The organism is Micromonospora sp. NPDC049051, from assembly GCF_043197575.1.
Classification (GTDB): Bacteria; Actinomycetota; Actinomycetes; order Mycobacteriales; family Micromonosporaceae; genus Micromonospora.
Map to the genome: position 1 here is coordinate 406,325 of NZ_JBICTL010000001.1, position 102,003 is coordinate 508,327.

General features: G+C 72.3%; 106 protein-coding genes, 4 tRNA genes and 3 pseudogenes (1 of these 113 running past the window's edge). 43 read left to right on the plus strand and 70 right to left on the minus strand.

Translation table 11 applies throughout. From position 1 onward, the window contains the following. From ACGFIR_RS01940 to ACGFIR_RS01955, 4 genes and pseudogenes are all read right to left on the minus strand, one after another. A pseudogene (locus tag ACGFIR_RS01940) lies at window positions 1-2 on the minus strand (MFS transporter); its annotated part reaches 1,372 nt to the left of the window's first position; the annotation flags it as partial. A 55-nt stretch (window positions 3-57) separates the two neighbouring features. Then, entirely contained in the window at window positions 58-1,623 is a 1,566-nt protein-coding gene (locus ACGFIR_RS01945; RefSeq protein WP_393142710.1) for an AMP-binding protein, read from the minus strand. A gap of 194 nt (window positions 1,624-1,817) precedes the next feature. Beyond that, the gene (locus ACGFIR_RS01950; RefSeq protein ID WP_393004883.1) at window positions 1,818-3,032 is read right to left on the minus strand and encodes an acyl-CoA dehydrogenase family protein; all 1,215 of its coding nucleotides are present in this window, start codon (window positions 3,030-3,032) and stop codon (window positions 1,818-1,820) included. Window position 3,033: 1 nt separating this feature from the next. Next, window positions 3,034-3,486 (minus strand): SCP2 sterol-binding domain-containing protein, encoded by a 453-nt coding sequence (locus tag ACGFIR_RS01955; RefSeq protein WP_091293767.1) that lies wholly within the window; start codon window positions 3,484-3,486, stop codon window positions 3,034-3,036. Window positions 3,487-3,553: 67 nt separating this feature from the next. Here ACGFIR_RS01955 and ACGFIR_RS01960 point away from each other — a divergent pair, with 67 nt between their 5' ends. Further along, window positions 3,554-4,198, plus strand: a complete 645-nt coding sequence (locus ACGFIR_RS01960; RefSeq protein ID WP_393004881.1) for a TetR/AcrR family transcriptional regulator — start codon at window positions 3,554-3,556, stop codon at window positions 4,196-4,198. A gap of 28 nt (window positions 4,199-4,226) precedes the next feature. Here the strand turns inward: ACGFIR_RS01960 and ACGFIR_RS01965 are convergent, their stop codons facing one another. The 7 genes from ACGFIR_RS01965 to ACGFIR_RS01995 form a co-directional block, all read right to left on the minus strand. Beyond that, a complete protein-coding gene (locus ACGFIR_RS01965; protein ID WP_393004879.1) occupies window positions 4,227-4,841 on the minus strand; it encodes a DedA family protein in 615 nt (204 codons plus the stop codon). A gap of 49 nt (window positions 4,842-4,890) precedes the next feature. Beyond that, window positions 4,891-6,156 (minus strand): adenylosuccinate synthetase, encoded by a 1,266-nt coding sequence (locus tag ACGFIR_RS01970; protein ID WP_393142712.1) that lies wholly within the window; start codon window positions 6,154-6,156, stop codon window positions 4,891-4,893. A gap of 67 nt (window positions 6,157-6,223) precedes the next feature. Next, entirely contained in the window at window positions 6,224-7,183 is a 960-nt protein-coding gene (locus ACGFIR_RS01975; RefSeq protein WP_393004875.1) for a hypothetical protein, read from the minus strand. Window positions 7,184-7,192: 9 nt separating this feature from the next. Continuing rightward, window positions 7,193-8,167, minus strand: a complete 975-nt coding sequence (locus ACGFIR_RS01980) for a serine/threonine protein kinase (protein ID WP_393142714.1) — start codon at window positions 8,165-8,167, stop codon at window positions 7,193-7,195. After that, the gene (locus tag ACGFIR_RS01985) at window positions 8,164-8,919 is read right to left on the minus strand and encodes an NUDIX domain-containing protein (RefSeq protein WP_393004871.1); all 756 of its coding nucleotides are present in this window, start codon (window positions 8,917-8,919) and stop codon (window positions 8,164-8,166) included. Before ACGFIR_RS01985 ends, ACGFIR_RS01980 begins: the two co-directional genes overlap by 4 nt. A gap of 93 nt (window positions 8,920-9,012) precedes the next feature. Next, window positions 9,013-9,837: a MaoC/PaaZ C-terminal domain-containing protein gene (locus tag ACGFIR_RS01990; protein WP_393143708.1), complete on the minus strand. Its 825-nt coding sequence runs from the start codon at window positions 9,835-9,837 to the stop codon at window positions 9,013-9,015. Window positions 9,838-10,076: 239 nt separating this feature from the next. Then, complete coding sequence (locus ACGFIR_RS01995; protein ID WP_393142716.1) at window positions 10,077-11,432, minus strand: 3-oxoacyl-ACP reductase; 1,356 nt, start codon at window positions 11,430-11,432, stop codon at window positions 10,077-10,079. 55 nt (window positions 11,433-11,487) lie between these two features. On the opposite strand from ACGFIR_RS01995, the gene ACGFIR_RS02000 reads away from it, so the two are divergent. The 3 genes from ACGFIR_RS02000 (at window position 11,488) to ACGFIR_RS02010 (ending at window position 14,156) form a co-directional block, all read left to right on the plus strand. Beyond that, on the plus strand, window positions 11,488-12,780 hold the full coding sequence (locus tag ACGFIR_RS02000) for an acetyl-CoA C-acetyltransferase (RefSeq protein WP_393004867.1): 1,293 nt from the start codon (window positions 11,488-11,490) through the stop codon (window positions 12,778-12,780). Between the two features lie 90 nt (window positions 12,781-12,870). After that, entirely contained in the window at window positions 12,871-13,386 is a 516-nt protein-coding gene (locus ACGFIR_RS02005) for a SigE family RNA polymerase sigma factor (RefSeq protein ID WP_393142718.1), read from the plus strand. After that, on the plus strand, window positions 13,383-14,156 hold the full coding sequence (locus ACGFIR_RS02010) for a hypothetical protein (RefSeq protein WP_393004863.1): 774 nt from the start codon (window positions 13,383-13,385) through the stop codon (window positions 14,154-14,156). The genes ACGFIR_RS02005 and ACGFIR_RS02010 overlap by 4 nt, the downstream gene beginning before the upstream one ends. Before the next feature lie 111 nt (window positions 14,157-14,267). Here the strand turns inward: ACGFIR_RS02010 and ACGFIR_RS02015 are convergent, their stop codons facing one another. Genes ACGFIR_RS02015 through ACGFIR_RS02025 form a run of 3 tightly spaced genes read right to left on the minus strand, consistent with a single transcriptional unit; the run spans window position 14,268 to window position 15,795 of the window. After that, window positions 14,268-14,693: a PIN domain nuclease gene (locus ACGFIR_RS02015; RefSeq protein ID WP_393004861.1), complete on the minus strand. Its 426-nt coding sequence runs from the start codon at window positions 14,691-14,693 to the stop codon at window positions 14,268-14,270. Continuing rightward, window positions 14,690-15,019: a type II toxin-antitoxin system VapB family antitoxin gene (locus ACGFIR_RS02020; protein ID WP_393004859.1), complete on the minus strand. Its 330-nt coding sequence runs from the start codon at window positions 15,017-15,019 to the stop codon at window positions 14,690-14,692. Before ACGFIR_RS02020 ends, ACGFIR_RS02015 begins: the two co-directional genes overlap by 4 nt. 35 nt (window positions 15,020-15,054) lie before the next feature. Next, window positions 15,055-15,795: an SDR family NAD(P)-dependent oxidoreductase gene (locus tag ACGFIR_RS02025; protein WP_393142720.1), complete on the minus strand. Its 741-nt coding sequence runs from the start codon at window positions 15,793-15,795 to the stop codon at window positions 15,055-15,057. A gap of 98 nt (window positions 15,796-15,893) precedes the next feature. On the opposite strand from ACGFIR_RS02025, the gene purB reads away from it, so the two are divergent. Further along, entirely contained in the window at window positions 15,894-17,318 is a 1,425-nt protein-coding gene (gene purB / locus ACGFIR_RS02030; protein WP_393142722.1) for an adenylosuccinate lyase, read from the plus strand. Between the two features lie 124 nt (window positions 17,319-17,442). Here the strand turns inward: purB and ACGFIR_RS02035 are convergent. Both ACGFIR_RS02035 and ACGFIR_RS02040 read right to left on the minus strand, forming a co-directional pair. Continuing rightward, window positions 17,443-18,010: pseudogene (locus ACGFIR_RS02035) on the minus strand (YbjQ family protein). Between the two features lie 24 nt (window positions 18,011-18,034). Continuing rightward, window positions 18,035-18,718 (minus strand): S1 family peptidase, encoded by a 684-nt coding sequence (locus tag ACGFIR_RS02040; protein ID WP_393142724.1) that lies wholly within the window; start codon window positions 18,716-18,718, stop codon window positions 18,035-18,037. 435 nt (window positions 18,719-19,153) lie between these two features. Here ACGFIR_RS02040 and purS point away from each other — a divergent pair, with 435 nt between their 5' ends. The 4 genes from purS (at window position 19,154) to ACGFIR_RS02060 (ending at window position 23,638) form a co-directional block, all read left to right on the plus strand. Further along, the gene (gene purS / locus ACGFIR_RS02045; protein WP_393004852.1) at window positions 19,154-19,417 is read left to right on the plus strand and encodes a phosphoribosylformylglycinamidine synthase subunit PurS; all 264 of its coding nucleotides are present in this window, start codon (window positions 19,154-19,156) and stop codon (window positions 19,415-19,417) included. Further along, complete coding sequence (gene purQ / locus ACGFIR_RS02050) at window positions 19,414-20,097, plus strand: phosphoribosylformylglycinamidine synthase subunit PurQ (protein WP_393004850.1); 684 nt, start codon at window positions 19,414-19,416, stop codon at window positions 20,095-20,097. The genes purS and purQ overlap by 4 nt, the downstream gene beginning before the upstream one ends. A gap of 67 nt (window positions 20,098-20,164) precedes the next feature. Continuing rightward, the gene (purL, locus tag ACGFIR_RS02055) at window positions 20,165-22,879 is read left to right on the plus strand and encodes a phosphoribosylformylglycinamidine synthase subunit PurL (protein ID WP_393142726.1); all 2,715 of its coding nucleotides are present in this window, start codon (window positions 20,165-20,167) and stop codon (window positions 22,877-22,879) included. Window positions 22,880-22,882: 3 nt separating this feature from the next. Continuing rightward, a complete protein-coding gene (locus ACGFIR_RS02060; RefSeq protein WP_393142728.1) occupies window positions 22,883-23,638 on the plus strand; it encodes a 2-phosphosulfolactate phosphatase in 756 nt (251 codons plus the stop codon). A gap of 255 nt (window positions 23,639-23,893) precedes the next feature. Here the strand turns inward: ACGFIR_RS02060 and ACGFIR_RS02065 are convergent, their stop codons facing one another. Further along, on the minus strand, window positions 23,894-25,870 hold the full coding sequence (locus ACGFIR_RS02065) for a hypothetical protein (RefSeq protein ID WP_393142730.1): 1,977 nt from the start codon (window positions 25,868-25,870) through the stop codon (window positions 23,894-23,896). A 159-nt stretch (window positions 25,871-26,029) separates the two neighbouring features. Between ACGFIR_RS02065 and ACGFIR_RS02070 the strand changes: the two genes are divergently transcribed. The 5 genes from ACGFIR_RS02070 (at window position 26,030) to amcA (ending at window position 30,782) form a co-directional block, all read left to right on the plus strand. Beyond that, complete coding sequence (locus ACGFIR_RS02070) at window positions 26,030-26,383, plus strand: sterol carrier family protein (RefSeq protein WP_393004844.1); 354 nt, start codon at window positions 26,030-26,032, stop codon at window positions 26,381-26,383. A gap of 171 nt (window positions 26,384-26,554) precedes the next feature. Beyond that, window positions 26,555-28,093 (plus strand): amidophosphoribosyltransferase, encoded by a 1,539-nt coding sequence (gene purF / locus ACGFIR_RS02075; protein ID WP_393142732.1) that lies wholly within the window; start codon window positions 26,555-26,557, stop codon window positions 28,091-28,093. 58 nt (window positions 28,094-28,151) lie between these two features. Beyond that, entirely contained in the window at window positions 28,152-29,306 is a 1,155-nt protein-coding gene (gene purM / locus ACGFIR_RS02080; protein ID WP_393004840.1) for a phosphoribosylformylglycinamidine cyclo-ligase, read from the plus strand. 170 nt (window positions 29,307-29,476) lie between these two features. Continuing rightward, the gene (gene amcB, locus ACGFIR_RS02085; protein WP_393143710.1) at window positions 29,477-30,580 is read left to right on the plus strand and encodes a cyclophane-forming radical SAM peptide maturase AmcB; all 1,104 of its coding nucleotides are present in this window, start codon (window positions 29,477-29,479) and stop codon (window positions 30,578-30,580) included. Beyond that, window positions 30,549-30,782 carry a multiple cyclophane-containing RiPP AmcA gene (amcA, locus tag ACGFIR_RS02090; RefSeq protein WP_393004838.1) on the plus strand — a complete coding sequence of 78 codons (234 nt, stop codon included), beginning with the start codon at window positions 30,549-30,551 and terminating at the stop codon, window positions 30,780-30,782. Before amcB ends, amcA begins: the two co-directional genes overlap by 32 nt. A 145-nt stretch (window positions 30,783-30,927) precedes the next feature. Here amcA and ACGFIR_RS02095 read toward each other — a convergent pair whose 3' ends face one another. Both ACGFIR_RS02095 and ACGFIR_RS02100 read right to left on the minus strand, forming a co-directional pair. Beyond that, entirely contained in the window at window positions 30,928-31,143 is a 216-nt protein-coding gene (locus tag ACGFIR_RS02095) for a DUF3073 domain-containing protein (RefSeq protein WP_089002617.1), read from the minus strand. A gap of 287 nt (window positions 31,144-31,430) precedes the next feature. Then, window positions 31,431-32,513 carry a Glu/Leu/Phe/Val dehydrogenase gene (locus ACGFIR_RS02100; protein WP_393142733.1) on the minus strand — a complete coding sequence of 361 codons (1,083 nt, stop codon included), beginning with the start codon at window positions 32,511-32,513 and terminating at the stop codon, window positions 31,431-31,433. Window positions 32,514-32,687: 174 nt separating this feature from the next. Between ACGFIR_RS02100 and ACGFIR_RS02105 the strand changes: the two genes are divergently transcribed. After that, on the plus strand, window positions 32,688-33,527 hold the full coding sequence (locus ACGFIR_RS02105; protein WP_393142734.1) for a hypothetical protein: 840 nt from the start codon (window positions 32,688-32,690) through the stop codon (window positions 33,525-33,527). A 251-nt stretch (window positions 33,528-33,778) separates the two neighbouring features. Continuing rightward, window positions 33,779-33,988: a BldC family transcriptional regulator gene (locus ACGFIR_RS02110; protein ID WP_007073996.1), complete on the plus strand. Its 210-nt coding sequence runs from the start codon at window positions 33,779-33,781 to the stop codon at window positions 33,986-33,988. A gap of 96 nt (window positions 33,989-34,084) precedes the next feature. On the opposite strand, the gene ACGFIR_RS02115 is transcribed toward ACGFIR_RS02110, so the two are convergent. Continuing rightward, the gene (locus tag ACGFIR_RS02115) at window positions 34,085-34,483 is read right to left on the minus strand and encodes a PPOX class F420-dependent oxidoreductase (protein WP_393142736.1); all 399 of its coding nucleotides are present in this window, start codon (window positions 34,481-34,483) and stop codon (window positions 34,085-34,087) included. A gap of 54 nt (window positions 34,484-34,537) precedes the next feature. Between ACGFIR_RS02115 and ACGFIR_RS02120 the strand changes: the two genes are divergently transcribed. Further along, on the plus strand, window positions 34,538-35,317 hold the full coding sequence (locus ACGFIR_RS02120; RefSeq protein WP_393142738.1) for a class I SAM-dependent methyltransferase: 780 nt from the start codon (window positions 34,538-34,540) through the stop codon (window positions 35,315-35,317). 96 nt (window positions 35,318-35,413) lie between these two features. On the opposite strand, the gene ACGFIR_RS02125 is transcribed toward ACGFIR_RS02120, so the two are convergent. Beyond that, window positions 35,414-35,704, minus strand: coding sequence for a hypothetical protein (locus ACGFIR_RS02125; protein ID WP_393004828.1), 291 nt, complete (start codon window positions 35,702-35,704; stop codon window positions 35,414-35,416). A 160-nt stretch (window positions 35,705-35,864) separates the two neighbouring features. Here ACGFIR_RS02125 and ACGFIR_RS02130 point away from each other — a divergent pair, with 160 nt between their 5' ends. Further along, window positions 35,865-36,722 (plus strand): 3-hydroxyacyl-CoA dehydrogenase family protein, encoded by an 858-nt coding sequence (locus tag ACGFIR_RS02130; RefSeq protein WP_393142740.1) that lies wholly within the window; start codon window positions 35,865-35,867, stop codon window positions 36,720-36,722. Beyond that, complete coding sequence (locus ACGFIR_RS02135; RefSeq protein ID WP_393142742.1) at window positions 36,719-37,462, plus strand: enoyl-CoA hydratase/isomerase family protein; 744 nt, start codon at window positions 36,719-36,721, stop codon at window positions 37,460-37,462. Before ACGFIR_RS02130 ends, ACGFIR_RS02135 begins: the two co-directional genes overlap by 4 nt. A gap of 63 nt (window positions 37,463-37,525) precedes the next feature. Here the strand turns inward: ACGFIR_RS02135 and ACGFIR_RS02140 are convergent, their stop codons facing one another. After that, window positions 37,526-38,875, minus strand: a complete 1,350-nt coding sequence (locus tag ACGFIR_RS02140) for an ABC transporter substrate-binding protein (RefSeq protein ID WP_393004822.1) — start codon at window positions 38,873-38,875, stop codon at window positions 37,526-37,528. A 155-nt stretch (window positions 38,876-39,030) separates the two neighbouring features. On the opposite strand from ACGFIR_RS02140, the gene ACGFIR_RS02145 reads away from it, so the two are divergent. Both ACGFIR_RS02145 and ACGFIR_RS02150 read left to right on the plus strand, forming a co-directional pair. Continuing rightward, entirely contained in the window at window positions 39,031-39,420 is a 390-nt protein-coding gene (locus ACGFIR_RS02145; RefSeq protein ID WP_393004820.1) for a hypothetical protein, read from the plus strand. A 91-nt stretch (window positions 39,421-39,511) separates the two neighbouring features. Next, window positions 39,512-40,219 (plus strand): DUF2786 domain-containing protein, encoded by a 708-nt coding sequence (locus ACGFIR_RS02150; protein WP_393004818.1) that lies wholly within the window; start codon window positions 39,512-39,514, stop codon window positions 40,217-40,219. Between the two features lie 12 nt (window positions 40,220-40,231). On the opposite strand, the gene ACGFIR_RS02155 is transcribed toward ACGFIR_RS02150, so the two are convergent. After that, complete coding sequence (locus ACGFIR_RS02155; protein ID WP_393004817.1) at window positions 40,232-40,747, minus strand: SRPBCC family protein; 516 nt, start codon at window positions 40,745-40,747, stop codon at window positions 40,232-40,234. Between the two features lie 406 nt (window positions 40,748-41,153). On the opposite strand from ACGFIR_RS02155, the gene ACGFIR_RS02160 reads away from it, so the two are divergent. Further along, entirely contained in the window at window positions 41,154-42,467 is a 1,314-nt protein-coding gene (locus tag ACGFIR_RS02160) for a hypothetical protein (RefSeq protein WP_393142744.1), read from the plus strand. Between the two features lie 26 nt (window positions 42,468-42,493). Here the strand turns inward: ACGFIR_RS02160 and ACGFIR_RS02165 are convergent, their stop codons facing one another. Continuing rightward, window positions 42,494-42,658 (minus strand): hypothetical protein, encoded by a 165-nt coding sequence (locus tag ACGFIR_RS02165; protein WP_393142746.1) that lies wholly within the window; start codon window positions 42,656-42,658, stop codon window positions 42,494-42,496. 37 nt (window positions 42,659-42,695) lie between these two features. After that, window positions 42,696-43,130: a VOC family protein gene (locus ACGFIR_RS02170; protein ID WP_393004811.1), complete on the minus strand. Its 435-nt coding sequence runs from the start codon at window positions 43,128-43,130 to the stop codon at window positions 42,696-42,698. Between the two features lie 144 nt (window positions 43,131-43,274). On the opposite strand from ACGFIR_RS02170, the gene ACGFIR_RS02175 reads away from it, so the two are divergent. After that, window positions 43,275-43,601, plus strand: coding sequence for a hypothetical protein (locus ACGFIR_RS02175; RefSeq protein ID WP_393004809.1), 327 nt, complete (start codon window positions 43,275-43,277; stop codon window positions 43,599-43,601). Between the two features lie 233 nt (window positions 43,602-43,834). On the opposite strand, the gene ACGFIR_RS02180 is transcribed toward ACGFIR_RS02175, so the two are convergent. The 12 genes from ACGFIR_RS02180 to ACGFIR_RS02235 form a co-directional block, all read right to left on the minus strand. Beyond that, complete coding sequence (locus tag ACGFIR_RS02180) at window positions 43,835-44,965, minus strand: tyrosine-type recombinase/integrase (RefSeq protein ID WP_393142748.1); 1,131 nt, start codon at window positions 44,963-44,965, stop codon at window positions 43,835-43,837. Continuing rightward, window positions 44,965-45,171, minus strand: a complete 207-nt coding sequence (locus tag ACGFIR_RS02185) for an excisionase family DNA-binding protein (protein WP_357659932.1) — start codon at window positions 45,169-45,171, stop codon at window positions 44,965-44,967. Before ACGFIR_RS02185 ends, ACGFIR_RS02180 begins: the two co-directional genes overlap by 1 nt. Continuing rightward, a complete protein-coding gene (locus ACGFIR_RS02190) occupies window positions 45,171-46,913 on the minus strand; it encodes a replication initiator (protein WP_393142750.1) in 1,743 nt (580 codons plus the stop codon). Before ACGFIR_RS02190 ends, ACGFIR_RS02185 begins: the two co-directional genes overlap by 1 nt. A 225-nt stretch (window positions 46,914-47,138) precedes the next feature. Further along, on the minus strand, window positions 47,139-47,576 hold the full coding sequence (locus tag ACGFIR_RS02195) for a hypothetical protein (protein ID WP_393142752.1): 438 nt from the start codon (window positions 47,574-47,576) through the stop codon (window positions 47,139-47,141). Continuing rightward, window positions 47,573-48,214 carry a hypothetical protein gene (locus ACGFIR_RS02200; RefSeq protein ID WP_393142754.1) on the minus strand — a complete coding sequence of 214 codons (642 nt, stop codon included), beginning with the start codon at window positions 48,212-48,214 and terminating at the stop codon, window positions 47,573-47,575. Before ACGFIR_RS02200 ends, ACGFIR_RS02195 begins: the two co-directional genes overlap by 4 nt. Then, window positions 48,214-48,759, minus strand: coding sequence for a hypothetical protein (locus ACGFIR_RS02205; protein ID WP_393142756.1), 546 nt, complete (start codon window positions 48,757-48,759; stop codon window positions 48,214-48,216). The genes ACGFIR_RS02200 and ACGFIR_RS02205 overlap by 1 nt, the downstream gene beginning before the upstream one ends. Continuing rightward, window positions 48,756-48,944 carry a hypothetical protein gene (locus tag ACGFIR_RS02210; protein ID WP_358166099.1) on the minus strand — a complete coding sequence of 63 codons (189 nt, stop codon included), beginning with the start codon at window positions 48,942-48,944 and terminating at the stop codon, window positions 48,756-48,758. Before ACGFIR_RS02210 ends, ACGFIR_RS02205 begins: the two co-directional genes overlap by 4 nt. A gap of 29 nt (window positions 48,945-48,973) precedes the next feature. Next, window positions 48,974-49,279, minus strand: a complete 306-nt coding sequence (locus ACGFIR_RS02215; RefSeq protein WP_011265189.1) for a hypothetical protein — start codon at window positions 49,277-49,279, stop codon at window positions 48,974-48,976. Beyond that, window positions 49,276-50,937 carry an FtsK/SpoIIIE domain-containing protein gene (locus ACGFIR_RS02220; RefSeq protein ID WP_393142758.1) on the minus strand — a complete coding sequence of 554 codons (1,662 nt, stop codon included), beginning with the start codon at window positions 50,935-50,937 and terminating at the stop codon, window positions 49,276-49,278. Before ACGFIR_RS02220 ends, ACGFIR_RS02215 begins: the two co-directional genes overlap by 4 nt. Then, window positions 50,937-51,104 carry a hypothetical protein gene (locus tag ACGFIR_RS02225; protein WP_393142760.1) on the minus strand — a complete coding sequence of 56 codons (168 nt, stop codon included), beginning with the start codon at window positions 51,102-51,104 and terminating at the stop codon, window positions 50,937-50,939. Before ACGFIR_RS02225 ends, ACGFIR_RS02220 begins: the two co-directional genes overlap by 1 nt. An 87-nt stretch (window positions 51,105-51,191) precedes the next feature. Further along, complete coding sequence (locus ACGFIR_RS02230) at window positions 51,192-51,407, minus strand: hypothetical protein (RefSeq protein ID WP_393142762.1); 216 nt, start codon at window positions 51,405-51,407, stop codon at window positions 51,192-51,194. After that, a complete protein-coding gene (locus ACGFIR_RS02235; protein WP_393142764.1) occupies window positions 51,407-51,805 on the minus strand; it encodes a transcriptional regulator in 399 nt (132 codons plus the stop codon). Before ACGFIR_RS02235 ends, ACGFIR_RS02230 begins: the two co-directional genes overlap by 1 nt. A 201-nt stretch (window positions 51,806-52,006) precedes the next feature. Between ACGFIR_RS02235 and ACGFIR_RS02240 the strand changes: the two genes are divergently transcribed. Both ACGFIR_RS02240 and ACGFIR_RS02245 read left to right on the plus strand, forming a co-directional pair. Beyond that, window positions 52,007-52,861: a GntR family transcriptional regulator gene (locus ACGFIR_RS02240; protein WP_393142766.1), complete on the plus strand. Its 855-nt coding sequence runs from the start codon at window positions 52,007-52,009 to the stop codon at window positions 52,859-52,861. Beyond that, window positions 52,861-53,385 carry a kinase gene (locus ACGFIR_RS02245; protein WP_393142768.1) on the plus strand — a complete coding sequence of 175 codons (525 nt, stop codon included), beginning with the start codon at window positions 52,861-52,863 and terminating at the stop codon, window positions 53,383-53,385. Before ACGFIR_RS02240 ends, ACGFIR_RS02245 begins: the two co-directional genes overlap by 1 nt. A 30-nt stretch (window positions 53,386-53,415) precedes the next feature. Here ACGFIR_RS02245 and ACGFIR_RS02250 read toward each other — a convergent pair whose 3' ends face one another. From ACGFIR_RS02250 to ACGFIR_RS02300, 11 genes are all read right to left on the minus strand, one after another. Next, a complete protein-coding gene (locus tag ACGFIR_RS02250) occupies window positions 53,416-54,507 on the minus strand; it encodes a helix-turn-helix domain-containing protein (protein WP_393142770.1) in 1,092 nt (363 codons plus the stop codon). Window positions 54,508-54,543: 36 nt separating this feature from the next. Further along, entirely contained in the window at window positions 54,544-55,236 is a 693-nt protein-coding gene (locus tag ACGFIR_RS02255; protein WP_393142772.1) for a hypothetical protein, read from the minus strand. Window positions 55,237-56,228: 992 nt separating this feature from the next. After that, window positions 56,229-56,681: a DUF1707 domain-containing protein gene (locus ACGFIR_RS02260; RefSeq protein WP_393142773.1), complete on the minus strand. Its 453-nt coding sequence runs from the start codon at window positions 56,679-56,681 to the stop codon at window positions 56,229-56,231. Between the two features lie 228 nt (window positions 56,682-56,909). Then, window positions 56,910-56,983, minus strand: a tRNA-Phe gene (locus ACGFIR_RS02265). 98 nt (window positions 56,984-57,081) lie between these two features. Continuing rightward, window positions 57,082-57,158 (minus strand) — tRNA-Asp (locus ACGFIR_RS02270). Window positions 57,159-57,190: 32 nt separating this feature from the next. Next, a tRNA-Glu gene (locus tag ACGFIR_RS02275) sits at window positions 57,191-57,263 on the minus strand. Window positions 57,264-57,417: 154 nt separating this feature from the next. Further along, a complete protein-coding gene (locus tag ACGFIR_RS02280; protein WP_393004807.1) occupies window positions 57,418-58,212 on the minus strand; it encodes a polysaccharide deacetylase family protein in 795 nt (264 codons plus the stop codon). Between the two features lie 75 nt (window positions 58,213-58,287). Beyond that, window positions 58,288-59,238, minus strand: coding sequence for a MerR family transcriptional regulator (locus ACGFIR_RS02285; RefSeq protein WP_393142775.1), 951 nt, complete (start codon window positions 59,236-59,238; stop codon window positions 58,288-58,290). Continuing rightward, complete coding sequence (idi, locus tag ACGFIR_RS02290) at window positions 59,228-59,836, minus strand: isopentenyl-diphosphate Delta-isomerase (RefSeq protein WP_393004803.1); 609 nt, start codon at window positions 59,834-59,836, stop codon at window positions 59,228-59,230. The genes ACGFIR_RS02285 and idi overlap by 11 nt, the downstream gene beginning before the upstream one ends. 34 nt (window positions 59,837-59,870) lie before the next feature. Beyond that, window positions 59,871-61,379: a phytoene desaturase family protein gene (crtI, locus tag ACGFIR_RS02295; RefSeq protein WP_393143712.1), complete on the minus strand. Its 1,509-nt coding sequence runs from the start codon at window positions 61,377-61,379 to the stop codon at window positions 59,871-59,873. Further along, entirely contained in the window at window positions 61,379-62,530 is a 1,152-nt protein-coding gene (locus ACGFIR_RS02300; protein WP_393004801.1) for a polyprenyl synthetase family protein, read from the minus strand. The genes crtI and ACGFIR_RS02300 overlap by 1 nt, the downstream gene beginning before the upstream one ends. Window positions 62,531-62,594: 64 nt before the next feature. Between ACGFIR_RS02300 and ACGFIR_RS02305 the strand changes: the two genes are divergently transcribed. From ACGFIR_RS02305 to ACGFIR_RS02330, 6 genes are all read left to right on the plus strand, one after another. After that, a complete protein-coding gene (locus ACGFIR_RS02305) occupies window positions 62,595-63,533 on the plus strand; it encodes a phytoene/squalene synthase family protein (RefSeq protein WP_393004799.1) in 939 nt (312 codons plus the stop codon). 164 nt (window positions 63,534-63,697) lie between these two features. Further along, complete coding sequence (locus ACGFIR_RS02310) at window positions 63,698-64,849, plus strand: CapA family protein (protein WP_393004797.1); 1,152 nt, start codon at window positions 63,698-63,700, stop codon at window positions 64,847-64,849. A gap of 149 nt (window positions 64,850-64,998) precedes the next feature. Beyond that, on the plus strand, window positions 64,999-67,206 hold the full coding sequence (locus ACGFIR_RS02315) for a HAMP domain-containing protein (RefSeq protein WP_393004795.1): 2,208 nt from the start codon (window positions 64,999-65,001) through the stop codon (window positions 67,204-67,206). A 1-nt stretch (window position 67,207) separates the two neighbouring features. Further along, window positions 67,208-68,485: a poly-gamma-glutamate synthase PgsB gene (pgsB, locus tag ACGFIR_RS02320; protein ID WP_393004793.1), complete on the plus strand. Its 1,278-nt coding sequence runs from the start codon at window positions 67,208-67,210 to the stop codon at window positions 68,483-68,485. Further along, entirely contained in the window at window positions 68,482-68,967 is a 486-nt protein-coding gene (locus ACGFIR_RS02325) for a poly-gamma-glutamate biosynthesis protein PgsC/CapC (protein WP_393004791.1), read from the plus strand. Before pgsB ends, ACGFIR_RS02325 begins: the two co-directional genes overlap by 4 nt. 26 nt (window positions 68,968-68,993) lie before the next feature. Then, window positions 68,994-70,034, plus strand: a complete 1,041-nt coding sequence (locus tag ACGFIR_RS02330) for a C40 family peptidase (protein ID WP_393004789.1) — start codon at window positions 68,994-68,996, stop codon at window positions 70,032-70,034. Window positions 70,035-70,046: 12 nt separating this feature from the next. On the opposite strand, the gene ACGFIR_RS02335 is transcribed toward ACGFIR_RS02330, so the two are convergent. The 3 genes from ACGFIR_RS02335 to ACGFIR_RS02345 form a co-directional block, all read right to left on the minus strand. Next, window positions 70,047-70,970 carry a hypothetical protein gene (locus tag ACGFIR_RS02335; RefSeq protein WP_393142777.1) on the minus strand — a complete coding sequence of 308 codons (924 nt, stop codon included), beginning with the start codon at window positions 70,968-70,970 and terminating at the stop codon, window positions 70,047-70,049. Window positions 70,971-71,065: 95 nt separating this feature from the next. Next, the gene (locus ACGFIR_RS02340; RefSeq protein WP_393142779.1) at window positions 71,066-71,830 is read right to left on the minus strand and encodes a crotonase/enoyl-CoA hydratase family protein; all 765 of its coding nucleotides are present in this window, start codon (window positions 71,828-71,830) and stop codon (window positions 71,066-71,068) included. Between the two features lie 75 nt (window positions 71,831-71,905). Next, a complete protein-coding gene (locus ACGFIR_RS02345) occupies window positions 71,906-72,814 on the minus strand; it encodes a DMT family transporter (protein ID WP_393004786.1) in 909 nt (302 codons plus the stop codon). Between the two features lie 195 nt (window positions 72,815-73,009). On the opposite strand from ACGFIR_RS02345, the gene ACGFIR_RS02350 reads away from it, so the two are divergent. Beyond that, entirely contained in the window at window positions 73,010-73,861 is an 852-nt protein-coding gene (locus tag ACGFIR_RS02350) for a Rieske 2Fe-2S domain-containing protein (RefSeq protein WP_393142781.1), read from the plus strand. Between the two features lie 333 nt (window positions 73,862-74,194). On the opposite strand, the pseudogene ACGFIR_RS02355 reads toward ACGFIR_RS02350, so the two are convergent. The 12 genes and pseudogenes from ACGFIR_RS02355 to ACGFIR_RS02410 all read right to left on the minus strand — a co-directional run. Beyond that, a pseudogene (locus tag ACGFIR_RS02355) lies at window positions 74,195-75,325 on the minus strand (LysM peptidoglycan-binding domain-containing protein); the annotation flags it as partial. Window positions 75,326-75,341: 16 nt separating this feature from the next. Then, on the minus strand, window positions 75,342-75,770 hold the full coding sequence (locus tag ACGFIR_RS02360) for a hypothetical protein (RefSeq protein ID WP_393004783.1): 429 nt from the start codon (window positions 75,768-75,770) through the stop codon (window positions 75,342-75,344). Then, the gene (locus ACGFIR_RS02365; protein ID WP_393004782.1) at window positions 75,767-76,234 is read right to left on the minus strand and encodes a TadE/TadG family type IV pilus assembly protein; all 468 of its coding nucleotides are present in this window, start codon (window positions 76,232-76,234) and stop codon (window positions 75,767-75,769) included. The genes ACGFIR_RS02360 and ACGFIR_RS02365 overlap by 4 nt, the downstream gene beginning before the upstream one ends. Further along, window positions 76,231-76,713: a TadE/TadG family type IV pilus assembly protein gene (locus ACGFIR_RS02370; RefSeq protein WP_393142783.1), complete on the minus strand. Its 483-nt coding sequence runs from the start codon at window positions 76,711-76,713 to the stop codon at window positions 76,231-76,233. The genes ACGFIR_RS02365 and ACGFIR_RS02370 overlap by 4 nt, the downstream gene beginning before the upstream one ends. Before the next feature lie 9 nt (window positions 76,714-76,722). Further along, window positions 76,723-76,926, minus strand: coding sequence for a hypothetical protein (locus ACGFIR_RS02375; RefSeq protein ID WP_393004778.1), 204 nt, complete (start codon window positions 76,924-76,926; stop codon window positions 76,723-76,725). A gap of 26 nt (window positions 76,927-76,952) precedes the next feature. Next, entirely contained in the window at window positions 76,953-77,831 is an 879-nt protein-coding gene (locus tag ACGFIR_RS02380) for a type II secretion system F family protein (RefSeq protein ID WP_393004776.1), read from the minus strand. Window positions 77,832-77,939: 108 nt separating this feature from the next. After that, complete coding sequence (locus ACGFIR_RS02385; RefSeq protein ID WP_393142785.1) at window positions 77,940-78,839, minus strand: type II secretion system F family protein; 900 nt, start codon at window positions 78,837-78,839, stop codon at window positions 77,940-77,942. A gap of 4 nt (window positions 78,840-78,843) precedes the next feature. Continuing rightward, complete coding sequence (locus tag ACGFIR_RS02390) at window positions 78,844-80,376, minus strand: CpaF family protein (RefSeq protein ID WP_393142786.1); 1,533 nt, start codon at window positions 80,374-80,376, stop codon at window positions 78,844-78,846. Beyond that, a complete protein-coding gene (locus ACGFIR_RS02395) occupies window positions 80,366-81,166 on the minus strand; it encodes a ParA family protein (RefSeq protein WP_393142788.1) in 801 nt (266 codons plus the stop codon). The genes ACGFIR_RS02390 and ACGFIR_RS02395 overlap by 11 nt, the downstream gene beginning before the upstream one ends. A gap of 2 nt (window positions 81,167-81,168) precedes the next feature. Continuing rightward, window positions 81,169-81,828: an SAF domain-containing protein gene (locus ACGFIR_RS02400; RefSeq protein WP_393142790.1), complete on the minus strand. Its 660-nt coding sequence runs from the start codon at window positions 81,826-81,828 to the stop codon at window positions 81,169-81,171. Then, entirely contained in the window at window positions 81,825-82,769 is a 945-nt protein-coding gene (locus ACGFIR_RS02405) for a hypothetical protein (protein ID WP_393142792.1), read from the minus strand. Before ACGFIR_RS02405 ends, ACGFIR_RS02400 begins: the two co-directional genes overlap by 4 nt. Beyond that, window positions 82,763-83,329 carry a hypothetical protein gene (locus ACGFIR_RS02410; protein ID WP_393142794.1) on the minus strand — a complete coding sequence of 189 codons (567 nt, stop codon included), beginning with the start codon at window positions 83,327-83,329 and terminating at the stop codon, window positions 82,763-82,765. The genes ACGFIR_RS02405 and ACGFIR_RS02410 overlap by 7 nt, the downstream gene beginning before the upstream one ends. Before the next feature lie 613 nt (window positions 83,330-83,942). Between ACGFIR_RS02410 and ACGFIR_RS02415 the strand changes: the two genes are divergently transcribed. Beyond that, on the plus strand, window positions 83,943-84,695 hold the full coding sequence (locus ACGFIR_RS02415; protein WP_393143714.1) for a prepilin peptidase: 753 nt from the start codon (window positions 83,943-83,945) through the stop codon (window positions 84,693-84,695). Between the two features lie 134 nt (window positions 84,696-84,829). Here ACGFIR_RS02415 and ACGFIR_RS02420 read toward each other — a convergent pair whose 3' ends face one another. Continuing rightward, on the minus strand, window positions 84,830-85,468 hold the full coding sequence (locus ACGFIR_RS02420; protein WP_393142796.1) for a phosphatase PAP2 family protein: 639 nt from the start codon (window positions 85,466-85,468) through the stop codon (window positions 84,830-84,832). A gap of 257 nt (window positions 85,469-85,725) precedes the next feature. Here ACGFIR_RS02420 and ACGFIR_RS02425 point away from each other — a divergent pair, with 257 nt between their 5' ends. Then, on the plus strand, window positions 85,726-88,026 hold the full coding sequence (locus ACGFIR_RS02425) for a glycoside hydrolase family 65 protein (protein WP_393143716.1): 2,301 nt from the start codon (window positions 85,726-85,728) through the stop codon (window positions 88,024-88,026). A 4-nt stretch (window positions 88,027-88,030) separates the two neighbouring features. Here ACGFIR_RS02425 and ACGFIR_RS02430 read toward each other — a convergent pair whose 3' ends face one another. After that, a complete protein-coding gene (locus tag ACGFIR_RS02430) occupies window positions 88,031-88,537 on the minus strand; it encodes a hypothetical protein (RefSeq protein WP_393142798.1) in 507 nt (168 codons plus the stop codon). 122 nt (window positions 88,538-88,659) lie between these two features. Continuing rightward, window positions 88,660-89,268 carry a TetR/AcrR family transcriptional regulator gene (locus ACGFIR_RS02435; RefSeq protein WP_393004760.1) on the minus strand — a complete coding sequence of 203 codons (609 nt, stop codon included), beginning with the start codon at window positions 89,266-89,268 and terminating at the stop codon, window positions 88,660-88,662. Between the two features lie 120 nt (window positions 89,269-89,388). Here ACGFIR_RS02435 and ACGFIR_RS02440 point away from each other — a divergent pair, with 120 nt between their 5' ends. From ACGFIR_RS02440 to ACGFIR_RS02450, 3 genes are all read left to right on the plus strand, one after another. Then, window positions 89,389-90,252: an SDR family oxidoreductase gene (locus ACGFIR_RS02440; protein WP_393004758.1), complete on the plus strand. Its 864-nt coding sequence runs from the start codon at window positions 89,389-89,391 to the stop codon at window positions 90,250-90,252. Window positions 90,253-90,541: 289 nt separating this feature from the next. After that, the gene (locus ACGFIR_RS02445) at window positions 90,542-92,041 is read left to right on the plus strand and encodes a SulP family inorganic anion transporter (protein ID WP_393004756.1); all 1,500 of its coding nucleotides are present in this window, start codon (window positions 90,542-90,544) and stop codon (window positions 92,039-92,041) included. 135 nt (window positions 92,042-92,176) lie between these two features. Next, on the plus strand, window positions 92,177-92,845 hold the full coding sequence (locus tag ACGFIR_RS02450; protein ID WP_393142800.1) for a hypothetical protein: 669 nt from the start codon (window positions 92,177-92,179) through the stop codon (window positions 92,843-92,845). Window positions 92,846-92,900: 55 nt separating this feature from the next. Here the strand turns inward: ACGFIR_RS02450 and ACGFIR_RS02455 are convergent, their stop codons facing one another. Next, on the minus strand, window positions 92,901-93,611 hold the full coding sequence (locus ACGFIR_RS02455; protein ID WP_393142802.1) for a TetR/AcrR family transcriptional regulator: 711 nt from the start codon (window positions 93,609-93,611) through the stop codon (window positions 92,901-92,903). A gap of 113 nt (window positions 93,612-93,724) precedes the next feature. Between ACGFIR_RS02455 and ACGFIR_RS02460 the strand changes: the two genes are divergently transcribed. Beyond that, window positions 93,725-94,708 (plus strand): NAD(P)-dependent alcohol dehydrogenase, encoded by a 984-nt coding sequence (locus ACGFIR_RS02460; RefSeq protein ID WP_393142804.1) that lies wholly within the window; start codon window positions 93,725-93,727, stop codon window positions 94,706-94,708. A 169-nt stretch (window positions 94,709-94,877) separates the two neighbouring features. Next, a complete protein-coding gene (locus ACGFIR_RS02465; protein ID WP_393004748.1) occupies window positions 94,878-95,342 on the plus strand; it encodes a DIP1984 family protein in 465 nt (154 codons plus the stop codon). Window positions 95,343-95,666: 324 nt separating this feature from the next. Here ACGFIR_RS02465 and ACGFIR_RS02470 read toward each other — a convergent pair whose 3' ends face one another. From ACGFIR_RS02470 to ACGFIR_RS02480, 3 genes are all read right to left on the minus strand, one after another. Next, window positions 95,667-96,488: a hypothetical protein gene (locus ACGFIR_RS02470; protein ID WP_393142806.1), complete on the minus strand. Its 822-nt coding sequence runs from the start codon at window positions 96,486-96,488 to the stop codon at window positions 95,667-95,669. Window positions 96,489-96,665: 177 nt separating this feature from the next. Then, window positions 96,666-96,935, minus strand: a complete 270-nt coding sequence (locus ACGFIR_RS02475; protein WP_393142808.1) for a type II toxin-antitoxin system Phd/YefM family antitoxin — start codon at window positions 96,933-96,935, stop codon at window positions 96,666-96,668. A gap of 163 nt (window positions 96,936-97,098) precedes the next feature. Beyond that, window positions 97,099-97,170, minus strand: a tRNA-Lys gene (locus ACGFIR_RS02480). Window positions 97,171-97,575: 405 nt separating this feature from the next. Between ACGFIR_RS02480 and ACGFIR_RS02485 the strand changes: the two genes are divergently transcribed. The 4 genes from ACGFIR_RS02485 to ACGFIR_RS02500 form a co-directional block, all read left to right on the plus strand. Continuing rightward, complete coding sequence (locus ACGFIR_RS02485) at window positions 97,576-97,872, plus strand: hypothetical protein (protein ID WP_393142810.1); 297 nt, start codon at window positions 97,576-97,578, stop codon at window positions 97,870-97,872. Between the two features lie 325 nt (window positions 97,873-98,197). After that, entirely contained in the window at window positions 98,198-99,757 is a 1,560-nt protein-coding gene (locus ACGFIR_RS02490) for an amino acid adenylation domain-containing protein (protein WP_393142812.1), read from the plus strand. A gap of 54 nt (window positions 99,758-99,811) precedes the next feature. Continuing rightward, on the plus strand, window positions 99,812-101,002 hold the full coding sequence (locus tag ACGFIR_RS02495) for a polyketide synthase (RefSeq protein WP_393142814.1): 1,191 nt from the start codon (window positions 99,812-99,814) through the stop codon (window positions 101,000-101,002). Between the two features lie 574 nt (window positions 101,003-101,576). Next, window positions 101,577-102,003, plus strand: a 427-nt coding sequence (locus ACGFIR_RS02500; protein WP_393001212.1) for an acyl carrier protein, incomplete at its 3' end; no start/stop codon positions are given.

Below are 102,003 nucleotides of genomic sequence, written 5' to 3' on the forward strand. Positions count from 1 at the left end.
ATGGTTTCGCCAGCCTAGGGGCGGTGGGGCATCCGACCAGTAACGGCCGGGGAACGGTCAGCCGTGGTAGTAGTCGCGCAGCTCGCGGGTCAGCACCTTGCCGGTGGCGTTGCGGGGCAGGTACTTCACGAAGATCACGTCCCGGGGTACGGAGAAGCGGGCCAGGTAGTGCCGGACGTACTCGCGGACCGCCTCCGGGTCGAGCGTCTCGCCGGGGTGCAGGGCGAGGAACGCGGCGAGCCGCTGGCCGTACTGCGGGTCCGGTACGCCGATCACGGCGGCCTCGCGTACCTGCGGCAGCCGGGCGAGCAGCTCCTCCACCTCGGACGGGAAGACGTTCTCCCCGCCCGAGACGATCATGTCGTCGGCCCGGCCGTCGACGAAGAGCAGCCCGCCGGTGTCGACGCGTCCCAGGTCGCCCGTGTCGAGCAGGCCGTTGCGGCTCTCCCGGGTGGCCCCCGAGGTGTAGCCCTCGAAGAGCATCTCGTTGCCGACGAAGATCCGGCCGACCTCACCGGTCGGCACCGGCCCGCCGGCCTCGTCGAGGATCGCCAGCCGGGTGCCGTGCGGCGGACGGCCGGCGGTGGTGGGCGCCGTGCGCAGCTCGGCGGGGCCGGCGATGGAGGCCCAGGAGACCTCCGTGGAGCCGTAGAGGTTGTAGAGCACGTCGCCGTAGACGTCCATGAACCTGGTGGCGAGCCCGCCCGGCAGCGCGGAACCGCTGACCGCGACCACCTTCAGCGGGGGACGCGGATCCGGCGGCGGCACCTCCAGCAGCCGTTGCAGCATCACCGGTACGGCGAAGAGCGCGTCGCAGCGCTGTGCCGTCAGCGCGGCCAGCGTGGCGGCCGGGTCGAAGCGGCGGTGCAGCACGACCGTGGCCCGCAGGGCGAAGCAGACCTGGAGGGCGGCGTACCCCCAGGTGTGGAAGATCGGCGCGGCGATCATGACGGTGTGCCGGGCGTGCAGCGGGATGCGGTCGATGATGGAGACCAGCGGGCCGAGGCCGCTCGGCGTGGGGCGCCGGGCGCCCTTGGGGGTGCCGGTGGTGCCGGAGGTGAGCACGATGATCCGGCCGTCGCGCTCCGGGGGGCGCAGGTCGTCGGCGAGCCCGCCGACGACGAGTTCCTCCCGGGTCCGCTCGTCGACGCGCTGCACCTCGGCGGGGAGGCTGGTGACCCGGTCGGCGAACTCGTCGTCGTGCACCAGCGTCCGCAGCCGCTGCTCCTCGGCCATGGTGGCGAGCTGGGCGGCGGAGAGCCCGGTGTTGACCAGCACCACGTCCGCGCCGAGCAGGATGGTGGCCACGATCGTCTCGACCATGCCGTGGTGGTTGCGGCAGAGCACGCCGATCCGGTCCCCGGCCTGTACCCCGAGGGCCCTGCGCATGCCCCGGGCCAGGCGTTCGGACCGGTCGAAGAACTCGGCGTACGTCAGCCGCGTGCCCTGTTCGTCGATGACGGCCACCCGGTCGGGATCGCGGGCGGCGGCCTGGCGCAGCTCGCCGGCGATGCTCCAGCCCCAGGTGCGCAGCGCCTTGAGCTGGGCGGCGACGCGGACCGGGCTGCCGAGGGTGATGAGCCCGCGTCGGGCCAGGGTGGCGACCAGGAACGGCAGATCCATGACATGGCCTCCTCGTGCGGTTCGCGTGGGTACGGGACGGAACCTCACGCGGGCGAACTGGAGATCAATCAGCGGAGCTGTGCGGGGGTGTGGCTGCGTACGGGCCGGTGCGAGCGGCGGCCCGTCGCTGGGCGGACCGGGGCGTCCGTTCCTCGGGGGCCGGCAGGGGGCGCACCCGAGGAACGGACCGTCGGTCAGCGGATCTGGACGCCGGAGATGGCGCGGGAGATGACCAGCCGCTGGATCTCGGAGGTGCCTTCGAAGATGGTGTAGATCTTGGCGTCCCGGTACCAGCGTTCGACCGGGTGGTCCCGGAGGAAACCGGCCCCGCCGAGCAGCTGCACGGCCTTGTCGGTGACGGAGACGGCCACCTCACCGGCCTTCAGCTTGGACATGGAGCCCTCGCCGGCAGTGAAGGGCCGGTTGTTGCGGCCCATCCAGGACGCCCGCCAGACGAGCAGCCGGGCGGCGTCGATCTCCATCTTCATGTCGGCCAGCGCGAACGCGACCGCCTGGTTCTCGATGATCGGGCGCCCGAACTGGACCCGCTCCTTCGCGTAGTCCAGGGCGTACTCGTAGGCGGCCCGGGCCACGCCCAGCGCCTGTGCGCCGACGGTCGGCCGGGAAAGCTCGAAGGTGCGCATCGCCGCCTGGCCCGAGGCGCGCTTGCCGGAGCGGGCCCGGTCGAGGCGTTCGAGCAGGGCGTCCCGGCCGCCGAGCAGGCAGCGCCCCGGCACGCGTACGTCGTCGAGGAAGACGTCGGCCGTGTGCGACGCGCGCAGGCCCAGCTTGCGCAGCTTGCGGGTCGCGCTCAGGCCGGCGGTGCCCGGCGGTACGACGAACGCCGCCTGCCCACGGGAGCCGAGTGACGGGTCGACCGAGGCGGTGACCACGTGCACCCCGGCGATCCCGCCGTTGGTGGCGTACGCCTTCTGCCCGCGCAGCACCCACTCGTCGGTCGCCTCGTCGTAGACGGCGCGGGTGCGCATCGCGCCGACGTCGGAGCCGGCCTCGGGCTCGGTGGTGCAGAACGCGGCGACGGCCGGTTCGTCGACGGTGCCGAAGCACTGCGGCACCCATTCGACCATCTGGTCGGGGGTTCCGGCGCCGTAGATGGCGGCCACCGCGAGGGAGGTGCCGAAGATGCCCAGCCCGATGCCGGCGTCACCCCAGAAGAGTTCCTCGCTGGCGATCGGGAGGGAGAGGCCGGTGGGGTCGGCCCAGCAGGTGGCGAGGAACTCGAAGCCGTACAGGCCGACCTTCGCCGCCTCCTGGATGATGGGCCAGGGAGTCTCCTCCCGGGCGTCCCACTCGGCTGCGGCCGGGCGCACGACCTCGGCGGCGAAGCCGTGCACCCAGTCGCGCAGATCCCGCTGTTCCTCGTTCAGGTCTAGCGAGAACTCGGCCATGTCAGGCCTTGGGGATGTCGAACAGGTTGGCGATGTTGGCGGCCAGGCCCAGGTCGCCCTTGGCCTTGAGCTTGCCGGTCATGAACATCATGACGGGGTTGGCGCCACCGGAGACGATCTTCAGGAACTCGACCGGGCCCATCGTGAGGCTGAGCTTCGGGTCGTGCTGCGGGGTCTCGTTGACGGTGCAGGCGCCGTCGGCGATGGCCACCTCGTAGGTGTCGGTGCCACCGTCGGGGCGGCCGGTGATGTTCCAGTGGATGACCGCGTTGGTCGAGCCGGCCCGGTCGGCGCGGAAGAGCTGCGGCATCCGGCCGAAGACCTCGCTGAGGATCTTGCCGCGCAGGTCGCCGGACATCACCTCGGCGATCTTGTCGTCCGGGGTGGACTTGACCAGCTGGGCGAACTCCTTGGGGCCGACGTTCGCGAAGTTGGCCGGGTCGAAGTCAGTCATGGGGCTGCACCTTCCGGGAATTGGCTACTCGTGCGTAACCTTACGGGCGAGTAGGTATGCTCGCAAGGTGTCCACCCCGCCCACCTTCAAGCGTCTCCCCCGCGCCGTACGCGAGCAGCAGATGCTCGACGCGGCGGTGAAAGTGTTCTCACGCAGGGGATTCCACGCGGCCAGCATGGACGAGATCGCCGAGGACGCCGGCATCTCCAAGCCCATGGTCTACGCGTATCTCGGCACGAAGGAAGAACTCTTCGTCGCCTGCCTGCACCGGGAGGGCACCCGGATGATGCAGGCCATCGCCGGGGCGGCAGCCCCCGAGTTGCCGGCCGACGAGCGGCTCTGGCGAGGGCTGCGCGCCTTCTTCGGCTTCGTCGGGGCGCACCGCGACGGGTGGGCGGTGCTCTACCGGCAGGCCCGGGGCGAGCAGCCCTTCGCCGGTGAACTGGCGGGCATGCGCGCCCGCCTCGTCGACGTCGTCGCCGGGATGCTCGACCACGCGCTGCGCGCCGAGGGGCGCGAGGTCGGCGAGACCGACCTGGAGGTCGTCGCGTACGCCCTGGTGGGCGCGACCGAGTCGCTGGCCGACTGGCTCGCCGACCACCCGGAGGCGGACCCGGGGAAGACCGCCACCCGGATGATGAACGTCGCCTGGCTGGGCGCCGGCCAGCTCCTCGGCGGCGTCACCTGGCACCCCCCGGCCGCCCCCGGCTGAGTGGCGCCGGTTCCACCCGTCGCCCGGTTCAGCGGTGCCGTGCGCGGCGCCGCCTGCGGTGACGCAGCCAGCGCAGCGCCTCCAGCAGCATCGTCACCGCCAGCGAGAGGCCCAGACCGGCGAGGATGCCCTTGACCGGGTCGCGCTGGAAGGCCAGCCCGCCGAAGTAGCCGAGCAGGGCGCTGTAGAGCGCCCAGCTCACCGCCGCGACGGCGTCGAAGAGCAGGAACGACCGGAGCGGGTAGCGGACCGCGCCCATGGTGAGGGTCACCGCCGTTCGGCCACCGGGCACGTACCGGGCGGTGGTGAGGATCAGCCCGCCGCGCCGGTGCACCGCCCGCCGGGCCCACTCCGAGCTGGCCCGGCGCCGGCTGCCGTCCGGGAAGCGGGCGAGGCGGTTCGCGCCCCCGCCGCGCCCGATGGCGTACGAGACGTGGTCGCCGACGAAGGCCCCCAGCGCGGCGGTGACGATCACCGCCACGAGGTTGGGGTTGCCCCCGGTGGCGAGCACGGCGGCGGTGATCACGGCCGCCTCACCGGGTACGGCGGGAAAGAACGCGTCGACCGCGGTGAGCCCGAAGATCAGCAGGTACACCCACGGTGAGGTGACCAGCTGCCGGAGCAGGTCGAGCGCGGACTCCATGCCTCCCATGCTCGCGGGGCACGACCCGTCCGGTGGCCGAGTCGCCAGATCACCCGCATCGGGCACCCAGCAGCGGGGCGAGCAGCGGGCCGCGCGACGTCTTGTCGTCGGCCGTGGGGCCGCGCGACGTCAGCACCACGGGCGCACCCAGCTCCGCGTGCACCGCCTCCGCCCAGTCGGGTGGCGCGTCGTCGTACACCGGGCGGGCCCGCAGCAGGCGGGCGGTGAGCGCGCCCTGCCGGTCCAGGTCACCGGGCGGACCCGGGACAAGCCGGTCGGTGGTGTCGTAGCGGCGGCAGATCCGCAGCCCCGGGCCGGCGAGGTCGAGGTGGGTCAGCGCCAGGCCGTCGACGCCACCGGCGGCGGCGAGGGCGTACCGGTGGGCGACCGCGTCGAAGTGGCCGAACCGGAAGCGGCCCTGCCAGGGGTTGGTCGGGTTGTGCGGGTCGGCCAGCGGCAGGGTCGGGTCCTCGGTCACCAGCGGGCCGGGCCCGTGCCGGGTGGTGACCACGCGCAGCACCCCGATCCGGGTGGCCGTGCCGGCCTGGCCCGCCTCCGCGAGCAGGCCGTCGACGTTGGCGAAGGTGGTGGTGCTCCACGTCGTGTACGGGTGGAAACCGTGCCACTCGTCGAGCAGCACCCCCTGCGCCCCCTCGAACACGCACGTCCCGGCCCGCAGTGCCCCGGTCAGCCAGCCCCGGCCGACGATCGCCACCCGCCCGGCGAACCCGGCGAACGCGGGCAGGCAGTCGTCGACGGGCGGCGCGTCCAGCGGGCCGAGCTCGGCGGTCAGCCGGTCCCGCAGGGCGGTCATTCGCCGGCGGAGGAGCGCCGGGTCGCCGCAGTCGGCCACCCGGGGCGCCTCGTCGGGGTGGGCGAGGCCGTAGGCCACGGCCTCACCCACCCCCAGCCCGCAGGAGCCGTGCCGGTCGGCTCCCCGGGCGATCTCCCGCGCCCGGTTGGCGGCCCGGTGGTACGGGGTGGCGAGCAGCGCCTCCCCGTCCACCGTCAGCCGGTCGAGCGCGTCGGGCACCCCGACCGAGGCGAGGTGGTCGGCCTCGGCGGCCAGCGCCAGCGGGTCCACCACCACGTGTCGCGACAGGTGCGTACGGACACCGGGGTGGAACGTGCCGGCACCGAACTGCGCGAACGTGTGGTGCCGCCCGTCGCGCAGCACGACGTTGTGCGCCGCCTGCGCGCCCCCGTTGAAGCGGATCACCGTGTGCACGGGCCGGGTGGCGCAGAGCCAGTCCACGACCGTGCCCTTGCCGGCGTCCCCGTAGCCGAGGTCGACCACCGCGACGTGCCGCTTCACAGGGCCGCCCCGCAGCCGCCGTGACCGCAGCCGCAGCCGGAGCGGCAGTCGATCACCGTCACGTGCCTCACAGTCGGGTCACCTCGCCGCCGGTGTCGCGGAACGCGGGCAGCGTCGACGCCTCGGCGCGCCGCCCACCGCGCAGGCGGGCCAGCGCCTTCGAGACCGTGCCGGTGGCCCCGGAGCCGGCCCGGTCGAGGTCACGCAGGCCCTCGTCCAGGTCGATGGCCTGCTCGCCGAGCCCGACGGTCAGCGCGATGGTCTCGCAGACCGCGTCGAGGTCGTCCAGCACGACGGCGTTCTGCCCGAGCAGGTCGCGCCAGAAGTCGAGCACCTTGGCGTTGCCGGAGTAGTGGCTGCCGGCGGGGAGCAGGTAGTAGGTGTCCCAGCGACGGGTCACCTCGTCGACGATCTGCCGCAGCGGCACGTCCTCGCGCAGGTCGTCGCCGATGACTCGGGTCACCTCGCGGGCCTTCACCTGCGGGTACGCCAGCTCGTCGCCGATGATGAACAGGTAGCCGCGCCGGCCGCGCTTCTCCCAGGAGTCGGTGACGGTGTGCCGGGCCATGAAGTACATGGCCAGCTCGTACGACTCGGTCATCTGTCCGCCGCCGCCGCCCTCCAGCACGATCCGGCCGAGGTCGTCGTCCATCCGGTTGTCCGACTCGAACTGGCCGACCTGCAACGGCACCCGGTCGCAGGTGGCGTCGCCGATCGCGCCGAACATGATCTGCGGGTCGCTGGCATAGCCCTGCCGTTGCAGCAGCCCGAGCAGCTGCGGCAGCTTGGTCTGCAGGACGCGCGGCACGTTGCGCATCGAGCCGGTGACGTCGAAGAGCACCGCGATGGGCGTCGACCGGGGGTGCTCGTCGGAGTCGCGGCTCTCCCGCATCGCGTCGCGGGGGTCGAGGGCGGGGTGCACGGTGCGCGCCCCGCTGTCGCTGTACGAGAACGCGCTCTTGCCGGTGCTCCGGCGGTAGCGGTCGGCGGCGTCGTACACGTCGGTGGACCACATTCCACTGCCCATGACAGCTCCTTAGGGGGTGAGGGTGAAGGGTCGGAAGGTGCGGGGGCCGTAGAGCCGTTCCAGCACCTCGTCCAGTTCGCGCAGCAGGCGCCAGGCGTCGGCGGGCCGGGCGGTCAGGGCCCGCTGGCGGCAGCCCCGCGCGAAGGCGTCCAGCTCGCGCGGCGCGCGCGGCCCCATGAGCCAGCTCATGCATCCGCTGGCCATGGCGATGTCGGTGCCCGGCCCGCAGGGCCGCTTCCGGGGGACCTCGTCGGGGTACCACCGCGCGTCGTAGCCGGGCACCAGCGCGGGGATCGTGCCGCCCACGGGGGCGGAGAAGCACCAGTCGACCAGCACCACGCCGTGCGCGTCCGGCTCGATCAGCACGTGCGGCGGCAGGACCGCGCCGTGCACGACGCCCGCCTGGTGGGCCAGGCCGAGCGCCACCAGCAGCCGGCGCCACATCCAGGCCACGTCGCGGGCGTCCACCCCGTCCGGGTACGCGCGCCGCACCTCGGTCAGGTCGTGCAGGCCGGGCGCGGTGGCGAGGACGTTGATCCGCCGTTCGGCGCCGGTCGCCGCGTCCCGGTGCCGGAAGTCCTCGACCAGCCGGGGCACGTACGGCAGGTAGCGCGGGTCGCCGCGCACGGCGATGGTGCGCAGGGCGTGCGCCTCGCGGGCCATCAGGTCGTTGTCGGTGGGGCGCCGGGGCAGCTTGAGCAGCCGGTCGGCGCCGACGTCGTAGAGGTCGGCCAGGTCGCCGGAGTGGGCCGCCGTGCCGAGTCGGTAGTCGCCGAGGACGGTGACCTGCCGGGCCCGCCAGCGGGTGGTGACCCGGACGAACGCGTCGGTGGCCTCGGCGCGTACCGCGGGGTCGGCGGGCAGGCGGTCGGGGTGCAGGGCCGCGACCAGCTCGCGGTAGCGCCGGGCCGGCTGGTCGGTGCCGAACAGGTCGGCATCGGTGCGGGCCGCCGCGACCAGGCGGACGGCCTCGGCGGTCCTCATCGGACCGTCTCCTCCCGGGCGGGGCGCAGCAGCGCCGGGTGCAGCAGCCGGGCGTCGCCGGCCCGGTAGAGCCGGGCGCGGGGGCCGCCCCGGGCGCCGCCACGCTCGGTGCTGGTGCCCGTGCTCTCGACGAAGCCCGGCACGGAGAGCACCTTGCGGTGGAAGTTGCCGGCGTGCAGCGGATGGCCCCAGACCGTCTCGTAGACGGCGCGCAGCTCGCTGATCGTGAACTCGCCGGCGAGGAAGCGGGTGGCGAGCGGGGTGTATTCCAGCTTGGAGCGGGCCCGCTCCAGCGCGTCGTCGATGATCCGGCCGTGGTCGAAGGCGAGCTGCCGGCTGGTCAGGGCGGTCACCGGCAGCCAGATCGCGTCGTCGGCGTCGCTGCCGGCGGCCGGGTCGGGCAGGTCGGGGGCGAACGCGAGGTGGGCGACGGAGACGACGCGCATCCGCGGGTCGCGGTCGGGGGCGCCGTAGCTGCCCAACTGCTCCAGGTGTACGCGGCGCAGCCCCTCGCCGCCGAGCCCGGTCTCCTCGGCCAGCTCCCGTCGGGCGCCGGCGGCCAGGTCCTCGTCGGGCTGGACGAAGCCGCCGGGCAGCGCCCAGTGCCCCTCGAAGGGCGGCTGCCCGCGCCGGATCAGCAGCAGGTGCAGCGCGCCGTCCCGGATGGTCAGCGCCACCACGTCGACGGTCACGGCGACCGTCGGATAGGCCCCGGGGTCGTACGCGGCCAGGAAGTCCTGCTCGTCAACCATGTCTCTCTCAATCTGAGAACATCTCGTTGTGAGAAGAACTTAGCGCACAAGAGCGCCCCTGCCAAGCCCCGGTTCGGAGTCGGCAGGGACGCCTCAGCGCACGAGGCCCGCCAGGTGTGGGCGACCGCGCGAGTCGTGCAGGGCGAACCCGCCCTCCGGCAGCAGACTGAAGCTCACCGTGCTCGGCAGCGGCACCGGCAGCTTGAAGGCCACCTCGACCGTGTAGGCGTCCGGCAGCCGGTTCTCCAGCGCGGCCAGGCAGCGGGCCTTGCTCCACATCCCGTGCGCGATCGGCCGGGGGAAGCCGAACAGCCGCGCGCCGAGGCGGGAGGTGTGGATCGGGTTGTGGTCGCCGGAGACCCGCGCGTAGTCCGTACCGACGTGGGGCTCGACCCGCCAGTTGGCCGAACCGGCCGGCGGCGTGGGTCGCCCGGCCTGGTCGCGCCGCCCGCCGCCGCCCCGCTTGCCGTCCCTGCCGAGGTACGTCGAGACACCCCGCCACACCTCCGTCCCGTCGACGGAGCCGACCACCACCACGTCGACCTGCCGCCCCCGGTCGTGCGGGCGCAGGTTCTCGGCGTACGCGCGGAAGTCGAGGGTCTCGTCGGCGGTGACCGGACGGTGCACGGTGATCCGGTTGCCGACGTGCACCACCCCGGTCAGCGGGATGGGGAACTCCGGCACGGTCATCAGCCGCAGTGCCAGCGGGAAGCCCATGACGTGCGGGAACGTCGCGGGCAGCCGGTCGGTGAGCCGGAACCCGCAGACCCGGTCGTAGTCGGCCAGGTGCGTCCGGTCGACGGTGACGCCACCGACGGCCAGCTCGACCGCCGGGACGCCCGCCGACGGCCGCCCACCGCCGAGACCGGGCAACGCGCCGAGCAGCGCCCGCCGGTAGAGCGCCCCGGCCGCCGGCATCCGGGTCAGCTCGACGCGCTCCCGGGTGACGGGCCCGGCGCTCCCAGCCAGGTCCCGCGCCGCCTCGTCGGGCCGGGCGTGCCCCGAGAGGTCGTGCGTCTCCTCGACGCTCGGGTCGGCACCGGGCCGGCGGACCGCGGCCAGCGTCTCCTCCGACAGGGCCTCCGTGGGGCCGTCGATCAACTCGTGCAGGGACAGGTCCTCCGCCGGGCCCTCCGTTGGCTCCTTCCGCCCGGCCATCACGCCCCCAGCAGGCTCTGGCCGCAGACCCGTACGACGTTGCCGCTGACCGCGCCGGAGGCCGGCCACGCCAGCCAGCCGATGGTCTCGGCGACGTCCACGGGCAGCCCACCCTGGGACATGCTGTTCATCCGCCGGCCCGCCTCGCGGACCACCAGCGGGATGCGCGCGGTCAGCCGGGTCTCGATGAAACCGGGGGCGACCGCGTTGACGCTGATCCGCCGCTCGCGCAGGGCGGGAGCGAGCGAGTCGACGAGCCCGATCACGCCCGCCTTGCTGGTGGCGTAGTTGGTCTGGCCCCGGTTGCCGGCGATGCCGGCGATCGAGGAGACCGAGACGATCCGGCCGCCGGCCGGGACCAGCTCCCGTTCCAGCAGCACGTCGTTGATCCGCTCCTGGCTGGAGAGGTTGACGTCGATGACCGAGTCCCACCGGTCGGCGTCCATCCGGCCGAGGGTCTTGTCGCGGGTGATGCCGGCGTTGTGCACGACCACGTCGACCCGTCCGTGCCGCTCCGCCAGGTGCTCGGCGAGCCGCTGCGGGGCGTCGGGGGCGGTCAGGTCGAGCTGGACGGCGGTGCCGCCGATCTCGTTGGCGACCGCCGCCAGTTCGTCCCCGGCCGCCGGGATGTCCAGCGCCACCACCCGGGCGCCGTCGCGGGCCAGCACCCGGGCCAGCGCCGCGCCGATGCCCCGGGCCGCCCCGGTGACCAGCACGACCTGCCCGTCCAGCGGGCGGTCCCAGTCCGCCGGCGGCTCGGCCGTGCCGGCGCCGATCCGGACCACCTGCCCGGAGACGTACGCGGACCGGCCGGAGAGCAGGAACCGCAGGGTCGCCTCCAGGCTGGTCCAGGTGCCGGCGTCGGCGTCCTTCGTGGCGTACACGAGCTGGGCGGTGACGCCCCGGCCGAACTCCTTGCCGATGCTGCGGGTCAGCCCCTCCAGGGCCCGCTGGGCGGTCGCCTCCCGGGGCGATCCGCACTCCTCGGGCGGGGTGCCGAGCACGACGACCCGGCCGCTGGGCAGCACCGACCGGGCGTGCGGGTGGAAGAAGTCGTACAACTGGCGCAGCTCGGTGGAGTCGGTGATGCCGGTGGCGTCGTACACCAGGGCGGCGAAGCGCGCGGTGGACTCCACGGCGCCGGGATCGCCCAGCTCGACCCCGGCGGCGGCCAGGAACCTGCCGGCCGGCTCGGCGAGCCGGCCGCCGGTCGCGGCGCCCAGCAGGACGGGGCCGGGAACGAGGGGGTCGCCGGGGGCGTGCCGGCGCAGTCGCGGCGGGTCGGGCAGCCCGAGGCGCTTGACCAGCGTTCGGCCGGCCCCCGATCGGACGAAGCTCGCGTACCTGTCGGTCATAGGCGTAGCCTACTGGCGAGTAGGTTCAGAGCAAGTCTTTCGAGGAGGCGGGATCGTGCAGAGCATCCGGCGGGTCGCAGTCATCGGCGGCAACCGCATCCCCTTCGCGCGGTCCAACTCGCGGTACGCCAGCGCGTCGAACTCGGACATGCTGGGCGCCGCCCTGGACGGGCTCGTCGCCCGGTTCGGCCTGGCCGGCCAGCGCGTCGGCGAGGTGGTGGCCGGTGCGGTGCTCAAGCACGCGAAGGACTTCAACCTGACCCGCGAGGTGGTGCTCGGCTCGAAGCTCGACCCCCACACCCCCGCGTACGACATCCAGCAGGCCTGCGGCACCGGGCTGGAATCGGCCATCCTGGTCGCCAACAAGATCGCCCTCGGCCAGATCGAGGTGGGCATCGCCGGCGGCGTGGACACCACCTCCGACGCGCCGCTCGCGGTCAACGAGGAGATGCGCCGCACGCTGATCAGGCTCAACAGCGCCCGCACCCTGGGCGAGCGGCTGAAGATCGCCGCGAAGCTGCGCCCCGCCCAGCCGTTCAAGCCGGAGATCCCGCGCAACGCGGAGCCGCGTACCGGGCTGTCGATGGGCGAGCACGCCGCCCGCACGGCGCTGCGCTGGCAGGTCGACCGGCAGGCCCAGGACGAACTGGCCCTGCGCTCGCACCAGCGGCTCGCCGCCGCGTACGACCGGGGGTTCTTCGACGACCTGCTGACGCCCTACCTCGGGCTCACCCGCGATGCGAACCTGCGCCCGGACACCAGCCTGGAGAAGCTCGGCTCGCTGAAGCCCGTCTTCGGCGCGAAGGGCCCCGACGCCGAGGCGGCGACCATGACCGCCGGCAACTCGTCGCCGCTGACCGACGGCGCCTCGACGGTGCTGCTCGCCAGCGAGGAGTGGGCCCGCGAGCACAACCTGCCCGTGCTGGCCTGGTTCTCCTGGTCGGAGACCGCCGCCGTCGACTTCGTGCACGGCGACGAGGGGCTGCTGATGGCCCCCGCCTACGCGGTGCCCCGGATGCTGGCCCGGGCCGGGCTGACCCTCCAGGACTTCGACTTCTACGAGATCCACGAGGCGTTCGCCTCGCAGGTGCTGGCCACCCTGGCCGCCTGGGAGTCGCCGGAGTTCTGCAAGGACCGGCTGGGGCTGGACGCCCCGCTCGGCGCGATCGACCGGGAGAAGCTCAACGTCAACGGCTCCTCGCTGGCCGCCGGGCACCCGTTCGCGGCCACGGGCGGGCGGATCGTGGCGACCCTGGCGAAGCTGCTCGCCGAGAAGGGCGGCGGCCGGGGCCTGATCTCCATCTGTGCCGCCGGCGGCCAGGGCGTGACCGCGATCCTGGAGCGCTGACACGGCAACCTGACCCGCACACGCCGAGCCGGGCAACCTGCCCGGCCCCGCGCTCCGTCCCCTGGGCATGAGGCGACGAAGGCGGAACGCGTGAAGTCGGCCGACGAGGACGAGTACCGGCAGTTCGTCGAGGCCCGGCTGGAGCAGTTGCGCCGCACGGCGTACCTGCTCTGCCGGGACTGGCACACCGCCGACGACCTCGTCTCCATCACCCTGGGCAAGCTCTACCGGGCCTGGACCCGGGTCCGCGCGGCGGAGAACGTCGACGCGTACGTCCGGCAGGTGCTCACGCGCGCCTGGCTGGACGAGCGACGGCGGCCGTGGCGGCGCGAACGCAGCACCGACGAGGTCCCCGACGACGCCGCGCCGGACACCGCGCCCGACCTGGCCGACCGGGAGCTGCTGCTCGACCTGCTCGGCAAGTTGCCCGAGCGGCGGCGCGCGGTGGTGGTGCTGCGCTTCTACTGCGACCTCTCCGTGGAGGAGACCGCGCAGATCCTCGGCATCACCACCGGCACGGTGAAGAGCCAGGCCGCCAGAGCACTGGAATCGCTACGCCTGCTGGCCGTGGACCAGCCGGCCCTGAGGGCAGGAAGGTTCGCGTGACGTACCGGGAGATCTTCGACGCGGCGATCGGCGACGCGCCGCCCTCCTCGATCGACGTGGACGGGGTGATCCTGCGGCAGCGCCGGCTGGTCCGCACCCGCCGGCTCGGGGCGTACGCCTCGGCGGCCGGCGGGGTGCTCGCGCTGGTGCTGGGCGCGGGCCTGGTGGTCGACCGTCCGGACATGCAGCCGGCAGCCTCGGCATCCGCCTCGCGCCCCCCACACCGCAAGAGCAACCAGAACCTGCCCACGGAGGCAGCAGAGCGCTACCAGAACGGATTGGCCGCGGCCCTCGGCGCGCGGGCGTCCGGCGTCCGATGGGTACCACTGACTGCGGTAGGTCGCGGCGCACTCCCGACGGCACCGGCCGGCGAGGCACCGGTCGGGGGCGCGTACGAGGACTTCCGCAACGTCGGTTTCTCGGTGCACGCCTACCCGGTCGACCCCGCCGGCGCGTTCAGCAACGAGGTGTCGGCCCTGGCCCTGGCCGAGCCGCAGCCGGGCATGAACCGCGACGTCATGGACTGCGGGAAGCAGGTGGTCGACTCGTGCGGCCTGTCGGCGGGGCCGGACGGCGCGCGCGTCCGGGAGACCGCAGCCGTGCGCGCCCATGGGAGCGGAGACGTGTTGCACTACCGGCGGGTCGACGTCCTGCACCGCGACGGCACCTGGATCAGGATCTCGCTGCACAGCCGTGACGGGCGGTTCGTGCTCACCCCGGAGCAGCTCCGGGAGCTCGCCCTCGATCCGGCCGCCCGCCCCACCTGGTGACCCGGGTCCGTCGAGGACGGGCGGCGTTGCCGGGCAGCCGGTCGCGACCCTCCAGGCGGACAGTCTTTCCGACGGTCTCTGCGTCCCGGGGCATTGAGTCGGCCCCGGGACCTACTTGATCGTGCCTGCCGGGGCGAGCCATCGCACGGGCTGCCCGGTGACCTCGGAGATCTGGTCGAAGTCCCGGTCGTAGTGCAACAGGGAGAGGCCCTGGTACTCGGCCGTCGCCGCGATCAGCAGGTCGACAGCGCCGGCAGACCGGTGGGTACCCCGAGCGGTGAGCTGCTCCTGGATCTCGGCCGCCCGCTCGTAGATCCGGTCCGGCATGCTCACCCAGTTGAACACCGTCCGAAGCCGGTCCCCCAGCCATCTGCGGTCGGCCAGCGAGCGGGCCGAATAGAGGAACTCCAGTTCGACCAGCGGGCAGACCGCAAGCAGGCCGGCCGTGAGTGGCTGCTCCCATCGGGCCTGGGTATCGGGATCACGCAGCAGCCGGACCAGCGCACTGGTGTCGACCAGGTAGTCGGCGAGTCTCACGACCGGTACGTGCTCTTGTCGAGCAGTTCGTCGAAGTCCCCGGCCTGGGCCCGCCCGCTGAGTTCGGCGAGGGCGCGGGCGCGCCGGAGGCGGGCAGCCCCTTCCCGCAGCGCGACATTCACCGTGTCCTTCTTGGTCTTGGTGCCGAAAGCCGCAGCCGCGTCGGCGAGCGCCTCGTCGTCGATGTCCACCAGGATCTTGGTCACTGCGCGCCCCCTATATACCGACAGCTTGTCGAGTATATCCAGCGCCGGGGTGGCCCGGTGCGGGTTGAGGCCGCGCGCCGCAGCCTCGACCCGGCCCCACCGGCGGATGGGCAGGTGCACGCCCGCTCGCCCGGGTCTCGCATCCGCCCGCCGGGTCAGGCGGTGGCACCGCCGTCGACGGCGATCGACGCGCCGGTGATGTGCCGGCCGCCCTCGCCCACCAGGTGGCTGACCGTCGCCGCGACGTCCTCCGGCGTGCCGTAGCGCCCGAGGGCGATGTGTGACCGCTGGGCGTCCGCGCTGGCGCTGTCCGCCCGGTTCATGTCGGTGTCGGTGGAACCGGGCAGGACCAGGTTGACGGTGATCCCGCGCGGGCCGAGTTCGCGGGCGAGTGCCCTGGTCAGGCCGTTGACGGCGGTCTTGGTCATGGCATAGACGCTCACCCCGGGGGCCGGTACGCGGCTGGCGAAGCTGCTGCCGATGTTGACGATCCGCCCGCCGTCGCGCATGTGGCGTACCGCCGCCTGGGTGGCCAGGAACACCCCGCGTACGTTGACGGCGATGGCCCGGTCGAGGTCGTCGAGGCCGACCTGCCCGATCGGCCCGGACGAGAACACCCCGGCGTTGTTGACCAGGATGTCCAGCCGCCCCAGCTCGGCGACGGTCCGCTCGACCGCGTCGACGACCGTCGTACCCTCGGCGCTGTCGGCCTGGATCGCCAGGCCGGTGCGGCCGTACGACGTGATGTCGGCGACGACGGCCTTCGCGCTCTCCGCCGCGCTGCGGTAGGTGAACGCGACGTGGGCTCCGTCTTCGGCCAGCCGGCGTGCGACGGCGGCGCCGATACCGCGGCTACCGCCGGTGACCAGGGCGACCCTGCCGGTAAGTCTGGACACTCTTCTTCATTCCCGTCAGTCGGCTCAGCAGGGTGATCACCATAGCCAGCCAGCAACCCTGACGATGCGGTGCGGGCGGGTCCGGGAGAATGGGCGCCGTGACGACGATCCCGAACGTGCTCGCCAACCGGTACGCCTCACCCGAACTGGTCGCCCTCTGGTCGCCCGAGGAGAAGATCCGGATGGAGCGGCGGCTCTGGCTCGCCGTGCTCCGGGCCCAGCGGGACCTCGGCGTGCCCGTGCCGGACGGCGTGGTCGAGGCGTACGAGCGGGTGCTCGACCAGGTCGACCTGGCCTCGATCGCGGAGCGGGAGCGGGTCACCCGGCACGACGTGAAGGCCCGGATCGAGGAGTTCAGCGCGCTCGCCGGGTACGAGCACGTGCACAAGGGGATGACCTCCCGGGACCTCACCGAGAACGTTGAGCAGCTCCAGGTGCGCCGCTCGCTGGAGCTGATCCGCGACCGCGTGGTCGCCACGCTGGCCCGGCTGTCCCGGCTCGCCGTCGAGCACTCCGACCTGGTCATGACCGGCCGGTCGCACAACGTCGCGGCGCAGGCCACCACGCTGGGCAAGCGCTTCGCGTCGGCGGCCGAGGAACTGCTCATCGCGTACGAGCGGCTCGACGACCTGATCAACTGGTACCCGCTGCGCGGCATCAAGGGCCCGGTGGGCACCGCCGCCGACCAGCTCGACCTCTTCGACGGCGACGCCGACCGGGTGGCGGAGCTGGAACGCCGGGTGGCCGGGCACCTCGGCTTCAGCCGGGTGCTCGACAGCGTCGGGCAGGTCTACCCGCGCTCGATCGACCTGGCGGTGCTCTCCGCGCTGGCCCAGATCGCCGCAGCCCCGTCGTCGCTGGCGACCACGATCCGGCTGATGGTCGGCCAGGAGCTGGCCACCGAGGGCTTCAAGCCGGGCCAGGTGGGCTCCAGCGCGATGCCGCACAAGATGAACACCCGCTCCAGCGAGCGGGTCAACGGCTTCGCGGTGATCATCCGGGGCTACCTGTCGATGGTCGGCGAGCTGGCCGGCGACCAGTGGAACGAGGGGGACGTCTCCTGCTCGGTGGTGCGCCGGGTCGCCCTGCCGGACGCGTTCTTCGCCGCCGACGGGCTGTTCCAGACCTTCCTCACCGTGCTGGACGAGTTCGGCGCGTACCCGGCGGTGGTCAACCGGGAGCTGGAGCGCTTCCTGCCGTTCCTGGCCACCACCAAGCTCCTGGTGGCGGCGATCCGGCGCGGCGTCGGGCGTGAGGTCGCCCACGAGGTGATCAAGGAGCACGCGGTCGCGGTGGCCCTGGCCATGCGAGAGAAGGGCGCCGCCGAGAACGACCTGTTCGACCGTCTCGCGGCGGACGGCCGCCTGGGCCTCACCCGTGGCGAGATCGACGCCCTCGTCGCCGACCGTACGGCCTTCGTCGGCGCCGCCCCGGCCCAGGTCGAAGCGGTGACCCGCCGCATCGCCCCAGTCGTGGAAGCCCACCCCGAGGCAGCCACCTACACCCCACCCCCCATCCTCTAACCCCACCCCCTCCCGCCCTCTCCCTCTCGGGGCGTCGATCATGAAGTTGTAGTCGCGACACGCCGACGAGGCTGGCAACAACTTCATGATCGACGCTTCCCCGGAGGAGGGCGTCAGAGGTGGGTCAGGAGTCGCGGGTGGGGGTTTCGGCGGCCGTGCGGAGGTTGGGGGCGCTCGCCGGTTCGGCGATGCCACCCGGGGACTCGGCGAAGGCCGGGTCATGCGCGGTCTCGGCGGCGACCAGCGGCTGGTCGGGCGGCATGACGTCGGGCATCTTGGGCGCCACGATCACGGCCGTGCCGTACGCGCAGATCTCCATCCACATCTCGCCGCAGTCGCGGCTGTCGAAGCGCATCCCCACGACGGCGTTCGCGCCGATACGGCGGGCCTCCTCGCCGAGCCGGGCCACCGAGTCCGTACGCCACCTGGTGAGGTTGTCCGGGGCCATCGGGTCGTACGCGCCACCGCGCAGGTTCTTGACGCCCTCGCGGTACGGGTTGCGCGTCCTGGCCATCGACGACACCACTTCGCCGAGGATCTGGCGGATCTCGTACCCGGGTAGTTGCTCCGTCGTCACGACCAGCACGCCTCCGATGCTGTCAGGGCGCCGGGGCGCCGGATCGGCGGCCTTGTTCACCTGATCGGATGCTGCAAAACGGCGCGGCGCGGACGGCCGGCGCGCTGCCGACCATCCGCGCCTAGCGTGGCGCTAACCGTCAGACACCGGCCGTCTGGGTGATCCAGGCCCGGTTGTACGCGACGCTGCCGTAGTTCTGGATGCTCTGGCCGTCGGCGGTCGAGGCGACGCCAACCTGCGCGCCGTTGTAGAACTGCGGGCCGCCCGAGTCGCCCCGCCAGGCGTTGCCGTCGATCCGCGTGCTCCGGATCGCCTGCCCGCCGTACGCGTCGGTGGCGCTGTTGCTGGTCACCCGGACCGACGCGGTCTTGAGCTGGGTGGAGGCCGAGCAGCCGCTGTAGCAGGTCATGCCCCAGCCGTAGATCGAGTTGGTGGAGTTGATCGGCGGGTTGCTGTTGGCCAGCGTGACGTACGAGGTGCTGACGGAGCTGGACAGCCGCATCAGCGCCAGGTCGTAGCGGCTGTAGGTGGCGCTGACGGTGCGGGTCTGGCCGCCGGAGGTGCGGTTGACGCTGCCGACCCGGACGGACATCGTGCCGCTGATGCAGTGCCGGGCGGTGAGCACCCACTGCGGCGCGATGATGGTGCCGGAGCAGGTGAACGATCCGTTGCTGAACACGGCGGCGGCCCACGGGGCCGACGAGACGGTGCCGCCGCCGATGATGGGCTGCGGACCGGCCGGGGCGGCGAGGGCGCCGGAGCTGGCACCGAGCAGGCCGGCCGCTGCGGTGGCCAGGACTGCGATCATGGATCGGATGCGCATGGGGCTCCTTCGGGGACGGGGCCCGGGTTCACCGGGTCGAGCTTTCGGCCGGCGGACGGGGGTGGCCCGCCGCCGGGACGTCCGATCGACGTATGACGATGTACGGTAGGGCCCCTGAGATGTCGTTCACAAGAGATCCATCCGAAGTGATGGATGCGGCGGTATGGCGGGGCGGGCGTCCGGCGGTGCGGCGGACCTCGACCGGCGGCGGCCCCGGGCGGGCGGCGGAGCGGGGCGAAACGGGCTGGTCGGCAACGGATGCGCATCGGGAACGCAACGAACCCGTATCGGTCCCCGGGCGCCCGTGCGAGGAATGCCGAGCGCTGCCTGACCCGCGTCCGGCCGGTGCGTCCCGGACGGTATCTGCCAGGTAGGCTGGCTGCGCTCGCCCGTTGTGGGTCGGCACCCAACTGCGTACACAGTCAGGAGTGCCCAGTGCCTCGCGTCGTCGTCGACGTCATGCTCAAGCCCGAGATCCTCGATCCCCAGGGCCAGGCCGTCGCAAACGCGCTGCCCCGGCTCGGCGTCAGCGACGTCGCCTCAGTACGGATCGGCAGGCGGATCGAGATCGAATTCGCCGGTGAACCCGACCTGGACCGGGCCCGGGAGATCGCCGACAAGCTGCTCGCCAACCCGGTCATCGAGGACTTCACCGTCCGCCTGGCCGAGGCCGACGAGATCGTGGACGCCCGCTCGTGACCGCCCGGGTGGGTGTGGTCACCTTCCCCGGCTCGCTCGACGACGGGGACGCGGCCCGGGCCGTCCGGATCGCGGGCGCCGAGCCGGTCCGCCTCTGGCACGGTGACCCGCAGCTGCACGGCGTGGACGCCGTCGTCCTGCCCGGCGGCTTCTCCTACGGCGACTACCTGCGCTGCGGCGCCATCGCCCGGTTCGCCCCGGTGATGGAGACGATCGTGGACGCGGCCCGGGGCGGCCTGCCCGTGCTCGGCATCTGCAACGGCTTCCAGATCCTCTGCGAGGCCCACCTGTTGCCCGGGGCGCTCACCCGCAACCAGCACCTGCACTTCCGCAACCGCGACCAGGTCCTGCGCATCGAGTCGGTCGGCACCGCGTGGACCAACGCGTTCCAGCCCGGCCAGGAGGTGCTGATCCCGGTCAAGAACGGTGAGGGCTGCTACGTCGCCGACACCGCGACGCTGGACCAGCTCGAAGCCGAGGGCCGGGTGGTCGCCCGCTACGTCGGCGGAAACCCCAACGGTTCGCAGCGCGACATCGCCGCGATCACCAACCCCGCCGGCAACGTGGTCGGCATCATGCCGCACCCCGAGCACGCGGTCGAGGCGCTCACGGGCCCCTCCCTGGATGGCCTCGGCTTCTTCACCTCGGTGCTCAAGCACCTGGTGGGGGCACCCGCGTGACCGTACGCGGCATCATCGGTCGGCTCACCCGCCCGTCGAACGGACGCGAGCGCAGCGAGGAGACGTCATGACCAGCCATCCGGACGAGGTACGGGAGAACGCGGAGGAGTTCCCGGCCGCCCCGGCGCACCCGGTGGAGCCGCGTCCGGCCGCCGTCGTGCCGCCGGCCGGGGGCCCCGGGCCGGCGCCCGCCGACTGGGCCGACGGCCTGGACACCGTGTCGCGCGCCGGGGGCACCCCCGGTGAACTCCAGCCGTACGCCGAGCTGGGGCTCCGCGACGACGAGTACGAGCGGATCCGGCAGATCCTCGACCGGCGGCCCACCCAGGCCGAGCTGGCCATGTACTCGATCATGTGGAGCGAGCACTGCTCCTACAAGTCGAGCAAGGTGCACCTGCGGCAGTTCGGCGAGAAGGCCCCACCGAGCGACCGGCTGCTCGCCGGCATCGGCGAGAACGCCGGCGTGGTGCAGATCTCCGACGAGCTGGCGGTGACCTTCAAGGTCGAGTCGCACAACCACCCGAGCTTCGTCGAGCCCTACCAGGGCGCGGCGACCGGCGTCGGCGGCATCGTCCGGGACATCCTGGCCATGGGCGCCCGCCCGGTCGCGGTGATGGACCCGCTGCGCTTCGGCGCGGCCGACCACCCCGACACCGCCCGGGTGCTGCCCGGCGTGGTCGCCGGCATCGGCGGCTACGGCAACTGCCTGGGCCTGCCGAACATCGGCGGCGAGGTCGTCTTCGACCCCTGCTACCAGGGCAACCCCCTGGTCAACGCGCTCTGCCTCGGCGTGCTCCCGGTCGACCGGCTCCAGAACAAGGCCGCCGCCGGCCCCGGCAACGTCGTCGTGCTGATGGGCGCCCGGACGGGCCGCGACGGCATCGGCGGCGTGTCGGTGCTGGCCAGCGCCACCTTCGACGAGGGCAGCGAGCAGCGTCGGCCGTCGGTGCAGGTCGGCGACCCGTTCATGGAGAAGCTGCTCATCGAGGCCTGCCTGGAGCTCTACGACGCCCGGCTGGTCGTCGGCATCCAGGACCTCGGCGGCGCCGGCCTGACCTGCGCGCTGACCGAGACCGCCGCGGCGGCCGGCACCGGCATGCGGGTCTGGCTGGAGCGCGTGCCGCTGCGCGAGGCCTCGATGGAGCCGCACGAGATCCTGGCCAGCGAGTCCCAGGAGCGGATGCTGCTGGTCGTCGAGCCGGAGAAGCTCGAGGCCGTGCTCAAGACCGCCGAGAAGTGGGGCGTCTGGGCCACCGCCATCGGCGAGGTCACCCCGCCGGCGCCGGACGGCCAGCCGGGCCGGCTGCTGATCACCTGGCGCGACCAACTCGTGGTGGACGTGCCGCCGGGCTCGCTGGTCGACGACGGCCCGGTCTACGCCCGCCCGATGCGCGAGCCGGCCGACCTGATCCTGCTCCAGGCCGACCGCGCGGAGACGCTGCCCCGGCCGGCCGACCCGGAGGCGCTGCGCGAGACCGTGCTGCGCATGATCGCGTCGCCCAACCTGGCCGACAAGACCTGGGTCACCGAGCAGTACGACCGCTACGTGCTGGGCAACACCGTGCTCGCCCAGCCGGAGGACTCGGGCGTGATCCGGATCGACGAGCGGAGCGGGCTCGGCGTGGCGCTGTCGGTGGACGGCAACGGCCGCTACGCGCGCCTCGACCCGTACCACGGCACGAAGCTCGCGCTGGCGGAGGCGTACCGGAACGTCGCCGTCACCGGCGCCAAGCCGATCGCCGTCACCAACTGCCTCAACTTCGGCTCGCCGGAGGACCCGGGCGTGATGTGGCAGTTCGCCGAGGCCGTCCGTGGCCTGGCCGACGGCTGCGCCGAGCTGGGCATCCCGGTCACCGGCGGCAACGTGAGCTTCTACAACCAGACGGGCGCGGCGCCGATCCACCCGACCCCGGTGGTCGGTGTGCTCGGCGTGCTCGACGACGTCGCCGACCGCGTGCCGATGGGCTTCCAGGCCCGCCCGGGCGGTGAGCACGACCAGATCTTCCTGCTCGGCGAGACGCACGTGGAGCTCTCCGGCTCGGAATGGGCCTGGGTCACCCACGAGCACCTCGGCGGCGTACCCCCGCAGGTCGACCTGGCCCGCGAGCGGCTCCTGGCCGACGTGCTGGCCGAGGCCGCGCGGGTCGGGCACCTGAGCTCCGCGCACGACCTCTCCGACGGCGGCCTCGCGCAGAGCCTGGTGGAGTCCTGCCTGCGGCGCGGCGTCGGCGCCCGGGTCGCCGTGCCCGAGCGGTTCGACGGCGGCTCGATGCCGTTCGTCTACCTGTTCAGCGAGTCCGCGGGCCGGGTCCTGGTGTCGGTGACGCGCGGGCACGAGAAGGCGTTCACCGCCCTCTGCGCCGAGCGCGGGGTGCCGTTCGAGCTGATCGGGGTCACCGATCCGGCCGGCGGCGCGCTGGAGGTGCACGGCCAGTTCCGGATCGGCCTGGACGAGTTGCGCGCCGCGCACGGCGGGACGCTGCCGCGCCTCTTCGGGGGCGCGGGGGTCGTCGATGTGCCCGCGCCGGCCGCCGGTGTGGCGGGTGCGGTCGAGGCCGTGCCGCTGCCCGTCGCCGAGCAGGCCGAGGCCGCGCCGGTGGACCCGTCGGCCGTCGCGACCGAGCCGATCGCGTCGGCCGCGCCGGTCCCGCCGACCGGTGCCGTCGAGCCGGTGGAACCGGTCGAGGCGGAGACCGACGCGCCCGACCCGGAGCAGCCGGCGGCCGAGGCCGACGGTCCGGCGGCACCCGACTCCGGTGCCGCCGAGCCCGGTCAGCGCTGAGGCGTGGCCGCTACCGTCCACGTCCAACCCAATTCCGGCGCCCGGTTCGACTGGGGGCTGACAGGGGCGGCCGAACTCGGCCGGGTGTGCGCCGTGCTGGTGGTGGTGGACGTGTTGTCGTTCACCACCGCCGTGGACGTCGCGGTCGGGCGCGGTATGCGGGTGCACCCGTTCCCGTGGGGCGAGCAGGCGGCCGACTACGCGCGGCGGGTCGGCGCGGTCGCGGCGGTGGGCCGTCGGCAGATGACCCCGGAGCATCCGTGGTCGCTCTCGCCGGCCGCGCTGACCGACGCGCCGGTCGTCGCCGACCTCGTACTGCCCTCGCCGAACGGCTCGGCGATCAGCGCGGCGGCGAGCGCCACCGGGCTGCCGGTGGTCGCGGCCTGCCTGCGTAACGCACGCGCCGTCGGCCGTTGGCTCACCCGTCAGGGGTACGGCTCGACGGACGCGCCGGTCGGCGTGATCGCCTCGGGTGAGCGCTGGCCGGACGGCTCGCTGCGGCCCTCCGTGGAGGACCAGCTCGGGGCGGCCTGCGTGCTGGACGCCCTGTCGGGTGCGCCCGGTGGTCTCTCCGTGGAGGCGGCCATGGCGCTCGCCGCGCTCGCCAGCACCCCCGACGTGGCCGCCGCCGTCCGCGGCTGCGTGTCGGGCCGCGAGCTGGTCGAGGGCGGTTTCGCCGGGGACGTCGAGGTCGCCGTACGCGTCGGCGCCTCGGACGTGGTCCCGGTGCTGCGCCAGGGCGTCTTCTCCGCCGCCTGACGGCCTTCCCGCCGCGGACGGCGCCCGTCACCGGCCTGCCGAGCGTCGGCCACCTGCTGGCGCTGCCCTGCGTGGGCCCACCGCCGCTGCCCCTGCCGCCTGCTGGCCCGCCGCCGCTGGCCTCGTTGCCCGGTGGCCCTGCCCTGCGTCGGCCCTCGCGCCTGTTGGTGGACCACCGGACGCAGCGGCGAGGGCCGCCCGGAGTTGCGGACGGCCCTCGCCGTGGTGTTGTCGTCGGGGCGTGCCCCGGGCGGATCAGTCGTCCAGCCAGTCCAGCCGGCGGCCACCCCGGTCCTGCTGCGGCGGGCCGTCCGGGCGACCGCGACCGCTCTGCGGGTCGTCGTAGCCGCCCGGCTGGCCGTAGCCACCCTGGCCGCCGTAGCCGCGATCGTCGTAGCCGCCGCGGTCGTCGTAGCCGGCCCGCTGCTGCGGGGGCTCCTGACCGTAGCCGCCGCTCTGGCCGTAGCCGCCCTGGTTGTCGTACGAGGTGGGCTGGTCGTAGCCGCCCGGCTGACCGTAGCCGCCCCTCGGGGCCCCGGACTCCTGGCCACCGTAGCCGCCCGGCTGGCCGTAACCACCCCGGTCGTAGCCGCCGGTCGACTCGCCGCCCCGGCCGTACGCCCCGGGCTCGGACTGGCCGTAGCCCTGACCCTGCTCCGGCTGGTAGACGCCGGTCGCGTACGGGTCGGCCGGGGCCGGGTACTGGGTGGCGTCGCCGGTGTAGCGGCCGGTCGGCTCGTCGTACCGCTCGCCGTAGCCCCTGCCGCCCGCCGGGGCGCCGTAGTCGTTGCCGCCGCCCGCCGGAGCGCCGAAGTCGTTGCCGCCGTAGCCGCCGCCCGAGGCGGGGGCGTTGCCGTAGCCGCTGCCGGAGGAAGGTGCGTTGCCGTAACCGCTGCCGGAGGAGGGCGCGTTGCCGTAGCCGCCGCCGGCTCCACCGCTGCCGTAGCCGCTGCCCGAGGAGGGTGCGTTGCCGTAGCCGGCACCGCCGTAGCCACCCGAGCCGGCCGGCTCGTCGCCGTAGCCGCTGCCACCCCAGCCCTGCTGGCCGCCCGCCGCGCCGTAGGGCTGCGGGGGAGCGCCGTACGGGTCCGGCGGCACGTCGTCGACCACGGGGCGGTGCATCATCGTCGGGGCGTCGCTGAGTGCGGCGCCGCCGACCATCGTCGGATCCGGCGTGGCACCGACCCGGTTGACCACCCGGGTCTGGTCGTCCGAGCCCCGGAACGCCCCGCGAGCCGCCGGAACCGCACCTGCCGCGGCACCCGCCGGCACGTCGTCGTCGGTCTCGTCGGCGTTGTCCTTGCGGCGCAGCCACAGCAGCACGATGGTGCCGACACCGGCGGCGACGAGCAGGCCGCCGAGCAGGATGATCAGCCAGGAGCCCATGCCCCCGGAGTCCTCGTTGCTGGCGTTGGCAGCCGCGCCCGGGCTTGCCTCGCTGCTCTCCTCGGGGGTCTCCTCGACCGGTTCGTCGGTGGGGAGGGGCTCCTCGCTGGCCGAGGGGGTGGCGCTCGGCGTCGTCTCGACCTTGATCGCCAGGGCGATGCGCTGGCCGGTGATGCTCTGCCCGGCGGAGGCGTCGAAGCTCTTGGTGCCGTACACCTCACCGACGCTGGCGCCGACGGCGAGCCGGCCGGGCGCGATCGGCTTCTCGCTGGTGCCGGTGAAGCGGAAGTTGCCGTTGTCGTCGCTGATCGTGTCGATCTTCTTGCCGGCGCCGTCCTGGAGCATGACCACCGCGTTCGGCACGGCCTTGCCGTTGGCCTGGACGACCACCTTGCCGGAAACCGACTTGACGGTCTGCACCTGCGGGGGCTCGGACGGCTGGGCCCGGCCGTTGACCTTGAGCTGGAAGGTGGCGGTCCGTCCGGCGCCGGACTTGTCACCCTCGGCCGCTACCGTCACGGTGACGTTCGCGTCGCCGGCGTTGTCGCTGGCCCGCAGGCGCAGCAGCCGCAGCTGCGGTCGGTTGCCGGGGATCTCCCCGCAGCCGCCGCAGGTCACGCCGCTGGGGAGGCCGGCGAGGCTGACCTGGACCTTCTCGTCCTCGTCGCCGGGAGTCACCTGGGCGGTCACGACCGCGTCACTGCCGGCGTTGAGGGTGACCGAGCCGGGCGAGACGTTGACGTCGGCGGCGAGGGCTGGTGTGGCGGGGGCAGCGAGCAGAGCGCCGACAACCAGCGCCACGACCACACCGGCCCGCTGCTTCCAGGCACGTCGGTGTGTTGACACGTCCACCGCCTTCCGGACTGACTTCCCTCGGCGGCGGGTCGCCGGGCCGGGGATCATCACAGTACGAATACGCCGTCGGCAACTATGCCTTGTCTGACCGGATCGGCGCGACCCAGGGCCAGCGTCAGGCGCGAGGTGCTGAAGCCGTATCGTCCCGTCGTGTCCTCTCCGCACATTAAGTCCGCCGCAGTCGCGGCGGCGTTGTCGGCGCTCGACGAGGGGCGTACGCCCGAACGGCCGGTTCTCCGGGAGGCGGTCCGTACCCTGTTGACCGCCCTCGCGGAGCGCGCCCCCGGCCGATCGGTGGAGGTGCGTGTCCCACCTTACGGTGCAGTTCAGTGCGTTTCCGGTCCCCGACACACCCGTGGCACGCCGGCGAACGTCGTCGAGATGGAGCCCGGAACGTGGCTGGCGGTGGCCACCGGGCGGCTCGGCTGGGCCCAGGCGATCACCGAGGGTCGCGTACGAGTGAGCGGAATCCGGGCGGATCTCTCCGCGTACCTGCCGCTCTAGCTGCGGCGACACCTGCGAGGGGTGACGCGTGGGAGCGGCATCGTGACTTTCTGTGTCGACAGGGATTCGCGTACACTGTCAGGCGACGAACAGTGGTCCCGGTCGAGGAAGGCGGATCCGCTCCCCGCGTGATTCCGCAAGGCCGGTCCAGACCAGCATGAGGGAGCGCAGGTGCCCCGAGGCGACGGCCGGCTGAGCCACGACCTTGATCCCCAACGACCCGGTCCCCAGGACGCGTGTGGCGTCTTCGGCGTCTGGGCGCCGGGGGAGGAGGTCGCCAACCTCACCTACTTCGGGCTCTACGCCCTCCAGCACCGGGGTCAGGAGGCCGCCGGGATCGCCGTCAGCGACGGTTCGGGTGTCGTGGTCTACAAGGACCTCGGCCTGGTCGCCCAGGTCTTCGACGAGCCGACCCTGGCCAGCCTGCGGGGGCACGTGGCGATCGGGCACGCCCGCTACTCCACCACCGGCGGCTCGACGTGGGAGAACGCCCAGCCGACCATCCGGTCCACGACGTCCGGCACCACGATCGCGCTGGCCCACAACGGCAACCTGGTCAACACCTCGGAGCTCCAGCGCGAGGTCACCGAGCGGGGCCTGGTCGCCGACGGTTCGACCAACGACACCTCCCTGGTGACGATGCTGCTGGCCAGCCGCCCGGACCTGTCGGTCGAGGCGGCGGCGCTGGAGGTGCTGCCGCAGCTGCGCGGCGCGTTCAGCTTCGTGTTCATGGACGAGTCGACCCTCTACGCGGCCCGCGACCCGCACGGCGTACGCCCGCTGGTGCTGGGCCGGCTGGAACGCGGCTGGGTGGTCGCCAGCGAGACCGCCGCGCTGGACATCGTGGGCGCGAGCGTGGTCCGCGAGGTCGAGCCCGGCGAGCTGATCGCGATCGACGAGGACGGGCTGCGCTCCAACCGGTTCGCCACGCCCGAACCCAAGGGATGCCTCTTCGAGTACGTCTACATCGCCCGCCCGGACGCCACCATCGCCGGGCGCAACGTGCACTCCGCCCGGGTGCAGATCGGCCGGCAGCTCGCCAAGGAGCACCCGGTCGAGGCCGACCTGGTCATCCCGGTGCCGGAGTCCGGCACTCCGGCCGCGATCGGCTACGCCGAGGAGTCCGGCATCACCTACGGCGCCGGCCTGATGAAGAACCCGTACGTCGGGCGCACCTTCATCCAGCCGTCGCAGACCCTGCGTCAGCTCGGCATCCGGCTCAAGCTCAACCCGCTGCGGGAGAACGTCCGGGGCAAGCGGCTGGTCGTGGTCGACGACTCGATCGTGCGCGGCAACACCCAGCGGGCGATCGTGCGGATGCTGCGCGAGGCCGGCGCGCTGGAGGTGCACGTACGCATCTCCTCGCCGCCGGTCAACTGGCCGTGCTTCTACGGCATCGACTTCGCCACCCGTGCCGAGCTGCTGGCCAACGGCCTGGACAACGACGGCATCCGGCGCTCCATCGGGGCGGACACGCTCGGCTACGTGTCGCTGCCGGGCCTGATCGCCGCCACCGAGCAGCCGAAGACCCGGCTGTGCCGCGCGTGCTTCGACGGGGAATACCCGATCGAGCTCCCCGCCGGCAACCTGATCGGCAAGCACGTCCTCGAAGGGGTGGGCCGGCGGGTCGCCGCGCAGGTGTCCGACACCCCTGAGCACAACGCCCCGCTCGTCGCCACTCCGGGCGGCGTGACCACACACCGCCCGTAGCACCACCCGGCGCGACCCGGTCACCGCCGGCCCGGCGCCAGAACCAAAGGGGAGAACCGTGACGCACGTGTCCGAGCGCAGCGGCGCAGGAAGCAGCCCGACCGGCGCCAACGGCGACCGCCAGCCCTGGACGGCCGGCACCAGCCGCCCGGCGCGCAAACGCTCGGTCTCGTACGCGGACGCCGGGGTCTCGATCGACGCGGGCGACCGCGCCGTCGAGCTGCTGAAGTCGAAGGTGAAGCAGACCCGGCGCCCCGAGGTGATGGGTGACCTGGGCGGCTTCGCCGGCCTGTTCCGGCTGGACACGAAGAAGTACAAGAACCCGATCCTGGCCTCCTCCACGGACGGCGTGGGCACCAAGCTGGTGATCGCGCAGCAGATGGACATCCACGACACGGTCGGCATCGACCTGGTCGCGATGGTCGTTGACGACCTGGTGGCCTGCGGCGCCGAGCCGCTGTTCCTGCTCGACTACATCGCCACCGGCGAGGTCGTGCCGGACAAGGTCGCCGAGATCGGCGCCGGCATCGCCGACGGCTGCCGGTACGCCGGCTGCGCCCTGCTGGGCGGCGAGACCGCCGAGCACCCGGGCGTCCTGCGCCCGGACGAGTACGACATCTCCGCCACCGGCGTCGGCGTGGTGGAGGAGAGCGACATCCTCAGCCCCGAGCGGGTGGAGGTGGGCGACGTGGTCATCGCGATGCGCTCCTCCGGCCTGCACTCCAACGGCTACTCGCTGGTGCGGCACGTGCTGCTGGGCGCCGGCCGGATGCGGCTCGACGTGGTGATCGACGACTTCGGCCGGCAGCGCACCCTCGGCGAGGAGCTGCTCACCCCGACGAAGATCTACGCGCAGGACTGCCTCAAGCTGATCGCCGAGGCCGAGGTGCGGGCCATCGCCCACGTCACCGGCGGCGGCATTCCCGGCAACCTGGTCCGGGTGCTCCCCGAGCACGTCGACGCGGTGGTCAACCGGTCGACCTGGAAACCGCAGCCGATCTTCGACCTGATCCAGTCCAAGGGGCGGATCGAGGACCCGGAGATGGAGGCGACCTTCAACATGGGCGTCGGCATGTTCGCGATCGTCTCCGCCGAGGACGCGGACCGCGCGCTGGCCACCCTGACGGGCCGGGGCGTCGACGCGTGGCAGGCCGGCGAGATCATCGAGGGCTCCGGCAACGTGCAGATGATCGGCCAGCACACCCGGGGCTGATCGACTCGCGGTGATCGTACGGACACCTGATCAGGGCTTCACCCGAGTGGCTGTGGCCGCCTAGCCTGAAGGGCACCCTCAAGGCGGTCGGGGCCTCCCGTCCGGGCTCCCCGACCGCTCTTCAGGCGCTGAGGAGGGCAATGGCTGCTCGGGGACGGTCACTCAGCGGGATGCGCGGCCTGTCCGCCGTCCCTTCCTACGTGGTCATGCAGCCGACCACTCTGTGTAACCTCGACTGCGCCTACTGCTACCTGCCGTTCCGCGCGGCCGACCGGCGCATGCCGGTGCTGGTGGCCGAGGCGGTCGCCGCGTCGGTGAACCCCTGGGCGGCGGCTGGCCGCTTCTCGGTGGTGTGGCACGGCGGCGAGCCGTTGGCGGCCGGCCGGGAGCACCTCGCCGCGCTGATCGCGCCCTTCGGGCCCGAGGTCGAGCACCACGTCCAGACCAACGCCACGTTGATCGACGACGCCTGGTGCGCGTTCTTCGTCGAGCACGGGGTGCGGGTGAGCGTGAGCGTGGACGGCCCGCGGGAGCGCAACGGCGACCGGGTCACCCGGGGCGGCGGGCCCGCGTACGACCGGATCGTGCGCGGGGTGGCGGCGCTGCGCCGGCACGGTCTGCCGTTCTCGGCGCTGGCGGTGGTGGGCCGACCCGGGCCGGGCCTGGCCACCGAGCTGTACGACTACTTCCTCGACCTCGGCTGCGACGTGCTCGGCGTCAACATCGAGGAGACCGAGGGGGTCAACCGCCGCGACAACTCCCACGACGCGCGGCTGGTGAGCGCCTTCTGGGCGGAGCTGGTGGCGGCCTGGCGCCGGGAGCCCCGGATCCACCTGCGCGAGGTCGAGTGGTCGCTGCGGTACGCCGCCGCGGTGCTGGACGGCACCGCCGACGACGTGCTGCCCCGGCGGCTGGACCCGATCCCGACCATCGGCCACGACGGCTCGGTGACGGTGCTCTCGCCCGAGCTGGCCGGCTTCACCGACGTCCGGTACGGCGACTTCAGCAGCGGCAACGTGCTGGCCACCCCGCTGGCCGAGATCCTCGCCCACGCGGACCGGACGCCCTGGGTCGGCGAGTTCCTCGCCGGCGTCGAGGCGTGCCGCTCTTCCTGTCCCTACTTCGGCTTCTGCGGTGGCGGCCACGCGGCCAACCGCTACTTCGAGCTGGGGCGTTTCGACGGTACGCAGACCGCGCACTGCCGGAACAGCAAGATCCACTTACTGGAGGGAGTGTTGGAGCATGCCCGAGACCACCAGTCACCGGCAGCCTGACCGGAGGGCGGACGCCCCGGACGAGATCGCCGACCGGGTGCGGGAAGCCGCGCCGGGACTCACCGCACTCCTACGCGAGGCCGAGGCCGCGCGACGACTACGGGCCGAGGTGGCGGCTGGCGACGGCGCGAGCGCCGTCTGCGCCTGGAACCACTTCGAGAACATCCCGACGTTCTACAACTGGAACAACCGTCCCCGCTGAGGGCGGACCGTGATCAGGGACCTGCCCTGTCGACCGGAGCGTTCTCCGGAGAGGGCAGGTCCCTGATCGTCGGTAGTGGCGCCGCTTCGATGGGCACATGCGTGAGCACGCGGGCGATCACCGCGTGCTCAGCTGTTACCGGAGGTCAGCGGGGCGGACGTACCCAGGGATCCGGGTCTTCGTCCGCGTGATCCTCATCATCGTCGTCGACATACTCTTTGTAGTCGTCGTCGAAGTTGTGCTCAGACTTACCAGCACCCGCCAGTTCGCGCTGCAAGGCGGTGAGGTCGGTGTTCGGGGAGTGGTACTTCAACTCCCGCGCCACCTTCGTCTGCTTGGCCTTAGCACGGCCGCGCCCCATGGCTCGACCCCCTCGCACAGAATGCGGGGCAGCCCGAAGGCGGGCCCCGATGACGTCAGGCATCTCTCGTGGCTCTTACGGTACATGGGGATGCCACCGTTCGGCACCTCGGGTTACCGTCGACCGACACCGCGCGTCGCGGTCATCCGGACGTCACCGATTGTACCCGGTAAGGACCGGTGCCGGGAGCGCCCGTGACACCGGGCAAAGCCGCGCGAAATCAGCCTAACCGGACGAGCCGCCCGGTGGGGCCGGGGGCGGAACCGGACGCTCCGCCCCCGGGGCGCTCAGCGCAGGTGGATCGTGCGCAGCCGGCCGACGTCGGCCATCCGCCGCTCCGCCAACCGGTCCGCCGCCACCGCCGGCGGCACCCCCTCGGCGTCCGCCAGCCGCAGGATCTCCCGCGTGGTGTCGTAGATCCGGGTCGCCCGCAGCTTGGCCCGCTCGAAGTTGAAGCCGTCGATCTCGTCCGCCACCTGGATCACGCCGCCGGCGTTCACGACGTAGTCCGGGGCGTAGAGGATGCCACGGTCGGCGAGAAGCTTCTCGATGCCGGGGTGGGCGAGCTGGTTGTTGGCCGCGCCCGCGACGACCTTGGCGCGCAGCACCGGCACCGTGTCGTCGTTGAGCGCGCCGCCGAGCGCGCACGGGGCGTACACGTCGATGTCGGCGGCGACCAGCGCGGCGGCGTCGTCGACCAGCGTGACCTGCGGGTAGGTGGTGCGCGCCCACTCCAGGGCCTTCGGGCTGACGTCCGTCGCCACCACCTCGGCGCCGTCGTCGATCAGGTGGCCCACCAGGTACTTGCCGACCTTGCCCAGGCCGGCCACGCCGACCCGCCGGCCGGCGAGGGTCGGTGCGCCCCAGAGGTGCTCGGCCGTGGCCCGCATGCCCTGGAACACGCCCCAGGCGGTGAGGATCGAGGAGTCGCCGGCGCCGCCGTGCTCGACGCTGCGGCCGGTGACGTAGGAGGTCTCGCGCGCGATCACGTCCATGTCGGCGACGTAGGTGCCGACGTCGCAGGCGGTGTAGTAGCGCCCGGCGAGGGACTCCACGAAGCGGCCGTACGCGCGCAGCAGCGCCTCGCTCTTGATCCGCTCGGGGTCACCCCAGATGACCGCCTTGCCGCCGCCCAGGTCGAGCCCCGCGAGAGCGTTCTTGTAGGCCATGCCCCGGGAGAGGTCGAGCACGTCGGCGAGGGCGTCGGACTCACTGGCGTACGGGTAGAACCGGGTCCCACCGAGCGCGGGGCCGAGCGCCGTGGAGTAGATGCCGATGATCGCCTTGAGGCCGCTCTGCTTGTCCTGGCAGAACACGACCTGTTCGTGACCGCTGGATCCCGGGTCTTCGGTGCTGGTGAATACGCCCATGGCTCGCTCCTGGTGTGGGGGGTGCGTCCTTGTGGGACGCGGACCGGTGGACCGCCGGCGGGATGCTGCCGGTGCCGCTGAGCCTAGTATCGGCCGACGCCGTCCGGCCGCCCCCGGCTCGCGTGATCGCGCCGCCGACGACGGTCGGGTTCCGATTCGTGGGAGGATCGCGCCGTGCCGTCCCTCTTCGCTTCATACCTGCGCGTGTACGAGCCGCTGACCGCCTTCGACCGGGACCGCCAGTCGTACTGGCGGCGCTACGTCGAGCAGGGGCGCGCGGTGGCACCGGTGGAGGGGCCGGGCCGGCAACGGACGGCGGTGCTGGAGGCGCTGGGGGCCGGCTGGACCCGGCTGCCCGACCTGCCGGACGAGGCGTACGTCCTGGAGACCGACGAGAGCCTGCTCGTCTGCCCGTGGAACCTGCGCATCCGGGTCGCCGAGGCGGCGCTGAGCGCGCGCGACGGGGTGCCCCCGGTGCTCGCCGACGCCTTCGTCCCGCCGGTGCTCGCCGGTCAGGCGAAGGCCGTGGTGGAGGACTGGCGCAGCGGGGCCCGGGTGCTGGAGCACGGCGTGCCGCGGGTGCACGAGCAGATCGCCACGTGGGGCGTGCCGCTGCGGTGGTTCGTGCTCTTCGACCCCCAGGAGCGGCACCACGTGACGCGTCCCGGGCGCCGGGCGCTGTCCTACCGCACGGACATCTCCAAGGCGCGGCGCCGGTCGTCCCGCGCCCTGTCGGTGCTGCGCAAGTCGATCGGCGACGCGCCGATCACGGAGGCGGTCGAGGAGGCCGCCCGCTGGCTGGAGGAGTTCCACCCCCGGTCGATGGTGGAGCTGGACTACGGCGGCCTGGTCGAGCTGCTGTCGGACGAGACGCTGGCCGCCGACGACTCGCCCGAGCTGGTGGCGACCGGGCTGGCCGGGCTGTCCAGGGGCGAGGCCGAGGAGGCTTCGGCGGCGTACGACAGGCTGGTCGCGCGCTGGCGGGCGGTCCAGTTGCTGGAACGGTGCAACTGACGCAAAATCGCCCAAAAGACGGCGCAAAGTCGAGGCTAGTTCGTAGTTGACGCATCACGAACCGTGATCATGAGTCCGAATAAGGTACTTTCTGCCGTGTAAAAGTCGCATAAATCGGGCATGGTTCATCCGTCCGTCTAGGGACGTTCGGCCGTTCGGCCCATGTCGGACATCGGGGACTAGCCGGACCATGGGAGACGCGTCGGCCGGCGGGACCCCGGCCGATGTCTATACATGTGGAGGAGTGACCGATGGCATCGCGAACGCACGAACCAGAGCCGCTACTCACACCGGCCGAGGTGGCGTCGATGTTCCGTGTCGACCCGAAGACGGTGACCCGGTGGGCCAAGGCGGGCAAGCTCAGCGCCATCCGCACGCTGGGCGGACACCGCCGGTACCGGGAGTCGGAGGTCAGGGCACTGTTGCAGGGACAGATTCCCCAGCAGCGCCAGGGGGACTGACCGAACGGGAGTAAACAGACCTGCACGAAGGGCGGCGGACCAGATCCGCCGCCCTTCGTCGTGTCCGGGCCCGCCCGCGTACGCGCGGCGGGGCGGTCAGGCGCCGGTCGGCGGCTTGTCCGCGAGGACGACCCGGATGCCGATCGTGCCGCTCTCGCCGCGCCGCAGGCGGCTGCCGAGCATGCTCAGCCGGCCGAGCATCCGGTACTTCTGCTTGATCAGCTCGCGTACCCGCCGGGTTCCGGCCACGTCGCAGAGGGTCGCGTGGGCGGGGACCGCCTCGCCGTGCGGCCGGCCCCGGACGTCGCACGGCGCCACCGTGACGTCCCCGCTGCGCCGGATCCGCTTCACCTTGCCGGCGTCCGCGGCCGACCACACCGCCAGGGCGTCGCCGTCACGCACCGCCCAGACCGGGGTCGGCACCGCCCGACCGTCCTTGCGAAACGTCGTGAGCAGGATGTACTTCTCCGCGCCGAGGCGGTCCAAGGTGGTCACCCCGCCAGGATACGACCGGTGCGGCTGACTGACCGGCCGGATAGCGTGAAGCCCGTGACGGCCCAACCACAGATCGGTGACGTGTTCGGAGAGCTGGTGCGCGACGCGTACGCCGTGGCCACCGGGGTCGGCCCCCGGCCGCTGGCCGGCGGGCGGCTGCCGCGGCCGGTCATCGAGATCATCGAACGGGACGACGGGCTCGTCAACGGCGCGCCCGCCGGGCACTACCTGGACCCGCCGGCGGACTGGCAGCCGTACGACCACCGGGCCGTGGACCGGGTCCGGGGCGCGACCCTGGACGTCGGTGTCGGTGCGGGCCGGATCGCGCTGCTGCTCCAGGAGCGGGGCGTGCCCGTCACCGGGCTGGACACCTCGGCCGGAGCGTTGGCCGTCTGCCGCCGCCGGGGCGTACGGGAACTGGTGCACGGCACGGTCGACGCGCACGTCGCGGACGGCCGCCGCTACGACACGTTCCTGCTGCTCGGCAACAACGTCGGCCTGCTGGAGGGGCGCGAACGGGCGCCGGCCCTGCTGGCCGCGCTCGCCGCGCTGGCCCGGCCGGGAGCGCAGGTCATCGCCCAGGGCACCGACCCGTACGGCACCCGGGACCCGGTGCACACGGGCTACCACGAGCACAACCGGCGCCGGGGACGCCTCGGTGGGCAGCTCCGGCTGCGGCTGCGCTACCGGGAACTGGGCACCGAGTGGTTCGACTACCTGGTCTGCTCCCCGGACGAACTCGCCGAACTCGTCCGGGGCAGCGGCTGGCGACTGACCGACGTGGACGATCGGGACGCGCCGTACTACCTGGCCACCCTGCGCCTCGCCGGCTGACGCCCGCACAGGGCGCACGGAGGGGCACCCTCCTGGCGCTGTCGCTGGAGGAAGGTGCCCCTCCTGACGCCCTTCGTACCGGAAGGGCTGTCAGCCCTAGACGGTCGGGGAGAGCTGCTCGGGCGGGAGGCCGCCGTCGCCGTCGACCACCTCGTCCGGGGTGCCGTCCTCGTCGAGGTCGACCATCGTGATGTCCACCTTGCCGTCGTGGTCGGTGTCGAACTGGTACAGGTCGGGCTTGCCGTCCCCGTCGGTGTCGGCGACCCAGACGTCGGTGCGGCCGTCGTTGTTGGTGTCGGCGCGCAGCAGGTCGACCCGCTCGTCCCCGCGGGTCTCCACGGTCTCCGCCGTCTCGGCGGCGTGCACGGTCTCCGGTGCCTGGCTCATCTGGCCGTCCTTCCCTCGGTTGGCTGCCGTGGTACCCGATCCGCCGCGCCCCCACGCATGCCGTGGAGGTCGCCGCTGCATAGGGTCGGCGCATGAGCGAGTGGAGCGGTTGGCGGGGCGCGGGTCAACCCCGTCCCGCCACGGGAGACGGGGAGGCGTCATGAGCGACCGCTTTGTCGTGGTCGGGGCCGGCACGATGGGGCTCGGCATCGCGTACGTGGCGGCCGGGGCGGGGCACGCCGTCGAGCTGGTCGAAGTGGACCGTGCCCGGGGCGCGGCGGCCGTCGAGCGGCTCGGGGAGCTGTGGGACAGGGCGGTGGCGCGCGGCAAGCTCGACGCCGACCGGGCCGCGACGAACCGGGAGCGGGTGACGCTGCGGGCGGGGCTCGCCGAGGTCGCCGAGGAGCCGGCCGTGGTGGTGGAGGCCGTACCGGAGCGGCCGGACCTGAAGCGGGCGGTGCTGCGTGAGGCCGAGGCCCTGCGGCCGGCGCTGCTGGGCAGCAACACGTCCAGCATCCCGATCGCCGCGCTGGCCGAGGGGCTGGCGCGGCCGGAACGCTTCCTGGGGCTGCACTTCTTCAACCCGGTCTGGGCGATGGCCCTGCTGGAGGTCGTCGTCGGCCCGGCCACCGCGGCGGAGACCACCGCCGAGGCGGTCGCGCTCGCCGGCCGGCTGGGCAAGGACCCCGTCGTCGTACGCGACATGCCCGGCTTCGCCACCTCCCGGCTCGGGGTCACCCTCGGGCTGGAGGCGATCCGGATGGTGGCCGACGGGGTGGCCAGCGCCGCCGACATCGACAAGGCGATGGTGCTCGGCTACCGGCACCCGGTCGGCCCGCTGGAGCTGACCGACATCGTCGGGCTGGACGTGCGGCTGGACATCGCGCGCACCCTCCAGGCCGCGTACGGCGACCGGTTCGCCCCGCCGCCGCTGCTCGAGGAGATGGTGGCCGCCGGCCGGCTGGGCAAGAAGTCCGGGCAGGGCTTCTACCGCTGGGAAGGCGGGGTGCGCTCGTGAGCGGGCTGCGGATCGAGGAGCACCCGGACCGGCTGGTGGTGACGCTCGACCGGCCGGAGAAGCGCAACGCCATCGACGCCGACCTGATCGCCGAGCTGCACCAGGTCTGCGCGGAGCTGGAGGCGCGGCCCCGCCTGCTGCTGCTCACGGGCGGCACGGAGGGGATCTTCGCGGGCGGGGCGGACATCGGGCAGCTGCGTGAGCGGGGCCGGCTGGACGCCCTCGCGGCGATCAACTCGGCGGCCTTCGCCCGGATCCGGGCGCTGCCGATGCCGACCGTGGCGGCCGTGGACGGGCCGGCGCTGGGCGGGGGCGCCGAGCTGGCGTACGCCTGCGATCTGCGGGTCTGCACGGCGCGGGCCGTGTTCGGCCAGCCGGAGGTCCGGTTGGGGATCCTGGCCGGCGCGGGCGCGACCCACCGGCTGCCGGCGTTGGTCGGGGAGGCCCGGGCCAAGGAACTGCTCTTCACGGGCCGCCGCGTGGACGCCGAGGAGGCGCTGCGGATCGGGCTGGTCAACCGGGTGGTGCCCGAGCCCGGCGAGCTGCTGCCCACGGCACACGGGCTGCTCGACGAGATGGCGAAGGGGTCCGCGCTGGCGCTGCGGCTCACCAAGCTGGCGGTCGACGCGCCGGCCGCCGCGCACCCGCACCTGGACCTGGTCAGCCAGGCGGTGCTCTTCGAGGACGAGGAGAAGCACCGGCGGATGACGGAGTTCCTCGAGCGGCGACGTCCCCGCTGAGAGCACTGACGACGACGGCCGCACCGGTGACCGGTGCGGCCGTTCGTGCCGATGGGGCGTGGCTCAGTGCCGGATCTGCACCCCGGCGTCAGCCAGCGCCCGGATCACCTGTGCGGACTCGGCGAAGCCGATGATCAGCACGGCCTCCGCGCCGAAGTTCTTGATCTCCTTCGCGCCCGCGTCGAAGTTCACCGGGTTCGCCTTGGCGTCCTCCGGCGGGTCGTAGGTCAGCAGCTTCAGCCGGTCGCCGTCGATGCCGGCCCGCTCCAGCTCGGCCCGGACGGTGCCCTGGAGGCCCTCGCCGTAGGAGTCCTTACGGGCCACGATGGCGATCTTCTGCGGCCCGTCGCGGAGGATCACGTCGGCCAGCGCCCGGCCCTGGAGGCTGTCCGGCGGGGCGGTGCGGAAGTAGAGGCCGTTGTCGTCCAGCTCGGTCAGGCTGGCGTCGGTGTTCGACGGGGCGAACAGCACCTTCCCGGCCTGCACGACGTCGGGCAGCACGGCCCGGGAGATGCCGGAGGCGCCGGCGCCGATGATGACGTGGACGTTGCGCCCGACGTGGCTGGCCACGGTGGCCTTGGCGACCGTCGGGTTGGTGCCGTCGTCGCCGTCGATCCAGACCACCGGCTCGCCGAGCACCCCGCCCGCCGCGTTGATCTCCTTGATCGCCAGCTTGGTGCCGGCGCTGAGCGGCGGGTACGCCAGGGCGAGGTCACCGGTCTGCGGCAGCAGGCCGCCCAGGACCAGCGGCGAGCCGTCGCTGCGGTCGGTGCGGCCGCCACGCTGCTTCTTCGCCTTCGGCGGGGCCTTGGTGCTCGCGGCCGACTCGTCACCGGCACCGACGAACTCGGTCTTGCCGTCGTTGAGCCGCTGGCCGTCGAAGTGCAGGGTGCCGTAGCTCGCGGTGGACGGCTCTCCGGCGTCGGTGAAACCGGCCCGGGTCAGCGAGACGCTGCGGTACTCGACGTCCTGGCCCGCCCGGGCCAGGGTCAGGCACTCCGCCACCCGCTCGCAGCGCTGTCCGCCGTTGGTGACCCCGACGATCTGCTTCGCGATGGCGGCCGGGTCCGTCGTGCCCGCGAGCTGGGCGGCGATCGCGCTGATCACCACCGCGTCGTACGCCTCGGCCGAGTAGAGGAAGTCGCCCAGTTTCGGGTCGATGGACCGTAGCCGGTTCTTGAAGTCCTCGGGCAGGGGCGTCATGGGCGTGGTGCCCTTCATGCCGTCGACCAGGCCGGCGCGATCCTTCAGCTCGGCAGGGTACGAGTTCAGCATGTTGCCGTCGGTGCCGTAGAGGCGCACCTGGTGGGTGACCGCCTCCTCGGGCTCATCGGTCCCGCAGGCGCTCGTGGCGAGCAGGAACGTCGCGCAGGCAGCCAGGGTGGCCGCCCGCGAGGCGCGTGACTTGAACATGGTCGTCCTTCCTCCGGCGAAGGTCCGCTGCGCACATTAGCGTGCTGGCGCGTGCTGCGGGACCACGGAGGTGCGTCAATCCGCAGGTCGCCCGCCATGACTACGCACGGTAACCATCGGCGGATGGCTTGACCCTCCCCCGTACCGTGCTGTGGGTGACGGACTCACCACAGCAGACGCTCGACGACGCGACCGCCGTGCTCCGCTCGGCGCTGGCCGGGGACGGCGACGCGGTGGCGGGGGCGTTCGACGCGGTCGTCGACCGGTCGGGACTGGCCGGCGCGTACGGCGTGGCCTGGTGTCTTGCCGCGACGATGGTCGGCGATCCGGTGCCGGCGGGCGCGTGCGCGCTGGACTTCCCGGGCATCGACGAGGCGGGCTACGACACCCGCTGGGTGGCCCGCTTCGTCAGCGCGTACGCCAACGCCGACGACGACACCGGCGAGGCGCTGTTCGGGGCGGCGGCGGCCGACGGGCTGCTGCCGGAGTGCCTGCTCACGCTCGCCGGGTCGACCGTGGCGACGCTGCGTAGCCGGGCAACCTGACCGGTGCCGGGTCTCTTCTGCCGCGGGAAACCGCCGACGGCCGGTCGGTCGCGGTGCGGCGGGGCCGGGGCGGCGTGACAGGCTGAGGGGCATGTCCGACGCCATGCTCAGCAAGGTGCGCAAGCTGCTGGCCCAGGCCGAGGATCCGGCCTGCACCCCCGCCGAGTCGGCCGCGTTCACCGCCAAGGCCACCGAGCTGATCGCCCGCTACGGCGTGGACCGGGCGCTGCTGGCCGCCCGGGACCCCGCCACGGACCCGGTGGGCGACCGGGTGGTCGAGGTCGTCGCCCCGTACGCCCGGGACAAGGCCGGCCTCCTCGCCGCGGTCGCCGATCCGCTGCGTTGCCGCTGCGTGCGTCGCCGGGAGGGCGCCGGCTTCGCCATGCACCTGTTCGGCTTCGCCAGCGACCTGGAACGGGTCGAGCTGCTCTTCACGTCGCTACTGGTGCAGGCCGCGCACGGGCTGGCCGGCGCCGAGACGCCGGTCGGCGCCCACGTCGCCGCCTTCCGGCGGTCGTGGCTGGCCGGGTTCGCCCACGTGATCGGGGCGCGCCTGCGGGCGGCGGAGGCCGGGGCTGTCGCCGAGGCCGGCGAGCCCTCGGTGGCGCTGGTCCTGGCCGACCGGTCGGACCGGGTCCGGCACCGGGTTGCCGAGGTGTACCCGCGGCTGCGTACCGCCGCGCCCCGCCGGCTGGCCGGCGGCGGGTTCGGCCCGGGTGCCGAGGCGGGCCGTCGCGCCGACCTCGGCGGGCGTGGTGTCGCCACCGCACCGGGCGCACCTCCCGGCCTCGGCCGCTGACCCCGCCGCCGGTCAGCCGGCGTGGGCGGCGACCCTGGCGGCGTAGCGGGTGAGCAGCTCGTGCCAGCCGGCGGTCAGCGCCTGCCGGTAGCCCTCGGCGGCCTCGCCGTGCCGGTCGAAGTGTCGGTGCTCGACCTGCACCCGGGTCCGCTCCGGCCCGTCCGGGTGGAAGAGCACCTCCACCTCGCTCGCCTTCGCGGGATCCGGCACCGGTGCCCGATCGGCGCCGATCTGCCAGGTGAAGACCAGCCGCTCCGGCGGATCCCAGGTCAGCACCCGGCCCCAGTCGCAGCGGAAGCCGTGCGGCCCGATCTCGTAGAGCATGCCGCCGGCGCGCTGCTCCATGCCCAGGTCGGCGAGCTGCTCCGGCCCGGACCAGGTGTATTCCACCACCCACCACTGCGCCAAGGCACCGGTGAACACCTCGAACGCCAACTCCGCGGGGGCGGGGACCAGGAGGGCGCTGCGCAACACGAATCGTTCGGACTCTTGTCGGACGTCGGCCAGGTCAGCCATCTCCTGTCCCATAGGCCGGGACCATACCGGCTGATGCCCGGGTGCGCAGCTTCCTGCTTGCCGGCTTCGGGCTCTCTTTCCGGCCCTGTCCTACTGCTGGCGACCCTGCGGCCCAGGGGACGCATCGGCCGAGTGGGCCGCCGGGCTCGACGTGGCGGGAGCGCCGCCGCGTCGCGAGAGAAGGCCCGCGAGGCCGCCGTACGCGGGCCGGCCGACGTGATCGGGGCGGGCGACCCCACGGGTTCGACCATCCGCTGCTGTCGGACGTCGACGGCGCGGTGGCGGAGCAGTTCCGCGCCGGTCACGGCCGTGCCCGGTGGCGGTCGCGTCGCCGCTCCGGCGGGATGTTCGCCCGGATAGCGGGTACCCGCGCCGAACGGTCCCGGCCGGCCCGGCCGGAGGATGCGGAGCGGGGATCATGAGCGAGAACGCGCAGCAGCGGGAACCGGAACGGCGCGGCGGGGAGGCCGAGCCTGTTCGGCGCGGCGGTGGCGGTGAGCCCACCCGTCGGGGCGGGGAGGCCGAGCCGGACGTCCTGCTGGACATCCCGGAGGTGTCGGTCGACTCGATCCGGCTCGCGGTGGACGGGTTGGACGCCGACGTGTCCCTGCGCACCCGGCTGGCCAATCTCCTCGAACTCGACGCCGGGGTCCGGGTGCATCTGCGGGGCGTCGAGCTGGACATCACCGGGGTGCACGCCGAGGCGCTGCTCAAGGTGCGGCTGGAGAAGCTGGTGGAGATCCTCGACCGGGCCCTGACCACCATCGACCGCAATCCGCAGATCATCGAGGCGCTGTCGCGTACGGCGACGGCCTCCCTGGACGACGTCGACCGGGCGACGCAGCGGGTGACCAGGCTGGGCGATCAGCTTCCCGGTGGGGTCGGAAAGCTTCCCACACCGGCCGGGCAGGGTCCGTTGGAGCGGCCCGGCGGCGCGACCGACGACCTCGGTCAGCAGGTGGGCGCGATCGGCGCGGTCGCCGACCGGACCCTGCGGGAGCCGGGTGGCCCCGGGCGGGGCGGGGAGCCCGGAGCCGGACAGGCTGGGACGTCCGGGACCGGGGAGGGTGGGAAACCCGGGGCTGGGCAGGCCCATCCGGGTGGCGGCCTTGCGAGCGGATCGGGAGGCGGGGGCGAAGAGGGCCAGGCGCAGCGCGCCCGCGAGCAGGCGCAGCGCGAGGCGACCCACCGGGAGCCGGGCAAGCCCGAAGAACCGGAACGCGGCCAGGGCGGGCAGCAACCGGGTGGGCAGCCATCGGGCGGTCCGGGCCAGGGCGGGCAGCAACCGGGCGGTCCGGGGCACGGTGGGCAGCAGCCGGGCGGTCCGGAGCGGGGCGGGGCGCCATCGGGTGGTCCGGGCCAGGGCGGGCAGCAACCGGGTAGTTCGGGGCAGGGTGGGCAGCGGCCCGGTAGTTCGGGGCAGGGTGGGCAGCGGCCCGGTCGAGAGGAACAGACCGCGCAGAAACCGGGCGGCGAGAGGGTCGGTGGCCCCGGGGGAGGAACGGCCGGCGGTCCCGGCGGTGGGCAGGGTGCCGGGCAGCGTGAGCCCTCGGGCGGTCCCTCCGAGGGCGGACCGGGCGGAAAGACCGAAACCTCCGGCGGCGGAGGTGGCGGCGCGCAGAGCGCGGTCCAGTTCGCCGAGCAGGCGGGAGAGACGCTGAGGCAGGCCGGTCGGAGCGTCTGGGAGGCGATCCAGGGCGGGATGGCCCAGCACCGCCAGCAGAAACGCTGACGCGGCGGCGTGGCCGGCCATGGTGATCAGTCGAGGACCCGCAGTACGGCCGTGACCACCACGAAGAGAGCGATCGACGCGCCCGAGGTGATCCGTACCCACCAGGGGCTGCTGGTGGGTACGCGCAGGAACAGGGCAGCCGCCACGCCGACCACGACCATCTGACCCACCGCCAGGCGCCCCGGGTTCATCACCTGCGCTGTGGGCGGTGCCGCCAGGGGCATGCCGTCACACGGAGGTCGCCGCGACGCAGAACTCGTTGCCCTCCGGGTCGGCCATGACGATGTGGTGCCCGGTGACGTCCTCCAGGACGGTCGCGCCCGCCTGCACCAACTGCTCGGACTTGGCCCTGATCCGCGCCCAGCGCTCGTCGGGGGTGCCGTGCCCGGGCACCCGGACGTCGATGTGCAGGCGGTTCTTCGCCGTCTTCGGCTCGGGGACCTTGAGGATGGAGAGCGCGGGCCCGACGCCCCGGGGATCGCACAGCCACGCCCCGTCGTCGACCGAGTCGTCCTCGGGCAGGTCGAAGCTCGCGTACCACTCCTCGCGGGTGCGGAAGGGGGCGGGCGGCGGCTCGTCGACATAGTCCAGCGCCGTCTTCCAGAACTCGCCGAGGAGCTTCGCGTCCCTGCAGTCGAGGGTCAAACTGATCCTGATCGCCACGGCGGGACGGTATCGCGCACGTCCGACAGCGCGGCCCGGCCAAAGGAGGTTCCGCTCCTGATGACCGTCGATCCGGGGGTGGGGCCGTGTCCGGCCGGGGCGGAGGCGTTCTTCCGGCCTTGACGTCACTCCGATGATGGCCTCATGAGCGTGGACGACCCGGACCCGGTGATGATCGCCCTGCGCGTGGCGATAGTGGTCCTCAGCCTGGCCTGGGTCGTCCTTGGACTGCGTGTGGCCACGTCACGACGGTTTCCCGCAGCCTGGGTTCGGCTCGCCCGCCTGACGCCGAGCCAGCAGGCCCAGCCCGTCCGTCTGGGCGGCGCCCAGGCCATGATCGGTGCGGGCCTGCTGATCCAACAGGCGCCGTTTGTCATCGCCGTGCCCTATCCGGTGGGAGTCGCCCTGTTCGCGGTCTCCCTGGCGTTGCTGCTGACCGCAGTGGGACTGTCCGCGCCGCTCCGGCGCTAGCCACGCCTGGCGAGGGCTGGGGCCGTCAGGGGGCAGGAGCCGGGCAGCGTCGATTCGCCGGGAGGGCGTACAAGAAGATCCCCACCTGCGTTTCCGCTGGTGGGGATCCCTTTAGCCCGGCGAAAGGCTATGTGGCCAGGGGCGGGGTCGAACCGCCGACCTTCCGATTTTCAGGCACCCGCATTTTCGCAGGTCAAAGCGCCGCCGAAGGCCGCCGTGCAACCATCGTGCAACTAGCTTCGCATCGTAATGTGCCGGGGCAGCCGTGCAACATCGCCGTGCGCCGCGAGTTCCGAGAGGGCCTTGGCAATCTCGCGGTCACGCCCGTCGACGGCGTGCAGGTACCGGCGGGCCGCAGCCATGGACGAGTGCCCGAGTCGCTTCATCAGGTCGGCCAGGGTCGCGCCGGTCTGGGCGGCGAGGGTCTGCCCCGTGTGCCGCAGGTCGTGGAAGGCCAGATCATCGAGGCCAACTTGCTTCCGCGCCCGAACGAACGCCTGATAGAGCGTGTTGCCCCGTAGAGGGGTGCCGTCGCGGCTCACGAACAGCCGGTCAGTACCGGCGTACTCGTCGAGGTGCAGCCGGATCAGCGGCACGACGTGAGGCGGGATGGAGATGGTGCGCTTCCCGGCTTCCGACTTGGGGTCCTTGTCGAACGCTCGACCAGGAGCGTGCAGGGGTTCGACGCGAGCCTTCCGAACGGTGATGGTGTGCTCGGTGAGGTCCACGTCTGAGACGCGCAGGCCGGCGATTTCGCCACGCCGCAGGCCGCACCAAGCAGCGATAAGAACGGCGGTGCGGTAGCGCGGGTTGATGGCGTCGACCAGGGCGACGACTTGAGCGGGCGTAGCGACTGGACGCTCAACGGCGCGCACGGTCCCGGCACCCGGGATCTGGCAGGGGTTCCGGGCGATGATGCCCTCACGCACGGCGGTGTTCATGACCATGCGTAGAAAGCGGTACGACTGAGAGATGGAGGTACGGCCACCCGTGCCCCGAAGTGCGGCAGCGTGCCACTCACGAACTCTGCTCGCGGTGAGTTCACGAAGCGGCACGTCGACCAGCGGTGCCAGGTGCAGCCGCAGGTTGCGTTCGCATGTCTCCCGCCACCGGACGCCTATCTTCGGGCTGTCCCGCAGGATGGCCCGCGCGTAGTTGCCGAACGTTTCCGCCGCCGCGCGGTCGTTGAGCCAGGTGCCACGCGAGATGTCCGCCTCTACCAGCGTCAACCAGCGGTTGGCGTCAGTCTTCGTCTTGAAGGTGTGCGGCGCGGTCTGTCGAGCACCGCCATTAGGCGGCACGAACGAGGCTTGGAACCGCCCCGAGGGCAGCTTGCGGACCATGCCAAACCGACGCTTCGCCATCAGGCCGCCTTCCCATCCGACCACGAGACGGTGACGGGCTCTACCGTGCAGGCAGCGATGAAGTCCGCCAAAGCCGTCTCGGGAATGCGGACCTTGCTACCGAGCTTGACGAACCGAATCCGCCGCTCAGCGATCAGCCGGCGCGGGAAACGCTCCGTCGTCCCGAGACGATCGGCGGCCTGAGCCACCGTCAACAGCCGTTCCACTACCGCGACTCCTTCCGATCCGAGGGGATTGCCGAAACGTCTGACGAGCTGGCCGCCGCTCGATCCTGGGCAGCGCGTAGGGCGGCCTTCCATTGGGCGCGTTGGGACAGCGCCCGAAGCATCCGGTGTTGCAGGGGTGGGATGTCGGGGTCATCCGGCCGAGCCATCTCCCAGGCGTAGGCGGGCGCGTCGCCCTGGCTGACGGCGTCGGCATCGTCTGCCCCGGTGCTGACGCCTAGGAGCCGGCGCACCCAGGCACGAGCGTCGGCGCGGTGGTCGGCGAGGGTCTTTCCGGACCAGTCGCGCGAGACGAGGATGCGTCGCCCGCCGATGCCGAGGGTGGCCCGCTGGTGGACCTTGCCCTTGCAGCGCCCCGCTTGCAGCCGCCCGTGGGCCTTCTTCGGCTGGACGCCGTAGAGCAGCCAGTTGGCGCACCGCTCGTTGCACGGCGTGATGCGTAGCTGTTCCCAGAGCCGTTCCAGGTGGTTGCGCTGCCGGTCCGTCTCGGCCTTGTGGCAGTCGGCCGCGCTCTTGGTGATGTACTTCGTGATGTAGCCGATCGTCCGGTCAGCGTGCACCGTGCCAGGGGTGACGCCCTCGGCGTGAACCTGCCGGCCGAAACGGACGACGTGTACGGGCTGCGCGTCAGGGTCGGCGTCGAGCAGGTCCAGGGCGTCAGCCCATGTCGTCAGCGGCTGGCGGGTGTCGGGGTCTACCCAGGCGTCGGCGTCGTTGTCCCACACCGGCAGCCGATCGAGGGAGTACACGAGTTCATCGACGGGCGGCCACCAGACTTGGTGGTAGGTGGCGGCGGCGACCTGCCGCAGCACGGCGCGGGGAATGGTGCCCCGGATGGCGAAGTGCGCGTGTGGGGCGAGGCGTCGTTGGGGCTCGACACAGCCGGCGTACTGGACGTTCCAGCCGACGCAGCGGCGCAGGTTCTGCCAGAACCGATCGAGCAGCCGGGCGAAGTGCACCGCATCCCACGCGGCCCGCCGGTAGTCGTAGCTGTCGGGGTCGGCGGGTGTGCCGTCGGGTAGGACGCGGCCGTAGGAGTCGAGGGTGAGCGACAGCCACATCGACGGGCGGTGCTGCGTGCCGTCCGGGGCGGTGTAGACCTTGCCGACCGTGCGGGGTTCGACCTTCTTGCGGGGCAGGTCGGGGGTGTCCTGACGCCGTTTGGTCGACCTCTTGCGCCGGCCACCTGTGGAACCTTCCCCGTCGTGGGGCGGGGCGACCTGCCCGCGTAGGCCCTCAGCGGCGATGGCTTCCTCTACCTCCGCGATGGCCTGATCGATGCCGGGCACCTGGTCGAACTGCGCGGAGCGTTGTGCCTCATCGCGGGCGAATTCCAGGTGTGCCCGGAGCATGACCAAGTCGCGCTGTTCCTCGCTGGCAGGCCAGGCAGAGAACGGGTTGGGTTCGTCGGTGCGGTGCCAGCCCTCGCGGATCTGGGTTTGCCGCAGCCGGCGGGCACGCTTGGCGCACGGTGAGCACTTGTCTTCCCGCGTGGTGCCGCAGGGCAGGTCGATGACTTCGGTTTGGCCGGTGTGCAGGTCGGTACGGCGCAGGGTGACCGGACGCAGGCACACGCCGTACTCCGCAGCCATCTCCTTCAACACCTGCCGCGACATGGGCAAGGCAAGGCGTGCGGCGCGGGAGCCAGGCGCCGGCGGGGCAGCCGCGGTGAGGGTCGGTTCGGTGGGTTCGGGGGTGAGGCCGGGCAGGGTCGGGGCGGTCAACGGGTCACCTCCGGTAGCTCGAACAAGGCGGGTTGGGTGTCACCGATCGGGGTGGTACGGGTCGGACCGAGGCGGCTGGCCCAGCGGTGAGCGGCAGCCTCATGGCGGGCGCAGGCGACCTCGGCGCGGTAGTGGCCGGTGCCGGGGTGACCGGATTCGACAAGGGCGGTGGCCCACCTACGGCACCGGGCGCAGTAGGTGGGCCGACCAGCGGTGATGGCGCGTTCAGTGGCCGCAGCCGGGGCAGTGCAGGCCGGGGCAGCAGCGACCCGAGCGACGCAGCAGCAGGGCGACGACGATGAGGACCAGGACGACGCCCGCGATGAGCGGCACCATCGAGCGGACGGCGTTGACGAGCTGCGCGGCGAGGTAGCCGGCAGCGGCGAGAGCGCCCACGGTCGGAACGGCGACGGCGGCGACGACGTGACCTCGGCGCAGCCGGCGAACCGCAGCAGGGGCGGGGCCGTTGTTGTCGAGGAACCGGACGGTGACGGTGACGCGCGGGTCGCCGGGCATCTGGCGGGGTGCGGTCATGGACACCAGGCGGCCGGAGTCGCGGACCAGGGCGACGGTGGCGGCGACCTCGGCGGGGGTGCCGACGACGCGGCGGGCGATCACGGTGGGGCGGGCGAGGTTGCGGCGGGCGAGTTGGGTGCGGGTCATCGGACAACCTCCGAGGCGAAGACCTGACCGTTGCGGGGGGCCTGGACGACGGACGAGATGAGCGCGGAGCGGACCGGCGTGACCGGGGCCGGTGCGACGGCGGGCGGGGGTGCTGGCGGGACGTAGACGGGTGCCGGGTCGGTGGGCAGGTCGACCGGTTCCAGGTCGGCGGGTTCCTCGACGGCCACTGGCACCGGTTCGGGCTTGGGCTTGGCCGGGTCGGACTGCCGGGCCGGGCGAGCGGCGGGAGCGGTGAGGACGAGCTTGGAAAGGGCGAGGAACGCCAGCGCCGGCACCGACGACAGCAGCCGGGACGAGAAGCTGTCGTTGGCAACGGCGATCTGCGCGGCCAGGGACAGGGCGACCGCGCCGACGAGGATCGACAGCGGGTAGAACACCGAGGCGTCCGGGTCGAGACGGCGACGGCGGCGAATGACCAGCAGGGCGGCGGCGGGGGTGAGTTCGGAGATGACGGCGTTGGACCAGCCGAACCACTCGTGGGTTCCGGCGGGGGCGTGGATCATCGTCCAGTCCTTGACGTGGGTGAACGACGCGGCGCCGGCCATGCCGCCGACGGCGAGGAGGATCACGACCAGGGCGACGCCTTCAAGCCGGTCGGAGTTGAAGAAGCGGCGCATCAGCGGACCTCCCCAGCAACACGCGGGGCGGGGTTCATGTCGCGGTCCAGGTAGTAGGCGGCGAACTCCGCCGACGAGCCGGGAACCGGGCTGAAGCCGTTACGGCCCTCTTCCTCGATGGCGTTCCAGGCGCAGGGCTCGCACCAGGGCGCACCGTCGTGCCAGTGGGTTGCAGGCCGGGTGCAGTACGAGGCGAGGCAGCACACCGGTCCCGAGTGCTCCCACAGCGGCGACTCCCGCACCACCAGCGGCGGGCGGGTGACCCGAACGGGGGCAACGGTCGGGGTGGGATCCGCAGCAACCTCGCCGATCGTCACGGGGGTAGGAGCCGGGCGGAGCCAGACGCGCAGGTTGCGGATGTAGACCGCGCCGTAGACGAAGCAGGAGGCCAGAAAGCCCCACTGCTCCGTTACGAGGGAGTACGCCAGCCACAGCACCTGCCCGGCGAGGCCGACAGCCCAGCCAGTCCACGAGCGCTTGCCGGCCAGCCACAGGCCGGTGACGCCAACGGTCATCAGGAGCCAGGACCACAGTTGGTAGCTCATGCCGCCCACCCCCACGCTTCGGCGTCCTCGGCGGCGATCTCGGCGTGCTGGGCGAGAGCGGCGGCGACGATGGCGGCGGCCTGGGTGTCGTCGGCGCAGTAGGGGCAGGTCTGGTCGGGGTCGGTGTGGGCCAGGTCGAGGCAGAGACGGCGGATCGGGCGTCGGGTCAGTCGACGGGTACGCATCACGAAGACTCCAAGCAGGCGGGGGAAGGTCAGCGGTGGGTGGGGGTGACGTGCACGCGGATCCACTCCGGCGGCTCACCCGTCGAGGCGACCGCTTCCGAGAGGCAGCGCCACAGCGCCCATGCCTCAGAGGGGGTGAGGTACATGCGGCGGCGGCCGGCACCAACGGCCACGTACAGATCGGCGTCGGGGGTGACGCGGACGGTGACCGGCACGGACGCCTTGTCGACGTGGGGAGCGCGCAGCCGGTAGAAGCGGCGCGGTTCCTCGGTGGTGTCGGGTTCGTCGGCGTAGGGCATCCGGGCCGGGGTGCTCTCGGGCAGTTCGGTGGTCATCGGGGGTCGCCTCCGTTCGGGGTGGCGTCGAGGTCCAAGGCGTGAAGCAGCGATGGCGGCAGCAGCGGAGCGACCTGCTTCGGCGGGGTGGGCCGGTAGGTGTGCCGGCCGTTGCCGTTCGACCGGGCCTTGACCGCAGCCGGGGCCGGGGCGGGGGCGGGGGTGTCGGCGGGTTCGGGCTGGACCTCGGGCGGGGCGGGGAACGTCGCGGCCATCTCCCGGATCACGTCATCCGTGAGGTAGGAGAAGCGGACCCGGGCGGGTTCGGGCTGACCGTCAAGCAGGACGTAGGCCACGCCCTTTGCCGACAGCGGGATTTGATCGGCCAGTGCTCCACGGTCACGGGCACCGTCGCCTAGGAGCAGGTCGACGTGGCCGCGTTCGGTGACGCCGAGGGCGATGCGGGTGGGGAAGAAGTCGCGGACCGAGACGACTTCCTTGCGGGGGTCCTGGGTGGCGGCGACGACGAGCACCCCGAGGCCGGCGCCCTGGGTGAGTAGCAGGCCCAGGGCTTGGGTGATGCGCTGGCGGATGTCGCTGTCAGGCAGGAACGCCAGCAGAGCGGCGATCTCGTCGATGACGATGACGATCAGCGGCTCATCGACGGTCGGGGTGTGCACCCGCACCTTGCCCCGCAGCATCCGTTGACGCGCTCGCATCCTCGTGACGGCGTCGTCGAGCATGTCGGCCATGCGGGTCCAGTCGTCATCGACGTAGCGGGAGAACAGCGGGCGACCGATCGACAGTTCCATGCCGCCCTTGGGATCGATGGCCCACACCCGCACCAGCCCGGAGCGGATGCCAGCGGCGAGAGCCCGCAGCAGGGACCAGATAACGGAGCCCTTGCCCATCCGGGTAGCCCCGCCGATGAGTACGTGTGTGGCGAGTAGGCGCAGGCAGTACACGGCCAGGTCTTCCCGCATCCCGAGGGGCAGGGCGGTGAAGTCCGGGCGGGCCGGCACCGGCAGCGGCTTGACGATGCGGGTGAGCGGGTCGCGGCGGATCAGCACCAACCACACCTGCCGGGGCCGGTCGCGGAACCGGATGGCGTCGACGCGGCGCAGGATCCAGGCGAGGGAGCCGGAGCGGGCCGGGGGTGCCTGGCGTCGGCCGGAGAAGACGCGGCAGTGCCGGGTACCGAACGAGTACGCCAGATCCCGGGCCGCCTTGTGGTACGCCTCCGGGTTCTGCCCCCGAGGCATCCGCAACACGACCTCATCGGTGGCGTAGGAGCAGCGCACCGACAGCAGCTCGGGAAGCTTCTCGCCACCGTCGTACTTCTTCACCAGCCCACACAGCGACATGACCTCGTGCCACTGACGCCGATACACCCACAGCCGCCGCCACGACGACAGCCCTCGCAGCACCACCAGGCGTTCGAAGGACTCCCGCCACCGCCACCACCACACGCCGGCCGAAGCGGCGACGACGATGAGGACCAGGAGGTGAGGCCACCAGCCGTGCGAGCGGTGCACGTCGACGGCGAGCAGGACCAGGGCGACCGCCGGCCAGGCCCGCCAGTGCCGCACCGCCGTGACAGCGATGCCCACCAGGAAGACCACGAGCCGGACGAGCAGGATGAAGAAGGTGACCGTCCAGACCAGGGGCCACGGCGCGGCGACCTGTAGGCGACGGAAGTTGACCAGCGGAGCGCGCATCACGCCACCGCCTTGTTGGCGTTGCGCTGGTCGATCCACGCTTCCGCGCAGACCTTGTGTACCGGCTTGCCCGCCGGGCTCCGGCAGATCGCCGGCTTACCGCAGATGACGCACGGGGCCGGGTCTCCGGCGCTCCCGTCGCGTCGCCAGTCCAGAGAAGTTGGCATGATGAACCTGCCCTTCCAGGCCGTGAGGGTTGAGAGGGGCAGCGGGGCGGTCGAGCTTCCTAGGGCCAGGACCGCCCCGCGCCACATCTAGTAGCCGTGCCGCCGGAGCGCTTCGATCGCCGCGTTCTTCTCCGCCGGGGTCGACTTGCCAAGCGCCGCCTCGAACGCAGCCTTGGCCTTGTCGAACTCCGGGCCGTCAATGTCCCTGTCGGCGGCGTCGGTCTCCCGCATCCCGAGAGAGATCAGGCGCATCACCTGGTCCTTGCGGACCGGCTCCGGCTCGGAGCGCTTCCGGCCGAACATCAGGCAGCCTTCCCGCGCGTCTCCGCCAGGGTCTTCGGCGCCACGATTCCGGTCGCCCGGAACGAGTAGGCGAGCCGACCGTTGCTGCCGACGTACGGGGTCACGGTCAGGTTCTCGAACTCCACCTGCTGGAACGGACCCACCGGCGGCACCGGCTGCACGTTCGACAGGATCTTGATCGACACCTCACGCGACCGAGACCCAAGCTCCGGGTCCATGTCCATCACCCGGCACTGCCACACCCGCTCACCGGTCACCTTGTCCTTCGCCGGCGTCCGCTGCCGGGTCGCCTCGTTGAAGTCCTGCGCCTCCGCGATCGAGTCCGGCACGAACACCGCACCGTGCGGGAAGACAGCCTCGAACGGAACCGTGAACCGAGTACCACCCCTGAGGGCCATGGCGCTCTCCTTCGCAATCGCGACTAACCGGCCATCCGGTCTGTGTGATGCCGGTAACCTAACAACTGGTAGGTCTGCGGGTCAACTGTTATGCCAAAACTCCTCGCAGAGGGTCACTGAGCAGGCACGCAAGGGGCGATCTGTTAGCCCACTGGTAGGCTGACGCGCGGATAGCTGTTGCCTACCTCGCTGGGAGCACTGATGACGCCTCCGCGCAGCCGGCTCGCCCGGACGGAGTCCCTGCACCAGCAGGTCGCCCGCAATATCCGAAACGACATCGAGGCAGGCGCCCTACGCGATGGCGACGTTCTGCCGTCGACCAGGGAACTCGCTGAGCAGTGGGGCGTCAGCGTCTTCACGATCACTGAGGCGATGAAGCTGCTTGCCGAAGAGGGCCTCGTGGTCAGCAAGTCCCGATCCAAGAGGGTGGTCAGCGCCCCGAACCAGCCGCGCAGGAGCGAGGTTCGGATTCACGTTCCACGGGTCGTCTTCGTGGGCGGCTACCCCGGTAGTGGGAAGACCGAGCTAGGCCGGATTCTGGCCCGCGAGACCGGGTGGCCGATGCTCGACAAGGACACCCTCACCCGTCCCGTGGTCGAGGCGATGCTTGAGGCCGTCGGTCACTCGCCGCACGACCGCGAGTCTGAGACCTACCTGACCAAGGTGCGCCCTCGCGAGTACGAAGCCTTGCGAGCCGCGACGGACGAGAACGTCGAATGCGGCAACAGCGCGATCGTGACGGCACCGTTCATCCGTGAGTTCAATGACGCCGCCTGGATCGGTCGGACGCGAGCCGCCTACGCCGCAATGAATGCCCTGACGACCTTCGTGTGGGTCTACTGCGACGTCGAGACGATGAACGTGTACATCAGGCGACGGGGCGCGGCACGAGACGCGGCGAAGCTGGCGGACTGGCCTGCGTACTTGACCAAGATTGACGTCGATTTCCGGCCAGAGGTGCCCCACGTCCTGGTCAACAACTGCACGTCCAGCCTTCCTCTTCAAAGCCAGGCGAAGGAACTGCTGAAGAGTCTGACCGGCGACGAGCAGGCATAGTGCAGGGCGTCATCTTCTACGGGCCACCCGCAGCAGGCAAAGACACCGTGACGGACGCCCTCTGCCGGCTTGACCAGCGATACACGCAGTTCCATCGGCTCAAGGCCGGCCCAGGCAGAACCGCCGGGTACCGCATGACCAGCGAGGAGCACCTTCAGGAACTGCGGGCCGCAGGCGAGGTCATCTGGGAAAACCACCGCTACGGAGCGACCTATGTGGTTGACCGTCCACACCTCCGTGCCTTGCTGGATAGCCGAGTGCCAGTCGTGCATCTGGGCCAGCCCGAGGCGATCGAGGCGGTGAAATCCGCTTTCCCTGCGGCACGCTGGCTCGTCGTCTACCTGTGGTGTCCCCGACCAGTCGCTGCTACCAGGATTGCCGCTCGTGGCACCGGCGACACGAAAGCCCGCCTACGAGCTTGGGATGAAACTGATGCTATCGCCGCAGACGTGATGCTGAACACTGAAGTGATATCAGCGGCGGAAGCAGCAGAAGAGGTATTGAGGTCCTTCGGAAGTCGGTAAGCGTACAGGTGAACGGATGCAGGTAGAAGACTACCGGCGCCGGGCACCAACCAGCTGCAATTGCGGACGCCCAGGAGGGCCGGCCTGCCGACCCCCATCGAGGACGATCGGGACTAGACCAAACACGTGAAGGTTCAACTCGTCAGTGCCAATGCTCAGCTCATCCGCAAGCGATATCCTCCCCGGGTCATGTCGAAGGGAAGCGAATACCTTGCCTAGCAGTTGGGAGCTTTCACGAGTAATTCCGCCTGGCTCGCCACGTCGGAATCCCAGCTGGGCTAGCCGCTTTGAAACCGCCTTGTACTTCCATTCAGACAGCAGCCCTAGATCGTGAAGGCGATAAGCGAGCGCGACGGCGGCCACTCTCCACTTACGCTTCGCCAGCAAAATTCGATCCGGCGTGGCGTCGTGTAGGGATTGAGCGAGAATCCCCGCACGGGGCATCAAGAAGGCCGAAGCAAACTTGTTGGCTTGCTCCTCGGCCTCAACGCCGTGGGCCAATCTGTCGTCTGCGTGAAGAACTAGGTGTCCTAACTCGTGGGCAGCATCGAAGCGACCACGCTCACCGGACTTCCTCGTGTTCAATATGCAAAAGGGCTTTCCTCTGTACCGCAGCGAATAGGCGTCAATGCTCTCGCAGTCCGCTGCCAAGGAAAAGACGCGAACGCCGTTGGCCTCAAGCAAGTGGATCATGTTGGGAATCGGTGCTTCGCCCAAGCCCCACAGGGCTCGCACTCGCTCCGCCGCCTCCTCTGGTTCTAGGTGGGAGAGGGTGGGAACGTTGGCATCGGGCAGGCGGAAGTGACGCTCGTTCCATTGGTTGATAAGAGCTGAGACTTGACCAGCGCCAAGAGCCGCTTCGCGATCCAGGGCACTCATCTTTGATAACGCGCGAAAGCTAACGGACCCTATGGGAATTTCGTCGATTGGCGGACCTTCGAAAAAGGGGCGCGGAAAAGACATCGCTGTAGCTAATGCTTCGAGCGTCTCGGAACTCGGCTGCTTATGGCCGTTTTCGAACGCTGTGATGCTTCGGACAGAGACCCCAGACGCGACCGCAAGCTGGGCCAGGGTCATGCGACGCCGTTTCCTCGCGACGACAAGCCGTGATGGCGTCAACATGACCCTGACCTCAACCCATTCTCATGTAGGCCTTAACTAGGCGATCCGCTCGACAGGAACGTCCACAACGGGCGCGTTGGCTTCTCCGAAGGAGTCCAAGTCCAGTCTAACGCCACCATCGCCGCCGTATCCTGCGGGTCCGATAATGATGTGCTCACGCCAGCGATTAACGGTGCTGCCCAGCATGTCAACCGGCATGGAAAGTTCCATCATAATGCCCTCAGATGTAGCTTTATAGAGCAAGAACCATGTGGGGTGCATGTCAGGCTCGAACTCCGTTTCCGGGAAGTCGAGGCCCGGAAGGAAGTCGGCGTTCCTTGCTCCACCCGTGACTGAATAGTTGTAGCGAACCAGAGTGGCGACCGCAGATCCCTTCGGGTTGCGCGTCTGCACCCTGCCACTCGGCACTCCGACGGCGCCGGCCCCGCTGATCGCCGAGATGCTGAACCGTTTATCCGGGCTGATTGTGCGGAGGATGTTGTCCCTGTTGGTCCAACTCCATCCTCGTGGGTGAAGCCGTTCCCTGAGGTACCGGTTCCCCCTAGTCCAGAAGATGTAGCCCGCCGCACCAGGTGCATCAACCTCGGTGCACCCCGCAGCATCGACCGCGGCGAGTTCCAGTGGTTGGACCAAGTCTGCTACCTCAAGACCCATCTGCCTCAAGCGGGTCTCTGCGTCGTCCCCGGTGAGCCAGACCTCCTCCGGCTCAGACTCCACGTTGCGATCCATCGCCCCTCCTCATCCAGGTTCCAAAAACGCTACCTCCCAGGAGGTTGGATTTTTGGAACCCGCTTCGGCGTGTTGGACCGCCGCCGTGATCAACAGAGTAGAACGAGCGTTCGAGCCGTGCAAGTTCCACGGACCGTAGGGGGTGGAGGCTCCGGGAGATGTCGGGGCCGGGCGAGAGGTACGTACTGGCTGGGTCAGCTTGGGAGTTGCTCGGGACGTTGATGGCCGAGGTTGGCAGGCGGCATGTGCGGAGCCTGTGGCAGCTGCCGTGATGCGCGAGGTAGGCACAGTGCCGCTGCGAGGCACATGGACCGCGACGGCCAGGTGGTGTTGTGTTCATGCTGGCTTGGTCGGCTCGGAGCTGCCTGTGATCTGTTGCCGAATTGGCCTGTACTAGATCAAGGCGCTCCGCGCGGCGCGGGCCGGGGCGCGGCAACCGGCTCCTACGGAGCCGCCGCCCCGGCCGCCTACGGCGCCGGGGCGGAAAGTCAGCCGGCCCGCAAACCACGCCCCGCCCCGCGCGTCACCCCTGGGTCAGTGAGGTGACCCGATGACGAGTCCCGGTGTGACCAGTGCCAGGCGGACACGCCTTCACCCGTTCTCGACGTTCCAGAGGCCCCACAGAGGGCCGGAGCCACCACCGGCAGGACGAGTTGCCGAACGGTTCGCACGAAGCCGCTGAGGCCCCAGGGAGGAGAGGGGCAAGGGTGGTGAAGGGGCGGAGGGTGAGGAAGAGGGCGGGGTTAGAGCTGTGCCTCCGGCGGGGGCCAGACGACTCCAGGATGGAGTTGCCGAACGGTTGCGGTGGGTGGGTGGTTGGGGAGCTGCCATCCCGTCTACCACCGACCCAGGCAAGCCGAGCAGATCAGGGCCAGGGTGCCAAGGTCGTTCGTCCGGTAGGGCGCTCCACCTTGTCACCCTGGCCCTGATCCGCTCCACGGTGTGTGGGTCGGCGGCAGACGGGATGGCAGCAGGTTGGGGCGTAGCGCAGCTCAGTCAAGGATGAGCCAGAGGACTTGCAGTGCGACGCATAGTGACCCGCCGAGAACTCCCAAGGTTGCCAGTGCGCGGCAGAAGAGTGGCGTACTTGCGCGTAAGCCGAAAAGGCCGAACACAACGCCAGCGGCTCCCGGAAGGAGAACGGGATGCAGTTCTTCGGACAACGGCACCCAGACCACACCTGCGACGAGCGCCAAGAACGACAGCGCCATGCCTCCGTGATCGCGTGCCATGCCTCCGTGATCGTGTGCCTTCCCTGCTTGATCGCGCGCCAGCGACGGCAGGTCGGCCACCAGGACGTCTAGTTCGCCGTGGGTCTTCGCGTCGTAGGCATGCGCTGACCGGTCCTCGAACTCCGCGAAGGTCAATCGCCCCTCGCTCGCAGCGACGCTGAGCCGGACCACGACCGCTTCTCGGTCACGATCTGACACTCGGATGTCGTTCACAAGCAGAGAGTAGCGACGGCGATGGTCACGAGAGGGACCGAAACCGAATCTGATCGACCCGGCAGGCGAGGAAACGGCGTGCAGCGAACGTGCAACATGTGGCGGTGATTGCCGGCCAAGAGCGGTCAGCCACGGCCAACGGTGATCGATGAGTCAGCCCCCCGCACGCAGAAGCGCCGACCGGCGTTTCCGCTGGTCGGCGCTTCAGTAGCCCGGCGAAAGGCTATGTGGCCAGGGGCGGGGTCGAACCGCCGACCTTCCGATTTTCAGTCGGACGCTCGTACCAACTGAGCTACCTGGCCGTGTTGCTCGGTTCATGCTACCCGCACGGCGAATTCTCCGCCGGGAGGGTCACACGCCCCGATACGCAGAAAGCCGCGCATGGCGCGGCGTTCAGCGCTGGCGGTCCTGACGGGACTTGAACCCGCGACCTCCGCCTTGACAGGGCGGCGAGCACTCCAACTGCTCCACAGGACCTAGCTTTGTTGCCTCCGACCGAAGCCGGACCGTGCCCCCAACGGGATTCGAACCCGTGCTACCGCCTTGAAAGGGCGGCGTCCTGGGCCGCTAGACGATGAGGGCGGCCCCGCCATCATTGCACACTCGCAACTTCAAGCGGACTTGCTCCCATCCGGCCCCGCCGGAGGCTTGGATAGCTTACGTGATGGTCGGTCTCTCGACCAAACCGGTATGGCCCCAGCCACAACGCCCGACAAAACCGCAGGTCAAGAGGGTTCTAGCGGAGCTGGGCGATGCCGAAGCGGCGCTTCAGGTCGGTGATCAGGTGTGGGCAGGCGGCAAGCGTGGCAGCCCGATCGCCGCCCCCGTCGTGCAGCAGTACGACGGAGCCGGGCCGGGCGGCGGCGCGTACCCGCTTGGAGATCGTCGCGGCGGTCGGCTTGCCCCAGTCCTGCGGGTCGACGTTCCAGTGCAGCGACCGCATGCCGAGCTGCCTGGCGACCGTCACCACCTCGCTCGTCCACCGGCCGCCCGGCTGGCGGTAGAACGGCACCTTGGCGCCCGGCACCGCCGCCCGGATGGCCGCGTTGGTGCGCAGGAGGTCCCGCCGGATCTCGGCGACCGGCCGCCGGGCGAGTTGCAGGTCGTGGTTCCAACTGTGGTTGCAGAGCTGGTGGCCCTCGCGCACGATCCGCCGGAGCAGCTCGGGGTGCCGGCGGGCCTGCGTGCCCACCACGCAGAACGTGGCGGTGACCCGGGCCGCCCGGAGGCGGTCGAGGACCTTCGGCGTCCAGTGCGGATCCGGCCCGTCGTCGAAGGTCAGCGACACCGTCCGTGCGCCGGTCGTACGACGCAGGCCCGCCGGAAGCTTGGGCGGCAGCGGGCGGACCAGCCGCCTGGGCGGGGCGGTGGGGGTCGGCCGTGGGCTGACCGACGGCGTCGGCTCGGCCGGCAGCGGGGCGGAGGCGACGGGGTCGGGGCCGGCGGCCCGCCGGCCGCTCGTGGCGCCGTCGCCGCAGCCGCCGAGGAGGAGCAGGGCCAGACCGGCGGCCAGCAGGGCGCGTGGACGCATCGTTCGCTCCCGGAGGGGTCGGGGTCGACGGACCTCCCGACGCTAGTGGACGCCGTTTCGCGTCGGGACCCCCGGTCAGTACGCCGAGGCCTGGCCCAGCGAGTCGCACAGCGCGAGCGCCAACGAGACCGCCTCGCTGAGGTCGACCGGCCGCACCACCCCGGCGGGGAGCGAGTCCGCCAGCCAGCCCGGCCCCGCGGCGAGTATCAGCAGCGGGCGGCGGGGCGCGGCGAGCAGGGCGTTGAGCTGGGCGGGGTCGGCGGTGGCCCGGGTGTGCGACCAGATCACCGCGGCGGCCGGCCCGGTCCGGCTGACGGCCTCGACCAGCGCGGGCAGCGGCATCCGGGCACCGAGCATCCGGTAACCGACGCCGGCCTCGGCGAGCGCGGCGGCGAGCGCCTCCAGCGGCAGGGTGTGCTGCTCCTCGTCGGCGCAGGAGAGCACGATGCGCGCCGGACCGGCGGGCGCGGCGGCCCGGGCGACCACCGCGAGCGCCTCCGAGACGCAGCGCGACATCAGGTGCTCGACCTCGATCAGGGCACCGGTGGCGGCGTGCCGCTCCCCGATGCCGAAGAGCACGGGGCGCAGCAGGCCGTCCCAGGTGGCGATCACCCCGTCCGCGTGCAGGGCCCGGGCGATCGTCTCGCCGATCGCCACCGAGTCCAGCCGCATGGCGGCGCGGGCCAGCCCGCGGGCCGCCGGCCCGGCCCGGCCGACCGGAATCGTCGATCCGCCGCCGTCCCGAGCGCCGACGGTGGGAACCCGTGGCTGCGCGCCGGCGTCGGCGGGTACGGCGTCCGGCGCGCGGCGTGCCCAGCGGGCCGCCTCCGCGGGGGTGACCCCCTGGGCGGTGAGCCGACGCATGATCTCCAGGCGCGCGAGGTCGGCCGGCGTGTAGCGCCGGTGGTGCCCGGGGACGTGCTCGCTGGGCCCGAGGCCGTAGCGCTGGTGCCAGGTGCGCAGGGTGGTGACGGCGACACCGAGCCGCCGGGCGACGGCCCCCGCGCTCAGTGCCTCATCGGCCACCCGACCGCTCCGGCGCGTCGTTCGGCGGCGGCCCGACCGGGTCCGGCGGGCCGACGGTCGGCCCCGCGGGGTGCAGCAGCCGGTCCACTACCCCGCCGAGCCACGGCGCGTACGGGCGGGGGTCGGTGTCGATGTCGGCCAGCAGGGCGACGGGGTCGACCCAGCGCAGCTCGGCCACCTCGTCGGGGTCGGGCAGCAGCGGGTCGCCCGGCTGGAACCCGCCCCGCAGGACGTGGTCGTACTCGAACTCGATCCGACCGGTCGCCGGGTCCTCGGCGTAGTAGACGTACACCCCGACCTCGGTCAGCTCGACCGGGCCGGCGCCGAGTTCCTCGCGCAGCCGGCGGTTGGCGGCTTCGACGAGGGACTCGCCGGGCGCCGGGTGGCCGCAGCACGCGTTGGCCCAGCGCAGCGGGAAGCGCGTCTTCACCGGCGCCCGCCGTTGCAGCAGCACCCGACCGTCGGGGTCGACGAGCAGTACGGAGAAGGCGCGGTGGAGCTGGCCCGGGGCCTGGTGGGCGGCCGACACGGTGGTCTCGCCCCGGGGACGCCCGGCGTCGTCGACGAGCTCGACGAGGTGCTTCTCGCGGGTGGTCACGGCAGGTGTCTCCCGGGTCGGAGGGGGAGGGCCATCAGGCACCTCCGGTGATGCGGCCGGCGGCGAGCTTGCCGGAGATGAGCACCATGGGCACGCCGACGCCGGGCTGGGTGCCCGAGCCGACGAAGACGACGTTCGACAGCGTCCGGTGCAGGTTCGACGGGCGGAACGGGCCGGTCTGGAAGAGGCTGTGCGCGGCGGCGAACGGGGTGCCGGCGGCCATGCCCTGCTCCGCCCACTCGGCCGGGGTCACCGCCCGCAGCACCTCGACGCCGGCGCCGAAGCCGACATAGCCGCGCTCCTCCAGGGTGCCGACGAGCTGGTCGGCGTAGCGCTCGGTGAGGTCGCCCCGCCAGTCGAAGGGCGCCCGGTCGAGGTTGGGCACCGGGGCGAGCACGTAGTAGGTGTGCCGCCCGGTGGGCGCCACGGACGGGTCGGTCCGGCTCGGGTTGGTGACCAGCAGGGACGGGTCGCTCATCAGCTCGCCCCGCCGGATGACCTCATCGAAGGTGCCCTTCCACGACCGTCCGAAGTGGATGTTGTGGTGGGCGATCTTCCCATATCCCCGGGTCGACCCGACGTGCAGGACCACGCAGGAGGGGGAGTAGGTGAGCCGGCGCGGACGGTTCGGCGGCAGCAGGTCCCGGTAGGCGACCGGCAGGTCGGGATTGAGCACGACCACGTCGGCCGGGATCAGCTCGCCGTCGGCGGTCACGACGCCGGTGGCCCGGCCGTGCGCGGTCTCCACCCGGGTCACCGTGGTGTCGTAGCGGATCTCGACGCCGTGCTTCTCGGCGGCGCCGGCCATGCCCCGGGAGACCGCGTGGATGCCGCCGCGCGGGAAGTAGACGCCGGCCACCGAGTCGAGGTACGCGATGACCGCGTAGATGGCCAGCGCGTCGTGCGGCGCGAGGCCCGCGTACATCGCCTGGAAGGAGAAGATCCGCTGGGTGCGGGGATCCCGGAAGAACTGGTTGATCTTCGTCTGGAGCCGCCGGAACGCGCCGCCGGCCAGCAACCTGACCAGGTTGCCGGTGAGCAGGTCGGTGGGGGCGTCCAGGTTGCGCTCGATGAAGTCGGCGCGTTCCCACTGCCAGAGCTTGCGCGCGTAGTCGACGAAGCGCAGGTAGCCGTCCGCCTCGCGGGGCCCGCACACCCGGGCGATCTCGGCGGCCATCCGGGTGGTGTCGGTGATGACGTCGAGGGTCGAGCCGTCCGGGTAGTACGCCCGGTAGGCCGGGTCGAGCGGGGTGAGGTCGAGCCAGTCGTCCAACTCCTCACCGACCGCACCGAGCGCCTCGGCGATCAGGTCGGGCATGGTGAGCACGGTCGGCCCGGTGTCGAACTCGTAGCCGTCCACGCTGAGGCGGCCGGCCCGGCCACCCGGCACCGGCTCGCGCTCCAGCACGGTCACCTGCCGACCGCTGCCCGCCAGGTGCAGCGCGCAGGCCAGACCGCCGAGCCCGGCTCCGACGACGACCACCCGGTCCGTACGCCCGTCGACGGTGCGCACGCGACCACCTCCTTGTGCGAAGTTGCCCATCATGCCCGCCGACTGGTGGCGGCGGTGGCGAGACCGGCCAGCGCTGTGCGGGCGGTCTCGTCGATCGACGCGGTGCCGAGCGCGGCCAGCGCCTCGGTGACCCGGTCGGAGATCATGCGCTCGACCCGCTCGACGGCCCCGGTGCCGGCGACCAGTTCGGCGAGGCGGTCGACCTCCGCGTCTCCCATGCCGGCGCCGAGACCGTCCAGCGCGCGCCGCTGGGTCGGGGTGGCGAGCTGCCGGGCCAGCATGAGCAGCACGGTCGGCTTGCCGGTGCGCAGGTCGTCGCCGGCCGGCTTGCCGGTGGCCGCCGGGTCGCCGTAGACGCCGAGGAGGTCGTCGCGAAGCTGGAAGGCCTCGCCGACGGCGAGCCCGTAGCGGGTGTAGGCGGCGGTCAGCGAGTCGTCGGTGACGCCGGCAAGGCGGGCGCCGAGGAGCAGTGGCCGTTGCACCGTGTAGCTCGCGGTCTTGTAGCGGGCGACCCGCAGTGCCCGGCCGGCCGACCAGTTCGCCGCGTCGCTCTCGCCGAGCACGTCGAGGTACTGCCCGGCGATCGTCTCCACGCGCATCTGGTCGTAGCAGCGCCGCACGTCGAGCAGGCGGGCCGGCGGCAGCGCCGCCTGCCCGAGCAGCCGATCGGCCCACACCATGCAGAGGTCGCCGATCAGCACCGCGACCGTCTCGCCGAACCGACGCGGGTCGCCCCGGTGGCCGGCGGCGGCGTGCCGGGCGGCCAGCGCCTCGTGCACGCTCGGCTGGCCCCGGCGGGTGGCGGAGGCGTCCATCACGTCGTCCTGCACGAGCGCGAAGGTGTGCAGCAGTTCCAGGGCGGCGAACGCGGGCAGCACCGACGCCAGCGGACCGGTGCCGTCCGGCACGCCACGCCACCCCCAGTAGGCGAACGTGGGGCGGACCCGCTTACCGGCGGCCAGCACGCAGTCGCGCGCCGTCGCGGCGAATCCGCCCATCGCCGCGTCGATCTCGGTCAGCGCGTCGACCTCGGTGGCCAGGAAACCGGCGAGAGTGCTCTCCACCGCCGTGACCAGGTCCTTCGTGTACGCGGCCAGGACCGCGCGAACGGGATCGTCCCCCTCGGCCGGGCCGACAGGAACGACGCGGAGCGAGTCACCCGTAACTGCGTCGTTGGCCATGCGGCCGAGCGTACCCTAGGCTACGAGTTGCGTCGATTGTTGCGTCGGTAATTGAGGAGGGCCGGTGGACACCGATCTCGCCGCGGCCTATGGCCGCTGCCGTGAGCTGCACAAACGGCACGGCCGCACCTACTATCTCGCCACCCGGCTCCTACCCACATGGAAACGGCGACATGTCCACGCCTTGTATGGATTCACGCGCTACGCCGACGAGATCGTCGACCGCACGGAGGAGCTGCCCCCGGCCGAGCGCGCGGCCCGACTCGACGACTGGGCCGGCCGCTTCGTCGCCGGGCTGCACGGCGAACCGGTGGACGACCCGCTGCTCCCCGCCGTGCTGCACACGATCGCCGTCTTCGATCTCGACCGGGACGACTTCGCGTCCTTCCTCAAGAGCATGGCGATGGACCTGACGGTCACCTCGTACCGCACCTACGACCAGCTGCTCGACTACATGGAGGGCTCGGCGGCGGTGATCGGCACCATGATGCTGCCGATCCTGGGCAGCTCCGACCCGGCGGCGGCCCGGGAGCCGGCCCGCCAGCTCGGCTTCGCCTTCCAGCTCACCAACTTCATCCGGGACGTGGCCGAGGACCTCGACCGGGGGCGGACCTACCTGCCCGACGACGACATGGCCCAGTTCGGCGTCACCCGCGAGGAGTTGGTCGAGGCGCGCGCCCGGCGTCACGCCACGCCGCGGATCCGGGAGCTGATCGCGTACGAGGTGACCCGCGCCCAGACGCACTACGCCGCCGCGGCCCCCGGGATCACGTTGCTCGCACCCGCCTCGCAGGCCTGCATGCGCACCGCGTACGCGCTGTACGGCGGGATCCTGGACGAGGTGGCCGCGCGGGACTACGACGTCTTCGCCGGCAGGGCCCTGGTGCCGCAGCGCCGCCGGATGGCGGTGGCCGCCCGCGCCCTGCTCACCCCCGTCGGCACGCCGGTGGTGGTTCCCGGGCCCGCCGTGGTGCCCGGTCCGGTGGCCGTGCCGACCCCGTGACGGCCCCGCTGCCGCCGACCGTCCGGCGACGGTCGGCGGCACGGTGCCGTGGCGGGCTCCGGAGATCGGGAAGTCGGCGGGCGTACTAGCCTGGCGCGGTGGCGAGCGATTCTCACTCGGGCGGCCGTGGGCTCCCGGGTCCGGTGCGGGCGGTTCTCAGCAGCGTGACCGCTGTGGCGTTGGCGCTGGGCGCCATCTACGCCCTCGGGCCCTGGTCGTCGGAAGCGCCCCTGTCGGGCGGTGCTCCCCGTCCGGTGGGCGCTCCCGTGCAGGTCGACGGCCGTACCGTTTCCGTGCTCGGTGCGGGCGACATCCTCGTCCACCCCGAGTTGTGGGACCAGGCCCGCCGCGACGGCGGTGGCCAGCTGGACTTCGGCCCGATGCTGGCCCCGGTGCGCCAGGCGGTCAGCGCGGCCGACCTGGCCCTGTGTCACCTGGAGACCCCGCTGGCCCCGCCGGGAGGCCCGTACATCGGCTTCCCCAAGTTCAGCGTGCCGCGCGAGGTGGTGCAGGCCATCAAGAGCACGGGGTACGACGGCTGCTCGACCGCGTCGAACCACAGCCTCGACCAGGGGCAGGACGGCATCAAGCGGACCCTCGACGCGCTGGACCAGGCGGGCCTCGGGCACACCGGCACCTACCGGACGAAGCGGGAGTCCGGCGAGCCCAAGATCTACCGGGCCAAGGACGTGAAGATCGGCCACCTCAGCTACACCAAGAGCTTCAACGGCCTGCGCCCCCCGGCCGGCAAGGAGTGGGTGGCGAACCTGATCGACGTGGAGGCGATCCGGCGCGACGCCGCGGCGTCCCGCGAGGCCGGCGCCGAGATCGTCGTGGTCAGCCTGCACTGGGGCACGGAGTACGAGCACGAGCCGGACGTCGACCAGCAGACCTGGGCCCGCCAGGTCGCCGCCATCGAGGACGTGGACGTCGTCTTCGGGCACCACGCGCACGTCGTGCAGCCGATCGAGCGGATCGACGGCACCTGGATCATCTACGGCATGGGCAACCAGATCGCCCGGCACGCCGAGCCGCTGAACGTCAACCGGGACGGTGCGATGGTCCGGGTCACCTTCGCCCCGACGCGGCAGACGAAGAGGTGGAAGGTGGTGGCTGTTGAGGCGCTCCCCACCTTCGTTGATCTTAATCCGGCCATCCGTTTGGTCGATCTCGAACAGCGGTTGGCCGATCCGGCGCTCTCACCCGGACGGCGCAGGATCTACGAGGCGGCGGTCGAGCGGATCGAAGGAAACCTCCTGACCAGGGCAACCGAATCGGCGGGCCTCGTGGTGCGCGGGGTCGCCCCGCCCCGCTAGCCGCCGGCGTCCCAACGGCGACGACCGATCGGTCACGGACCACCTTCGACAGCCCCTTGCTAGCATCTCGCCGCGACCGCCTGCCGGTCGGCAGGTCAGACGGATCCGGGTGATCCGACGGGGGGCTGTACCGGGAGAGGTTGTCGTTCATGCCAGGCAGGTCGGCGCCGCTCGCCTTAAAGGACTTCGACGCGGGCTCCGTCGAGGATCAGAAGCAGCTGGTGGCCTGGCGGCGGCGGGCCCTGGACCAGCAGTTGCCGGCGGCGGCCTTCCCGGCCGGGACGAGCGCGCCGTCCCTGGTCTACCTCTGGGCCACGATGTTCGTCGTCGCCGTCGCCGTCCTGGGCTTCGCGCTCCACGGCCAGCGCGGCGTGCTGCCGGCAGTGGTCGACTCGCAGCGGGACGTCGTGACGAAGCTGGCCTCCAGTCTGCGACTCGAGGCGAGCCGCACCTTCGTCGAGCTGGAACGCACGGTGTCCGCGCGGGGGACGACGCCCGACGCCGAGTTGCTGGCCCGGGTGGTCGGCGACGGCACCGGATACAACGGCGCGGCGGTCGTGGAGACGACGTCCCGGCAGGTCCTGGCCGCCAAGGGCGCCGCCCCGCCCATGGACCTGCTGCCACCGGTGCTGCCGACCGGTCACGCGTTCGCGGTCACCACGGCGGACGGCCCGCTGCTGGTGTATCCCGCCGTGCTGGACGGCACGCGTGTCGTCCTGGCGACGCGCCCGGTGACCATGCGCAACCTGCGGCTCAACCCGGACGCGGGACACGGCGTCCACATGCTCACGGCCGACGGCCGCAGCAGCCTGATGCAGGGCGCGAACACCGTCGCCCCCGGACACCTGCCGAAGGTCTTCGAGGGGCTGTCCGCGTCCGGCTCGCGACAGAGCCGCGAGATCGTGGTCAAGGAGTGGGCGGACCGCCGGTTGCTGGTCTCGTCCGCGCCGGTCGGCGACACCGGGCTCGTGGTCGTCTCCCTGCTCAGCACGGAGGTCAGCGAGGGCACCTCGAGCGTCGGCGGGATCCTGCTCGGGGCCAGCCTGCTGGTCACGGCCCTGGCCAGCTTCCTGCTCATGCGCAAGTCGTTGGTCCGGCCGGTGCGGGCGCTCCTCAGCCAGGCCAAGGCCGACGCCTGCGGCGCCCAGACGCCGCAGCGCGCTCCGATGCGGATCCGCGAGGCCCATCGGATCGCGCGCGCACTGGCGCTGACCTCCGGTGACCAGTTCGCACCGGGCAACCGGTGGCGGCCGACCGTGCTCCAGGGACTGACCGTCGCCGTCGTGGTCGCCCTGCTCTGGCCGGCGGCGGCCATCGTGATCGCGTTCCAGGCCGACGATCCGACGATCCCCGTCCAACTGGTACGCGACGAGGAGAACCGGGCGGAGGAAGCCAGCAGCGCCCTCGGCAACCTGCTGAACGACGGGCTGTCGACGGCCTCGCGCGTCTCCCGGGCGGTGGACGTGCGGGACGTGGCGCGGACCGAGCGGATGCTTGAGCGGGAACTCGGCGACGAGCGACGGTTCCGGGCGCTCTACCTGGTGGATCAGAGCGGAAAGGTGGTGGCCGGGGCCGGCCGGGATCCGCTGCGTACCGCCGAGCCGGTGCCGGGCGAGATCGGCGTGCGCCTCGACAACGCCGTGGACCGGCTGCCGGTGGTGTACGCCTTCAACCAGCTCGACGACGGCCACGCGGTGATCGGGGAGTTCGACCCGGACCGCCTCCTCGCTCTGGTCCGCCGGGTCGACGGTCGGGTCCGGGTCGTCGACGCGGATCTGCGTACGATCCTGGACTCGGAGGGTTTCCAGGTCTTCCAGCCGCTACAGGGCGAACTGGCTCGGGAAGTCGCCGTCGAGGTGTTGCCGGGCACGACCGTCGGCCGGTCGACCACCGGGGACGGGCAGCCCGCGCTGATCGCCGCCACCGGGCTGACCGCGCCGTCGACGGTCGCGCACCTCGAGTGGGCCGTCGTGGTCGAACAGGACGTCGCGGTCCTGCGCCTGCCGGCGTCGGTCGAGCGGCGCTGGACGCTGCTGCTGGCCGGCGGGGTGGTGGGCATCATCCTGCTCACGCACGTCTGGCAGCTCTACATCTTCGTCCGGCCGTTGCGGCGGCTCGCGTCCTTCGCCGACCGCATGAGTCAGGGGACGCTCGACCTGCCGGTGCCGCCGCAGCGTCACGACGACATCGGCGCGCTCGCCATGTGCATGGAGATCTGCCGCCAGGTCCGCCACACCGGGTCCGTCCGGTTCGGTGGGGCGCTGCGCATGCGCGGTGCGGGCACCGACCGCACCACGGTCCTGCCGCGGGTCCGGCGGACGGCGGGGGCGCACGGCAGCCGGGCGACGAAGGGCTGACATGTTCTACCTCTACACCGTCTACAGCCTCTGCTGCCTCGCGCTCGTGGTGGCGGGAGTGATCGAGCAGCGCAACCACTACCGCAACCTCAACACCATCCCGCACCGGGTGCTGGTGAACGGGATCCGGGGCAAGAGTTCGATCACCCGGCTCTGTGCGGGCGCGCTGCGCGGTGGCGGGAAGGTGGTGGTGGCGAAGACCACCGGCACCGCCGCCCGGTTCATCTTCCCGGACGCCAGCGAGGAACCGGTGCACCGCAAGTTCGGGATCGCCAACGTCGTGGAGCAGATCGGCATCGTCCGGCGGGCCGCCGTCTACCACCCGGACTCGCTGGTGATCGAGTGCATGGCGGTGATGCCGGCGCTTCAGGAGATCAACCAGAGCAAGCTGATCCGGTCGAACATCGGGGTGCTGTGCAACGTCCGGGAGGACCACCTCGCCGAGATGGGCCCCACCCTCGACGACGTCGCGCGGTCGCTGAGCCGCTCGATGCCCGAGGGCGGCATCTGCATCACCGCCGAGAAGGACAGGCTGTCGATCCTGGAGCAGGAGGCGGCCAGGCGGAACTGCCGGTTGATCGCGGTGGACCCGGAGTCGGTGACGGATCAGGAGATGGCCGGCTTCGGGTGGATCACGTTCAAGGAGAACGTGGCCATCGCGCTCGCCGTCGCCGCTGAACTCGGGGTCGACCGGCGCAGCGCGCTGACGGGCATGTGGTCGGCGCCGCCCGATCCCGGAGTGCTGTCCGTCGCCCGGGTCCTGCACCGCAACCAGCGGGTCCGGTTCGCCAACATCTTCGCGGCCAACGACCCGGAGTCGACGTACATGAACATCGAACAGCTCGAGAAGCAGCGGCTGATCGGCCGGCCGTTGACGATGGTGATCAACTGCCGGCCCGACCGTGTGGAGCGGAACGGGCAGATGGGTACGCTCGCCGGCCGGGTGCAGCCGCAGAGCGTCGTGCTGATCGGTGAGATGACCCGCAGCGCCCGGGTCAACGTTCCGGCCGAGCTGCAGAGCCGGGTCGTCGACCTGGGCGGCAAGCTCCCGCCGGACCGGTTGCTGGCCGAGGTCATGGCGGCCGCGGGCGAGAACGGGTCCGTGGTGGCGGTCGGCAACATCCACGGACAGGGCGAGGTGCTGTTGCACGAACTGGCCGCGCTGCCGAGCTGGGAGCCGCAGGACGGCGCCCGCGGCGACTCGATGCTCCGGACGCAGACGACGCCCGGTTTCGACCTGGACGGCGAGACCGTCTTCCTGGAAAGGACCCGTCGGTGACGTTCGGAGGAGAACTCAGTGCGCAGCTCGCCACCGCCTGCCTCGGCATCGGCCTGGTCTTCGCGCTGCTCTGCTATCTGACCACCAACCTGTCGCCCGGCGGCATGATCACCCCGGGCTGGATCGCGTTGGCCCTGATCGAGGACCCGCTACAGGCGGGGGTGATCGTCGTGATGACCGTCGTCACCTACGGCCTCACCCGGCTGATGCAGCGGATGGTGATCCTCTACGGCAAGCGCCTCTTCGCCGCGATCGTGCTGCTCAGCGTCTTCCTCCAGATGACGCTCTTCGTGATCGTCCAGCGTGACCTGCCGCTGCTCTTCGCGCACCAGACCCTGGGCTTCGTGGCCCCGGGGCTGATCGCGTACCAGCTCGTGCGGCAGCCGCCGAAGGCGACCGTGCTGGCCACTCTGATGGTCACCGCCATCACCTACGGCGTTGCCTTCAGCGGCGTCGTGGCCGGCTTCGTCCCGGTCACCTGACTGAGACCCACCTACGAGGGATCGGCATGAACTACCGGACCTACTCCCGTACCCAGGCGATGCTGATGACCGTCGCCGCCTTCGCCCTCCTGGCGGGTGGGAGCTCCTTCACCTACGTGGCCGTGCGCCACACCACCCCCGAGCCGGTCGAGCTGACTCTGGGCGAGGAGGCCGAGGTCGCCAGCACGACCGCCGGCGAAAACTACCGGCGGTTGACCGGGCCGGACCGGACCGAGATGCTCGATGCGGAGGGCAGGACGGTCGCGATCATGACCGACGGTGCCCGTACGGTGCACATCGCCGGCCCGCGACGCACCTTCGCCGAGCCACGGTTCACCAAGGCCAAGGTGGAGGCCGAGTTCTGGGTGCGGCTCGCCCCGAAGGAGTGGCGGGCGGGCGCGGAGAAGGAGAAGTGGTTCGTCGACTGGCTGGCGAAGGCCCGCAAGGACCGTTCACCGGATGTGCTGGCGGTGGCCCGCGAGTACACCTATGTGGCGAAGCCGAAGAAGGACGCGGAGGGACGCCAGTACTCCGGCGACGCGGCCTTCGGGCCACTGTCGGACAAGGACCCGGACGGCCGCGCGGAGAACTCGGACTTCTACGACTACCTCGGGGTGTCGTGGTCGTTCCCCGACAAGGAGGAGAAGCCCGCGGCGGCGCACATCCGGAGCCTGGACTGCTCGGGCTTCCTGCGGATGGTCTACGGCTACCGGCTCGGCTACCCCCTGCGCGGCACCAACACCGCAGGCCCGGGTCTGCCCCGCCGCGCGTACGCGATGGCCGCCGTGGGACCGGGCACCCTGCTGATGCCGAACACCGGCAAGCGGGCGCGCGAACTCGACCGGCTGCTCCCCGGAGACCTGCTCTTCTTCAACGCCGGCCCGGTGCAGGGCGCCAACATCGAGCACTCCGGGATGTACCTCGGTGTGGACGACCGTGGCCACCACCGGTTCATCTCCAGCCGTACCACGGCCAACGGGCCGACCATGGGCGACCTCGGCGGCGAGTCGATCCTCGACGGCACGGGCTACTGGGCGCTGCGCTGGCGGACCGCCCGCCGGATCTGACGCGGCCGGGGGTCACGCCGGGGTGAGTTGGCCCGCCAGCGCGGCCACCACCCGGTCCCTGGCCTCCGCGTCGCGCCGGAAGGACCAGCTCAGCTCCAGGTGCACGAAGACGCTCTTCGCCTCGGCGGCGGCGCGGCCCTGCTCGTTGCGCTTCCCCTCCAGTTGGCCGCACCGGTTGACCCACGCCCGGCACACCTTCAGGCCGGCGTCGGAGAGGCCGTCGGCGATCCGGCGGGCGACCGGACGCACCGGGGCCGAGCCGGTCGACACCACGGCGTCGGAGGACGGCAGGTTCCGGTCGGCGAAGCCGTGCAGCTGGACCTGGTCGAGGCCGTTCTCGGCGAACTCGATCGCGAGGACGTGGAACAGCGACCTCTTGTTGTGCGCCACGTCGGCGTCGCCGTTCCCGGCCTCCCGGTGGGCGCCGGCGACCAGGAGCACGCTGGCGGGCACCTGGCGGTGCAGCGACAGCCCCAACTTCTCCGTGTTGATGTCGAACCCCGGATGCGGCACCTCGATGACCGTGCGTGGCGTCGCGCTCCGGTCCACCAGTACGGCACCCCACGTCCGATCGTCGGAGCCGCTGGCGAGGTAGAGGCTGAACGGCCTGCCGGTCGCGGGGTCGGCTCCGTGGTGGGCGTCCAGGCCCAGTTCCGCGAAGAGCGGATCCGTGTCGGCGGTGGTGCTCCAGTCGTCGAGCAGGGCGCGTACCGCCTGCCGGGCCGTCGCCCGCTCCGTGGAGTCCGGATCGCGGTAGGGGTTCTCCCGGGACAGCCCGGCGGTCAGCCCGGCGATGAGCAGCTCCGGGTCGGGATCCTCCCGCTTGCCCGGCTCAGGCTTCTCGTCGGCGCAGGCACCCGTGCCGAGTAGCGCGACGGTCGCCGCCGCCAACAGTTCCCGACGGGTCGGACCAGGGGCCGTAACCGGTCTGCGCACCCGTGCAGGCTAGCCGAGGCGCCCGGAGGCGCGGTGCGCCGATCCACCGGGGCGTTCCGGGGTGCCGACGGGCTTCGGTGGGTCGCACGCCGCCCTCAGCGCGCGGGCTCGCCGTGCCGGCCCGCGCCGGCGGCGAACCGGGCGGCCCCGGCCGCCGCGTCGGCGGCCAGCGACTCCGTCCCGTACGCCAGCTCGACCTCCAGCGCCGCCGGTTCCGGCAGGCCGGCGCCGGCGAGCACCGCGGCCCGGTCGTTGCGCAGGCAGGTCTGCGGGTGCCGGGCGATCTCGGCCGCCAGCCGCTCGGCCGCCGCCCGGGACTCGCCCGGCGCGACCAGCCGGTTCACCAACCCCATGTCGTACGCCTCGTGGGCCGGCACCGGCCGGCCGGTGAGGATCAGGTCCATCGCCCGGCTCTCGCCGATCAGCCGGGGCAGCCGGACCGTGCCCCCGTCGATCAACGGCACCCCCCAGCGGCGGCAGAACACCCCGAGCACCGCGTCGGACTCGGCGACCCGTAGGTCGCACCAGAGCGCCAGCTCCAACCCGCCGGCCACCGCGTGACCGGAGATCGCGGCGATCACCGGCTTGCTGAGCGCCATCCGGGTCGGACCCATCGGGCCGTCCCCCTGCGCCTCGACCCGGTTGCCGCTCGGCGTGCCGATGGCCTTCAGGTCGGCCCCGGCGCAGAACGTGCCGCCGGCTCCCCAGAGGACCGCCACCGAGGCGTCGGGATCGGCCTCGAAGGCGCGGAACGCGTCGGCCAGCGCCCGCGCCGTCGGCCCGTCGACCGCGTTGCGGGCCGCCGGCCGGTCCAGGATCACCGTGGTCACCGCCGCGGCGCGTTCGACGCGTACGCCCATCGGGACAGCATGCCCCCGGCGGTGCCGGCGGCGCCAGGGGCGCCGGTGCGGGGCGGCGCCGAGGCGCCAGGGGCGTCAGGGCCGGCGCGGGCGGACCAGGGTGGCGCCCAGCGCGGCGCCCACCACGCAGGCCACCCCGGCCACCTGCGGCCAGGCCAGCAGCTCGCCCAGCAGCACCAGCCCGACCAGCGCGCCGATCGCAGGTTCCAGGCTGAGCAGGATCGCGAAGACCCGGGCCGGCATCCGGCGCAGCGCCGCCATCTCCGCCGAGTACGGCAGCACCGACGACAGCAGCGCCACCGCCGCGCCCAGCGCGAGGGTCCACGGGTCGAGCAGCGCCGTGCCGCTGCTGGCGACCCCGAACGGCAGTACGGCCAGCGCGGCGACGGTCATCCCCAGCGCGAGGCCCCGGCTGCCCGGCACCCGGGCGCTGACCGCCTTGCCGAGCAGCACGTAGCCGGCCCAGCCGACCGCCACCGCCAGGCAGCACAGCAGCCCCAACCGGTCCACCCCGGTCCCGCCGAGCCCACTGATCAGCAGCACCCCGCCGCCGGCCAGCACCGCCCACGCCACGTCGGCGAGCCGGCGGCTGGCGGTGAGGGACACCAGCAGCGGCCCGGCGAAGCCGATGGTGACCGCGACGCCGAGCGGCACCCGTTCCAGGGCCGCGTAGAAGGCGAGGTTCATGACCGCAAGGGACAGCCCGAACGCCCCGACCAGCCCGGCGGTACGCCAGCCGAGGCGCAGCCCCGGCCGGGCCAGGACCAGCAGGACGAGCGCGGCGAAGCCGAGCCGCAGCGTGGTGGTGCCGCCCGCGCTGGTGCTGCCGAAGAGTTGTTTGGCGACGGCCGCCCCGACCTGGGTGGAGAGCATGCCGAGCAGCATCAGCAACGGGGGCGGCACGGCCCGGGGCTGCCCCAGCGCGAGCGTCAGGCGGCTCGCCGGTCGACCGGCCGGCAGCAGGCGGGAGGAGAGTGCGTACACGCGGACCACAGTGGCCGTGGACGGTACGGTCCGCGACCCGATTCCCACGCAGCGCCCGCACGACGGCCGCCGCGTACGGCGTGCCCGGCCAGCGGCGCGTCCCGTTTACGGGCCGGCGGGGGCCTCCTCACGTACCGCTGCGGATCCGTCACCGCCGACCGGTTTGCGGCGGCTCCTGCCGGGAAGTCGGTACGGGTGCGAGCAATCCTGACGAAGATCGAGCAGGCATCCGGGCTGGACCGGGTCGGCGACCGGTTGCAGCGTGCCGTCCAGGCCACCCTCCGACCGCAGCGGGTCCGTGACCTGCTGCACGGCGTCTGGCTGGGCCATCCGCTGCACCCGGCGATGGTGCAGGTGCCGGTCGGCGCGTGGATCAGCACGGCGATGCTGGACCTGATGCCGGGGCAGCGCCGGGCCGCCACCACCCTGTGCGCGGTGGGTACGGTCAGCGCGCTGCCGGCCGCGGTCGCCGGCCTCAACGACTGGGCCGCGCTGGCTCGCGACCAACGCCGGGTCGGCCTGGTGCACGCCGCGGCCAACAGTGTCGGCCTCGCGCTCTACGCCGGCTCGGTGGCCGCCCGGACGACCGGCCGGCACAACCTCGGCCGTACGCTCGGCTTCCTCGGCCTCGGCGCGGCCAGCATGGGGGCGTACCTCGGCGGGCATCTGGCGTACAAGCAGGGCGCGCAGGTCAACCAGAGCATCTCCGAGCTGCACCGGATGAGCGACGGCTGGCACTCCATCGCCGACATGGCCACCCTCCCGCAGCGCGAGCTGATCACCCGGGAGGTCGACGACGTCTCGGTGATCCTCTACCGGCACGGCGAAGAGGTCACCGTCATGCTGGAGCGCTGCCCGCACCAGAGCGGCCCGCTGGGCGAGGGCGAGGTGCAGGAGATCGACGGGCACGCGTGCGTCGTCTGCCCGTGGCACGGCAGCGCGTTCCGCCTCAACGGCGGCGAGGTCGTGCACGGCCCGTCCGGCAACGACCAGCAGATCCTGCCGACCCGCGTCGTCAACGGCGTCCTGGAGACGCGCCTCCCCTGACCGGGTCCCACCCGGCCGGCGTGGGCCACGCCCGTGGTGTGGAACACGGCACCACTCTGCCCACCGCCCGCGGCGGGTCGGTCAGGGGCGGCGGTGGCGGCCGATCGACGTGTCGGGCGTGGAGCCGCTGTGGGCCCGGCCCGTCAGCCCGTTGTCGTGGGTGCCGGCACCCGGGGCGGTCGTGCCCGCGTGGTCGCTGGGGTGCGCAGAGGGGCCGGCCGGGGATGCCGCCTCGTGGCTGTCCGTACCGGCCCGGCCGGCCGTGGTCGAGCTGCCGCGCGACGTGGTGCGGACCCCTCCGCGACCCGCGCCGCGCCCCGCCAGGGCGGTGCCACGGCGGGCGGCGACCGTGGACCGGCCCGCGCCCGCCGGCACGTGCGCCGGGCGGCGGCGCAGGCCCAGGACCGCGCCGATCTGCGCGCCGACGATGCTCGCCACCGCCAGGACGGCGGAGACCGCGAGGGGCCGGTTCACCCGGTCGGGGTCGCTGGCCCGGGCCGCCCCCACCGTCACCGTGGGGGCCTGACCAGCGTCCGTCGCCGGCAGCACCGGGGCCTCGGCCGCCGGCGGGGCCGGCGTCGCGCGTTCGGGGGTGGCCTGCCCGGGCGCCGGTTGCGGAGCCGGCCGCGCGGGCGCGGGCGTGGCCGGGCGGGCGACGAGGCGGCCGGTGGCGTGCCGGCGGGCACCCCGGTCCTCGGCGTCCCCGGGAAGCTTCAGGAGCTGCCCCGGGTGGATCCGGTCGGGGTCGCCGAGCCGGTTCAGCTTCGCCAGTTCCCGGTAGTCGTCGAACTCGTCCAGGTAGCGCTGGGCGACGGCGCCCAGGTGGTCGCCCCGGGCCACCCGGTAGACCGCCACCCCGTCGTCGGAGGTGACCGACGCGTCCGAGACTGCCGACGCCGGCCGCACGTGCGGAACATCCGTGGCGGGCTGAGCGGGCAGGGCGGCCGACAGCGGCCGGGCGACCTGAGCCGTCGAGGCGGGCCAGGTGTGCGACAGCGGGGCGGCCTCCGCACGGGCCACCGACGCGGCCGAGGCCGCCGTCGTCGCGTACGGGCCGGCGACCGCCGTCGCCGCGCTCGCCGCCGGGCTCGCCGCGAGGATCAGCGCGACGGAACCGACCAGCGCGGCGGCGGCCCGCTGCTGGCGGCTCATGCCGGGCAGTCGGGGCGCGGGCCGGCGCAGCACCTGCGCGCAGAGCTCGACCAGCACGGAGAAGGCGAACGTGGCCCAGCCGAACCAGCCGGCCAGGGCCAGCGCCCGCAGGAAGAGCCGCCCGTCGTCGCGGCTGGTCAGCGTCGAGCCGATCTCCGCGACGGTGGGAACGTGGTCGGGCAGCGGGTTGCCGGCGAGGGCGAGCAGCGCCACCGGCGCGCCGACCAGCACCGCGCAGAGCACGACGAGCGCGCCGAACCCGGTCAGGATCCGTCCGGTCCGCCGTACGACGGAACGCCCCGATGCGGCCATGGCTGCCTTCCCTTCCTTACGGTGCCCCGGTGAGCGGCCGCGCGGTCGCCTCCCCGGAGACGGTGACGGTCTCGTCGAAGCCGAACAGGCCGAGCAGGGATCTGCGGTGCGTGACGGTGACGCGTACCCGGACCCGGGTCTCCCCCTCGACGACCGGGAAGCTGACGGTGTGGCCGGCGGCGCCGGCCGCGGCGAGGTAGCCGGCGACGGCCCGGCGGGCCTGTGGGATGTTGATCCGGGTGGGTCCGCCCTCGATGGCGGTGGCGCGGTCGATGGCCTGGCCGCCGGCGCGGGCTGCCTCGGCCGCGAGGTTGTCGGCCCGCTGCAACGTGCGGAGCTGGCCCGCGCCGTCGAAGGCCATGGCGATGACGGCGAGGACACCGAACATCGCCACGGCGAGGAAGATGCTCACCCGACCCCGGTCGCACCGGCCGGCGGTGGTCATCCCCTGCTCCGGTAGCGGTCCAGCGGCGACGTGAAGCTCGCCGACACGCGCGTGCCGCCGGGCATCCCCGGCAGGGCGGACAGGCGCAGGTCCGCGTAGGAGACCGTGCACGCGATCCGGACGGTGACCGAGGCGTCCCGCCCGACCGGGCTGCGGAACGCCGCGTCGAAGCTGGTGGGGGCGCCGCCCACCGCGCCGCTGAACGTCACCTCGGGAGTTCCGGTGCAGTTCAGCCCGCGCCAGTCGAGCTGCCGGCGGGCCGCGTCCCGGGCCTCGGCGCGGGCCGTGCGCGCGTCCCGGGAGATCGAGGCGGCCCGGGCGGCGTCGTGGGCGGCGGCGTCGATCGCCTCGCCCGCCACGGCGGTACGCCCGGCCACGCCGGCCAGCACGATCAGCGCGATGAAGGCCGGGGCGAGCACCGCCACCTCGATCGAGACCGAGCCCCGCTCGGCGGTACGACTCATGGCCTGGTCCACCGTTCTACGGTCCCGTGGGCGGTCTGGCGTACCCGGAAGCTGACCCCGGGTACGACCGACAGGGACCGCCCGCCCACCGTGCAGGTCACCTCGGTCCTGGTGCGTTGGCAACTCGGCTCGGGATCCTCCCAGCCGACGAGCCAACCGCCCGAGGCCCGCAGGAACTGGACGGCCCGGGCCTTGCCGGCCCCGGCCGGCGCCTGGTGCAGCCGCTGGGCGTTGACCCCGCTCTGTGCGGCGTGGAGCGCGGTGGAGCGGGCCACGAACCAGGCGGCGGTCTGGATCGACGCGAAGAGGAGCAGCAGGATCGCCGGCAGCACCACCGCCAGCTCGACCGGGCTGGCCCCGCGCTCGTCCCCGCCGGCCGTGACCCGCCAGGCGACGGCGCGACGTCCGACGACGGACGTGACGGGGTGCCGGGCGGCGGTGGCCGCCCGGCACCCCGGGGCGGAGTCTGCTCGGCGCACGACCCGGCGTTACTTCGGGTCCTGGTGGGTGGGAATGTTGTCCATCCAGTCGTTCGCGGAGGCGAGGGCGGCGGCGGTGACCGCCATCGCCACGGCGACCAGACCGAAGATGATCACGGCGGTGGGTACGGGGCTGTCGCCCCGCTCGCCGTCCTCGCGCAGCTCGGCCAGGCGTGTCGTCAGGGCGATGTGCAGGCGGTTGATGACGGACATGACGTGCTCCTTCTCTCGGGGACGGATCACAGGCGGGCGACGAACGGATAGACGGCGAAGCCGAGCAGGACGAAGACGAGCAGCGCCCCGGGAATGTCGAGCCGGCTCGTCACCCCCTCGGCCCGCGCCAGGCTGTCGGTGCGGATCTGGTCGCGCAGCGAGTCGGCGCGGCTGCGCAGGGTCTCGTGCACCTGCGCGCCCTCGCTGCCGGAGGCGCGCATGATCGCCCCGACGTCGCCCAGTTCCGGGATGCCGATGCGCTCGGCGAGGTCGCGAAGCTCGTCCCACGGCGAGTGCATCTGCATCTGGGCGATCCGCAGGGACTCGGAGATGCGGTCGAAGACCCAGCCGTCGCAGACCGCCGCCGCCCGCTCCAGCGACTGCACCGGCCCGTGCGCGGCGGAGAGTTGCAGGGCGACCAGGTCCAGGTAGGTGCAGACCGCCTGCCGGAACTCGTCGCGCGCCTTCTCTGCCTGGTCCAGCACCGACCGGTGCGCGATCAGGGCGCAGAGCAGCGCCAGCCCGAGGCTGCCGAGCACGGGTACGACGAACGGCAGCCGGATGCCGACGGCGAACAGGGTGGCGCCGAGCAGCGTCGGCGCGGCGAGCCCGATCAGCGTGGAGAGCAGCATCGACAGGGCGTACTGCTCGGGCGTCCGGTCGATCAGGGCGAGCTGCCGGTGCGGTGGCCGCAGCCAGCCGGACAGCCCGGTGAGCCACTCCAGGCGCCGGTCGACGGGCGCGGCGAGCTGCCCGCCGCCGGCCGGTTGGTGCAGCCGGCGCAGCGCGGGCCCGAGCGCGGGGGTGGCCGGCACCAGCTCGCGGACCACCAGGAAGACGCCCAACCCGACCGCCGCCCCGCCGCAGACGGCGATCGCGAGCTGCCAGTTGACGACGACACTCACGGGGCTGGCCTTTCGTTCGCGACTGCGGGGCTCGCAGGCTCACTCCTCGCGCTCACGGGGCCGGCCTTTCGTTCGCGACTGCGGGGCTCGCAGGCTCACTCCTCGCGCTCACACCAACACCTCTTCCGGGTTCGGCGCGGGCAGGAAGCGCGCCGGCCGGCGGGGCTGGCTCATCGACCGCACCCAGGCCAGCAGGCCGACGAAGGCCGCGCCGAGCGCCGCCATCACGAGCTGCCCGAAGGGCGTGCCGTACGGGCTGATGTACTCGGTGTTGAGCAGCCCGTACGCGACGGTGGCCAGGGTCATCCCGGTGAGGAAGCGCACCGCGAAGCGGGGCTGGGTGCGCTTCGCCTCGATCTCGCGGCGGGTGGCCACCTCGGCCGCCGCCGCCTGCGCGATCGAGCCGAGCACGTCGCCGAGGCGGTCGCCCCGGTCGGTCACGTGCAGGATCAGTGCCGCCACCACCTGGTCGCAGACGGGGTCGCCGATCTCGTCGGCGAAGGCGAGCAGGGCGGAGCGGGCCAGCCAGCCGGCCTGGAGGCGGGCGGCGAGCAGCCGTACCTCCTCCTGGATCTCCTCCGGCGCGGTGGCGACCGTGCCGATGATCGTCTGCTGGAGTCCCTGGCCGGTGGCGGAGACGTCCTTGAGCCGGCGCGTCCACTCGCCGACCGCCTCGACGCGGGCGATGGCCCGCTGCTCGGCCCTGCCGACGGAGAACAGCCACGGGGTGCCCGGAACGGCCACCGCGACCAGCAGGCCGACCACCGGCAGACCGGTGAGCAGGAAGGCCAGCGCGCCCGCGACCAGGGCGCCGACCAGCAGCGCCTGGTGCGCCCGCTGCTCGCGCGCGGTGGTGCCGGAACCCTTCCACAGCCGGTCGAGCCCCCGGCCCGCGCCGGGCCCGCCGGGTGGCCGGCGGGTGCCGACCAGCGCGACGACCGCCAGCAGCAGCCCCGCGACGCAGGCGGCCCCGGAGACCACCGCGATGAGTTGGACGTTGTCCAGCACGGGGTCACCGCCGCCCGAGGCGGGTGTGCCGGGGCCGCCGCCACGCGCCCGTGCCGGCCTCGATCCACCGGCTGAGCAGCCGGGCGTCGTAGCCGACGCGGAGGAGCTGGGCGCGGATCCGTTCGGGCAGGTGCCGGGGTACGGCCCGCCCGTCCGGGCCGGGCCCGAACACCTGGGTGGTGGTGATCCGGTTGCCGTCGCCGACGCCGATGACCTCCTCGATGTGCGAGACGAAGCGGTACTTGCGCCCGCCGATCGCCGTCTCGTCCTCGACGGTGACGTAGACGATCAGGTCGAGCGCGTTGCCGGCCATCCGGCGGGCCTGGTCGACGGTCATCTCCCGGCCGTGCGCGAGCGCCAGCTCGATGATCCGCTCGCTCACCCCGGCGGGCGTACGCGCGTGGATGGTGCACATCGAGCCACGGCTGGTCGTCATGGCCTGGAGCATCGGGACGATCTCCCGGGACCGGACCTCGCCGACGATGATCCGCAGCACGCCCATGCGCAGGGAGACCGGGATCAGGTCGGCGATGCTCACCTCGCCGGCCGGGCGGCCGTCCGCCCCGCGTTCGCCGTGCCCCTCCCGGGCCTCGAAGCTCATCACCGCCCGGTGCTTGAGCCGGCGGCGGGCCGGCAACAGCTCGCGGCTCTCCTCCAGCAGCACGTACGGCTCGTCGGCCGGGATCTCGTCCATCAGCGCCCGGATGACGGTGGTCTTCCCGGCGCCGGCGAGCCCCGCCACCATGATGTTCAGCCCGGCGCGCAGGGACGCGCGGAGGAAGTCGCGCACCAGCGGATCGATCATCTCGTCGAGGTCGTCGCGGCCCCCGGCGAGGTCGTCGAGGCTCACGTCCAGCGTGTTGTGCTTGCGGATGACCGCGTACGGGCGGTGGCTGACCAGGAACACCGCGGCGAGCCGGCTGCCGTCGGGCAGTTGCAGGTCGAGCGTGGGCTTGGAGGTCGACAGCGAGCGCTCGGTGGCCCCCGCCCGGCGGGCCGCCGCCTGGAGGATCTCCACCAGCTCGTCGTCGCTGTCGGCGATCGGCTCCACCCAGTCGACCCCGCCGCCGTGGCGGGTGACGCGTACCTGGTCGCAGCCGAGGATGTGGACCTCCTCGATGGTGTCGTCGACGAGCAGCGTCTGGAGGCGGCCGAGCCCGGCCAGCTCGGCGGTCACCTGGTCGAGCAGGATGCGCTCCTCGCCGGCCGCCATCGGGGTGCCGGCCCGGCGCACCGCGTCGGCGTACTCGGCCACCACCGCCACGGCGAGCCGGGCGCGCTCGGTGTCCTCCTCGTCGACGGTGAACTCCCGGCCGCGCTGCCACAGGGTGAGCCGTTCGCTGAGTTCCCGGCGCAGCTCGCGGACCACCTGGAAGTCGACCCGGGGCCGGGGAGGCGGCTCGGGCCGGGGCGCGGTGACCGGCACCGGCAGCGGGGCCGAATGGTGCCGGCCGTTGGGCGGGGCCAGCGGCGGCACCGTGGACGTGGCGCCGGGCGGGTGCCGGCGCGGGTCGCCGGAGACCGGTTCAAACCGCATCCGGCACCCCCTGCGACACGGGCCAGGCCAGCCGGGCGCGCCGGCGTTCCAGCAGCGCCCCGACCGGCACCTCCAGGGCTCCGGCCGCGCGCATCAGGGGTCGACCGGCCCGCACCGTGCCGCCCAGGTTGAGCACCTCGGCCGTACGCGGGTCGTGCGGCAGCCGGGCGATCACCGGCAGCCGCAGCGCCTTGCTGACCTCGCCGCTGCCGTGGCCGTCGCCGACCAGCAGCAGCCGCAAGGTGCCCGGCGGCACCCGGTGCTCGGCGAAGTCCCGCTCGATCGTCCGGACCAGCGCCCGGGTGCCGGAGAGGTCGGGCAGCCGGGCGCCGCTGACCAGCAGCACCACCGAGGCGGCGCGCAGGACGGGCCACGGTGGACCGACGACGTGCAGCCGCCCGCAGTCCACCACCACGTCGTACGGCGGGTCGCCGCCCTCCAGGCTGCCGAAGAAGTCGGCGAACCGCTGCCAGAGCGGGGTGACGCTGCCAGCCTGGGCGGGATCGACGACGCCGGGCAGCAGCAGCCGCTCCCGCTTCGGCGCGTCCAGGTCGACCAGCTGCGACCAGAACGCCGACTCCAGGTTGCCGTCGCGCAACTCGCCGACCGCCAGCTCGCCGATGCCCCGGGGGCCGTCGAGCGCGCCGCCCAGGTAGCCGGCGAGGATCGACCCGCCGGCCGGGTCGCACTCGGCGAGCACCAGCCGCCGGTGCCAGGTCAGGGCGCAGGCCAGGGCGGTGGTGGTGACGCCCGGGGAGCCCTTCGCCGACACCAGCGCGATGATCGCCATCCTCAGGCCGCCTCGGTCAGGACGACGGCGAGCCGCTTCTGGCTGGACAACGCGACGACGGCCGGCACGTCCCGGACGGTGAGCGCCAGGTAGACCACCACCTCGTCGTCGTTGTCGGAGGTGACGGCGTCGATGACGGTCGCCTCGAACCGGGTGGCGGCGCCGGCGGGCCGGTCGTCGTTGCCGTCCGGCGTGCTCACCAGCAGGACCTTGTCGCCGGGGTGGAGCCTGCGGGCGGGCACCTCGGCGGGGCCCAGGCCGAGCGCGAGCTGCTGCTGGCCGGGCCCGAGCAGCGGGTCGTCGGTGAGCTGGGCCATCGTCAGCAGCGTGCCGGGGGTCAGCGACACGGCGGCCCGCTTGCCGACCACCTCGTCGAGCCGGCTCGCCGGCACCGGGGACAGCCCCTGGCCGCCGGCCACCTGCACCGGGACCAGGTCGTCGGCGCTGACCTGCCGGCCGACCTCGACCGGCCGGGCCACCGCCAGGTAGCTGCCGGTGGCGCGTACGGAGGTGACCGCGAACGCCGCCCCCAGGCCGCCGAGGGCGATCAGCAGTACGGCCAGGCCGAGCAGCCCGGGCCGCATCCGGCGCTGCCGGACCACCCTGGGCGGGGCGACCGGGGCGTCCACCGGCCCGGTCCCGTTGCGGGTCGCCACACTCACTGGGTCACCACCTGTAGTTCGTTGATCCGGATCGGGACCGTTTCCGTGGTCCGGCTGACGGGGATGACGCCGCTCTGGTTGCCGCCTCTCCAGGTCACCGTCCAGTACGTCGTGGCCCGCACCCGGTAGTTGCCGGCCTTCGGGTAGCCGCTGTCGTAGCCGCAGTCGGGGGAGGGCCGGCCGGCGAACCTGCCACCGGCCTGGTACGGCGTGCCCGCGTCAGCGCACTCGACCTTCTGGCCGTTGCCCATGTCCCAGACGATCCGGTCGAACGTCGCGGTGATCGTCACGGTCAGGCCCCGCTCCGTCTCCGACGCCCGCTGCGTCGGCCCGAAGTACTTCCGGGCGTCGCTGGTGCCCCACATCCAGACCGGCAGCCCGACCAGGCCGGGACCCTTGCTGCGGCGGGGCGCGACCGTGATCGGGGGCGCCGCGATGGTGATCTTGGCCAGCGCCCGCCGGGCGAGTTCCTCCGGATCGGGGGGCGCGCCGAAGCCGGGCGGCGGGGCGTCGCGCAGCACGTTGGTCTGGGTGCCGAGTTGGCCGCCGTTGCAGGTGCGCGTGTACCACTGCTGGCCCTCGGGGGCCTCGGGCTGCGGTTGGGCGAGCTTGTAGTAGCAGCCGTCGCCGTTGTTGAACCAGCCCAGCACGTCGTCGTAGCACTTGACGGTGCGGCCGTTCCACTGGCACTTGCCGCCACCCCCGCCGCCCGAGTCGCCGCCTCCGCCGTCGTTGCCGCCCCCGCCGGGGCCGCCCGGGGTGCCGGGATCGTCGTCCCAGACGCTGCAGTCGCTGTGCCCCGGCGGGCACTCCGCGCCGGGGTCCGCGCGCCCGGCGGCGATCGCGGGCACGGCCGCCCCGAGCGCCAGCAGCAGGGCCATGCCTGCGCCCGCGAGCCACCTGCGGGTCGGCCCGCGTGATCCGCCCGGGCGGGTCAGCACGGCAGGTCCTCGTGGGAGGTGCCGGCGCTGATCAGCCAGCGGCCGTCCGGGTAGCGGGTGGCGGTGGCGGTGGCCAGGTGCCGCGTGCCGCGGGTGCCGGGTACGACCCGCTTGTCGCTGGCGTAGACCAGCCGGTAGCCGGTGGCGTCGAGGCAGTCCTGGATCTCCACGGTGGGCGGGCTCGAATCCAGGCTCACCGAGGTCACGGTGGGGTCGGAGACCAACGTGCCGGTACGCATCGCGCCGTGCTCCTTCGCCTTGCGGATGGTCAGCCGGACCCGGGTCAGCAGCGGGTCCGCGAGGAACCGGGACAGCTCCGGGTGGTGGGGATCGCCGCGCCCGCTCGCCTCGCGGGAGGCGGCCAGATAGCCCGCGTACGCGGTCAGCGCCGCCTTCCTCGCCGCCTGTTCGTCGGCGGCCCGGGGGGTGGGGGCGGGGGCGTCCCCTGCGGTCGGCGCGCGGGGGGTCGTCGCGGGCTCGGCGCCGCAGGCCGGGCCCGCGCCGAGCGCCGCGATGGCGAGCAGGCAGGTTGCCCATCGGCTGAACCGCCGTCCGCGCACGTCGTGCCTCCTCGGTGGCGACCCGGGGGCCGGCCTGGCGGCCTCCGGGCATGCGGCGACGCGCCCGGATGAGGCCGTCCGGACCTGCCGGAAAACGCCGCCGCATTTACCATTACGGATCTCTATGGATTCAATGTCCCGCGTTGTCCTGTTGTTTGTTGTGGGTTGCACCACACCCAAGGGGCGAGCATAGGCTGACGTTCGCCGATGCAACAGAGGCAATTGGTTCGAACACTTTGAGTCATGACGGGTGGTGACGGTCGGTGATTGCGGCTGGTGGCGGCGGGTCGGGCGGCGAGGGCTGGCGGGGTGGCCGGTGGGCCGGTCGCGCGGGCGGTGTCCCCGGTGGGCGGGGAGCCGTCGTGGTGGCCGACGCGTGTCCCGGACGTGGCGTCTGGTCCGATCCGTCCTGTGGAAAAACGCACCGATATTGTGCTGGTGTGGGATTCCCGCGCGTGCAGCCGCGCTATTCCCACGTGCAATTCAGGGCATTGTCCGGCAGGGGTCCGCGCCGTTCCGGCCGTTACCCGTCGATGATCATATCGCTACCCTTCGTGTTCGCCCGCCGTGCCGAACCACGGGGGCGATCGTGGCGCTGACCCGGCCGCCGACGGTGGCGGAGCCGACCGCGTCGACACTCGCCGTCCGAGGGGCGCGGCTGCTGGCCCTACTCGCGCTCGCTCCGACGATCCGGCTCGCCGTGATCCGGCACGCCGTACCGCCGGGGGTGGCGACCCGGACCGGGTGCGACGCGTGCGGCGTCCCGATCGGGCTGGCCCGGCCGTGGCCGGCGCTCGGCCCGGCGGCGCGGTGCGGCCGGTGCGGGGCGCGCGTCGGCCCGCCACCCGGCACGGTGGAACTCGCCGTCGCGACGGCCGTCGGAGCGCTGGCGCTGCTCGGGCCGCCCGTTACCGTGCTGGTCGCGATGGCCTGGTGGTGGGTTTGGGCGATCCCGCTGGTCTTCGTCGACGTGGCCGTGCACCGGCTGCCCGACCGGCTCACCTGGCCCGCCGCGGCCGGGACCTGGCTGCTGCTGGGGCTGGCCGCCCTCGCGGGGCCCGGTCCGGCGCCGTGGCTGCGCGCCACCGCCGCCGGGTTGGCGCTCGCGCTCTTCTTCGCCGCCACCACGCTGCTGCTCGGCCGGCGCGGATTCGGCCTGGGCGACGCCAAGCTGGCGCTCGGCGTCGGCGCGCTGCTGGGCTGGTACGGGTGGGCCGCGCCGGTGGCCGGGCTGCTGCTCGCCCTGCTGCTCTCCGGGCTGCTCGGCGTCGTGCTGCTGCTCGCCCGGCGCGTCGGCTGGCGCAGCCACCTGCCCTTCGGCCCGTTCCTCGTCCTCGGCACCGTCGGCGCCCTCTTCCTGTCCTGACGGTGCGGGCCGCGCCCGGGCAACCTGCTCCCCGGGCAGGCTGCTCCTGACCCCGGGCAGGGCGGTGTCCGGCCCGGCAGGCTGTACCCCGGCAGGCTGCCCAAGCCGGGCTCCGGGGCGGGTCCCGCAGGCGGTCAGCGGCGGGACGTCGGGGTGGCCGGGTCGGGGGCGGGGTGCTCGGCGTGCCGGGCGCGGCGGTGCAGCAGCCCGGCGGCGGGCCGGGCGAACAGCGGCGTGAGCAGGGCGGCGAACAGGGCCCCGAGCAGTAAGCCGGCGACCACGTCGTGCGGGTAGTGCACGCCGACGAAGGTGCGGGAGAACGCGGCCAGCGCCGCCAGCGGCAGCGCCACCAGCCCGACGCGGCGGGACAGCAGCAGGGTCGCCACCGCGAGGCCGCCCGCGATCGTGGAGTGGTTGCTGGGGAACGACCAGTCGCCCGTCGGCGGGCACTCGTTGGCGATGATGGCGAGTTCGGTGGCGAGCGCCCGGCAGGGCCGCTCCTGGTCGACCAGCGTCTTCAGCAGCTCGCTGCACCCGTACGCGAGCACGACCGGCACCGGCGACACCAGGGCGTACGCGCGGTCGCGCGGTCCGCCCCGGAGCCGGGACAGGGCAGCGATCAGCCACAACGCGCCCAGCAGCAGGATCGCGCCCTCGGTGAAGTGCTCGGCGAACCACTGCACCGGTTGCGGGGTGTCGGCGGCGAAGTCGACGATGTCCTGGTACAACTCGACGCTGATCTCCGGCACATCCGGGCTATCCGCAACAATCATGACTCACCTCACTTAGGGTTCATACCCCGTTTACCTCGCGAACAACCATGGAACATCTGGAAGCCAGGCGCATGGTGCACTGGTTGGGTAGTTCCCCCGACTTTCGTCTCAGCGACCTCTCAGCCCGTTCTGCTTCGATCGACCCGGTACGTCGGACTTCTGGAGGCGCAGTGCAGGACACCCCCACCGCCGATCGGCCGCCGACCGGGCAGGTCACGGGGGACGAGGCCTGGCGGATCCGGCGTACGGAGGCGGACATGGACCGCCTCGCCGAGACCGAATCGATCTTCGCCCTGAGCAACGGTTGGGTCGGTTGGCGGGGCAACCTCGACGAGGGCACGCCCTACGGGATGCCCGGCACCTACCTCAACGGCTTCCACGAGCGGCGCGAACTCGACCACCCCGAGGACGGCTACGCCTTCCCGCAGTTCAGCGACACGGTGATCAGCGCGCCGAACGCGGCCCTGATCCGCCTCTGGGTCGGCGGCGAGCCGCTGGACGTACGCACCGGCACCCTGCGCACCCACGAACGGGTGCTCGACCTGCGCGCCGGGATGGTCGAGCGGCACACCGAGTGGATCTCACCGGCCGGGCACGGCGTACGCGTCCGCAGCGTCCGACTGGTCTCCCTGCCCCGGCGCCCGGTGGCCGCCGTCCGGTGGTCCGTCGAGCCGCTGGACGGCACGGTCGAGGTGCGGGTCTGCGCCGACCTGCTCGCCAACGAGCGGGTGCCCGAGCGCGCCGACGACCCCCGCGCCGCCTCTGTGCTCACCGACCCGCTGACCGCCGAGTACCGCCACTCGAACGGGCACGACGGCGTCCTCGTCCACCGCACCGGGCACAGCGAGCAGCGGGTCGCCGTCGCCGTCGCGCACGAGGTGGCGGCCCCGGAGGGTGTCGCCTCCGGCGTCGACTGCACCCCCGACCGGCTGCGCCTCACGCTGACCGGGACGCTGCGCGCCGGCGAGCGGCTGCGACTGACCAAGTTCGCCGCGTACGAGTGCACCCCGGTCGACGCCATGCCAGCGCCGGAGCTGGCGCGCCTGGTCGTGGCGGAGGCCGACGCGGCCCGCGCGGACGGCTTCGAGGCCCTGCTGGCCGGCCAGCGCGCGGCGCTGGACGTGGCGTGGCGGACCGCCGACCTGCAGCTCGACGGCGACGCCGAACTCCAGCAGGCCATCCGGTTCTCGGTGTTCCACCTGCTCCAGGCGGGCCGGGCGGACGGCGACCGGACGATTCCCGCCAAGGGCCTGACCGGCAACGGCTACGACGGGCACGTGCTCTGGGACACCGAGGGCTACGTGCTGCCCGTGCTGACCTACCTCGACCCACCGCTGGCCCGCTCGGCGCTGCGCTGGCGGCACGCCCACCTGCCGGAGGCCCGCGAGCGCGCGGCGGAGCTGCGGCTGACCGGGGCGAGCTTTCCGTGGCGCACCCTCGGCGGGCGGGAGTGCTCCGGCTACTGGCCGGCCGGCACGGCCGGGCTGCACCTCAACGCCGACATCGCCGACGCGGTGCTTCGCTACGTCGCCGCCACGGGCGACGACGAGTTCCTCACCGGGGCCGGGCTGGAACTGCTGGTCGAGACGGCCCGGCTCTGGCACGGCTTCGGCCACTGGTCCGACACCGGCACCTTCCACCTGCACGGCGTGACCGGCCCCGACGAGTACAGCGCCCTGGTGAACGACAACCTCTTCACCAACCTGATGGCCCGGCGCAACCTGCGCGGCGCCGCCGACGCCGCCGAGCGGCACCCGGAGGCGGCGGCCCGGCTCGGGGTCGAGGCGGCCGAGGTGTCGGCCTGGCGCGCCGCCGCCGACGCGGTCTTCATCGCGTACGACCGCAAGCGTGGGGTGCACCAGCAGTCGGCCGGCTTCACCGAGCAGCCGGAGTGGGACTTCGCGCACACCTCCGACGACGACTACCCGCTGCTGCTGCACTTCCCCTACCTGGAGCTGTACCGCAAGCAGGTGGTCAAGCAGGCCGACCTGGTGCTCGCCATGCAGCGCTGCCCGGGGGAGTTCACGGCCGACGAGAAGGCCCGCAACTTCGCCTACTACGAGGCGCGGACCGTCCGGGACTCGTCACTGTCGGCCTCCCCGCAGGCCGTGCTCGCCGCCGAGGTCGGGCACCTCGACCTGGCGTACGACCTGTTCGCCGAGTCGGTGCTCCAGGACCTGGCGGACCTGGGCGACAAGACCGGCGACGGGTTGCACCTGGCGTCGCTGGCCGGGGCGTGGCTGGCCCTCGTACAGGGCTTCGGCGGGATGCGCGACGACCGGGGGGTGCTCTCCTTCGATCCCCGGCTGCCGGCGGCGATCGACCGGTTGGCGTTCCACCTGCGCTGGCACGGTCACCGGCTGCGGGTCACCCTGACCCGTGCCGGGGCCCGCTACGAGCTGCCCGACGCCGACCCGGAGACCGGCGTCGAGCTGTGGCACCACGGCGAGCCGCTGCGGGTCACCGGGGCCGGGCTAGTGACCCGGCCGATGCCCGAGGTGCCCGACCCGGGTCCGGAGCCGCCGTCCCCGCCCGGCCGCCGCCCCGCCCGCCGCTGAGGTGTCACTCGACGGGCGTGCCGGGTTGCGGTTCGCCCGCGGGCTGACGGCCGACGACTGACACGCCGGACATCCGCTGCCGGACGACCTCCAGCGCCTCGAAGGCGTACGCCCAGTTGTGGCACTTGAAGCTGCGCAACCCCTCGATGGCGGTACGGCAGTCCGTGCAGCGCACCCCGGCGATCGCGTCCGGGACCTCGGTGTTGACGTACCTGCGCTCGCCGAGGATGACCGTCGCGATCATCATCCGGTCGTGTACGCCGGAGAGGGCGGAGGAGACGATGTCGTACCAGTTGACGCGGCGGCCGCACTTCGGGCAGTCCGGCTGGTCGCCGCTGACCCACAGCGGGGCGCCGATGCTGCGCAGCGGCATGCCGAGCAGCTTCTCGATCCGCCGTACGTCCGACTCCGGTGTCGTCCACCGGTGCGCGCCGGGCAGCGAGGCGGGCGAGTCGTAGACGGCACGGAACAGGACCGGGTCGACCTCCACGGTCTCGCGCTGACTGGTCATCGGTGCCTCCTCCACGATCGGTCGCCCGCACCGTCGTCGCAGGTGGGGCGCGTACGACCGGATCAACGACGACCGGGGGTCCGGTGTTGTCCGTCCGGTGGCGCGGGATCGGCCGCGGCGGGCTACGCGTCGCGGGGCCGCAGGCCGCGCAGCGCCGTGTCCACCACCTGGTCGGCGTACGCGTGGGTCAGGGGGCCGGTGCGCTGGAGCCAGCGGTTCAGGATCGGGCCGAAGATCAGGTCGACGGCCACGTCGAGGTCGACGTCCTCGGCGAGTTGCCCGGCACGCCGGGCGGTGCGCAGGCGCTGCTTCTTCAGCTCGCGCATGGGCCCGTCCAGCCGTTCCGCGTAGTCGGCGGCCAGGGCGGGATCGTGGACGATCTCGGTGTGCAGGGCGCGCATGGGCTGGTCGTAGCGCGGGTCGTTCAGCTCGTCGACGGTGGCCCGCAGCACCAGTTTGAGGTCGGTCGCCAGGTCGCCGGTGTCCGGTAGCGCGCCGTCCTGCGGGCCGTCGGTCGTGAGCGCGAGGAAGGCGTCGAAGAGGAGCGCGCCCTTGGAGGGCCACCAGCGGTAGATCGTCTGCTTGCCGACGCCGGCCGCGGCGGCGATGCCCTCGATGCTCAGCTTGGCGTAGCCCAGCTTTCCGACGAGGTCGAACGCGGCGGCGAGGATGGCGCGGCGTGCCGTCTCGCTGCGACGGCTGGAGTCGGGGGCGACCTTCCGGGTGGGCACGCGGCCCAATGTAGCAGCGGATGAGACGAGACGGTCCGTCTTGACAGTGGGTGCCGGTCGGGTAGGGTCACTCGCATCGACAAGACGAGACGGTCCGTCTCGTCAGGGAAGGGGTACCCATTGGAAGCCGCAGCCGCCGTACCGCGGGTCTGGTTCATCACCGGGGCCAGCCGCGGCCTCGGTCGCGCCTTCGCCGAGGCCGCGCTCGCCGCCGGCGACCGGGTCGTCGGCGTGGCCCGGGACGTCTCGCCGCTCGACGACCTCGCGGCCCGGCACCCCGGCCGCCTGCTGGCCGTGCCCCTCGACGTCACGGACCGCGCGGCGGTCTTCGACGTCGTCGCCCGCGCGGTACGGCACTTCGGCCGGCTCGACATCGTCGTGAACAACGCCGGCGCGCTCTTCATGGGCATGGTCGAGGAGTTCACCGAGGCCGAGGCCCGCGCCCAGCTGGACCTCAACTTCTTCGGCGCGCTCTGGGTCAGCCAGGCCGTCCTGCCGCACCTGCGCGCCCAGGGCGGCGGGCACGTCGTGCAGATCTCCAGCATCGGCGCGCTCGGCGGCTTCCCCAGCACGGGGCTCTACAGCGCGAGCAAGTTCGCGCTCGAGGGCATGAGCGAGGCGCTGGCCGCCGAGGCCGCCCGCTTCGGCATCAAGGTCACCATCGTCCAGCCGGGGGGCTACTGGACCGACCTCTACACCAGCAGCACCGCGGCCACCCCGGACCCCGCCTACGAGCCGCTGCGGGAGGAACTGGCGCGGCAGTGGGCGGAGGGGTCGATCGACAGCGATCCCCGGCTGGCCGCCGAGGCGCTGATGAAGCTCGTCGCCAGCGAGGACCCGCCGCTGCGACTGCTGCTCGGCAGCATGGTCTACGACCTCGCCTTCGACATCTCGAAGCGACGCATGGACGTCTGGGCGGGCTGGGAGGAGGTGAGCCGCGCCGCCGAGAAGGCGATCCCGGCGCCGGGCACCGAGCCGACCTGACCGCTGGCCGTGTCGGCGGGGTGTGGGCCGGCTCGTTCCATCCTCGGCCGTCCGGGGACGGCCCGTCCGGTCGTGACGATCGCCATGCGGGCGGGGTCTCCACCGCACCTGAAGAGTAGGGTCCGGTGGGCCGTTGTCCTGCGCGACCGCAGCCCGCGTGGACCTGGGCAACGACGCCTGGACGACCCCGATGGTCGGGTCCGTACGCGATGTGACCCTGACTGACCCGCCCCGGTCGAGGCGGCGTGACGCACGCCTGTCGACGTGCTCCCCGAGTGGAAATGGCTGTATGTCGTCTGTGCTGTCCGCGGCCCCGCGTCCGCGCCTGCCCCGGCCGTCCTGGCTGTCGCCGAAGGTGTTCCGCACCGAGACCCTCGCGGGGCTGGTCGTCGCCCTCGCGTTGATCCCGGAGGCGATCTCCTTCTCGATCCTCGCCGGGGTCGACCCCCGGGTGGGGATCTTCGCCTCGTTCACCATGGCGGTGACGATCGCGATCTGCGGCGGACGGCCGGCGATGATCTCCGCCGCCACCGGCGCGGTCGCCCTGGTGGTCGCTCCCCTCGCCAGGGAACACGGCCTCGACCACCTCGTGGCGGCGGTGATCCTCGGCGGGGTGATCCAGATCCTGCTGGCGGTGCTCGGGGTCGCGAAGCTGATGCGGTTCATCCCGCGCAGCGTGCTGGTCGGCTTCGTCAACGCCCTGGCCATCCTGGTCTTCGCCGCCCAGGTCCCGCATCTGCTCGGCGTGCCGTGGCTGGTGTATCCGTTGGTGGCTGTCGGACTGGTGATCATGGTGGGGCTGCCCAGGGTCACCCGGCTCGTGCCAGCGCCGCTGGTCACCATCGTGGTGCTGACCGTGGTCACGGTGGCCGCCCACGTCGCGGTCCCGACTGTGGGTGACGAGGGTGCGCTGCCGGACAGCCTGCCCACGCTCGGCGTACCGCGGATCCCGTGGACGACGGAGACGCTGGCCCTGATCGCCCCGTACGCCCTGGGGATCGCCCTGGTCGGGTTGATGGAGTCGCTGCTGACGGCGAAACTGGTCGACGACATCACCGACACCCCGTCCAGCAAGACCCGGGAGGCGTGGGGCCAGGGCGTGGCGAACATCGTCACCGGGTTCTTCGGCGGGATGGGCGGCTGCGCGATGATCGGCCAGACGATGATCAACGTGAAGGTGTCCGGCGCCCGTACCCGGCTGTCGACCTTCCTGGCCGGCGCCTTCCTGCTGTTCCTGGTGGTCGCGCTCGGTGACGTGGTGGCGCTGATCCCGATGGCGGCATTGGTCGCCGTCATGATCATGGTCGCGGTGTCGTCGTTCGACTGGCACTCGGTCGCCCCGGCCACGCTCCGACGGATGCCGTACGGCGAGACCGTCGTCATGCTGACCACCGTCGGCACCACCCTGGCCAGCCACAATCTCGCCATCGGCGTCATCGTCGGCGTGCTCACCGCGATGGTCGTCTTCGCCCGCCGGGTCGCCCGCCTGGTGGAGGTGACAAGCGTCCTCGACCCCGACGGGACGACCCGGATCTACTCGGTGCACGGCGAGTTGTTCTTCGCCTCCAGCAACGACATCGTCGGCCAGTTCGACTACGCGAACGACCCCGACTCGGTGGTCATCGACATGACGCACGCCCACGTCTGGGACGCCTCCTCCGTCGCGGCCCTCGACGCGATCACCACCAAGTACGCCGCCCGCGGCAAGACCGTCGAGATCATCGAGTTGAACCGCCCCAGCGCCCGCATCCACGGCACCCTCGCCGGCCGGCTCGGCGTCGGCCACTGACGGCCCCGACGTCGTACGGCTGCCGGTGCGACTCTCCTCGGCTCCCGGCGGGAGCCGACAGCGCCCGCCGCAGGTGGGGCCGACCGTGGCGGAGGCGCACTACGCTCCGGGCCACCTGAAGGAGAGGGAAGATCAATGCGTAGGACCCTGCTGCCCGTCGCGGCGCTCGCCCTGGTGGCGGCGCTGACCGGATGCGTCACGATCAACACCCCGGCGGACGACCCCGACCCGGCTGCCTCGGGGCAGCCGACGGCCAGCACCGTCAGCGTGGACGACGGAACAGCGGACCCGGCGCCCTCGGCCGTACCCGACACGTCCGGAGCGCCCGCCACGCTCCGGGCGCTCACCTGCGCGCAGCTCAAGACCGCCGTCCTCGGTAACGGATCCGAGCGGTACAACGGCTACCCGGATCCGATCCCGCTGGTCGACGGCATGTGGTCCGGCGAGGACGGCACCGTCGTCCACATGCAGCAGCCGTGCGCCATCGGCGACCTGACCGGCGACGACGCGGCCGACGCGGTGGTCCCGGTGCTGATGGACGGCGGCGGGACCGGCAAGTTCTGGCAGATCGTGATGTACGGCAACATCGACGGCAAGCCCGTCTACGTCACCATGGTCGACATCGGCGACCGTACGCCGGTCGAGTCGGTCTCGATCGAGTCGCGACGGGCGACGGTGGTTTACCTGACCCGCCCCGAGGACGCGTCCTCGGCGGAGGTCGCCGTCCGGCGTACGGCCGTCTACGAGCTCAGCGGCAGCCGGCTCGTCGAGGTCGGCCACACGGACACGCCGTACACCCCCTGAGGCGTCCAGCCCGGCGTGGGCGTCGACCTGGCGAGCTGAACGGCGGCGTCCGTCATCAGGATCGGCGCGACGTCCAGCCTTGCTGGTGCAGCCGTTCGATGCCGTCGAGCAGCAGGTCCAGCGCGAACTCGAACTCGAACTGGTCGTCGCAGCCCTGTCCCACCACCGACTCGTCGTCGTGGGACGCCGCCGTGGAGATCTCCGCGAGGTGCGGGAACCGGGCTGCGACCTCCGGCGGTAGGGCCGCCGGCGGATCGGGACTGGTCGCGCCGGACCGGCCGGCGTCGCGTGAGGCGTCGAAGAGTTCCTGGCTGAAGCCAAGGATCCGGCTGCCCATCGCGTGCATCACGTGGTGGGCGAGGTCGGCGGAGAACCCGCCGGCCCGGAGGGTGCCGACCATCGAGTCGAGGTAGGCGAGGACGACCGGCGTCGCCATGTTCCGCGACTCGATCGCGAGCGGCGCCCAGGGGTGGCGCCGCAGCACCTGTCGCGCCGAGAGGATGCGTCGACGGACCTCGTGCTTCCAGTCGGACCCGGGTGCCGGCGGGTCGATCTCGCCGACGACGACGTCGATCATGCCGTCGAGTAGCTCGTCCTTGTTGGCCACGTGCTTGTAGAGGGCCATCGGCACGACGCCCAGGTCCTGGGCGAGGTTGCGCATGCTGAGGGACTCGATCCCGGCCTCGTCGGCGAGGGCGACGGCGGCGCGCAGGATCCGGTCCCTGCTCAGCGGCGTCCGGCGCAGCGTTCCAGCCTGGTCAGCCAACTCGCGTCCTCGTCTCGGCGGCGGTTGAAACCATAACTGCCTTGACGAGTGTACGGCGTACACCTAGCATCGGTTCCATCAGGTGTACGCCGTACACCTTGAGGGGAGTGAAGATGAAGGCGATCGTCCAGGACCGGTACGGCCCGCCGGAGACACTCACACTCGCGGACGTCGACACGCCGGTGCCGGCAGCCGACGAGGTGCTCGTGCGGATCGGGGCCGCCGCGCTCAACGCGTACGACTGGCATGCCATGCGGGGCGATCCCCGGATGGCGCGGTTGGCCATGGGCCGGTCGCGGCCCCGGGCGCGCATCCGTGGCCGCGACTTCGCCGGCACGGTCGAGGCCGTCGGCGCCCATGTCCGACAGGTACGCCCAGGCGACGCCGTCTTCGGCGACCTCGGCGACGCCAACGGCGCCTTCGCCGAGTACGTGTGCGTGCCGGCGGCCATGGTCGCGCCGAAGCCGACGAACCTGACGCCGCAGCAGGCGGCCGCCCTGCCCCTGGCCGGCGTCACCGCGCTCATGGGGCTGCGCGACGTCGGGCAGGTCGAGCCCGGCCACCGCGTTCTCGTCAACGGCGCCTCCGGCGGCGTGGGCACCCTGGCCGTCCAACTGGCCAAGGCGCTCGGCGCCACCGTGACGGGGGTGTGCAGCACCCGCAACGTCGACCTGGTCCGCTCCCTCGGCGCCGACCACGTGGTCGACTACACCCGCGAGGACTTCACCCGCACCGCCCGCCGCCACGATGTCGTGTTCGACCTGGTCGGCAACCGCTCACTCACCGCGCTCCGGCGGGCGCTGACCCCGACCGGGACGCTGGTGCTCTCCGGCGGCGGCGTGTACCGGGGCGGCAGCCTCATCGGACCCGTCTGGCTCCTCGCGCGCGGGCGGCTGCTGGCACCCTTCGTACGGCAGCGCATCGTCACCCTCGGCACGGCACCCAGCCGACAGCACCTCGACACGCTCCGCGCCCACGCCGAGGCCGGCCGCCTCACCCCGGTCATCGACCGGACCTATCCGCTGCACGAAGTGCCCCAGGCCATCCGGTACCTCGAAGGCGAACACGCGCAGGCGAAGGTCGTCATCACCTGCTGACACGCGGCTCCTCGTGAGGGTGCCGCTCTCCGCCCCCGGTGGCCGCCCTCGCATCGATGCTCGACGAGCATGCACGGCCCACGTGCCGCCGAAATGTGCCGACGGTCGTGTCGACAGCGGCGGAAAAATGGGCGAGCGGTGCTGATCTTCGCTGGCCATACTGGTGCCCATGAAGCTTGCTGAGGCACTTGCGCTGCGCGCGGATGCGGCGCGCCGCGCCGAACAACTCCGCGCCCGCATCACCGCCAGCGCCCGCTACCAGGAGGGCGAGGCACCCGCTGAGGACGCCTCGGCTCTCCTCGCGGAGGCGGGCGAGGTGCTCGGCGAACTGGAATCGTTGATCCGGCGGATCAACCGGACCAACGCCGCCACCGCACTGGAGGGCGGCACGCTCACCGACGCACTCGCGCGCCGCGACGTGCTCCGTCTGCGCCACAACGTGGTCACGTCGGCGGCGGACGCCGCGGCCGGCGAGGGCCAGCGCGCGTACCGGCAGCTGCGATCGGAGCTGAAGATGGTCCCGGCGCTGCCGGTGGCGGAGCTGCGCAGGCAGGCCGACGACCTCGCCCGGCAGCTGCGCGAGGTCGACACGCTGATCCAGCGTACGAACTGGGAGGTCGAGCTGCTGGACTGACGAGTTGCGGAGCAGGTAGCCGACGTGGAGGCGTGCACGAACCCGAGAGCCGGCGGGTAGTCCGGCTCACTCCTGGCGCGCCGAGGGCAGGCGCAGGGGTTCGACTCCCCGCACACACCGCACGCCCAGCACAGCACACAGGTGACGGCGCACAGGGCACGGCACACCACCAGGTGCAGATCCACGACGGCGAGGGTGGGACAGGGGACTTCCGCAACCTCGTACGGCCCGGCTGTCGGGCGACCGATCACCGACATTCTCGCGCACGATCGGCGGCAGCCGGGCCGCAACGCCCGCTAGTGCTCCCCGGGTACGCGGGACCTGCTACGCCCGGACCGTGCCGGGCACCGGGTACCACCAGACTCGGACCGTCAGCGCGGCGACGGCGACGGGCGCGAGTACGACGGCCAGTGCCAGCCCGCTGCGGAAGTCACGCGGCAACCAGAGCACGTTGTCACCGATTCCCGCCGCGTGGGCGAGCAGAGCGAAGCCGTACGCCGCCAGGAGCGCCGCTGCGGTCACACCGGCCCGGCGCCGTAGCGCCCTGGCCTGTCCCATCGTCCCGGCGCGTCGCATGGTCCTGGCACGTCGCATCGTTTCGGCAGGTGGCGTCGTCCCGGCACCTGGCGTCGTCCCGGGGCATCGCATCGTCCCGGCACGTCGCGGAGCAGGCCGCCGGACCCGCGTGGGCGCCAGAACCGCGCTCGCTGCCCCGACCGCCGCGGGCGCCGTGCCCGTGAGGACGGCCTGCAGCCGCAGCAGGCCGCGGACCACCCAGCCCAGCAGCGGGAAGACGAACAACATCGCGCCGACGCCGTGCACTGCCCAGGCACCTGCCAGCGTGGGGCCGCCCCAGGCGTCGTAGTACGTGCTGGCCCAGACGCTCCCGTCGTGACCGTCCAGGCCGAGGAGGGGTCGCAGCGGATAGCCGACGTTGACCAGCATCAGACCGGCGAGCACGGCAGTGACGGCGGTCGCCGCCGCCGCGAACGGCAGCGCAAGCACGCCCGACACGAACCGACGGGACGCGATGGTCCGCATGGCGGACGGCACCGCGATCACCGCCACACCGAGCCTGCGCCACATGACGGTGCCGTACGTCTGCCGGATGAAGCGGCGCAGGGCGGAGACCGTTTGCTTCGTCATGCTGGTCGATCCTTCGCCCTCCCGGCAGCCCTGACCACAGGGTTTCCCCCGGAACCGCCCCGGAAGATGCTCGCGCCCTGCGTGCCGGGTCGAGCTTGGTCCGGCCCGGCACCGCTCCGTCCGTCAGCCCCAAAAACGACGGAGGCGGGCGGGAGCGGTTCTGGTTCTTACGGAGATCTACACGGTAACGGTGGCCGGGTCGACCAGGTCCCGCTCGGCCGCGTCGCCCTCCTCAAGCTCCGCGATCGAGCGGCGCAGGGCTGCGGCGTTGGCCGGGTTGCGAAGGAGGTACTCGGTATCCTTCATCCACTCGTACTCGGCGAGCGGCACGATGACCACCGGCTCGTGTCCCGACCGGGTCACCACTACTTCCTCCGCGTCGTTGATGACGCTGTCGAGTTCGGCGGCCAGGTTCTGCCGTAGCTGGGTGAAGTTGACGGTCCGCATGACCACCTCCGGGGTAGGTACAGAAAGTTGTACCTCGGGTGGGTCTGCGTCTCGTCCCTGGCCGACCTGGCACTGGACCGACGGGCGCAGCTGCACTTGCTGATACACGAACCAAGATCACAGCCCAAGCGACCCCACGAAGGGCCGCCGACCAGCGAAGGAGTGGGCCGCCAGGGACTCGAACCCTGAACCTATGGATTAAAAGTCCACAGCTCTGCCATTGAGCTAGCGGCCCGCGCGCTCAGGTTACCGGAAGTCGGCCGCTTGCGACTTTCGGCTTTCCTGCCGCCATCGATACCGCCCAGGTCCGGATCGGCCAGCAGCGCCGCCGAGGGCGCCTGCGCGTCAGGGGCGGGCACCTCCGGGCGTACGGAAGAAGGTCCGACCCACCCGCCGGCGCGGGAGCGCGCGAGGGCGAACGGTCCCGCCGGGATGACGTGCACGTGGGCGTGCATGCGTGGATCATGCAGTTGTGGTGCCCGGTAAAAGTGGTGAATGGGACGATTCCGCCCACCAAAACTCCTTGATCGACAGAGCGGAGAGCGGAGAGCGGGAGGCAGGGGAGGCAGCAGGGGCGCTGCTGCGCCTTCGGAGCAGTGGGCATGCATGGGGCGGTGTGGGGAACCGTGGGTGGATGAGGATGAGCAGCAGCCCGGCCGTGGCGGCCTCCAGCGAGGAGACGGGCCCGGACGGCGTGCGGGAGCCGGCTGGAGAGGTGCACGCCTGGCTGCCCGGGCAGAACCAGACCGTCTGCGGGCTTCCGCTCAGCCGGACCCGGCTGCGCCGCTTCCCCCACGTGCGGTTCGAGTACGCCTCGACGGACGTCCTCACCGAGGCGGATCCGGTCGGCCGGGTCTGCCCGCGCTGCCTGGCCGCCGCGCAGGGGCGCCGCCGGGGCGGGCAGAAGAACTGGGTCCGCCACTCGCCCCGCCCCTGACGGGCGCACTCGCCCTGCCCCGATTGGCGCGCAATTGCGGCCCGGATCGCTTCACCATCTGTAGTGCGGACTTCAGATTGACCGAAGCCGAGCTGCCCGCCGAGCAGCGGCGTCGTTCCTGATGCCGCCGTTCGTTGCTGATTCGACGTCCTGCCCGAAGGCCGATCCGGTGGCATGGTTCAGTTCGTCGAACGGCCGTACTGCCGCTGCCGCTAATCGGGGCCAAACAGGGAAATCCGGAACTGTCGGTGCCGCCTCCGGCACTTGCCCGACGACCACTGTCTTCCTTGACAGGAGCGCCCGATTCACCGGTAGGTTCATGGCGATGAGTTGGATCATGCGGTCGCTGGTGCGGAATGCTCAGCTGTATCCCCAGCGTGCCGCGCTGGTTGCGGGGCATACGACGCTGACCTACAGCGCGCTCGTCCGGCGTGTGGCGTCCGCAGCGGGAGAGATGCGGCGTTGTGGGGTGCTCGATGGTGACATCACCGCCATCGCGCTCCGTCGTGGCTCTCCTCAGATCGTCACGGCGCTCGCGGCGATGTGGCTCGGGTCGCCGTTCGCGATCCTCGACGTCGAGGAGGCACCTGAACGTCGTCGCGCACAGACCCGCGCTTCCCTCGCGACGTGGCTCGTCGCCGAGCAGGGAGCGGATGCGGCGTACGCCGAAGGCGTACCGACGTTGCACATCTCGACCGCCGAGGGCGCGGACCACGGCCCTGAGTTGGCCTCACCCGGCGTCGATGAGGTCGCCTACATCGTCTTCACCTCAGGGACGACAGGTGCGCCCAAGGCGGTGGCCGTTCCCCACCGCGCCCTCGACAACTATTCGCGGTTCCTGGCCTCGGTGCTGGATCAGGTCAGACCGGCAGGCGCTCCGCTGTCGTGCGCCAGCGTGACCAGTTTCGCGACCGACCTCGGTCACACCGCGATCTTTCCCGCGTTGGTCTCGGGCGACACCGTGCATCTCGTGGCCAAGACCACCATGATGGACCCCCTGGCATTCGGAAGCTACATGCGTACGCACTCGGTCGACGTGCTCAAGTCGACGGCGTCACACATGTCGGCGCATCTTGACCACGGTGCCCGCCATGTTCTCCCCCGCAAGCTCATGATCTTCGGTGGAGAGCCGCTGAGCTGGAACCTCGTCGACCAGGTGGCGCAGAACCGCACCTGTGCGGTTCTGAATCACTACGGCCCGTCCGAAACGACGATCGGAGTGCTGACCTACCCTGTCGATTCACGCCGACCGGAGCATCGTTCGAGTGCTCACGTGCCGCTCGGAAGACCGATCGACGGGGTGTCGGTCGAGATCGTGGACGAGAATCTCCGCGCGGTGCGCCCGGGTGAAACAGGGGAACTCCTGGTCTGGGGAGAATGCGTGGCCCTGGGTTATCTGGGGGCACGGGAAGCTACCCGTGCGCGCTTCGTGCCGCTTCCCTCGTGGCTCCGGTCGTCCGAAAACGGCACGCGACCCGTGGTCGCGTATCGAACCGGCGACACGGTTCGCCGGCTCGCCAGTGGCGACATCGAGTTTCTCGGGCGGAACGATCGCCAGGTCAAGATCAACGGTCAGCGGATCGAACTCGGCGAGGTCGAGGCCGCGCTGCGGCGATGGCCGGACGTGCGTAACGCCGTGGTCGTCCACGACAGCGGCACGGGTCTCAGCGCGTTCGTCGTCCCGGCAGATCCGGCCAGCCCACCCGACACGAAGTCGCTGCGGAGCCGCCTTCGGCAAGAGCTGCCTGTGTCGGCGATACCGCGCGTCATAACCGTGCTCGAACACATTCCTCTGACGCTGAGCGGAAAGCTGGACGCGACCAAACTCGCGCTCACGGGCGACCGGGCCGGTTCCGCGATCCCGATCAGGCGCGGCGAGAACTAGGACGCCTCCGTGTCGGATTCCTGGTCGGTTCGGGGTGCTGGAGAGAGGGCAAGCATGAACGTGGACGTCGTCGGAGCGTCGATGTTTCTTCCCGGGGGCGTGCGCAGCCGGACGGATTTCGCCGCGGCACTGTTCGGAGACGAAGAGCACGGTGACCGGGCCACGACCTTCTCTGACGACGAACTCCGGACCGACTCCATGCGGTTCCGGATCGCTCCACGTCAGGCCCGGGTCATCGATCCGCAGCACCTGCTGGTCCTGGACTGCGCCGAGCGCGCCCTGGAGGACGCCGGTATCCACCCGAAGGACCTCGCGGGCAGCCAGACCGGCGTGTTCGTCGGGATGAGCGAATCGGACTTCGTGCACACGCTCGACGTGGACCAGATCGCCGACAAGAACCGGTCGTATCTCGGTATCGGCAATGTCCGTGGGGCGGCTGCGGGCCGCGTCTCCTACACGTTCGACCTCCATGGCCCCAGCTGGCAGGTCGACACGACGTGCTCCTCGGGGCTCGTCGCCCTCCGGCACGGAATCATGGCGCTGGTGAGCGGCGACGCCGATCTCGCGCTCGTCATCGCGAGCCATCTGGTGCGGAGCGACTTCGGGAAGATGATCCGGGCGGTGACCGGGGCGCTCTCGGAGTCCGACAGTTGCCGGGCGTTCGACGCGAGAGCCGACGGATTCACCATCGGTGAGGGTGTCGTGGCGGTGGTTCTCGCGCCCGAGGGTTTCGGGGCGCGTTCGCTCGGGCGGGTGCATTGCGCGGTCAACCACGACGGCCGCACCGCGGGCCTCACCGTTCCCAATGTCAAGGCGCAGCGCGACGTGGTCGAGCGCGCACTGCGGATGAGCGGACTCGACGCCACCGCAATCGACTACGTCGAAGCGCACGGAACGGGCACCCCGCTCGGCGATCCCATCGAGGTTGCCGCACTCGCGGCGGCCTATCGCACCGCTGACCGCAAATCTCCTCTGCTCATCGGATCCAACAAGCCCCGATTCGGTCATCTCGAGTCGGCATCAGGGCTGCTCTCCCTGATGGTCGCTATCGAGATTCTCGAGAGGCAGCATCCACCCGGCAGGACGGGCACGGGTCAACCCAGTCAGCTGATTCCCTGGGCCGAGCACAACATATGGCCGACACTCGGCGACTTCGATCATCCGGACAGGATCGACAACGTGGGCGTCAGCGCGTTCGGCCTTTCCGGGACCAATGCTCACGCAATCGTCTCCCGGCCAAGGTGAGTCCCGGCACAGGATTCGGGGGCGGCGTCTTTCTCGTCCTGGTACTTACCATGCGGCCTGCGGATGTATGTATCGCGATAAAGTGCCGGAGCGGCCGGCTGCGCGCGGTTGTCGAGCGACGGTGCGCGTGGCGCAAGTGGGGTGGATTAAAAAGCCACCGCATCTCGCGGCTGCCGGTGGCCGTCTATCAGATCACGCTTGTCGCGGTCAAGAAGTGCAGGTGGTAACAGGGGTCGATTGGGGTGGGCGCGCCAACGTGCGCCGCCGGTCATTCACTCGGTGACCAGCGCTTTTGGCTGAGTTACCCGGGCGATAACCGCTATCGCATCTTCACCGCCTTGTGCGGACATAGCTGGACGTCTTGTCCATCGCCCGATACACACAGGACGTGACGGTTGCTGAGGGTTCCCTGATATCAGCGGGCGAAGTGTTCCGTGGTGTGGAGGCGGGTGCTACCGTGAGCGCGTTTCGCTGCGAGGGTGCACCGGGTGACTCAACAATCTCTGCGTGAGGCGGCCCATTAGGTGCCTTCGGCGGCTAGCGCTTTCGTGCGTAGGCGACTGGAGGGGTTCGATTGCGGACTGAGGATGCCGTAGCTGGTCTTGTCGAGCAGTTGCTGGAGTTGGATCCGGGGTCGGTTGATCGTTCGGTGCCGTTGTTGGATCTGGGTGCGGATTCGTTGGTGTTGGTGGAGTTGTCGCGTGAGGTGAAGTCGCGGTTCGGGGTTGATGTTTCGGTTCAGCAGTTGCTTGAGGACGTGGTGACGGTTCGTGCTGTCGGGCGTTGGGTTTCGGAGTCGGTGGCGCGGGGTGATGGTGTCGTGGTGGCGCCGGAGCCGGTTGTGGTGAGTGGTGGGTTGTCGGCGGCGCCTGTTTGCGGGGCCGGTGACGTCGAGGGTGCGGTGGCTGGTCTTGTCGAGCAGTTGCTGGAGTTGGATCCGGGGTCGGTTGATCGTTCGGTGCCGTTGTTGGATCTGGGTGCGGATTCGTTGGTGTTGGTGG

Excerpts from the sequence above, each read along its gene's own strand:
- ACGFIR_RS02300 (WP_393004801.1), bottom strand. The coding sequence starts at position 62,530 with ATGGCCAACGACGCAGTTACGGGTGACTCGCTCCGCGTCGTTCCTGTC.
- ACGFIR_RS02180 (WP_393142748.1), bottom strand. The coding sequence starts at position 44,965 with ATGGCGAAGCGTCGGTTTGGCATGGTCCGCAAGCTGCCCTCGGGGCGG.
- ACGFIR_RS02340 (WP_393142779.1), bottom strand. The coding sequence starts at position 71,830 with ATGGGCGTACGCGTCGAACGCGCCGCGGCGGTGACCACGGTGATCCTG.
- ACGFIR_RS02125 (WP_393004828.1), bottom strand. The coding sequence starts at position 35,704 with ATGAGCCAGGCACCGGAGACCGTGCACGCCGCCGAGACGGCGGAGACC.
- purL (WP_393142726.1), top strand. The coding sequence starts at position 20,165 with ATGACCAGCCATCCGGACGAGGTACGGGAGAACGCGGAGGAGTTCCCG.
- ACGFIR_RS02315 (WP_393004795.1), top strand. The coding sequence starts at position 64,999 with ATGCCAGGCAGGTCGGCGCCGCTCGCCTTAAAGGACTTCGACGCGGGC.
- ACGFIR_RS02160 (WP_393142744.1), top strand. The coding sequence starts at position 41,154 with ATGAGCGAGAACGCGCAGCAGCGGGAACCGGAACGGCGCGGCGGGGAG.
- ACGFIR_RS02250 (WP_393142770.1), bottom strand. The coding sequence starts at position 54,507 with ATGTTGACGCCATCACGGCTTGTCGTCGCGAGGAAACGGCGTCGCATG.
- crtI (WP_393143712.1), bottom strand. The coding sequence starts at position 61,379 with ATGGGCAACTTCGCACAAGGAGGTGGTCGCGTGCGCACCGTCGACGGG.
- ACGFIR_RS02205 (WP_393142756.1), bottom strand. The coding sequence starts at position 48,759 with ATGAGCTACCAACTGTGGTCCTGGCTCCTGATGACCGTTGGCGTCACC.
- ACGFIR_RS02210 (WP_358166099.1), bottom strand. The coding sequence starts at position 48,944 with ATGCGTACCCGTCGACTGACCCGACGCCCGATCCGCCGTCTCTGCCTC.
- ACGFIR_RS01945 (WP_393142710.1), bottom strand. The coding sequence starts at position 1,623 with ATGGATCTGCCGTTCCTGGTCGCCACCCTGGCCCGACGCGGGCTCATC.
- ACGFIR_RS02360 (WP_393004783.1), bottom strand. The coding sequence starts at position 75,770 with ATGACCACCGCCGGCCGGTGCGACCGGGGTCGGGTGAGCATCTTCCTC.
- ACGFIR_RS01985 (WP_393004871.1), bottom strand. The coding sequence starts at position 8,919 with ATGGTTGACGAGCAGGACTTCCTGGCCGCGTACGACCCCGGGGCCTAT.
- ACGFIR_RS02495 (WP_393142814.1), top strand. The coding sequence starts at position 99,812 with ATGAACGTGGACGTCGTCGGAGCGTCGATGTTTCTTCCCGGGGGCGTG.
- ACGFIR_RS02430 (WP_393142798.1), bottom strand. The coding sequence starts at position 88,537 with ATGACCAGTCAGCGCGAGACCGTGGAGGTCGACCCGGTCCTGTTCCGT.
- ACGFIR_RS02220 (WP_393142758.1), bottom strand. The coding sequence starts at position 50,937 with ATGCGCGCTCCGCTGGTCAACTTCCGTCGCCTACAGGTCGCCGCGCCG.
- pgsB (WP_393004793.1), top strand. The coding sequence starts at position 67,208 with ATGTTCTACCTCTACACCGTCTACAGCCTCTGCTGCCTCGCGCTCGTG.
- ACGFIR_RS02175 (WP_393004809.1), top strand. The coding sequence starts at position 43,275 with ATGAGCGTGGACGACCCGGACCCGGTGATGATCGCCCTGCGCGTGGCG.
- amcA (WP_393004838.1), top strand. The coding sequence starts at position 30,549 with ATGCCCGAGACCACCAGTCACCGGCAGCCTGACCGGAGGGCGGACGCC.
- ACGFIR_RS02195 (WP_393142752.1), bottom strand. The coding sequence starts at position 47,576 with ATGACCCGCACCCAACTCGCCCGCCGCAACCTCGCCCGCCCCACCGTG.
- ACGFIR_RS02200 (WP_393142754.1), bottom strand. The coding sequence starts at position 48,214 with ATGCGCCGCTTCTTCAACTCCGACCGGCTTGAAGGCGTCGCCCTGGTC.
- ACGFIR_RS02150 (WP_393004818.1), top strand. The coding sequence starts at position 39,512 with ATGTCCGACGCCATGCTCAGCAAGGTGCGCAAGCTGCTGGCCCAGGCC.
- ACGFIR_RS02215 (WP_011265189.1), bottom strand. The coding sequence starts at position 49,279 with ATGACCACCGAACTGCCCGAGAGCACCCCGGCCCGGATGCCCTACGCC.
- ACGFIR_RS02390 (WP_393142786.1), bottom strand. The coding sequence starts at position 80,376 with ATGCGGTTTGAACCGGTCTCCGGCGACCCGCGCCGGCACCCGCCCGGC.
- ACGFIR_RS02040 (WP_393142724.1), bottom strand. The coding sequence starts at position 18,718 with ATGCGCATCCGATCCATGATCGCAGTCCTGGCCACCGCAGCGGCCGGC.
- ACGFIR_RS02490 (WP_393142812.1), top strand. The coding sequence starts at position 98,198 with ATGAGTTGGATCATGCGGTCGCTGGTGCGGAATGCTCAGCTGTATCCC.
- amcB (WP_393143710.1), top strand. The coding sequence starts at position 29,477 with ATGCGCGGCCTGTCCGCCGTCCCTTCCTACGTGGTCATGCAGCCGACC.
- ACGFIR_RS02280 (WP_393004807.1), bottom strand. The coding sequence starts at position 58,212 with ATGCGTCCACGCGCCCTGCTGGCCGCCGGTCTGGCCCTGCTCCTCCTC.
- ACGFIR_RS02475 (WP_393142808.1), bottom strand. The coding sequence starts at position 96,935 with ATGCGGACCGTCAACTTCACCCAGCTACGGCAGAACCTGGCCGCCGAA.
- ACGFIR_RS01965 (WP_393004879.1), bottom strand. The coding sequence starts at position 4,841 with ATGGAGTCCGCGCTCGACCTGCTCCGGCAGCTGGTCACCTCACCGTGG.
- ACGFIR_RS02235 (WP_393142764.1), bottom strand. The coding sequence starts at position 51,805 with ATGGCCCTCAGGGGTGGTACTCGGTTCACGGTTCCGTTCGAGGCTGTC.
- ACGFIR_RS01955 (WP_091293767.1), bottom strand. The coding sequence starts at position 3,486 with ATGACTGACTTCGACCCGGCCAACTTCGCGAACGTCGGCCCCAAGGAG.
- ACGFIR_RS02485 (WP_393142810.1), top strand. The coding sequence starts at position 97,576 with ATGAGCAGCAGCCCGGCCGTGGCGGCCTCCAGCGAGGAGACGGGCCCG.
- ACGFIR_RS02375 (WP_393004778.1), bottom strand. The coding sequence starts at position 76,926 with ATGTCCGTCATCAACCGCCTGCACATCGCCCTGACGACACGCCTGGCC.
- ACGFIR_RS01950 (WP_393004883.1), bottom strand. The coding sequence starts at position 3,032 with ATGGCCGAGTTCTCGCTAGACCTGAACGAGGAACAGCGGGATCTGCGC.
- ACGFIR_RS02450 (WP_393142800.1), top strand. The coding sequence starts at position 92,177 with ATGCGTAGGACCCTGCTGCCCGTCGCGGCGCTCGCCCTGGTGGCGGCG.
- ACGFIR_RS01990 (WP_393143708.1), bottom strand. The coding sequence starts at position 9,837 with ATGCCGGCGGCCGGGGCGCTCTACCGGCGGGCGCTGCTCGGCGCGTTG.
- ACGFIR_RS02165 (WP_393142746.1), bottom strand. The coding sequence starts at position 42,658 with ATGAACCCGGGGCGCCTGGCGGTGGGTCAGATGGTCGTGGTCGGCGTG.
- ACGFIR_RS02470 (WP_393142806.1), bottom strand. The coding sequence starts at position 96,488 with ATGACGAAGCAAACGGTCTCCGCCCTGCGCCGCTTCATCCGGCAGACG.
- ACGFIR_RS02230 (WP_393142762.1), bottom strand. The coding sequence starts at position 51,407 with ATGTTCGGCCGGAAGCGCTCCGAGCCGGAGCCGGTCCGCAAGGACCAG.
- ACGFIR_RS01980 (WP_393142714.1), bottom strand. The coding sequence starts at position 8,167 with ATGAGGACCGCCGAGGCCGTCCGCCTGGTCGCGGCGGCCCGCACCGAT.
- ACGFIR_RS02445 (WP_393004756.1), top strand. The coding sequence starts at position 90,542 with ATGTCGTCTGTGCTGTCCGCGGCCCCGCGTCCGCGCCTGCCCCGGCCG.
- ACGFIR_RS01975 (WP_393004875.1), bottom strand. The coding sequence starts at position 7,183 with ATGGGCAGTGGAATGTGGTCCACCGACGTGTACGACGCCGCCGACCGC.
- ACGFIR_RS02110 (WP_007073996.1), top strand. The coding sequence starts at position 33,779 with ATGGCATCGCGAACGCACGAACCAGAGCCGCTACTCACACCGGCCGAG.
- ACGFIR_RS02130 (WP_393142740.1), top strand. The coding sequence starts at position 35,865 with ATGAGCGACCGCTTTGTCGTGGTCGGGGCCGGCACGATGGGGCTCGGC.
- ACGFIR_RS02425 (WP_393143716.1), top strand. The coding sequence starts at position 85,726 with ATGGACCGCCTCGCCGAGACCGAATCGATCTTCGCCCTGAGCAACGGT.
- ACGFIR_RS02225 (WP_393142760.1), bottom strand. The coding sequence starts at position 51,104 with ATGCCAACTTCTCTGGACTGGCGACGCGACGGGAGCGCCGGAGACCCG.
- ACGFIR_RS02330 (WP_393004789.1), top strand. The coding sequence starts at position 68,994 with ATGAACTACCGGACCTACTCCCGTACCCAGGCGATGCTGATGACCGTC.
- ACGFIR_RS02095 (WP_089002617.1), bottom strand. The coding sequence starts at position 31,143 with ATGGGGCGCGGCCGTGCTAAGGCCAAGCAGACGAAGGTGGCGCGGGAG.
- ACGFIR_RS02420 (WP_393142796.1), bottom strand. The coding sequence starts at position 85,468 with ATGATTGTTGCGGATAGCCCGGATGTGCCGGAGATCAGCGTCGAGTTG.
- ACGFIR_RS02240 (WP_393142766.1), top strand. The coding sequence starts at position 52,007 with ATGACGCCTCCGCGCAGCCGGCTCGCCCGGACGGAGTCCCTGCACCAG.
- ACGFIR_RS02460 (WP_393142804.1), top strand. The coding sequence starts at position 93,725 with ATGAAGGCGATCGTCCAGGACCGGTACGGCCCGCCGGAGACACTCACA.
- ACGFIR_RS02255 (WP_393142772.1), bottom strand. The coding sequence starts at position 55,236 with ATGGATCGCAACGTGGAGTCTGAGCCGGAGGAGGTCTGGCTCACCGGG.
- ACGFIR_RS02100 (WP_393142733.1), bottom strand. The coding sequence starts at position 32,513 with ATGGGCGTATTCACCAGCACCGAAGACCCGGGATCCAGCGGTCACGAA.
- ACGFIR_RS02140 (WP_393004822.1), bottom strand. The coding sequence starts at position 38,875 with ATGTTCAAGTCACGCGCCTCGCGGGCGGCCACCCTGGCTGCCTGCGCG.
- ACGFIR_RS02465 (WP_393004748.1), top strand. The coding sequence starts at position 94,878 with ATGAAGCTTGCTGAGGCACTTGCGCTGCGCGCGGATGCGGCGCGCCGC.
- ACGFIR_RS01995 (WP_393142716.1), bottom strand. The coding sequence starts at position 11,432 with ATGACCGACAGGTACGCGAGCTTCGTCCGATCGGGGGCCGGCCGAACG.
- ACGFIR_RS02395 (WP_393142788.1), bottom strand. The coding sequence starts at position 81,166 with ATGGCGATCATCGCGCTGGTGTCGGCGAAGGGCTCCCCGGGCGTCACC.
- ACGFIR_RS02155 (WP_393004817.1), bottom strand. The coding sequence starts at position 40,747 with ATGGGACAGGAGATGGCTGACCTGGCCGACGTCCGACAAGAGTCCGAA.
- ACGFIR_RS02365 (WP_393004782.1), bottom strand. The coding sequence starts at position 76,234 with ATGAGTCGTACCGCCGAGCGGGGCTCGGTCTCGATCGAGGTGGCGGTG.